Source organism: Streptomyces sp. NPDC048504 (genome assembly GCF_043200035.1).
Classification (GTDB): Bacteria; Actinomycetota; Actinomycetes; order Streptomycetales; family Streptomycetaceae; genus Streptomyces.
Genome location: NZ_JBICXA010000003.1, coordinates 506135 through 620841 on the forward strand (window position 1 = coordinate 506135; position 114707 = coordinate 620841).

The 114707-nt window shown below is 70.0% G+C and carries 99 protein-coding genes, 5 pseudogenes and 1 riboswitch (2 of these 105 running past the window's edge); of the genes and pseudogenes, 38 read left to right on the plus strand and 66 right to left on the minus strand.

The window, feature by feature from the left end:
* Nucleotides 1-103, minus strand: a pseudogene (cysD, locus tag ACGFY9_RS10070) (sulfate adenylyltransferase subunit CysD); it reaches 831 nt to the left of the window's first position.
* Nucleotides 100-264, minus strand: a pseudogene (locus ACGFY9_RS10075) (adenylyl-sulfate kinase); the annotation flags it as partial. The pseudogenes ACGFY9_RS10075 and cysD, both read right to left, overlap by 4 nt.
* Before the next feature lie 42 nt (nucleotides 265-306).
* Between ACGFY9_RS10075 and ACGFY9_RS10080 the strand changes: the two are divergent.
* Nucleotides 307-756, plus strand: a complete 450-nt coding sequence (locus ACGFY9_RS10080; protein ID WP_393753385.1) for a hypothetical protein — start codon at nucleotides 307-309, stop codon at nucleotides 754-756.
* Between the two features lie 34 nt (nucleotides 757-790).
* Here the strand turns inward: ACGFY9_RS10080 and ACGFY9_RS10085 are convergent, their stop codons facing one another.
* The gene (locus ACGFY9_RS10085; RefSeq protein WP_393753245.1) at nucleotides 791-1939 is read right to left on the minus strand and encodes an FAD-dependent monooxygenase; all 1149 of its coding nucleotides are present in this window, start codon (nucleotides 1937-1939) and stop codon (nucleotides 791-793) included.
* A 126-nt stretch (nucleotides 1940-2065) separates the two neighbouring features.
* Here ACGFY9_RS10085 and ACGFY9_RS10090 point away from each other — a divergent pair, with 126 nt between their 5' ends.
* From ACGFY9_RS10090 to ACGFY9_RS10110, 5 genes are all read left to right on the plus strand, one after another.
* Complete coding sequence (locus ACGFY9_RS10090) at nucleotides 2066-2968, plus strand: LysR family transcriptional regulator (protein ID WP_393753246.1); 903 nt, start codon at nucleotides 2066-2068, stop codon at nucleotides 2966-2968.
* A 119-nt stretch (nucleotides 2969-3087) separates the two neighbouring features.
* Complete coding sequence (locus ACGFY9_RS10095; protein ID WP_393753247.1) at nucleotides 3088-4026, plus strand: VOC family protein; 939 nt, start codon at nucleotides 3088-3090, stop codon at nucleotides 4024-4026.
* A 40-nt stretch (nucleotides 4027-4066) separates the two neighbouring features.
* Entirely contained in the window at nucleotides 4067-5005 is a 939-nt protein-coding gene (locus tag ACGFY9_RS10100) for an MBL fold metallo-hydrolase (protein ID WP_393753248.1), read from the plus strand.
* Between the two features lie 17 nt (nucleotides 5006-5022).
* Nucleotides 5023-5838, plus strand: coding sequence for a 3-keto-5-aminohexanoate cleavage protein (locus ACGFY9_RS10105; protein ID WP_393753249.1), 816 nt, complete (start codon nucleotides 5023-5025; stop codon nucleotides 5836-5838).
* Between the two features lie 25 nt (nucleotides 5839-5863).
* A complete protein-coding gene (locus ACGFY9_RS10110; RefSeq protein WP_393753250.1) occupies nucleotides 5864-7006 on the plus strand; it encodes an alpha/beta hydrolase family protein in 1143 nt (380 codons plus the stop codon).
* A gap of 37 nt (nucleotides 7007-7043) precedes the next feature.
* On the opposite strand, the gene ACGFY9_RS10115 is transcribed toward ACGFY9_RS10110, so the two are convergent.
* Nucleotides 7044-7895, minus strand: coding sequence for an IclR family transcriptional regulator (locus tag ACGFY9_RS10115; RefSeq protein ID WP_393753251.1), 852 nt, complete (start codon nucleotides 7893-7895; stop codon nucleotides 7044-7046).
* A gap of 169 nt (nucleotides 7896-8064) precedes the next feature.
* Here ACGFY9_RS10115 and hsaA point away from each other — a divergent pair, with 169 nt between their 5' ends.
* From hsaA to ACGFY9_RS10150, 7 genes are all read left to right on the plus strand, one after another.
* Nucleotides 8065-9234: a 3-hydroxy-9,10-secoandrosta-1,3,5(10)-triene-9,17-dione monooxygenase oxygenase subunit gene (gene hsaA / locus ACGFY9_RS10120; RefSeq protein ID WP_393753252.1), complete on the plus strand. Its 1170-nt coding sequence runs from the start codon at nucleotides 8065-8067 to the stop codon at nucleotides 9232-9234.
* Between the two features lie 50 nt (nucleotides 9235-9284).
* Nucleotides 9285-9797 carry a flavin reductase family protein gene (locus tag ACGFY9_RS10125; protein ID WP_393753253.1) on the plus strand — a complete coding sequence of 171 codons (513 nt, stop codon included), beginning with the start codon at nucleotides 9285-9287 and terminating at the stop codon, nucleotides 9795-9797.
* A gap of 3 nt (nucleotides 9798-9800) precedes the next feature.
* Nucleotides 9801-10802: a fumarylacetoacetate hydrolase family protein gene (locus tag ACGFY9_RS10130; protein ID WP_393753254.1), complete on the plus strand. Its 1002-nt coding sequence runs from the start codon at nucleotides 9801-9803 to the stop codon at nucleotides 10800-10802.
* The gene (locus tag ACGFY9_RS10135; RefSeq protein WP_393753255.1) at nucleotides 10799-11737 is read left to right on the plus strand and encodes a VOC family protein; all 939 of its coding nucleotides are present in this window, start codon (nucleotides 10799-10801) and stop codon (nucleotides 11735-11737) included. The genes ACGFY9_RS10130 and ACGFY9_RS10135 overlap by 4 nt, the downstream gene beginning before the upstream one ends.
* A gap of 67 nt (nucleotides 11738-11804) precedes the next feature.
* Entirely contained in the window at nucleotides 11805-12761 is a 957-nt protein-coding gene (locus ACGFY9_RS10140; protein WP_393753256.1) for an amidohydrolase family protein, read from the plus strand.
* Nucleotides 12762-12770: 9 nt separating this feature from the next.
* Complete coding sequence (locus ACGFY9_RS10145) at nucleotides 12771-14078, plus strand: amidohydrolase family protein (RefSeq protein ID WP_393753257.1); 1308 nt, start codon at nucleotides 12771-12773, stop codon at nucleotides 14076-14078.
* A gap of 33 nt (nucleotides 14079-14111) precedes the next feature.
* Entirely contained in the window at nucleotides 14112-14264 is a 153-nt protein-coding gene (locus tag ACGFY9_RS10150; protein WP_393753258.1) for a hypothetical protein, read from the plus strand.
* A gap of 166 nt (nucleotides 14265-14430) precedes the next feature.
* On the opposite strand, the gene ACGFY9_RS10155 is transcribed toward ACGFY9_RS10150, so the two are convergent.
* On the minus strand, nucleotides 14431-15579 hold the full coding sequence (locus ACGFY9_RS10155; protein WP_393753259.1) for an FAD-dependent oxidoreductase: 1149 nt from the start codon (nucleotides 15577-15579) through the stop codon (nucleotides 14431-14433).
* A 55-nt stretch (nucleotides 15580-15634) separates the two neighbouring features.
* A complete protein-coding gene (locus ACGFY9_RS10160) occupies nucleotides 15635-17179 on the minus strand; it encodes an MDR family MFS transporter (RefSeq protein ID WP_393753260.1) in 1545 nt (514 codons plus the stop codon).
* A gap of 129 nt (nucleotides 17180-17308) precedes the next feature.
* On the opposite strand from ACGFY9_RS10160, the gene ACGFY9_RS10165 reads away from it, so the two are divergent.
* Both ACGFY9_RS10165 and ACGFY9_RS10170 read left to right on the plus strand, forming a co-directional pair.
* Nucleotides 17309-17998, plus strand: a complete 690-nt coding sequence (locus ACGFY9_RS10165) for a TetR/AcrR family transcriptional regulator (RefSeq protein ID WP_393753261.1) — start codon at nucleotides 17309-17311, stop codon at nucleotides 17996-17998.
* Between the two features lie 197 nt (nucleotides 17999-18195).
* Complete coding sequence (locus tag ACGFY9_RS10170) at nucleotides 18196-18528, plus strand: ATP-binding protein (protein WP_393753262.1); 333 nt, start codon at nucleotides 18196-18198, stop codon at nucleotides 18526-18528.
* Here the strand turns inward: ACGFY9_RS10170 and ACGFY9_RS10175 are convergent.
* The 4 genes and pseudogenes from ACGFY9_RS10175 to ACGFY9_RS10190 form a co-directional block, all read right to left on the minus strand.
* Nucleotides 18504-19184, minus strand: coding sequence for a hypothetical protein (locus tag ACGFY9_RS10175; protein ID WP_393753263.1), 681 nt, complete (start codon nucleotides 19182-19184; stop codon nucleotides 18504-18506). The genes ACGFY9_RS10170 and ACGFY9_RS10175 overlap by 25 nt on opposite strands.
* A pseudogene (locus ACGFY9_RS10180) lies at nucleotides 19181-19758 on the minus strand (Chromate resistance protein ChrB). Before ACGFY9_RS10180 ends, ACGFY9_RS10175 begins: the two are co-directional and overlap by 4 nt.
* Before the next feature lie 233 nt (nucleotides 19759-19991).
* On the minus strand, nucleotides 19992-21320 hold the full coding sequence (locus ACGFY9_RS10185) for a class I SAM-dependent RNA methyltransferase (RefSeq protein WP_366493324.1): 1329 nt from the start codon (nucleotides 21318-21320) through the stop codon (nucleotides 19992-19994).
* Between the two features lie 131 nt (nucleotides 21321-21451).
* Nucleotides 21452-23503 carry an APC family permease gene (locus ACGFY9_RS10190; RefSeq protein ID WP_393753264.1) on the minus strand — a complete coding sequence of 684 codons (2052 nt, stop codon included), beginning with the start codon at nucleotides 23501-23503 and terminating at the stop codon, nucleotides 21452-21454.
* A gap of 370 nt (nucleotides 23504-23873) precedes the next feature.
* Here ACGFY9_RS10190 and ACGFY9_RS10195 point away from each other — a divergent pair, with 370 nt between their 5' ends.
* Both ACGFY9_RS10195 and ACGFY9_RS10200 read left to right on the plus strand, forming a co-directional pair.
* A complete protein-coding gene (locus ACGFY9_RS10195; RefSeq protein ID WP_033283949.1) occupies nucleotides 23874-24545 on the plus strand; it encodes a TrkA family potassium uptake protein in 672 nt (223 codons plus the stop codon).
* A complete protein-coding gene (locus tag ACGFY9_RS10200) occupies nucleotides 24545-25222 on the plus strand; it encodes a TrkA family potassium uptake protein (RefSeq protein WP_019061074.1) in 678 nt (225 codons plus the stop codon). The genes ACGFY9_RS10195 and ACGFY9_RS10200 overlap by 1 nt, the downstream gene beginning before the upstream one ends.
* A 70-nt stretch (nucleotides 25223-25292) precedes the next feature.
* Here ACGFY9_RS10200 and ACGFY9_RS10205 read toward each other — a convergent pair whose 3' ends face one another.
* The 8 genes from ACGFY9_RS10205 to ACGFY9_RS10240 form a co-directional block, all read right to left on the minus strand.
* On the minus strand, nucleotides 25293-26072 hold the full coding sequence (locus tag ACGFY9_RS10205; protein WP_393753265.1) for a DUF3159 domain-containing protein: 780 nt from the start codon (nucleotides 26070-26072) through the stop codon (nucleotides 25293-25295).
* 3 nt (nucleotides 26073-26075) lie between these two features.
* Nucleotides 26076-26474 carry an OB-fold nucleic acid binding domain-containing protein gene (locus tag ACGFY9_RS10210; RefSeq protein WP_078652621.1) on the minus strand — a complete coding sequence of 133 codons (399 nt, stop codon included), beginning with the start codon at nucleotides 26472-26474 and terminating at the stop codon, nucleotides 26076-26078.
* Between the two features lie 45 nt (nucleotides 26475-26519).
* Complete coding sequence (locus ACGFY9_RS10215) at nucleotides 26520-27203, minus strand: response regulator (RefSeq protein ID WP_381251119.1); 684 nt, start codon at nucleotides 27201-27203, stop codon at nucleotides 26520-26522.
* A complete protein-coding gene (locus tag ACGFY9_RS10220; RefSeq protein ID WP_393753266.1) occupies nucleotides 27200-29752 on the minus strand; it encodes an ATP-binding protein in 2553 nt (850 codons plus the stop codon). The genes ACGFY9_RS10215 and ACGFY9_RS10220 overlap by 4 nt, the downstream gene beginning before the upstream one ends.
* 152 nt (nucleotides 29753-29904) lie before the next feature.
* On the minus strand, nucleotides 29905-31080 hold the full coding sequence (locus ACGFY9_RS10225) for an alginate lyase family protein (protein ID WP_393753267.1): 1176 nt from the start codon (nucleotides 31078-31080) through the stop codon (nucleotides 29905-29907).
* A gap of 168 nt (nucleotides 31081-31248) precedes the next feature.
* Nucleotides 31249-32004 (minus strand): DUF3710 domain-containing protein, encoded by a 756-nt coding sequence (locus tag ACGFY9_RS10230; protein ID WP_393753268.1) that lies wholly within the window; start codon nucleotides 32002-32004, stop codon nucleotides 31249-31251.
* A gap of 1 nt (nucleotide 32005) precedes the next feature.
* The gene (dut, locus tag ACGFY9_RS10235; protein ID WP_393753269.1) at nucleotides 32006-32521 is read right to left on the minus strand and encodes a dUTP diphosphatase; all 516 of its coding nucleotides are present in this window, start codon (nucleotides 32519-32521) and stop codon (nucleotides 32006-32008) included.
* Entirely contained in the window at nucleotides 32518-33102 is a 585-nt protein-coding gene (locus ACGFY9_RS10240; RefSeq protein WP_393753270.1) for a PaaI family thioesterase, read from the minus strand. Before ACGFY9_RS10240 ends, dut begins: the two co-directional genes overlap by 4 nt.
* Before the next feature lie 58 nt (nucleotides 33103-33160).
* Between ACGFY9_RS10240 and ACGFY9_RS10245 the strand changes: the two genes are divergently transcribed.
* On the plus strand, nucleotides 33161-33625 hold the full coding sequence (locus tag ACGFY9_RS10245) for a DUF3093 domain-containing protein (RefSeq protein WP_366493333.1): 465 nt from the start codon (nucleotides 33161-33163) through the stop codon (nucleotides 33623-33625).
* 7 nt (nucleotides 33626-33632) lie between these two features.
* On the opposite strand, the gene ACGFY9_RS10250 is transcribed toward ACGFY9_RS10245, so the two are convergent.
* From ACGFY9_RS10250 to ACGFY9_RS10265, 4 genes are all read right to left on the minus strand, one after another.
* A complete protein-coding gene (locus tag ACGFY9_RS10250) occupies nucleotides 33633-34547 on the minus strand; it encodes a hypothetical protein (RefSeq protein WP_393753271.1) in 915 nt (304 codons plus the stop codon).
* Nucleotides 34548-34560: 13 nt separating this feature from the next.
* Nucleotides 34561-34857 carry a DUF4193 domain-containing protein gene (locus ACGFY9_RS10255; RefSeq protein ID WP_005481602.1) on the minus strand — a complete coding sequence of 99 codons (297 nt, stop codon included), beginning with the start codon at nucleotides 34855-34857 and terminating at the stop codon, nucleotides 34561-34563.
* Nucleotides 34858-35252: 395 nt separating this feature from the next.
* Nucleotides 35253-36503, minus strand: a complete 1251-nt coding sequence (locus ACGFY9_RS10260; RefSeq protein ID WP_393753272.1) for a sensor histidine kinase — start codon at nucleotides 36501-36503, stop codon at nucleotides 35253-35255.
* A gap of 6 nt (nucleotides 36504-36509) precedes the next feature.
* Nucleotides 36510-37163, minus strand: a complete 654-nt coding sequence (locus ACGFY9_RS10265; RefSeq protein ID WP_010983842.1) for a response regulator transcription factor — start codon at nucleotides 37161-37163, stop codon at nucleotides 36510-36512.
* Between the two features lie 416 nt (nucleotides 37164-37579).
* On the opposite strand from ACGFY9_RS10265, the gene ACGFY9_RS10270 reads away from it, so the two are divergent.
* The gene (locus tag ACGFY9_RS10270; RefSeq protein ID WP_019061061.1) at nucleotides 37580-37753 is read left to right on the plus strand and encodes a hypothetical protein; all 174 of its coding nucleotides are present in this window, start codon (nucleotides 37580-37582) and stop codon (nucleotides 37751-37753) included.
* Nucleotides 37754-37888: 135 nt separating this feature from the next.
* Here ACGFY9_RS10270 and ACGFY9_RS10275 read toward each other — a convergent pair whose 3' ends face one another.
* Nucleotides 37889-38704 (minus strand): inositol monophosphatase family protein, encoded by an 816-nt coding sequence (locus tag ACGFY9_RS10275; RefSeq protein ID WP_393753273.1) that lies wholly within the window; start codon nucleotides 38702-38704, stop codon nucleotides 37889-37891.
* An 8-nt stretch (nucleotides 38705-38712) separates the two neighbouring features.
* Nucleotides 38713-39840 carry a ferrochelatase gene (locus ACGFY9_RS10280; RefSeq protein ID WP_393753274.1) on the minus strand — a complete coding sequence of 376 codons (1128 nt, stop codon included), beginning with the start codon at nucleotides 39838-39840 and terminating at the stop codon, nucleotides 38713-38715.
* A 232-nt stretch (nucleotides 39841-40072) separates the two neighbouring features.
* On the opposite strand from ACGFY9_RS10280, the gene ACGFY9_RS10285 reads away from it, so the two are divergent.
* Entirely contained in the window at nucleotides 40073-41317 is a 1245-nt protein-coding gene (locus ACGFY9_RS10285; RefSeq protein ID WP_393753275.1) for an MFS transporter, read from the plus strand.
* Nucleotides 41277-42596, plus strand: a complete 1320-nt coding sequence (locus tag ACGFY9_RS10290) for a D-arabinono-1,4-lactone oxidase (protein WP_393753276.1) — start codon at nucleotides 41277-41279, stop codon at nucleotides 42594-42596. Before ACGFY9_RS10285 ends, ACGFY9_RS10290 begins: the two co-directional genes overlap by 41 nt.
* On the opposite strand, the pseudogene ACGFY9_RS10295 reads toward ACGFY9_RS10290, so the two are convergent.
* A pseudogene (locus ACGFY9_RS10295) lies at nucleotides 42520-43250 on the minus strand (hypothetical protein). The gene ACGFY9_RS10290 and the pseudogene ACGFY9_RS10295 sit on opposite strands and share 77 nt — an antisense overlap.
* Before the next feature lie 480 nt (nucleotides 43251-43730).
* On the opposite strand from ACGFY9_RS10295, the gene sepH reads away from it, so the two are divergent.
* A complete protein-coding gene (sepH, locus tag ACGFY9_RS10300) occupies nucleotides 43731-44756 on the plus strand; it encodes a septation protein SepH (RefSeq protein ID WP_393753277.1) in 1026 nt (341 codons plus the stop codon).
* Nucleotides 44757-44819: 63 nt separating this feature from the next.
* Here sepH and ACGFY9_RS10305 read toward each other — a convergent pair whose 3' ends face one another.
* Nucleotides 44820-45671, minus strand: coding sequence for a sulfurtransferase (locus ACGFY9_RS10305; RefSeq protein WP_393753278.1), 852 nt, complete (start codon nucleotides 45669-45671; stop codon nucleotides 44820-44822).
* Between ACGFY9_RS10305 and ACGFY9_RS10310 the strand changes: the two genes are divergently transcribed.
* Nucleotides 45670-45822, plus strand: coding sequence for a hypothetical protein (locus tag ACGFY9_RS10310; protein WP_366493344.1), 153 nt, complete (start codon nucleotides 45670-45672; stop codon nucleotides 45820-45822). The genes ACGFY9_RS10305 and ACGFY9_RS10310 overlap by 2 nt on opposite strands.
* A gap of 173 nt (nucleotides 45823-45995) precedes the next feature.
* Nucleotides 45996-46799: a VOC family protein gene (locus ACGFY9_RS10315; protein WP_393753279.1), complete on the plus strand. Its 804-nt coding sequence runs from the start codon at nucleotides 45996-45998 to the stop codon at nucleotides 46797-46799.
* Here ACGFY9_RS10315 and ACGFY9_RS10320 read toward each other — a convergent pair.
* From ACGFY9_RS10320 to ACGFY9_RS10340, 5 genes and pseudogenes are all read right to left on the minus strand, one after another.
* Nucleotides 46796-47443 carry a thymidine kinase gene (locus ACGFY9_RS10320; protein ID WP_033283967.1) on the minus strand — a complete coding sequence of 216 codons (648 nt, stop codon included), beginning with the start codon at nucleotides 47441-47443 and terminating at the stop codon, nucleotides 46796-46798. The two genes, ACGFY9_RS10315 and ACGFY9_RS10320, sit on opposite strands and share 4 nt — an antisense overlap.
* Before the next feature lie 43 nt (nucleotides 47444-47486).
* Nucleotides 47487-48677, minus strand: a complete 1191-nt coding sequence (locus ACGFY9_RS10325; RefSeq protein ID WP_393753280.1) for an alkaline phosphatase family protein — start codon at nucleotides 48675-48677, stop codon at nucleotides 47487-47489.
* Nucleotides 48677-49273 (minus strand): DUF5998 family protein, encoded by a 597-nt coding sequence (locus ACGFY9_RS10330; protein ID WP_366436387.1) that lies wholly within the window; start codon nucleotides 49271-49273, stop codon nucleotides 48677-48679. Before ACGFY9_RS10330 ends, ACGFY9_RS10325 begins: the two co-directional genes overlap by 1 nt.
* A 103-nt stretch (nucleotides 49274-49376) precedes the next feature.
* Nucleotides 49377-51152, minus strand: a complete 1776-nt coding sequence (locus ACGFY9_RS10335; protein ID WP_393753281.1) for an acetate--CoA ligase family protein — start codon at nucleotides 51150-51152, stop codon at nucleotides 49377-49379.
* A gap of 118 nt (nucleotides 51153-51270) precedes the next feature.
* Nucleotides 51271-52224, minus strand: a pseudogene (locus tag ACGFY9_RS10340) (GNAT family N-acetyltransferase); the annotation flags it as partial.
* 189 nt (nucleotides 52225-52413) lie between these two features.
* Between ACGFY9_RS10340 and ACGFY9_RS10345 the strand changes: the two are divergent.
* Nucleotides 52414-52695 carry an HPr family phosphocarrier protein gene (locus ACGFY9_RS10345; protein ID WP_013000229.1) on the plus strand — a complete coding sequence of 94 codons (282 nt, stop codon included), beginning with the start codon at nucleotides 52414-52416 and terminating at the stop codon, nucleotides 52693-52695.
* A 220-nt stretch (nucleotides 52696-52915) separates the two neighbouring features.
* On the opposite strand, the gene ACGFY9_RS10350 is transcribed toward ACGFY9_RS10345, so the two are convergent.
* From ACGFY9_RS10350 to ACGFY9_RS10365, 4 genes are all read right to left on the minus strand, one after another.
* Complete coding sequence (locus ACGFY9_RS10350; protein ID WP_019061038.1) at nucleotides 52916-53611, minus strand: GntR family transcriptional regulator; 696 nt, start codon at nucleotides 53609-53611, stop codon at nucleotides 52916-52918.
* 188 nt (nucleotides 53612-53799) lie between these two features.
* Nucleotides 53800-54555 carry a M23 family metallopeptidase gene (locus ACGFY9_RS10355; RefSeq protein ID WP_393753282.1) on the minus strand — a complete coding sequence of 252 codons (756 nt, stop codon included), beginning with the start codon at nucleotides 54553-54555 and terminating at the stop codon, nucleotides 53800-53802.
* 13 nt (nucleotides 54556-54568) lie between these two features.
* Nucleotides 54569-54728: riboswitch (cyclic di-AMP (ydaO/yuaA leader) on the minus strand.
* A gap of 214 nt (nucleotides 54729-54942) precedes the next feature.
* The gene (locus ACGFY9_RS10360) at nucleotides 54943-56331 is read right to left on the minus strand and encodes a M16 family metallopeptidase (RefSeq protein ID WP_393753283.1); all 1389 of its coding nucleotides are present in this window, start codon (nucleotides 56329-56331) and stop codon (nucleotides 54943-54945) included.
* Complete coding sequence (locus ACGFY9_RS10365; protein ID WP_393753284.1) at nucleotides 56328-57683, minus strand: M16 family metallopeptidase; 1356 nt, start codon at nucleotides 57681-57683, stop codon at nucleotides 56328-56330. The genes ACGFY9_RS10360 and ACGFY9_RS10365 overlap by 4 nt, the downstream gene beginning before the upstream one ends.
* 327 nt (nucleotides 57684-58010) lie before the next feature.
* Here ACGFY9_RS10365 and ACGFY9_RS10370 point away from each other — a divergent pair, with 327 nt between their 5' ends.
* Nucleotides 58011-60467, plus strand: a complete 2457-nt coding sequence (locus tag ACGFY9_RS10370; protein WP_393753285.1) for a DNA topoisomerase (ATP-hydrolyzing) subunit A — start codon at nucleotides 58011-58013, stop codon at nucleotides 60465-60467.
* Nucleotides 60468-60476: 9 nt separating this feature from the next.
* On the opposite strand, the gene ACGFY9_RS10375 is transcribed toward ACGFY9_RS10370, so the two are convergent.
* Nucleotides 60477-61586 carry a CobW family GTP-binding protein gene (locus ACGFY9_RS10375; protein ID WP_393753386.1) on the minus strand — a complete coding sequence of 370 codons (1110 nt, stop codon included), beginning with the start codon at nucleotides 61584-61586 and terminating at the stop codon, nucleotides 60477-60479.
* Between the two features lie 420 nt (nucleotides 61587-62006).
* On the opposite strand from ACGFY9_RS10375, the gene ACGFY9_RS10380 reads away from it, so the two are divergent.
* The gene (locus tag ACGFY9_RS10380; protein WP_393753286.1) at nucleotides 62007-62573 is read left to right on the plus strand and encodes a DUF6082 family protein; all 567 of its coding nucleotides are present in this window, start codon (nucleotides 62007-62009) and stop codon (nucleotides 62571-62573) included.
* 596 nt (nucleotides 62574-63169) lie between these two features.
* Nucleotides 63170-63406 (plus strand): hypothetical protein, encoded by a 237-nt coding sequence (locus ACGFY9_RS10385; protein ID WP_393753287.1) that lies wholly within the window; start codon nucleotides 63170-63172, stop codon nucleotides 63404-63406.
* A gap of 184 nt (nucleotides 63407-63590) precedes the next feature.
* On the opposite strand, the gene ACGFY9_RS10390 is transcribed toward ACGFY9_RS10385, so the two are convergent.
* Complete coding sequence (locus ACGFY9_RS10390) at nucleotides 63591-64757, minus strand: citrate synthase/methylcitrate synthase (protein WP_393753288.1); 1167 nt, start codon at nucleotides 64755-64757, stop codon at nucleotides 63591-63593.
* 98 nt (nucleotides 64758-64855) lie between these two features.
* On the opposite strand from ACGFY9_RS10390, the gene ACGFY9_RS10395 reads away from it, so the two are divergent.
* From ACGFY9_RS10395 to ACGFY9_RS10410, 4 genes are all read left to right on the plus strand, one after another.
* Nucleotides 64856-66112, plus strand: a complete 1257-nt coding sequence (locus tag ACGFY9_RS10395; protein WP_393753289.1) for a citrate/2-methylcitrate synthase — start codon at nucleotides 64856-64858, stop codon at nucleotides 66110-66112.
* A gap of 54 nt (nucleotides 66113-66166) precedes the next feature.
* Complete coding sequence (locus ACGFY9_RS10400) at nucleotides 66167-67105, plus strand: sucrase ferredoxin (RefSeq protein WP_393753290.1); 939 nt, start codon at nucleotides 66167-66169, stop codon at nucleotides 67103-67105.
* A gap of 126 nt (nucleotides 67106-67231) precedes the next feature.
* The gene (locus ACGFY9_RS10405; protein ID WP_393753291.1) at nucleotides 67232-68899 is read left to right on the plus strand and encodes an ATP-binding protein; all 1668 of its coding nucleotides are present in this window, start codon (nucleotides 67232-67234) and stop codon (nucleotides 68897-68899) included.
* Nucleotides 68896-69576 (plus strand): response regulator, encoded by a 681-nt coding sequence (locus tag ACGFY9_RS10410; protein ID WP_393753292.1) that lies wholly within the window; start codon nucleotides 68896-68898, stop codon nucleotides 69574-69576. The genes ACGFY9_RS10405 and ACGFY9_RS10410 overlap by 4 nt, the downstream gene beginning before the upstream one ends.
* Nucleotides 69577-69589: 13 nt before the next feature.
* Here the strand turns inward: ACGFY9_RS10410 and ACGFY9_RS10415 are convergent, their stop codons facing one another.
* The 3 genes from ACGFY9_RS10415 to ACGFY9_RS10425 all read right to left on the minus strand — a co-directional run bounded on the left by ACGFY9_RS10415 (nucleotide 69590) and on the right by ACGFY9_RS10425 (nucleotide 72410).
* A complete protein-coding gene (locus ACGFY9_RS10415; protein WP_393753293.1) occupies nucleotides 69590-70651 on the minus strand; it encodes an ABC transporter substrate-binding protein in 1062 nt (353 codons plus the stop codon).
* A 75-nt stretch (nucleotides 70652-70726) separates the two neighbouring features.
* Nucleotides 70727-71605, minus strand: coding sequence for an ABC transporter permease (locus ACGFY9_RS10420; RefSeq protein WP_393753294.1), 879 nt, complete (start codon nucleotides 71603-71605; stop codon nucleotides 70727-70729).
* Entirely contained in the window at nucleotides 71595-72410 is an 816-nt protein-coding gene (locus ACGFY9_RS10425) for an ABC transporter ATP-binding protein (protein WP_393753295.1), read from the minus strand. Before ACGFY9_RS10425 ends, ACGFY9_RS10420 begins: the two co-directional genes overlap by 11 nt.
* Before the next feature lie 159 nt (nucleotides 72411-72569).
* Between ACGFY9_RS10425 and ACGFY9_RS10430 the strand changes: the two genes are divergently transcribed.
* The gene (locus tag ACGFY9_RS10430) at nucleotides 72570-73262 is read left to right on the plus strand and encodes a response regulator (RefSeq protein WP_393753296.1); all 693 of its coding nucleotides are present in this window, start codon (nucleotides 72570-72572) and stop codon (nucleotides 73260-73262) included.
* A gap of 49 nt (nucleotides 73263-73311) precedes the next feature.
* Here the strand turns inward: ACGFY9_RS10430 and ACGFY9_RS10435 are convergent, their stop codons facing one another.
* The 6 genes from ACGFY9_RS10435 to ACGFY9_RS10460 form a co-directional block, all read right to left on the minus strand.
* Complete coding sequence (locus ACGFY9_RS10435) at nucleotides 73312-74904, minus strand: cation acetate symporter (protein ID WP_393753297.1); 1593 nt, start codon at nucleotides 74902-74904, stop codon at nucleotides 73312-73314.
* The gene (locus ACGFY9_RS10440) at nucleotides 74901-75461 is read right to left on the minus strand and encodes a DUF485 domain-containing protein (protein WP_393753298.1); all 561 of its coding nucleotides are present in this window, start codon (nucleotides 75459-75461) and stop codon (nucleotides 74901-74903) included. Before ACGFY9_RS10440 ends, ACGFY9_RS10435 begins: the two co-directional genes overlap by 4 nt.
* Before the next feature lie 69 nt (nucleotides 75462-75530).
* Nucleotides 75531-76214 (minus strand): response regulator, encoded by a 684-nt coding sequence (locus ACGFY9_RS10445; protein ID WP_393753299.1) that lies wholly within the window; start codon nucleotides 76212-76214, stop codon nucleotides 75531-75533.
* Complete coding sequence (locus tag ACGFY9_RS10450; RefSeq protein WP_393753300.1) at nucleotides 76211-77362, minus strand: sensor histidine kinase; 1152 nt, start codon at nucleotides 77360-77362, stop codon at nucleotides 76211-76213. The genes ACGFY9_RS10445 and ACGFY9_RS10450 overlap by 4 nt, the downstream gene beginning before the upstream one ends.
* Nucleotides 77359-77883, minus strand: coding sequence for a DUF1453 domain-containing protein (locus ACGFY9_RS10455; protein WP_393753301.1), 525 nt, complete (start codon nucleotides 77881-77883; stop codon nucleotides 77359-77361). The genes ACGFY9_RS10450 and ACGFY9_RS10455 overlap by 4 nt, the downstream gene beginning before the upstream one ends.
* Before the next feature lie 306 nt (nucleotides 77884-78189).
* On the minus strand, nucleotides 78190-80310 hold the full coding sequence (locus ACGFY9_RS10460; RefSeq protein ID WP_393753302.1) for a type IIA DNA topoisomerase subunit B: 2121 nt from the start codon (nucleotides 80308-80310) through the stop codon (nucleotides 78190-78192).
* Nucleotides 80311-80753: 443 nt separating this feature from the next.
* Here ACGFY9_RS10460 and ACGFY9_RS10465 point away from each other — a divergent pair, with 443 nt between their 5' ends.
* Nucleotides 80754-80987, plus strand: coding sequence for a hypothetical protein (locus ACGFY9_RS10465; protein ID WP_393753303.1), 234 nt, complete (start codon nucleotides 80754-80756; stop codon nucleotides 80985-80987).
* Nucleotides 80988-81093: 106 nt separating this feature from the next.
* Here ACGFY9_RS10465 and ACGFY9_RS10470 read toward each other — a convergent pair whose 3' ends face one another.
* The 8 genes from ACGFY9_RS10470 to ACGFY9_RS10505 form a co-directional block, all read right to left on the minus strand.
* Nucleotides 81094-81951 (minus strand): S1 family peptidase, encoded by an 858-nt coding sequence (locus ACGFY9_RS10470; protein WP_393753304.1) that lies wholly within the window; start codon nucleotides 81949-81951, stop codon nucleotides 81094-81096.
* Between the two features lie 131 nt (nucleotides 81952-82082).
* Nucleotides 82083-83627 (minus strand): RNA polymerase sigma factor, encoded by a 1545-nt coding sequence (locus tag ACGFY9_RS10475; RefSeq protein ID WP_393753305.1) that lies wholly within the window; start codon nucleotides 83625-83627, stop codon nucleotides 82083-82085.
* Nucleotides 83628-84060: 433 nt separating this feature from the next.
* On the minus strand, nucleotides 84061-84948 hold the full coding sequence (locus ACGFY9_RS10480; RefSeq protein WP_393753306.1) for a FadR/GntR family transcriptional regulator: 888 nt from the start codon (nucleotides 84946-84948) through the stop codon (nucleotides 84061-84063).
* A 162-nt stretch (nucleotides 84949-85110) separates the two neighbouring features.
* A complete protein-coding gene (locus tag ACGFY9_RS10485) occupies nucleotides 85111-87117 on the minus strand; it encodes an ATP-binding cassette domain-containing protein (protein ID WP_393753307.1) in 2007 nt (668 codons plus the stop codon).
* Between the two features lie 91 nt (nucleotides 87118-87208).
* Nucleotides 87209-87967, minus strand: a complete 759-nt coding sequence (locus ACGFY9_RS10490) for an NUDIX domain-containing protein (RefSeq protein WP_033283995.1) — start codon at nucleotides 87965-87967, stop codon at nucleotides 87209-87211.
* Between the two features lie 130 nt (nucleotides 87968-88097).
* Nucleotides 88098-90014: a glycogen debranching N-terminal domain-containing protein gene (locus ACGFY9_RS10495; RefSeq protein ID WP_393753387.1), complete on the minus strand. Its 1917-nt coding sequence runs from the start codon at nucleotides 90012-90014 to the stop codon at nucleotides 88098-88100.
* An 809-nt stretch (nucleotides 90015-90823) separates the two neighbouring features.
* Nucleotides 90824-92608 (minus strand): DUF4192 domain-containing protein, encoded by a 1785-nt coding sequence (locus tag ACGFY9_RS10500; RefSeq protein WP_393753308.1) that lies wholly within the window; start codon nucleotides 92606-92608, stop codon nucleotides 90824-90826.
* Nucleotides 92609-92918: 310 nt separating this feature from the next.
* Entirely contained in the window at nucleotides 92919-95078 is a 2160-nt protein-coding gene (locus ACGFY9_RS10505) for a RecQ family ATP-dependent DNA helicase (protein ID WP_393753309.1), read from the minus strand.
* Between the two features lie 368 nt (nucleotides 95079-95446).
* On the opposite strand from ACGFY9_RS10505, the gene ACGFY9_RS10510 reads away from it, so the two are divergent.
* On the plus strand, nucleotides 95447-96082 hold the full coding sequence (locus ACGFY9_RS10510) for a hypothetical protein (RefSeq protein ID WP_329349201.1): 636 nt from the start codon (nucleotides 95447-95449) through the stop codon (nucleotides 96080-96082).
* Nucleotides 96083-96322: 240 nt separating this feature from the next.
* On the opposite strand, the gene ACGFY9_RS10515 is transcribed toward ACGFY9_RS10510, so the two are convergent.
* The 3 genes from ACGFY9_RS10515 to ACGFY9_RS10525 form a co-directional block, all read right to left on the minus strand.
* Nucleotides 96323-96964 (minus strand): hypothetical protein, encoded by a 642-nt coding sequence (locus ACGFY9_RS10515; RefSeq protein WP_393753310.1) that lies wholly within the window; start codon nucleotides 96962-96964, stop codon nucleotides 96323-96325.
* 68 nt (nucleotides 96965-97032) lie between these two features.
* A complete protein-coding gene (locus ACGFY9_RS10520) occupies nucleotides 97033-97734 on the minus strand; it encodes a ribonuclease HII (protein WP_393753311.1) in 702 nt (233 codons plus the stop codon).
* A gap of 83 nt (nucleotides 97735-97817) precedes the next feature.
* A complete protein-coding gene (locus ACGFY9_RS10525) occupies nucleotides 97818-98441 on the minus strand; it encodes a TetR/AcrR family transcriptional regulator (RefSeq protein ID WP_393753312.1) in 624 nt (207 codons plus the stop codon).
* Nucleotides 98442-98628: 187 nt separating this feature from the next.
* On the opposite strand from ACGFY9_RS10525, the gene ACGFY9_RS10530 reads away from it, so the two are divergent.
* Nucleotides 98629-100176, plus strand: coding sequence for an MFS transporter (locus ACGFY9_RS10530; RefSeq protein WP_393753313.1), 1548 nt, complete (start codon nucleotides 98629-98631; stop codon nucleotides 100174-100176).
* A gap of 211 nt (nucleotides 100177-100387) precedes the next feature.
* Here the strand turns inward: ACGFY9_RS10530 and ACGFY9_RS10535 are convergent, their stop codons facing one another.
* From ACGFY9_RS10535 to ACGFY9_RS10545, 3 genes are all read right to left on the minus strand, one after another.
* Nucleotides 100388-101302, minus strand: a complete 915-nt coding sequence (locus tag ACGFY9_RS10535; protein ID WP_393753314.1) for an ADP-ribosylglycohydrolase family protein — start codon at nucleotides 101300-101302, stop codon at nucleotides 100388-100390.
* A gap of 12 nt (nucleotides 101303-101314) precedes the next feature.
* The gene (locus tag ACGFY9_RS10540; RefSeq protein WP_366436423.1) at nucleotides 101315-101974 is read right to left on the minus strand and encodes a histidine phosphatase family protein; all 660 of its coding nucleotides are present in this window, start codon (nucleotides 101972-101974) and stop codon (nucleotides 101315-101317) included.
* Between the two features lie 140 nt (nucleotides 101975-102114).
* Nucleotides 102115-102720: a YdbC family protein gene (locus ACGFY9_RS10545; protein ID WP_366493383.1), complete on the minus strand. Its 606-nt coding sequence runs from the start codon at nucleotides 102718-102720 to the stop codon at nucleotides 102115-102117.
* Between the two features lie 155 nt (nucleotides 102721-102875).
* Here ACGFY9_RS10545 and ACGFY9_RS10550 point away from each other — a divergent pair, with 155 nt between their 5' ends.
* Nucleotides 102876-103409: a TerD family protein gene (locus ACGFY9_RS10550; RefSeq protein ID WP_366493384.1), complete on the plus strand. Its 534-nt coding sequence runs from the start codon at nucleotides 102876-102878 to the stop codon at nucleotides 103407-103409.
* A gap of 19 nt (nucleotides 103410-103428) precedes the next feature.
* Here the strand turns inward: ACGFY9_RS10550 and ACGFY9_RS10555 are convergent, their stop codons facing one another.
* From ACGFY9_RS10555 to nrdR, 3 genes are all read right to left on the minus strand, one after another.
* Nucleotides 103429-104124, minus strand: coding sequence for a DUF6215 domain-containing protein (locus tag ACGFY9_RS10555; RefSeq protein ID WP_393753315.1), 696 nt, complete (start codon nucleotides 104122-104124; stop codon nucleotides 103429-103431).
* Nucleotides 104125-104294: 170 nt separating this feature from the next.
* Nucleotides 104295-107183: a vitamin B12-dependent ribonucleotide reductase gene (locus tag ACGFY9_RS10560; RefSeq protein WP_393753316.1), complete on the minus strand. Its 2889-nt coding sequence runs from the start codon at nucleotides 107181-107183 to the stop codon at nucleotides 104295-104297.
* A gap of 164 nt (nucleotides 107184-107347) precedes the next feature.
* A complete protein-coding gene (gene nrdR, locus ACGFY9_RS10565) occupies nucleotides 107348-107899 on the minus strand; it encodes a transcriptional regulator NrdR (protein ID WP_393753317.1) in 552 nt (183 codons plus the stop codon).
* A gap of 565 nt (nucleotides 107900-108464) precedes the next feature.
* Between nrdR and lexA the strand changes: the two genes are divergently transcribed.
* Complete coding sequence (gene lexA / locus ACGFY9_RS10570) at nucleotides 108465-109244, plus strand: transcriptional repressor LexA (RefSeq protein WP_359609982.1); 780 nt, start codon at nucleotides 108465-108467, stop codon at nucleotides 109242-109244.
* 155 nt (nucleotides 109245-109399) lie between these two features.
* Here lexA and ACGFY9_RS10575 read toward each other — a convergent pair whose 3' ends face one another.
* The 3 genes from ACGFY9_RS10575 to ACGFY9_RS10585 form a co-directional block, all read right to left on the minus strand.
* Nucleotides 109400-111382 (minus strand): ATP-dependent DNA helicase, encoded by a 1983-nt coding sequence (locus ACGFY9_RS10575; protein WP_393753318.1) that lies wholly within the window; start codon nucleotides 111380-111382, stop codon nucleotides 109400-109402.
* Nucleotides 111383-111787: 405 nt separating this feature from the next.
* Complete coding sequence (locus tag ACGFY9_RS10580) at nucleotides 111788-112696, minus strand: GNAT family N-acetyltransferase (protein WP_393753319.1); 909 nt, start codon at nucleotides 112694-112696, stop codon at nucleotides 111788-111790.
* Nucleotides 112697-112862: 166 nt separating this feature from the next.
* Nucleotides 112863-114707: the 3' portion of an IucA/IucC family protein gene (locus ACGFY9_RS10585; RefSeq protein WP_393753320.1), read on the minus strand. 369 nt of this gene lie beyond the right edge of the window; 1845 of the gene's 2214 nt are visible here — the last part of the coding sequence; its start codon lies off the right edge, out of view; the stop codon is at nucleotides 112863-112865.

The window sequence follows — 114707 nt, forward strand, 5'->3', positions numbered from 1 at the left end:
CCACTTCACGGAAGATGTGCACCGCCTCCGACTCAAGCGCGTCCAGGTGCGGCAGCGCATACGGGTTCTCCGTGCCGGCCGTGTGCTTGGCGGCGACAGTCATGCCAACTCCTTTCGCACGAGCAACGCGTGCAGCGCGTCCACTGATTCGACGGCCCGCTCGGCGTGCGCGTCGATCCGCAGATCGGGGTGCGCGGGCTCTTCATAGGGGTCGTCCGCGCCGGTCAGTCCGGAGATCCGGCCGGCGGCGTGCTGAGCCCCAAGTACCTGCTCCCCGAGTTCGCGTTCTCCGGCCTGATCGGCCTGATGTCCGGTCTCGCCCGCCGCTCACTCGACGACATCGCCGACCTCACCCGCTCCAAGCGACGCCCCTTCAGCTCCGGAACCGACGCCGAGCGCGCCCACTTCCAGCACGTCCTGGGCGAGTTGGACACCGAACTGAACGCGGCCCGCGCCTACAGCCTGCAACTCCTCGAAGAACTCTGGGAGACCTGCGTCCACCGAGCCGAGCCGTCGACCCGGCTGCGCTGCGCCTTCGCCGCCCCCATGACCCACGTGCTGGAGACAGCGGTCAAGGTCACCAGCACCGCCCTGCGCTTCGGCGGCTCCGGCGCCGTCTACCTGACCAACGCCCTTCAGCGCAACGCCCGCGACGCGGCAGTGGCCGCACAGCACGTCACCGTCAGCGAGATGCACTACGAGACGCACGGGCGCACCCTGCTCGGCTACGAGGAGGGCGGCCACCCTCGCGGGTGAACGTCAACGCCCTTGAGATGTAGGCCCGTTCGGATCAGAACGGCTGGTTGAGGAAGGTCTCCGTCTGCCTCATCTGCTCCGGCAGAACCTCACGCAGGTGCGCGACGGCGTGGGGCAGGGTCGCGGCGGTGATGGCCATCTCCCCGACGAGGATCTGGTGGGAAACGTCCTGGACGAGTCCCACCCGCTCACGGCGACGTTCCATGAACGCCGGCAGAGTGGCGTCGACATCGCGGTCCGGTACGGCGAGTTCCTCGGCGAGGACGACGGCGTCCTCCAGCGCCATGCCCGCGCCCTGCGTGAGATGCGGGGCGCAGGCGTGCGCGGCGTCGCCGAGGACGATCACGCGACCCTTGAACCACGGGGCGGGCAACTGCACTTCGCTGAGCGGGCTGTAGACGACGGCGTCGGACGGGGTGATGGTGTCGCGGAGTTCGCCGACGAGGCCGCCGTAGCCGGCGAGGCGCTCGACGAGGAGGTCGGCCTTGGCGTTCTCGGGTATCTGCGGGTTGCCGGGTTCGGCGGTGACATGGAGCAGGTACATGCTGTCGGCGCTGAGCGGGATGACACCCGCCTTCGTGCCGTCGCCCTGGAACAGCATCGTGTGCGTGACGTCCGCCGGGCGGGGCATCGTCAGACGCCATACCGAGTATCCGGTGAAGACGGGGTCGTACCCGGTACCGAAGAGCCGCCGCCGCAGCCGTGAACGCAGCCCTTCGAAACCGACCACCAGGTCGTACGACTCCGTCCGGCGGTCGGAGAAGGTGACTTCCAGCCGCTCGTCCGTGTCGACGAGGTCCTCCACCGTCGTCCCGTAGGTGATCTTGGTCCCGGCCCGCTCGGCCGCCGCCGTGAGAATGCCGTGCAGGGCCCGTCGGGACAGGGCCGTGTTGGCGGGAACGTCGCCGCCCAGGGCGGACAGGCAGTCGACGATGGGGGCGCCCTGCCAGTCGTAGAAGGAGGTCCGGTCGAAGGGGAAGCCGGTCGCGAGCACCTCGTCGAGTACGCCGAGTGCGCGCAGCGCGCGCAGGGAGTTGGCGGGCTGGTTGATGCCGACGCCGAGGACGTCGGAGTTCGGGCGCTGCTCGACGACGTCGACCTGGACGCCGCGCCGGGCGAGGGCGGTGGCGGCTGCGAGTCCGCCTATGCCCGCCCCGCTGATCAGGACTCTTGTCACCTGCATGGTCGCCGCCTCACGTCATTGTGGTTCGAGCATGGTGACGGTATGACGCGGGTCACCATGTTCCAAGCGATTCCTTTTGATGCATAGGATCGATATGAGTGATGTGAGTGGGGGAAGGAGGTCGACGTGGGTCTGGACGGTGTGGATCTGAACCTCCTGCTGGCGCTTGACGCGCTGCTCGTCGAGCGCAATGTGACGCGGGCGGCCGAGCGCATGTACGTCGGGCAGCCGGCGATGAGCGCGTCGCTCGGGCGGCTGCGCAAGCACTTCGACGATCCGTTGCTGGTGCGGGAAGGCAGGACGCTGGTCCCGACGCCCCTGGCGCTGTCCCTCGCTCCGCTGGTCCGTGAGGCGGTGGCGGCCTCGGAGGCGGTGTTCAGGCGGTCGCGGGGGTTCGACCCGCTGGCCGACCGCCGTTCGTTCACCCTCATGGCCAGCGACTACGTCACGCTCATCCTGCTGCGTCCGCTGCTCGTGAAGCTGGCCGAGGAGGCGCCGCTCCAGCGGGTGAACGTCGTTCCGGTGCAGAGCGACTTCGCCGAGCAGCTGCGCAGGGGCGACATCGATCTGCTGGTGCTGCCGACCGAGATCGCCGGGTCCCTGGCCGTTCCCCACCGTCATCTGTTCAACGACCGCTACGTCCTGATCGCCGACCCGGACAACGACGCGGTGGGGCCCACGGTCGACGCGGAGGACTTCTCCCGGCTGCCCTACGTCGCCTACAGCGCCGGCCCACTGCCCTCGATCGCCGACTCCCAGCTGGACGCGCTCGGCATTCAGCGGCGGGCCGAGGTGAGCACCCAGAACTTCGTCATCGTCCCCTTCCTGGTGACCGGGACCCGCTTCGTCTCCCTCGTGCACGAGAAGCTGGCACGCCACTTCGCCGGCCAGGTCCGGCTGCGGGTACTGGAGGCTCCCGCTCCGCTGCGCCCGATCAGCGAGGCGCTGTTCTGGAGCCCGCGGAACACGCACGACCCGGCACACGCCTGGCTGCGGGAGCGGATCACGGAACTGGCGGCGGATCTGTAGATCGATGCTGTCGATTCACGGCATCGACAGCAATTGTTTTCGATGCTGGCCGACTGTACGTAGCGTCGAATCGCGCTCACAAGGATGTGCGGCGTACGTCCCACGCTGGAGCAGCCTTCATGGACTTCTCGACGTCCCCGCACTCCCCGATCACCCACCTGCGGTACGTGGCCGTCGCCGTACCCGACTTCGAGGCCACGGTGGAGTTCAACGGCGGGGTGTGGGGTCTGCGACAGGTCGCGGACGACCGGAACGTCTCCTTCTTCGCCGCGGCGGGCAGCACCGAGCAGTACATCCTGCGGGTGCGGTACGCCCCGGAGAAGCGCCTGGACCTGATCGCCTTCGGTGCCGAGAACGTGGCCTCCGTCGACGCCCTCGCGGAGCGGCTCATCGCCGCCGGTGTCCGCATCGACCGGGAGCCCGCCGCGCTGGAGACGCCCGGCGGGGGCTACGGATTCCGCTTCTTCGACCCCGAGGGCCGCCTCATCGAGGTCTCCTGTCACGTCGAACAGCGCGCCGCACGCCTGCTGGAGCCGCGCGAGTCGATACCGCGCAAGCTCAGCCACGTGGTGATCAACAGCACGGACATCGCCACCACCAAGGCGTTCTACGAACGGCACTTGGGCTTCCGGCTCTCCGACTGGCTGGAGGACCGCATGTGTTTCCTGCGGACCCGGGTCGACCACCACATCCTGGCGATCAGCTCGGGCCCGCATGTGGCGCTCAACCACATCTCGTTCGAGATGCGCGGCATCGACGAGTACATGCGCGGCTCCGGCCGGCTGATCCGGCACGGCAACGACCCGCTGTGGGGTCCCGGCCGGCACGGCGCCGGCGACAACACCTTCACCTACTTCCTGGACCCGGGCGGCAACGTCGTGGAGTACACGACCGAGTTGGAGAAGATCCACGACGACGAGACCTGGGTCCCGCGCCGCTTCGAGGCCACCCCCGAGGCCGCCGACCACTGGGGCACGGGCGGCCTGATCACCGACGCGATGATCCCGGCGATGTTCAACGAGCCCGACAAGGGGCTGTGGACCCCGTCCCCGATCTGACGGGGCCGAGTCGGAGCACATCCCTTTGGAAGGAGCCGCAGTGAGCACGGTCCACCACGATGTCCCCCACCTCGCACCGCCCCGAACCGAGGAGGTCAGCGACGGGGTGTTCGCCTACATCCAGCCCGACGGGAGCTGGTGGATCAACAACACCGGTTTCCTGGCCGGCCGTCGCGGGGTGATCAGCGTCGACGCCTGCTCCACGGTCCGTCGTACGCGCGCCTATCTGGAAGCCATCTCTGCGGTCACACCGCAGCCGGTGCGCACACTGATCAACACGCATCATCACGGTGACCACACCTTCGGCAACCATCTCTTCTCCGGCGCGACGATCGTCGGGCACGAGGCCACCCGCGCGGGCATCCTCGACTGGGGCGAACCGAGGTCGGCGCCGTTCTGGACCGAGGTGGACTGGGGTGACGTCGTCCTTGAACCGCCCTTCCTCACCTACACGGAGTCGGTGACCGTCTGGTCCGACGAACTCCGCGCCGAGGTGTTCCACGTCGGCGGCCCCGCCCACACGACGAACGACTCGGTGGTGTGGCTGCCGGAACGGCGGGTGCTGTTCAGCGGCGATCTGCTGTTCAACGGCGGCACCCCCTTCCTCGTACAGGGATCGGTGGCCGGTGCGATCCGGGTCCTGGAGGAGGTCGTCGAACCGCTGGGCGCGACGACCATCGTGCCCGGTCACGGCGGTGTCACCGGCCCCGAGCTGATCGACGAGACGCTCGGCTACCTGCGTTTCGTCCAGGCCGCGGCCCGCGACGGCGTCGCCGCCGGGCTGACCCCGCTGGAGACCGCCCGCGACCTGGACCTGGGCGGGTACGGCGAGTGGCTCGACCCGGAGCGCATCGTCGGCAACCTCCACCGCGCCTACGCCGAGGTGGCGGGCGGCCCGCTCGGCCGCCGTATCGATGTCCCCACAGCCCTCGCCGACATGGTCGCCTTCAACGGCCGTCCCCTTTCCTGTTACGCCTGAGCCGCCGCGGAGCCGCCATGACCGCCGTCATCACCGTCGCCCCCACCGGACCGATCGCCTCCAAGGCAGACCATCCCGGGCTCCCCACCCAGCCGGAGGAGATCGCCGCGGCCGTCGCCGAGGGGTACGCGGCCGGTGCCGCCGTCGCCCACCTCCATCTGCGCGACGAGCACGACCGCCCGACCGCCGACCTCGACATCGCCCGGCGGACCATGGACCTGATCCGTGAACGCTGCCCGATTCTCGTCCAGTTGAGCACCGGCGTCGGCCTGGACGTGCCGTTCGCGGAGCGCGAGGCACTGGTCGAACTCCGGCCGCGCATGGCCACGTTGAACCCCTGCTCGATGAGTTTCGGCGCCGGCGAGTTCCGCAACCCGCCGGACGGCGTACGGCGGTTGGCCGCGCGGATGCGTGAACTCGAGGTGAAGCCGGAGCTGGAGATCTACGACACCGGCCATCTCGACGCCTGTCTGCGTCTCCTCGACGAGGAGCTGCTCGTCGAGCCACTGCAGTTCAGCATCGTGCTCGGAGTGCGCGGCGGTATGGCGGCGACGGCGCAGAACCTGATGACCATGGTCGACCGGCTCCCCGAGGGCGCCGTGTGGCAGGTGATCGCCATCGGCCGGGCCAACCTCCGCCTCACCGCGATCGGCCTGGCCCTGGGCGGCAACGCCCGCGCCGGTCTGGAGGACACCCTCTACCTCCGCAAGGGCGAACTGGCCCCCGGCAACGAGCCCTTGGTCAGTCGGGCCGTAGCGCTGGCGCAGGCGCTGGACCGTCCGGTGGCCGACGTCGGCCGGGCCGAGGCTCTCCTCGGTCTCGGCGAACAGTAGAGACGAGCAGCAGAGGAGCACCGTCGTGTTCGAGATCTTCCCCGGCAACTACCCCTGGAACCTGGCGGTCAACATCGCCCTGAACACCGGAGCCCACATCACCGAGGTCGCCCAGGCGTGTGCGTCGGTGCTGGAGGCGTCGGGCGAGGGGGAGGACTCCGGTACCGAGCAGTTCTTCCGGTCCTGGACCGCGCTGGCCGACCGCCTCGTCGAGCGCGCCGAGGAGGCGGAGACCGAGGGGTACGCGCTCACCGCGGGTGCCCTGTACTCGCGGGCCTCGGTGTACTACCTGACGGCCGAGCGCTTGCAGAGCCGCCACTACGCCCCTCGCCAGGGCGCCTACCGCAAGATGCTCGACTCCTTCGAGAAGGGCATCGTGCTGGGCCGGCAGAACTGCGCCAAGGTCGAGATCCCCTACGAACACACCGCTCTGCCCGGCCTGTTCGTCGCGGCCGAGGGAGACACCGGCCCGGCGCCGTGCATGGTGCACTACAACGGCCTCGACAGCACCAAGGAGATGATCTACGGCTCCGGTATCGCCCACGAGCTGGCCCGTCGTGGTGTCTCCACGCTGATCGTCGACCATCCCGGCACCGGCGAGGCGCTCCGGCTGCGGGATCTGCCCGGGCGGCACGACAGCGAGCACTGGTCGGCCTTCTGCGTCGACTGGCTGGAGGACCGCGGCGACGTCGATCCGGAACGGATCGGGGTCATGGGCTGGTCGCTGGGCGGCTATTACGCCCCTCGCGCAGCCGCTTTCGAGAAGCGGTTCAGCCTGTGTGTCGCCTGGGGCGCCAACTACAACTGGGGCGAATTGCAAAAACGCCGGCTGGCCCGCGAAGGCGACCGTCCGGTCCCGCACTACTGGGACCACGTTCAGTGGGTGTTCGGCAAACAGAATCTTGAGGAGTTCATGGCTTTCGCGCCGAGCATGAGTCTCGTCGGCGTGACCGAACAGATCACGGTTCCTTTTCTCGTCACCCACGGTGCGGGCGACCGTCAGATTCCCCGTGAATACGCCGTCGCCCAGTACGAGACCGCCGTCAACAGCACCCGGCGCGAACTCAAGTGGTTCACCGAGCGGGAGGGAGGAGTCGAGCATGTCAGCGCCGACAACATGCCGGCCGCCACCGGATTCATCTCCGACTGGGTCGCCGACACCCTGTGAGTGGGCGCGGCGGGCCGAAGTCACCGCACCGGCCCGCTCATTCCCACTCGCTGAACCGCAGCCAGGCGAGCACGGTGGCGGTGTCGCCGCTCTCCGGGCCGGGACCGGCGGTGACGTGGTGGGTCTCCTCGAACCGCCGCCCGGTGTCGAAGAGCGAGGCCCACACCGCCCGCGCGCACTGACCGACCTGATGGGCCATGCGCTTCAGGTCGGCGTGGCCCACCGTCCTCGACAGCGAGATCGCGGCCAGCGCCCGCCCCGCGCCACGCAGCGGCGCCGCGACGCAGGTCACGCCGTCGAAGCACTCCTCCCGGTCGAACGCCACACCCTCCGTACGTGCTCTGGCAAGCTCTGCGCGCAGGGACTCGCCCCTGGTGATGGTCGACCTGGTGCGTGGCGCGAGGTCGCCCGCGAGCAGCTGCTCGACCGTCGCGTCACCGAAGGCGAGCAGTGCCTTTCCCGCCGCCGTGCAGTGCGCGGGCAGCCGGCCGCCGACCTGGTAGCCGATCGAGGACCGCCGCGGGTCGCCGATCTGCTCAAGACACAGGACTTCCCCCTTGTCGAGCACGGACAGATGGGCCCAGTGGCCGGTGGCCTGGTGCAGCGAGATCAGGTGCGGCAGGGCGGCGCGCCGCAGCCGGTTGTGGTGGGAGGCGAAGGCGCCCAGCTCCAGCAGCCGCAGGCCCAGGTAGTACCTGCGCCCTTCCTTCCCGAGCCAGCCGATCTGGACGAGCTGGTCCAGCAGCCGGTGCACGGTCGTCTGAGACAGCCCGGAGTGGCGCACCACGTCGGTGAGACCGAGGGCGGACCTCGGCCCTTCGAAGGCACCGAGAATCAGCGCCGCTTTCTCCAACAGAGGCAGTCCAGAGGTATCCGCGTCAGTCGCCATGAACGCTCCCGATGTCCGGGGCCGGTTTTCCCGCTCACCGGAAGAATACATGTTTTCCGGTGAGCGGAAGAAATCCAGTTCGCGGCGGATCCAAAATCCGTAGTCTCGCCAACAGCTCGCGGCGACGAGCGAATTCCTCCATTCACAACGACGTTCTTGGAGAAGGCACATGAGCGAACAGGACGTACTCGCGGCAGTGCTGCGGATTCTGCCCGCGATACGTGAAAGGGCGGCGGAGGCCGAGGCACAGTGCTGTGTGCCGGCGGCCACGGTCAAGGAGTTGACGGAGGCCGGTTTCTTCCGCCTGTTGCAGCCCCGGCACTACGGCGGTCTCGGGGCCGATCCGGTCGTGTTCCTGGACTGTCTGCGGCACCTCGGCCGTGCGTGCGGATCCACCGGCTGGGTCGCCGGCGTACTCGGCGTCAACGCCTGGCAGTTGGCCCTGTTCGCGCCTCGGGCCCAGGAGGACGTCTGGGGGCCGGACCGTGACGCCCGCGTCTGTGTGTCCTTGGCGCCCGTGGGTCAGGTGACCCAACTGGCCGACGGATACCGGCTGTCGGGGCGGTGGAGCTTCTCCTCCGGGAGTGATCACGCCGGCTGGGCGATGATCGGCGCCATCGTGCGCGACGGCCAGGGCAAGCCCCTGGAGATGCGCACCTTCCTGCTGCCCTGCTCCGACTACCGCGTCGACCGGGTGTGGGACACCGTGGGCCTGCGCGGCACCGGCAGCAACGACCTGGTCGTCGAGGACGTCTTCGTGCCGGCGCACCGGACGCTCGGCGCGAGCCAGCTCGCCGACCGGAACCGGCCGGGCCACGCCGTGAATCCCGAGCCGGTGTACCGCCTGCCCCTGGGCTCCCTGTTCACCTCGTCCATCTCGGCACCCCTCGTGGGCATGGCGGAAGCCGCCTACGAGGCGTACCTCACCGCGATGCGGACCCGCATCCGTGCGTCCGGGGGCTCCGCCGTCGCCGAGGACCCCTTCGCCCAGGTCCGGGCCGGCCGTGCCGCGAGCGAAATCGACGCCGCCTGGCTCCAGTTGAGCCGAAACGTCGCCGAGGTCTACGACTCCGCCAAGCGCGGGGAACAACCGCCGATGCGCCTGCGCACCCGCCTGCGCCGCGACCAGGTGCTGGCCACCGAACGGGCGGTGACAGCCGTCGACCTGCTCATGGAGAACGCGGGCGGCGGAGCGATGCGCACCGGGGACAACGTCCTCCAGCGGGCCTGGCGGGACGTGCACACCGGCCGCGGACACATCACCAACGACCCGGAGAAGGCGCTCGTGCTCTTCGGCCGGGAGGCGTTCGGGCTCGACGTCAGCGACCCGATGCTGTGACACCTCCGGTGACGAAAAGACCCCACTCGACCCCGGTACAGGAGGGCACCATGAACAAGCAGCTGACGGGCCCCGAGCCCGGTCGCACGATCGACCAGCACCAATTCCGCACCACGATGGGCCACTTCGCCTCGGGTCTGACCGTGGTCGCGGGCCTCGACCAGGCGGGCCGGCCCACGGGCCTGACCTGCCAGTCCTTCTCGTCCCTCTCCGTCGAACCGCCGCTGGTCCTGGTCTGCATAGGGCTGGGCTCGACGAGTTGGCCACGGATAGAGCCCACCGGCCGGTTCGGCATCAGCATCCTCGCCGAGGAACAGCAGGACGTCTGTTCCGCGCTCGGACGGCGCTCCGACGACAAGTTCGATGCCATCCCCTGGCGGGCCGGCGAGAACGGATCGGTGTACATCGAGGGCGCGTTGGCGACGATCGACTGCCGGATCGGCGCCATCCACGAGGCCGGTGACCACCGTGTCGTCATCGGCAGGGTGATGGACCTCGAAGTCCGCGAGGACGGCGCGCCCTTGCTGTTCTACCGCGGTTCCTACAGCAAGGGAGCGTTCTGAGTCATGGCCGAACCCGCCTCGTTCGCCGGTCCGTTCGCGCTGGGCACCTTCTCGTTCGCCGGTGCCGCCCCGTTTCCCGGGCTGGTCGTCGACGACCTCGTGCTCGACATCAGCACACTGTCCGCACCGGTCGGCGCGCCCACCACCCGCGCCCTGCTGGAGGACTGGGAACGGGCCCTGCCGTTCCTCCGTCGGCTCGCCGGCCGTACGAGCGAGGGGACTTGGCTGCCCCTCGCGCGGCTGCGCATCCACCCGCCCGTGGAACCACGCCAGATCCTCCAGGCGGGCGCCAACTACCGCACCCACGTGGTCGAGTTGACCCTGGTCCACAGTGCCGCCGACGACACCCGCACCGAGGCCGAGGCCCGCGCCGAGGCCCATGCCGAGGTCGACCGCCGCGCCGCCGAGGGCGAGCCGTACGTCTTCACCGGCCTGCCGTCCTCCCTCACCGGCGCGTACGACGACCTGCTGCTTCCCGGGTGGACCGAGCAGGTCGACTGGGAACTCGAACTCTGCGCCGTCATCGCCCGCTCCGCCTACCGGGTCGGCCCCGAGGAGGCACTGGCCCACGTCGGCGCCTACACCATCGCCAACGACATCACCGCACGCGACGCCGTCTTCCGCACCGAGCTGGGCCCGATCGGCGTCGACTGGCGACGCGGCAAGAACATGCCCGGCTTCACCCCGCTCGGGCCGTTCCTCGTCCCGTCGGACCACATCGGCGTCCCGGACGATCTCCAGGTCACGCTGCGGCTCAACGGGGAGGTGAAGCAGGACGAGTCCACCAAGGACATGCTCTTCGACGTCGCCAGGCTCGTCTCCTATGTCTCCCAGACCACCCAACTGCTCCCCGGAGACCTGCTGTTGACGGGCAGCCCGGCGGGCAACGGCATCCACTGGGGCCGACTGCTCAAGGACGGCGACGTGATGGAGAGCACCATCTCCGGCCTCGGCGTCCAGCGCACCCGATGCGTCGCCGAACAGGACCGAAAGGACACCCCATGACCCAGCGCCTGCTGACCCACCTCCGCCACGTCGACCTCGCCGTACCCGACTACGACCGTCAACTCGCCTTCTACACCGGCCCGTGGGGACTGGTCCCGGTCGCGGAGGACTCCGGCATCTCCTTCCTCGCGGCCGAAGGCTCGCCCGAGCAGTACGTGGTACGGCTGCGCAGGGCCGAGGACAAGCGGCTCGACCTGATCTCCTTCGGCGCCGCGACCCGCTCCGACGTGGACACCCTGGCCGAACAACTGCTCGCCGATGGCGTCCAGTTGATCTCCCGCCCGGACACGCTGGACACGCCCGGCGGCGGCTACGGCTTCCGGTTCTTCGACATCGACGGCCGTACGGTGGAGGTCTCCGCGGAGGTGGGGACACGCGAGCACCGCAGGATCGAGGAGCGGGAGGCCATTCCCGTCCGGCTCTCGCACGTCGTGGTGAACTCCCCCGACATCGGCGCGACCCGCGCCTGGTACGAACGCCACCTCGCGTTCGCGCTGTCCGACGCGATCGGCTCCCCGCGCACCGGCGACATCATGAACTTCCTGCGGATCAGCTCGCAGCACCACACCCTGGGCATCGCGGCGGGCCCGCACACATCGGTGCACCACGTCTCCTTCGAGATGCGCGGCCTGGACGAGTTCATGCGCGGCACGGGACGGCTGCTGCGCGCCGGCGCCCGAATGACCTGGGGACCCGGCCGGCACCTCGCCGGGGACAACACGTTCTCCTACTTCCTCGACCCGCACGGCAACACGGTCGAGTACACGACGGAGATGGAGGAGCTGGACGAGGACAGCTGGCACCCGCACAGCTACACCTTCATGGATGAGGAGGTCAGCGACCAGTGGGGGACGGCGAACCCGATGAACGAGGTCATCGCCAAGGAACAGCACAACGACGTCGACCGGGGCGTCTTCGTGGCCCCGCCCGTCTGACCCGCCCGTCCGACCCGGCACCGCACCCGCGCCGACCGTACGCCCCGTGACCCTGGAGCCGTCGTTCATGAGACTCATTGCGCTGGAAGAGGCGTTCGCACTTCCCGACATCCTGGCCAGAAGGCCGCTCACCAAGACCCCGACCTCGGACGATCTGCTCGACCTGTGGAACCGCCGCCTGGTGGACTTCACCGAGGAACGGCTGCCGCTGATGGACAAGTACGGCATCGACGTACAGGTCCTCTCCCTGACGGTGCCGGGCATCCAGGGACTGACCGATCCCGGCGAGGCCGTAGCCGAATCCCGCAGGGCCAACGACTTCCTCGCCGAGGTCATCGCCCGCCACCCGGACCGCTTCAAAGGGTTCGCCGCCGTACCCCTCCAGGATCCCCGGGCGGCAGCGGCGGAACTCGAACGGGCCGTCACCGTCCTCGGGTTGAGCGGTGCGCTCGTCAACGACCATACGGGCGGCCACTACTACGACGAACCACGCTTCGACGTCTTCTGGGACAAGCTGGAAGAACTCGACGTCCCGCTCTATCTGCACCCCGGGGCGCCGCCGACCGACAAGTGGCATCTCCTGAAGGGACGTCCCGAGCTGGTGGGACCCCTGTGGACCTGGGGCGCCGAGATCGCGGGACACACCCTGCGGCTGGTCCTGGGCGGGGTCTTCGACCGGCACCCGCAGGCCCGGCTGATCCTCGGGCACATGGGCGAGGGCCTGCCCTTCCACCTCTCCCGGCTCGACTCCCGCTACGCGTGCCAGAGTGACCGACCGCTGCGCCGGAGCCCGTCCGCGTACTTCGGCGACAACATCCGCATCACCGTTAGCGGCGTGTGGTCGCATGCGGCCCTGACGGGCGCCATCGGTGAACTGGGCGTCGACGCCATCATGTTCGCCGTGGACTATCCGTACGAGTCGACGGAGACGGCCGTCGAGTTCCTCCGCTCGGCCCCGCTGGGCGCCGAGGACCTGGAGAAGATCGCCCACCTGAACGCCGCCCGCCTGATCCACCTGCACTGAAGGGACGTCATGTCACAGAACCCGCACGTGAAGACGCTCATTCGGGGAGCGACCGTCCTCTCGATGGACCCGGACGTGGGCGACCTCGATCAGGGCGACCTGCTCGTGGAAGGAAGCCTGATCGGTGCCGTCGGTCCCCGGATCGAGGCCGCCGATGTGGACGAGGAGATCGACGCGACCGGCTGCATCGTCGTCCCCGGCTTCGTCGACACCCACCGGCACATGTGGGAGGCCGTCCTGCGCGGCTTCGCCCCTCACCACACGCTCGACGACTACTTCGGCCAGTTCCTGTGCGGCATCGCCCGGAACATCTCCCCCAGGGACGTCCACCTCGGCAACCTGCTGAGCGCCCGGGCGGCGCTGGGCGCGGGGGTCACCACCGTGCAGGACATCTCCAACATCCAGGACAGCCCGGAGCACACCGACGCCGCCGTCCAGGCGCTGCGGGAGTCCGGTCTGCGGGCCGTGTTCGCCTACGGCAAGAGCTTCTCCCGGATGCTGTCCGAGGGCTGCAGACTGCCGGACGACGTACGCCGCGTACGGTCGCAGCTCCTCGCCGACGACGAGGCCCTGGTCACCCTGGCCCTCGACACGGAGTCCGGTGACGACGACGCCGAGTGGCACAACTACGGGCTGGCCCGCGAACTCGACGTCCGTACGGCCCGCCACGTCTCCGCGGACTATCCCGTCACCCGGCTGGAGAAACTCGGCACCCTGTTGCCCGGCACCACCTTCATCCACGGCAACGGCATGGACGAACGGGAACTGCGCGTCATCGCCGACAGCGGTGGCGGCCTCTCGATCGCCCCCGCCATCGAGCTGATGATGGGGCACGGCTACCCGCCGCTGGTCCCCGCGGCGGACGTGGGCCTGCGGATCAGTCTCAGCACGGACGTCGAAGTCACCGCCGCCGGCGACATGTTCACGCAGATGCGGGCCGCGTACCAGGCCGCGCGCTACGGCCAGTTGTCCTCCGGTGGCGTTCCCTCGGTCACCGTCCGACAGATCCTGCACTACGCGACGCTGTCCGGTGCCCAGACCCTGGGGCTCGGCGAGCGCATCGGCTCCCTCACCCCCGGCAAACAGGCGGACCTCGTCGTCCTGCGCGCCGACCGCCCCGACGTCGCACCCGTCCTGGATCCCTACAGCACCGTTGTACTACAGATGGACCGTTCGCACGTCGACACGGTCCTGGTCGCGGGCGAGCCGGTCAAGCGCGGGGGCGTCCCGCTGAGCGACAGCACCGAACTGCTGGCGGAAGCGCGGTCGGCGGCCGAACGGCTGCTGAACATCTCGCCCCAGGGACAGCGTCCCTGACGGGGAATCAGGGTTATCAGAGACCAAGGGCCCTTGCGGAACGTCGAGTTCGGCAAGGGCCCTTCGCGCGTTCTCCGCGGCGAGCATCCTCAGGCGCAGTTCGAGGTACTGGTCGCGCAGGACGAGGGCGGAGGCGTCGTTGACCGGTCCCTCGCCCTCCAGGACGGTCAACTGCCGGTTCGGTAGGCCGAGTCGGCACCCCATCGACGTGGCCGCGACCGCGTCGATGGGCCGATGACCACGCCCAGCGCGAGGGCCGCGGGCCAGTCGGTGCCCAGCGTGGTCACCACGACGAGCAGCACGGCCAGACCCGGATCGGCTTGATGTTGCGGCGGAAGTTACGACACGAGGGTCAGTGGCCGCCCTCGGGCCCACCGGTGAAGACCCCGATCAGTTGAGCGACCGGGTCCGGGCCGAAGCACATCTCCAGCCCCTGGGCCGACTGCGCGGCCGTCTCCTCGCTGCGGGGGAACAACTCCTCCTCGTAGACGGCGAGAGCCTTCTCCGTGTCGCCCGGGTGGGCGGCGATGGCCTGACCGAGCTGCGCACCGTCGAGCATCGCGAGGTTGGCGCCCTCGCCGGCGAACGGCGACATCACGTGGGCGGCGTCGCCCAGCAGAGTCACCCCGGGAACGCGGTTCCAGCGGTGGCCGACCGGCAGCGCGCTGACCCTGCGCGGTGTCAGGGCACCGTCGGCGTGGGCGATCAGCGCCTTGATCCTGTCGTCCCAGCCGTCGAACTGGGCGAGGACGGCCGCCTTCGCCGCGTCCGTGTCGGTGAAGTCGACGGTGTCGAGCCAGTCCTCGGCGATGCGCAGCGCGGTGTAGATGTGCAGGCTGCGGTCGGTCTTGCGGTGGGCGAGGAAGCCCTTGCCCCCGTCGAGCGCGAAGAGCATGCCCTCACCGACGAGGGCGGCCTCGTCCGGGTGGCGGGTGTCGGCCTCGACGAGAGTGGCCTCGACGAAGGAGATGCCGGTGTACGCGGGCCAGGCGTCGGAGAGCAGCGGGCGGGTGCGGGACCATGCGCCGTCGGCCCCGATGAGCAGGTCCGTGGTGATCCGGGAGCCGTCGGCGAAGGTCACCTCGTGCCGGCCGTCACCGAGCGGACGGGCGCCGGTGGCCTGCCGGCCCCAGCGGATGGTGTCCTCGGGCAGGGAGTCGAGCAGCAGCTGACGCAGCTCGCCGCGATCGACCTCGGGACGGTCACCGTTGTCGTCCCCAGCGGTTTCGTCCCAGTGGACGACGGCACGCTTGTCCAGCACGCGGCTGGCGTCCCCGCCGCGATGGACCAGAGCGAGGAAGGCGTCATGAAGCCCTGCGGCGCGCAGCGCGAGCTGGCCGTTCTCCGTGTGGATGTCGAGCATGCCGCCCTGGGTGCGGGCGTGCCGGTCGGCCTCAAGGTCGAAGACGGCGGCCTCGATGCCGTTGACGTGCAACACACGGGCGAGAGTCAGGCCGCCGAGGCCGGCGCCGATGATCGTGATGGCGTGGTGGTTGTCCATGGGGAGATCCTTCCGGAATGCGCGTTTCATTGTGTTCTGGATTGGTCTGTTGTGCTCAGGAACCGGATCGGGACACCTGTTCCCCAGTCGGCTGATCCGTGATGGCCTTGCCGCGCAGCGGAACCTCCTCGATGAACACGGCGGCGACGAGTGCCGCCACCGCGCAGACCGCGCCGACCAGGAAGATCTGCTGGGTGCCGTGGGCCACCGAGTGCGCGTAGGCGTCCTTGGCCGCCTGCGACACGGCGTGCGCGGCCGTGGTATCCGTGTGTCCGCCTTCGGCAGGAGCGGCGCCGTGGCCCTGTAGGGCTCGCGTGAGCAGGGAACCGAAGACGGCGACGCCCAGGGAACCGCCGAGGGTGCGGAAGAGGCTGGTGGCCGCGGAGGCGGCGCCGATGTCGCGCAGCGCGACGCTGTTCTGGGCGATGGTGTTGGCCATCTGGATGGTGAAGCCGGTGCCCACACCGACCAGCACCATGTAGGCGCTGGTCGTGAAACGGGACGTGCCGGTGCCCATGGTGGCCAGCAGCCCCATGCCGACGGCGAGCGAGGCGGCACCCGCTACGGGGAAGATCTTGTACTTGCCGGTCTTGGACATCACCTTTCCCGCCACCATCGAGGCGACGACGGTGCCCGCCATCATCGGCAGCAGGAGCAGCCCGGAGTTCGAGGCCGAGGCACCCTGCACGGTCTGCTGGTACAGCGGCAGATACAGCGAGCCGCCGAACGTGGCCGCACCCGCGACGGTGAGCAGGACCGCAGCGATGGGGAAGTTGCGCTGACCGCTGAAGATCCGCAGCGGCAGCAGCGGTTCGCCGGCCCGTTTCTGGGAGGCGACGAAAGCCAGCAGGAGGAGTACGGCGGCCGTGGCGAGAGCGAGGATCTGCCAGGAGCCCCAGGCGTAGGTGCTGCCGCCCCAGGTCGCGGCCATGACGACGGTGCTGATCATGGCGGTCATGAGGGTGATGCCGAGCCAGTCGATGACGACCTTGCCGCGGTGGGTGGTCGGCACCTTCAGCAGGAGTCCGCACCACACCAGGCAGATCAGGCCGACGGGAATGTTGACGTAGAAGGCCCAGCGCCAGCCGAGGTGCGCCGTGATGAAACCACCCACGAGCGGGCCGCCGATGCTGCCGACGGCCTGGACGATCGCCACCATGCCCTGGTACTTGCCGCGCTCGCGGGGCGGCAGCAGCGCCCCGATCAGCGCGAAGGCGCCGGCCGCCAGACCGCCGGCGCCGATCCCCTGCAAGGCACGGAAGCCGATCAGCTCGCCCATGGACGACGCCTGGCCGGAGAGCACCGAGCCGATCATGAACACCACGAGCGAGCTCAGGAACGCGTACTTGCGGTTGAAGAGGTCGCCGAGCTTGCCCCACACCGGCGTGGAGCAGGTGGTGGTCAGTGTGTAGGCGGTGACCACCCAGGACATGTGGTCGATGCCGCCGATGTCCGCGACGACCGTGGGCATGGCGGTACCGACGATGAGGCCGTCGAGCATGGACAGCAGCATCGCCAGCAGGACGCCGAGCAGGACCCAGCGGATGTTCTTCGGCACGATCGACTCGGCGTCGGCCGCGGGTGCGGTGGATGCGGACATGGCAGAGCCTCCCCTTCGGGAAGTGGGAGAAGGTGAACGACTCCGATCGTAGCGAACATGTTCGCTACGAACAAGTTCGGCACGATGCTGACGGCGGTTCGTCACGAACACGTTCGGTACGCTTGCGGCATGACCGCCAGATCTGAACCCGTCAGCCGTCGCGAGCGGCCGGCCAAGCCCGCCCTGACCCGTAGCGGAATCATCGCTACCGCCGTCCGCGTCATGCGTGCCGAGGGGCTGCAACGCGTCACGATGCGCCGTCTGGCCAAGGAACTCGACACGGGTCCGGCCTCGCTGTACGTCTACGTGGCGAACACAGCCGAGTTGCACGCCGCGATCCTCGACGAGCTACTGGGCGAGGTCGACCTGGGGCCGGCCGGCGTGAGCGAGGACTGGCGCGAGGGGATCGAGATCATCCTCGCCTCCTACACCCACCTCCTCGTCCAGCTTCCGAGCCTCGCCCACTCCGCACTGGTCGCCCGGCCCTCGGGCACCAACTACCTGAACCTGCTGGACGCGTTGCTGGCTCTCCTCAAGCGGGGTGGGGTGCCTGACGACCAGGCGGCCTGGGGAGTGGACACGCTGCTCCAAGTGGCCACGGCCAGCGCCGCCGAGCATGCGGGCGAGGACGGTTCGGACAGCACGGAGTGGGAGTGGGAGGCGGTCGCGGCCGCCATCGAAAACGCCTCCCCGGACAAGGTGCCCCACGTCACCGCCCTCGGCGCCGAACTGCTCTCGGGAAGCCCGCAGACGCGCCGGAGGTGGACGACCCGGATGCTGCTGAACGGCATCCTGCACACACCACGCGACACATCCTGACCCCCGTTAACGGCCGCCTACACCCCCGGAGTTCACCGAGCCTTTCCAGGACGTCCGCCTGCGTCAGCCGATACGGGAGCGAAACAGCCGCCGCCCCGTGGCTTGGTGTACGGGACGACGTCCCCCGCACACCGCCGCCTGGTAGCTCGTGTCCCCCCTAGAACACCCTTGCCCCGGAAAGAACCTGCCGAGAGCGAGTGCACGAGCATGAGGCGTGGCCTGAAGCCGGCGGCCGAACTCACCCGCGTGATGGCACTGGCCTGCCCGGGCCGCTCCTCCTGTCCGTCGCGGATCAAGGGCCTGGACTCCCGCCGGAATTCCTGCCGCACATTTTCGGCCGCTTCACCCGCGCCGAGACCAGCCGCGCCATTCCCGGATCGGGCCGCGGCCTCGCGCTCGTCACCCACTCTCACGACGGGATCGCTCACCCCGAGAGCCCTCGTCAAGGCCGGCATCACGCTGGACATCGCCTGCTGAGGCGCCCGGCGCCACACGCAAGTCGGTGTCATGCCGCTCCGGAACGGCGGTGAACGAAGCCAACCGCTGCTCCACCTGCGAGCAGAGCCGCGAGTGCCACGTAGCCGCGGGTGAGAGTGGCGACGGCCGCGACCAGGAGCGGGCCGCCCGCGTCGCCGAGTTCGCGGACCAGCTCGGCGGCGCCCATGGCCTGGCCGAGGCGCTCGCTGGGAGTGGAGGCGGTGAGAGCAGCGAAGCCGAGCGGCGTGATCACGCCGGTGCCGGTGCCGATCAGGGCCGCTCCGACGAGGACGCCAGTCAAGCCCGGCAGCATGGCACTGGCAACGCCGATGGCTGCGGTCAGTAGTCCGGCGATGATCCCCGTACGGGTGATGAGGCGTCCGTCGTCCAACGCCCGTCCCGCACGCGGCTGCACGAGCGCGGCACACACGGCAATCACCGACACCGCCGCGCCGGTGGCCACCGTGCCCGGCCCGGCCGCCCGGCCGGAGACGGGCAGGAAACCCACGCCGACGGACAGCGCGACGGTGGCAGCGGCCAACGCGCCGGTGGGTCCGAGGAAGTCCGAGTCGAAAAGGCACCGGGCCAGGTCGAGCACGGTCTGCCGGGTCTTGGGCAGCGGCGGCAGAGCAGGGACGGCGAGCGCGGCGGCGTACAGGGTCCACATCTGCCAGGCGGGCGCTTCCTGGGAAGCCGCCGGCGCGGTCATCGATCCTGCTCCGGGGTCTCGTGCAGGGCACGGAAGACCCGCTCCGCATGGTTCTCACAGACGACGGTGCACTGCTTGAAGCGCTCACCAGCCTCGGCCGCCTCCGGGGCGCCGAACACGTCGCGGGCAGTGAGATCACGGTGCCAGCGGCGCAACCGGTCCAGAGACTGCCCCTCTTCCTCCAGCTCGGCCGGCGTGAACTTGGCGATGCGGTCTCCTTGGCGATCTCCGCCTCGAACTCGCCGCAGTCCGCCAGGAACTCCGCCCAGTCCTCCGAGCGCGCTGCGGTGAACATGGCCTGGAAACGGGCGGCATCCGCAGGACTCCGCCCGGTCGCGTTCAGCGTCACCCCCAGGCCGCCGGGCTGCTCCGTGAGTTCGAGCGCGCGGGCGATGCCGTCCGCGAAGACGGACACTTCGGGTACGGCCCAGATGCCCTGGCCCAGCGAGAGCGCGCCGATCCTGCGCAGCTCCCGCCAGACCGCGACCCGGTGCCGCGAGGGCTCCGCCGGGAGTTTGACTACGAGGACAAGCCAGCGGCTTCCGGGTTCCCTGCTCAACGCCTTCCGACTCAACGGACCGCGCGCCGACCGTCGATGGACTGAGCACGACCGCTGGGCATCACGAAATCCTCAGCGGTACGCCTCAGCCGGACCGGACTGCACGTCACATCGCCTGGCCAGGGACGCAGCACGCCTGACGCCCCATCAGAACGAGCGTCAAATGAGCGTCATGAGCGTCATTTCGGCGTCAAGATATCGCCCGTAACACCCACACCGCGCATCATGCGCACGCACAAAACCGCAGGTCAGGACACCTTAGCCACCGGCTCAAGGATCGCCACGCACTCCACATGATGCGTCATCGGAAACAGATCGAACGCCCGAAGCGTCCGCACCCGATACCCGCCGTCCCGGAAGTACGCCAGGTCCCGCGCCAACGCGGCCGGATCGCAAGCCACATAAGCGATCTTCCGCGCCCCGAGCGAAGACAGGTGCTCCACGGTCTTCTTGCCCGCCCCCGCCCGCGGCGGATCGAGGACGATCAGGTCGACCTCACTGATCCCGGTCCGCGGCAGCACGCTCTCGACCTTGCCCTGCTCGATCCGCACCCGCTCGAACCCGGCGAGATTGTGCCGCGCGTCCTCGACCGCGCGCTTGCCGGACTCGATGCCGAGGACCGCGCCCTTGTCGCCGAGGCGGTCGGCGAGGGCACCCGCGAAGAGGCCGACGCCGCAGTACAGGTCGAGGGCCATGTCGCCCTTGCGCGGCAGCAGGCCCTGCATGACCGCCTTGACGAGGGTGTCCGCGGCCATCGGGTGGACCTGCCAGAAGCCGCCGCTGCCGACGCGGTACGTACGGCCGTCGGCCCGCTCACGCACGAACGCGCGGCCGTGGACGCGGTGGATGCCGCCGTCGTGCTCCTCGACGCGCATGACGGAGACCGGGCGTTCGAGTTCGACCAGGGGCAGGCGGGCGCCGGGGCGGGGCTCCAGGATGACCATGCGGTCCTGGGAACCCGTCGCCGCGATCGCCTCGACCGAGGCCATGCCGGACCAGTCGCGCTCCTCGATGCCCAGCTCGCTGACGCCCGGCGCCGCGATCATGCAGTGCTCGACCGGCTCGACCTCGTGCGAACGGTGCTTGCGCAGACCGGCGTTGCCGTCGACGTCCACCGCGTACTGCACGCGCGTGCGCCACCGCGGTACCTGGCCCGCGGGCAGCTTGTCGCCCTCGGCCGGCATCACCGTGCCGTCCCAGCCGGCCTCCTCGGGCGTGAGCCCCGCGAGCCGCTGCAGCTGCTCGGTGATGACCTCGCCCTTGAGGCGACGCTGGGCGCCGGGCTTGGCGTGCTGCCAGTCGCAGCCGCCGCAGCGGCCGGGCCCGGCGTACGGACAGGGCGCCTCGACCCGGTCCTTGGACTCGTCCAGGATCGTCACCGCGTCGGCACGCAGGAACCGCGCGCCCTCCTCGCCGTCGGTGACCCGCGCGACGACCCGCTCACCGGGCAGCGCGTGCCGGACGAACAGCACCTGCCCCTCGGACGTACGGGCGATGCAGTGCCCGCCATGGGCGACGGGGCCCACCTCGACCTCGTACTCCTCCCCCACCAGCGATTTCTTCGGTTCTGCCTGCATGGCGGGGTGACTCCAAATGCGAAAGGGGGCGAGCGAAGGGACGTACCAAGGGGAACGGCAGGACAACAGCCCACCAGTCTACGTGGACCCCGCCTGACCGCTCACCACAAAGCCGTGCCGGCTGGAGCCGGCTAGAGCTTGGACTTGGAGGACTCGCTGTGCCGCTCCTCCGCGGGCCCCCGCCGCACCGCACCCGGCGCACTCCACTCGCTCCGCTTCCGCGCCCGGTTCTTCGCCGCCTCGGAGGACTCCAGCTGGTACGGCACCGACGTCACCATCACGCCCGGCGTGAACAGCAGCCGGCCCTTGAGCCGCAGCGCGCTCTGGTTGTGCAGCAGATGCTCGTACCAGTGGCCCACGACGTACTCGGGGATGATCACGGACACCGCGTCCCGCGGCGACTCCTTCCGCAGGCTCTTCACGTACTCGATGATCGGCCGCGTGATCTCCCGGTACGGCGAGTCCAGCACCTTCAGCGGTACGTCGATCCCGCGCCGCTCCCACTCCTCGCGCAGCGCCTTGGTCTCCGCCGGGTCGACGTTGACGCTGAGCGCCTCCAGGGTGTCCGAGCGCATCAGCTTGGCGTAGGCGAGGGCCCGTAGAGCCGGGCGGTGGATCTTGGAGATCAGGACGACCGAGTGGACGCGGGACGGCCGGAGGCTGTCGTCGCTCGGGCCCTCGGGGGCCGCGATCTCCTCGGCGACCCGGTCGTAGTGCTTACGGATCGCGGTCATCGTGGCGTAGAAGATGCACATGCCGAGCAGTGCCACCCAGGCGCCGTGCGTGAACTTCGTGACCAGGACGACGACCAGCACCAGGCCGGTGAAGAACGCGCCGAAGGTGTTGATCGCCCGGGAGCGGACCATGTGGCGGCGCTTGGCCTGGTCCTTCTCGGTGGCCAGGTGGCGGTTCCAGTGCCGGACCATGCCGGTCTGGCTGAGGGTGAAGGACACGAACACGCCGACGATGTACAGCTGGATCAGGCGGGTCGAGTCGGCGCCGTAGATCGCCAGCAGCATGGCCGCGGTGCCGGCCAGCAGCACGATGCCGTTGGAGAAGGCCAGGCGGTCGCCGCGGGTGTGCAGCTGGCGCGGGAGGTAGCGGTCCTGGGCGAGGATCGAGCCGAGCAGCGGGAAGCCGTTGTACGCCGTGTTGGCGGCCAGGAACAGCACCAGCGCGGTGGCCGCGGCGAGCACGACGAACAGGAAGCTGCCCTTGCCGAACACGGCCTCGGCGACCTGCGAGATCACCGGGTTCTGGACGTAGCCGGAGCCGATCGCGACGCCGTTGTGCAGCAGGTCGGTGCCGGGGTTCTCGGCCATGCGGACCTTGGTCGTCATGGCGAGGGCGATGATCCCGCAGAACATCGTGACGGCCAGGATGCCCATCGCCGCCAGCGTGGTCGCCGCGTTCTTCGACTTGGGCTTGCGGAAGGCCGGGACGCCGTTGGAGATCGCCTCGACACCGGTGAGCGCCGCACAGCCGGAGGAGAAGGCACGCAGCAGCAGGAAGACCAGGGCGAAGCCCGCCAGGCCCTGGTGCTCGGCCCTGATGTGGTAGGCGGCGGTCGGCGCGCGCATGGTGTCGCCGAGGACCAGGCCACGGAACGCGCCCCACGCGATCATGACGAAGACGCCCGCGACGAAGACGTACGTCGGGATCGCGAACAGCGAGCCGGACTCCTTCACCCCGCGCAGGTTCATCAGCGTGAGAAGCACCACGACGGCGATCGCGCAGAGCACCTTGTGCTCGACCACGAAGGGGACCGCGGAGCCGAGGTTCTCGATGCCGGAGGCGATCGACACGGCGACGGTGAGGACGTAGTCGACGAGCAGGGCGCTGGCGACGGTGAGGCCGGCCTTGGGGCCGAGGTTGGTGGTGGCCACCTCGTAGTCGCCGCCGCCACTGGGGTAGGCGTGGACGTTCTGCCGGTAGGAGGCGACCACGGTGAACATCAGCACCACGACCGCGACCGCGATCCAGGGGCTGAAGTGGTACGCCGACACGCCCGCGATGGAGAGGACCAGCAGCACCTCGCCGGGCGCGTACGCCACGGAGGACAGCGGGTCGGAGGCGAAGACGGGGAGTGCGATGCGCTTCGGCAGGAGCGTTTCGCCCAACCGGTCACTGCGCAGTGCGCGCCCGATGAGGATGCGCTTGGGCACGTCGGTCAGTTTGGACACAACAGAGGATCGTAGGCCTTCGAACAGGCGATCCTCTACTTTCCCCCGCCTTACCCGCTGTCATCTGCCTCACGAGTGAAATGAGGGACGAGCGGAGTTGCGGATTCCGTCAAGATCGCCGGCCCCGTGTCTCTATGACAGAACCCCGCTCCCGCCGCCTCCTGGAGGTTCCATGCCCCCGACCGCAGAGCTGATCGGCGCCCTGGCCGCCCTCGTCGGCCTCGGAATCCTCACCCTGGCCAGCGTGCGCAGCATCGGCCGCCGTTGATGCACAGGGGTGCCCCGGATGGACCGGGCGTGTGTAGCTTGGGCCTCGGTCTGAGACCCTGATGGGGCTGAGCATTGATTTCAGGACACCGGAAGGACGGTCGTGCACATCGTCATCATGGGCTGCGGCAGAGTGGGTTCCGCTCTCGCCCAGACCCTGGAGCAACAGGGGCACACGGTCGCCGTGATCGACCAGGACCCCACCGCCTTCCGTCGGCTGGGCCCCGGATTCGGCGGCCGCCGGGTCACCGGGGTCGGCTTCGACCAGGACACCCTGCGCGAAGCCGGCATCGAGGAGGCGGGCGCGTTCGCGGCCGTCTCCAGCGGTGACAACTCGAACATCATCTCCGCGCGCGTGGCCCGCGAGATGTTCGGCGTGGAGAACGTCGCGGCCCGTATCTACGACCCCCGCCGCGCCGAGGTCTACCAGCGCCTGGGCATCCCCACCGTGGCCACGGTCCGCTGGACCGCCGACCAGATGCTGCGCCGGCTGCTGCCCTCGGGCGCGGAGCCGCTGTGGCGGGACCCCACCGGCGGTGTCCAGCTCGCCGAGGTGCACGCCTCGGCCGCCTGGGTAGGCCAGCGGATCAGCAAGCTGCAGGAGGAGACGGGCGTCCGCGTGGCGTTCCTCACCCGGCTCGGCGAGGCGATGCTGCCCTCTTCGCAGACCGTGTTGCAGGAGGGCGACCTCGTGCACGTGATGATGCGTACGGACGAGGTCGACAAGGTCGAGGCGGCGTTCGCCAAGGGTCCCGAAGAGGAGGGCGGTCACTGATGAGGGTCGCCATTGCCGGAGCCGGCGCGGTCGGACGTTCGATCGCCGGAGAACTCCTGGAGAACGGTCACGAGATCCTTCTCATCGACAAGGCCCCGACCGCGATCTCGGTCGAGCGGGTCCCCCAGGCGGAGTGGCTGCTGGCCGACGCCTGCGAGATCACGTCCCTGGACGAGGCGGCGCTGCAGCGCTGCAATGTCGTGATCGCCGCGACCGGGGACGACAAGGTCAACCTCGTCGTCTCCCTCCTCGCGAAGACGGAGTACGGCGTCCCGCGCGTCGTCGCCCGCGTCAACAACCCCAAGAACGAATGGCTCTTCAACGAGTCCTGGGGCGTCGACGTGGCCGTCTCCACCCCCCGCCTGATGTCGGCCCTGGTCGAGGAGGCGGTGTCGGTCGGCGACCTTGTCCGCCTCCTCCGCTTCAGCCACGGCGACGCCAACCTCGTCGAGTTGACCCTCCCCGAGGAGTCCGCCCTCGCGGGCACCCAGGTCGGCGACGTGGAATGGCCCGAGGACACGTCCCTGGTCACGATCATCCGCGGCACGCGCGTGCTGACCCCGTCCCGCGAGGACTCGCTGGAGGCGGGCGACGAGCTGCTGTTCGTGGCGGCACAGGCGCGCGAGGAGCAGTTGGAGGATCTGCTGTCGGTACGCCGGGAGGACGCGGCGAGCTGACACGCCAGACGTCTACGACGAGGAGGGGCGCCCTGAGATCTCAGGGCGCCCCTCCTCGTCGTAGCGAAAACTATGCGTCGCGCCGGTGCCGTCCCGCCGTGGCGTCCTGGGTCTCGCCAGAGGCCTCGGCGGCAGCCTTGCGTTCCTTCTCCGCCTGCTCCTCCGCCTCCATCTCCGCGAACACGTCGATCGGCGCGGGCGCCTTCGCGAGGAAGACCCAGGTGAGCCAGACGGCGAGGAGGAAGGGCGGGATCTTCAACGCGACGAGGACCCAGCCGAGTTGGGCGGTGTTGGCCCACCAGTAGAGCGGGAAGAGGATCGCGCACTTGGCGAGCAGGATCAGGCCCCAGGCCCAACTGGCCTTGGCGTAGGCCTTCTTGCGGCCGGGGTTGCGGGTCCGCCAGGAGAGGTTCTCCTTGAAGACCGGGCCGAGGATCAGGCCGATCAGCGGGACGCCGGCGAGGGTCGTGACGATGTACGCGAGTGCCAGGCCCAGCGTGTAGAGCATGCCGGGGAGGTAGAAGTTCTTGGCGTTGCCCGTCATCATCGCGAAGACGACACCGAAGGCGACGCCGAAGACGCCGCTGAAGGCGTGCTTGACGGTGTCCCGGGTGGCCAGCCGGACCACGACCAGGGCCAGCGCCACGGCCAGCGCGGCGATCGCCGACCAGTGCAGGTTCTTGTTGACGGTGAAGATGCTGACGAAGAGCAGGCCGGGCAGGACCGTTTCGATCATGCCGCGCAGGCCGCCGAACGCCTCGAAGAGGGCCGCCTCGGTCACCGCCCGGACATCCTGCTCGCTGTCTTCGGCGTCCACGGTGTCCGCGGTCGGCTTGTCGAGCGACGTCACCGGCTACTCCCGTCCGAGGGGTTTCAGTTCGTATTTGGGGTTGAAGAGCACCCGGCGGCCCCGGCTCATCGAGATCCGGCCGGACGCGATCAGCTTGCGCCCCGGTTCTATCCCCACGATGGAGCGCCTGCCGAGCCACACCACGTCCAGGGCGGCCGAACCGTCGAACAGCTCGGCCTCCAGGGCCGGCACCCCCGCCCGGGGGCGCAGCGTGACCGTGCGCAAGGTACCAGTAACCGTCACGATCTGTCGGTCGTGGCAGTCGCCGATCCGGACACAGCCCTCGGTCTCGGCGTCCTCACGCAGCTCCTCCGACTCCAGGTCCTCCTGCGAGGTGGAGAGCCGGTCGAGCATGCGCCGGAACCGTCCGGCCGGCTTTTCGGAACGAGGGACAGCGCTCATATCTGAAGCGTACCGGGGTCCACTGACAGCAACGTACCCACGGCCCTAGCGCTCGAACCGGTAGCCCATACCGGGCTCCGTGATGAAGTGCTTGGGATGCGCGGGGTCCGTCTCCAGCTTCCGCCGCAGCTGTGCCATGTAGACGCGCAGATAGTTCGTCTCGGTACCGTACGACGGCCCCCAGACCTCCTGGAGGAGCTGCTTCTGGCTGACCAGCCGCCCGGTGTTGCGCACCAGCACCTCCAGCAGATGCCACTCCGTGGGGGTGAGCCGTACGTCCCGCCCGTCCCGCTGGACCTTCTTGGCGGCCAGGTCGACGGTGAACTCGTCGGTCTCGACCAGGACGTCGTCCTCGCCGCCCCCGGTGGGCTCGGCCCGGCGCACGGCGGCCCGCAGCCGGGCCAGCAGCTCGTCCATGCCGAACGGCTTGGTGACGTAGTCGTCGGCCCCCGCGTCCAGCGCCTCGACCTTCTCGTCGGAGGAGTGCCGCGCGGACAGCACCAGGATCGGCACCCGGGTCCAGCCCCGCAGCCCCCGGATCACCTCGACGCCGTCCATGTCGGGCAGCCCCAGGTCGAGAACGACCACGTCGGGGTGGCGGGAGGCGGCGAGATCGAGGGCGGTCTTGCCGTCGGCGGCCGCGTCGACCTCGTACTTCCGCGCCTTGAGGTTGATCACGAGGGCCCGCACGATCTGCGGCTCATCCTCGACCACGAGGACCCTGGTCATGAGGCCTGCCTTTCCGGTTGTACGTCAAACACGTCATGCGCGCCTTCTACGATGCCGTCCGCCGCGCGGAGCGTGAGGACCATGGTGAGGCCGCCGCCGGGCGTGTCCTCGGCGTTCAGGGTGCCGTTCATCGCCTCGGTGAAGCCGCGCGCCACGGCGAGACCGAGTCCCACTCCGGCGCCGCGCGGGGCGTCGCCGTAGCGCTGGAAGGGCTCGAAAATGCGGTCCTTGGCCGCGTCCGGGACTCCCGGGCCCCGGTCGACCACCCGTACCTCGACGCGGTCGGCGATGGCGCTGGCGGACACCAGGACGGTTTCGCCGGGCGGGCTGTACTTGACCGCGTTCTCGACCAGGTTGGCCACCGCCCGCTCCAGCAGCCCGGGGTCGACGGCCACCATGGGCAGCGTCTCCGGGATGTCCAGTTCCGCACTGCCTTCGGGGACCCCGCCCAGCGCCATCGGCACGACCTCGTCCAGGTCGATTTCGCGGATGATCGGCGTGACCGTGCCGGTCTGCAGGCGGGACATGTCGAGCAGGTTGCCCACGAGGTGGTCGAGCCGGTCGGCGCCGTCCTCGATGCCCTCCAGCAGTTCGGCCTGGTCCTCCTCGGACCACGCCACGTCGTCGGACCGCAGGGAGGAGACGGCCGCCTTGATGCCGGCGAGCGGGGTCCGCAGATCGTGGCTCACGGCCGCCAGGAGTGCCGTACGGATGCGGTTGCCCTCGGCGAGCGCGCGGGCCTGGTCGGCCTCCTCGCGCAGGCGTCGGCGGTCCAGTACGACGGCGGCCTGGGCGGCGAAGGCGGCGAGGACCCGGCGGTCGGAGGCGGGCAGCACCCGGCCGGTCAGCGCGAGGGCCATGTGGTCGCCGACCGGCATGTCCACATCGCCGTCCTCGGGCCGCTCCAGCGGCGCGCCCACGCCGACCCGGCCGGCGCAGGTCCAGGGGTCCACGTCGCTCTTGCGCTCCAGCAGGGCCACGGACTCCATGCCGAAGGTCTCCCGGACCCGTTCCAGGAGCGCTTCGAGGCTGGTCTCGCCGCGCAGCACGCTGCCCGCGAGGAAGGACAGGATCTCCGACTCGGCGCGGAGTCTGGCGGCCTGCTGGGTGCGTCGCGCGGCGAGGTCCACCACGGAGGCCACGGACACGGCGACGCCGACGAAGATCGCGATGGCGACGATGTTCTTGGGGTCGGCGATCGTCAGCCGGTGCAGCGGGGGCGTGTAGTAGTAGTTCAGCAGGAACGAGCCCAGGGCCGCCGAGACCAGCGCCGGCAGCAGCCCGCCGAGCAGCGCCGCCGCCACCGTCAGCGACAGGAACAGCAGCATGTCGTTGGCGAGCCCGAGATGGACGGCGTTCAGCAGCAGCGCGAGCCCCACCGGCCCGACCACCCCGACCACCCACCCCGAGACGATCCGCGCCCGCCCGAGCCGCGCGCCCCGGGACACGGGCAGCCCGCGCCCCTTGGCGACCTCCTCGTGGGTGACGATGTGGACGTCCAGGTCAGGGCCCGATTCCCGGGCGACCGTGGCGCCCACTCCCGGCCCGAAGACGTACTGCCAGGTCTTGCGCCGCGAGGAGCCGAGGACGATCTGCGTGGCGTTCACCCCGCGCGCGAAGTCGAGCAGCGCGGCCGGGATGTCGTCGCCGACGACGTGGTGGAAGGTGCCGCCGAGGTCCTCGGCGAGGGTGCGCTGGAGGGCGAGTTCCTTCGGGGATGCCGAGGTCAGCCCGTCACTGCGGGAGATGTAGACGGCCAGTACCTCGCCGCCGGCCCCCTTCTCGGCGAGCCGCGCGGCCCGCCGTATCAGCGTCCGCCCTTCGGGGCCGCCGGTCAGTCCTACGACGATCCGCTCGCGCGAACCCCAGATCGCCGAGACCTGGTGCTCGCTGCGGTACTCCTGGAGGTACTCGTCGACCCGGTCGGCCACCCACAGCAGCGCCAACTCCCGCAGGGCGGTGAGGTTTCCGGGCCGGAAGTAGTTCGACAGGGCCGCGTCGACCTTGTCGGGCTTGTAGATGTTGCCGTGCGCCATGCGGCGGCGGAGCGCCTGTGGCGACATGTCGACGAGTTCGATCTGGTCGGCCCGGCGGACGACCTCGTCCGGGACGGTCTCCTGCTGGCGCACCCCGGTGATCGACTCGACGACATCACCTAGGGACTCCAGGTGCTGAATGTTGACGGTGGACACCACATCGATGCCGGCCGCGAGCAGCTCCTCGATGTCCTGCCAGCGCTTGGTGTTGCGGGAGCCCGGGATGTTGGTGTGGGCGAGTTCGTCCACGAGGGCGACGGCGGGGGCCCGGCGCAGCACGGCGTCGACGTCCATCTCGGTGAAGACGGTCCCCCGGTAGGCCAGCTCCACGCGCGGGACCTGCTCCAGGCCGTGGAGCATCACCTCGGTGCGGGCCCTCCCGTGGTGCTCCACGAAGGCGACCACGCAGTCGGTGCCCCGCTCCACCCTGCGGTGGGCCTCGGACAGCATGGCGTACGTCTTGCCGACGCCCGGTGCCGCACCGAGGTAGATCCGAAGCTTGCCGCGTCCCATGGCCTCATTGTCTTCCCGTCACACCTGTGTACGCAGCGTCGACTTTACGGCCAATAAGTCCGACAAATGGGGTGGTGAGCGCGGTACGGGACGTCTTTGACGCATCCCTGATGCCCGTACGGCACCGCACGGGCATCAGGGTCAGGCGCTGTTCAGTTGGGGTTGTCGCCGTGCGTGAGGGTCTCCCAGGCCACGAAGAGGTTGTTGCTGCCGGCCGGGCGGTTGTTCAGGGTGAGCGTCTGGGTGTTGGTCATCGCGATGCCCAGGCGGTTGTGCAGGGCGTTGTAGCCGACCTCGGTGACCGGCCCGAGCCCGAGGGTCAGCGACCCGCCGCACAGCCAGCTCGGCACGGCCGTCCCCAGCTGGTACTTGGCCTGGAACCCGAGCGCCTGCCGCAGCCGCTCCCCCACGTCGGTGCCGTAGAGGTCGGTGCCCTGGATCCGGCTGGTCTCGGCGACGTGCGAGATCGACGAGAGGCCGTACCCGGTGTGCGTGAAGTCGCGGCACGTCTCCTGGGTGAGCCCGGTGACGAAGGTCGACTGGCCCTGCCAGTAACTGACGATCTTCGCCGTGGTGTCGAGGTTCTGGCTCGGCACGGTCTTCGGCACACTGCCGTCCGAGGCGAGGTAGATGTACGCGGCCGTGCGCGTCCGGAAGATCGCCATGGCCTTGTCGTACGACGTCTTGTCCTCCAGGAAGACGGAGATGCCGACGGCGGCGTCCATCATCGTCAGCTCCCAGTTCCCGTTGGAATTGGAGCCGTTGATGATCTCGGGCAGGTAGACGTTGCGCAGCATGGTCGCGAAGCGGGCCGAGTTGGTCCAGGTCCCGGTGTACGTGTACTTGATGATCTCGGCGGCCTTGGGCCAGGAGGCGCCGGCCCAGCCGGTCTGCAGGGGCGCGTTGCTGTTGGTGTGGCTGGTGATCGTGGCCGACCAGGCGTCCATGATCTCGATGGCCTTCTGGGCGTAGCGCGCGTCCTTGGTGATGTACCAGGCGAGCGCGTCGGTGTAGGCCGCGATCGCGTCCTCGCGCTCGTCGGTGCAGCCGTAGTTGGGGTTGGAGTACGAGCCGCACTCGACGACGGCTCTGGGCTTCGGGGTGCGACTCAGGCTGGCGTAGGAGCTGGCCATCATCTGGTCGTAGGCGCCCTTCCAGGGCTGGGCGCCGGCGAGGACTTCGGTGCGGGCGAAGTCCAGTTGGCTCCGGGAGACGTCGACTCCGGGATGGACGAAGGTGGCGGGGGCCGCCTGGGCGGCGGTGCCGGGTTGGGCGAAGAAGCCCAGGACCAGCGCGGTGACGACGGAGAGCAGGGCAGCGCGGCGCACGGTGACTCCGTTCTCGTATGTGAACACAGAGCACCCTCATGAACTTGGGCGTTGAGCCGAGACCATAGGTACGTACCAATGAGCCGTCAAGAGTGCGCGCACGACGAAGGGCCGCACCCCGGGAGAGGTACGGCCCTTTTTTCGTCTGTTCCGGTGTTCTTGCTCCAGCTAGCGGATCTCGGTGACCTCCGGACCGCGCTGCAGCTGGCCCATGCCGCCGGAGAAGCGGGAACCCGCCTCCTCCTGCTGGACGCCCTCGGGAACCATCTGGGCGTCGTTCGGCAGCTTCAGGACGATCGGGTCGCGGGGCGCCATCGGGCCCTCGCCGCGCACAACGACCGTGTCCCGGAAGATCTGTTCGAGCAGACCGGCCGCCTGCGGCTGCACCGCGCCCTGCCCGGAGATCACCCCGCGCAGGAACCAGCGCGAACCGTCCACACCGACGAACCGCACCACCTGGAAACCGCCCGTGCCGTCCGGCAGTTGCACCGGAACCTGCGCGCGCAGCTCCCAGCCCAGCGGCCCCTCGACCTCGTCGACGATGCCGCCCTGCTGGGTGATGCCGCTGGCGATCTCCTCGCGGACCTCGCCCCAGATACCCTCGCGCTTGGGAGCGGCGAAGGCCTGCAACTGGATGGCACTGTCCTTGAGGACCACGGTGGCGGCGACGATCGCGTCACCCGCGACCTCGACCCGCAGCTCCATGCCGTCGACTCCCGGCACGAACAGACCGCCCAGGTCCACCCGGCCCTCGGCGGGGTCGCCGACCTCCGAGTCGTCCCAGGGTCCGTCGGGGCGGGGCTCCGGCTCAAGCTTCACGCGCTCGACCGACTCGTCCGCCTCAGTGTCGACGTCGTCGACGACCTGCTCGGCCTCGCTCGCCGCGTCCTCGGCGGCAGTGCCCTTCTTGCGACGTCCGAACACGTCACTGTCCTTCCCGGTCGGATACGACCGAAGCGTATCGATTCCCACCCGTGGTGCCGCCCACGGCGGCGTGACCGCCGGTGGACCCGAAGCCCCCCTCGGCCCGCGCCGATTCGGGAAGTTCCGCGACCTCGTGGAAGCGGACCCTCTCGACCTGCTGGACGACCAGCTGGGCGATCCGGTCGAAGCGCTCGAACCGAACCGACTCGTACGGGTCGAGATTCACCACGATCACCTTGATCTCCCCACGGTACCCGGCATCAACCGTCCCCGGGGCATTCACCAGGGCAACACCGCAGCGGGCGGCGAGCCCCGAACGAGGGTGCACGAAGGCCGCGTACCCCTCGGGGAGAGCGATAGACACCCCCGTGGGCAGTACGGCCCGTTCACCCGGCTTCAGTTCCCGGCTCTCGGTGGTCCGCAGATCGGCTCCCGCGTCACCGGGATGCTCGTACGACGGAAGCGGTACGTCCGGGTCGACGCGGCGGATCGACACGTCCAGAGGGCTACGGCTCACGGGTTCACCTCGAAGGCACGGGTACGCCGGACCTGGTCCGGGTCGTCCATGGCGGCCCGGATCTCCTGCGGGCGGCCGTTGTCGATGAAGTGGTCGACCTTCACCTCGACGAACAGAGCGTCGGCGCGCACGGCGAGGGGCCCGTCGGGGCCGCCGATGCGTCCGGTGGCGGTCGAGTAGATCTTCCGGCCGGCCACGGCCGTCACCTCGGCCTCCAGGTACAGCACGGTGTCCACGGGCACCGGCCGGACGAAGTCCGTCTCCAGACGGCCGGTCACGGCGATCGTCCGCAGCAGCCAGTTCAGCGAACCGAGGGTCTCGTCCAGCGCGCTGGCGAGCACGCCGCCGTGCGCGAGGCCCGGGGCGCCCTGGTGGGCGGCCCGCACGGTGAACTCGGCGGTGATCGTCACGCCCTCGCCGGCCCGCGCCTCCAGGTGCAGCCCGTGCGGCTGCTCGCCGCCACACCCGAAACACTGTTCGTAGTGCGCACCGAGCAGCTCGCCCGGCGCGGGCGCGTCAGGGTGCCGCACCGGTTTCACGGCGTCGGACGGAGGCTTAAGAGCTGGAGAAGTACCACTCACAGCCGCAGACCTTACCCGCGCGTCGGTAGGTTCCGGACACCGTGCCAAGCTTGGCTCCATGCAGCTTTCCGCCTCCCCCTACGACGAGCGCCTCACCGCCCCCCGTTCGTGGTGGTTCATCTCGTTCCTGGTCGGCGTCTCCTTCGCCCTGATCCTGCTGCCCTTCGGCACCCTGCCGCTGCTCGGCGGCCTGGTCGGCGGCACCGCGGCCGCATCCGTCATGGCCAGCTCCTACGGCTCGCTCCGCATCCGGATCGTGGGCGACCAGCTGATCGCGGGCGAGGCGAAGATCCCGGTGACGGCCCTGGGCGAGGCGGAGATCCTGGACCCGGAGGAAGCGCGCGCCTGGCGGACCTACAAGGCCGACACCCGCGCCTTCCTGCTGCTGCGCTCGTACATCCCGAGGGCACTGCGCGTCGAGGTCACCGACCCGGACGACCCTACGCCGTACCTGTATCTGTCGACCCGTGAGCCGGAGCGGCTGGCCGAGGCGCTGAAGACCGCGCGGGCGGCAGCCGTCTAGGACCTGTTCAGCGACCGAGTTCCTTCGGGATCTCCCCCATCCGGAGCGGGTCGGGCGGGGTCTCCAGGGGCGGCAGTTCGGGCAGCGCGTCCCACGGGACCTGGGCCTTGCGCAGGTCCTTGCGGATGCGCTCCGCGAGTTTCCTGGTGTCCCGGCGGTTCATGACCGCTCCGACGGCGGCGCCGACCATGAAGGGCATCAGGTTCGGCAGGTCGCGGACCATCCGTTTCATGATCTGCTGGCGCAGCTCGCGCTTCATGTGGCCGTTCAGCGCGGCGCTCATGGTCGACGGTTTGGTCACGTCGATACCGCGCTCCCCGGACCAGGAGTTCAGATACGTGGTGCTGCGCTGCCGGAGGTCGCCGGGCGGACGGGCGCCGTAGACCTCGTAGAGCTCGGCGATCAGCTTCAGCTCGATCGCGGCGACGCCGGTGATCTCGGCGGCCAGTTCGGTGGGCATCGCCGGCGGCACCGGCAGCATCGCCGCGGCACCGATTCCCGCGCCGACCGTCGATGTCGCGTTGGCCGCGCCCGCCACCAGTTTGTCGGCGAGCTGTTCGGGGCCGAGGCCCGGGAACTGTCGCCGAAGCGCCTGAAGGTCCCGTACGGGGATCCGCGGGGCGATGTCGATGATCCGGTCGGCGAGGTACGCCAGACCGGCCCTGGCCCGGCTGCCGCCCTTACGGACGCCTTCCCTGGCCTTGTCCCGGATCACCGCCGCCCGTCGTTTGGCGACGGGGGCGGCTGCGGGAACGTCCGCCGGCACCGGGAGGTCAGCCCGGTCGGCCGGTTCGAGCGAGGCTGATCCAGGTTCGGATGAGCCCCGCTCGTCGTCACGCGCGCCATGAGGACCGTCTGTCGGCCCTTCGTCCGCTCCCGGCTGGAGGGAGCGGCGCTTCCAGGGTGGGGTCGAGCCAGTCACGGCCGACCCCGCCTCAGTCGCAGTCGCGGCAGATCGGCTGGCCGTTCTTCTCGCGGGCCAGCTGGCTGCGGTGGTGCACCAGGAAGCAGCTCATGCAAGTGAACTCGTCCTGCTGCTTGGGCAGCACCCGGACGGCCAGCTCTTCGTTCGAGAGGTCCGCTCCGGGCAGCTCAAGGCCCTCGGCGGCCTCGAATTCGTCGACGTCCACTGCGGAAGTCGACTTGTCGTTCCTACGCGCCTTGAGTTCTTCAAGGCTGTCCGAGTCGACGTCGTCGTCGGTCTTGCGTGGGGTGTCGTAATCCGTTGCCATGTCGCGCTCTCCCCCTCTGGGTGTCTGCGGTGTCTCCAGCGCACGTAACGCGTGAGAGGCCGGACTTGTGCCCGACCTGAGGCGGAGATTTTGCCTCACATCAAGGTCTGTTACTCAATCGACACCCAACCGGACCCCTCAAGAGTGATCGGCTTGGATGGCGAAGGGGACCGTACACGGTCCTCGTGCCGCTCTTCAAAGGCACCTCATCGTGTACTTCCCGTGATCAAGACCCCCGAAAACCCGGATTTTCCCGGCTTTCCGACAGGGTGCATGATCACGGAGAGTAGATGCCCCGAAAATCGTGCTTGTGATCGATCACACACGGGGTTGCCGGAGAAGCGGCCAGAAAATTCCGCGCAAAGCGAACATCCTCGTGTGTCGGCGACATGATCTCAGATGGGCAGGGTGACTCGCATCACGAGTCCACCCCCCTCACGCGGCTGCGCCGAGATATGGCCACCGTGCGCCCGCGCCACGGACCGCGCGATCGACAGGCCGAGACCCACCCCCTTGTCGCTGCCCGTCCGCTCCGTACGCAGCCGTCTGAAGGGCTCGAAGAGGTTGTCGATCTCGTACGCCGGGACCACCGGCCCCGTGTTCGAGACGACCAGCACCGCATGGCCGTGCTGCACCTCCGTGGTGACCTCGACCCAGCCGTCCTCCGGCACGTTGTAGCGCACCGCGTTCTGCACCAGGTTCAGTGCGATGCGCTCCAGGAGGACGCCATTGCCCTGGACGACCGCCGGCTTCTGTTCGCCGCGGATCACCACACCCTTGGCGGCCGCCTCGCCGTGCACCTGGTCGACGGCCTGCTCGGCGACCTCGGCGAGGTCGACGGGCTTGCGCTCGACGATCTGGTTGTCGCTGCGGGCGAGCAGCAGCAGACCCTCCACGAGCTGCTCGCTGCGCTCGTTGGTGGCGAGCAGCGTCTTGCCCAGCTGTTGCAGTTCCATGGGGGCGCCGGGATCGGACAGATGCACTTCCAGGAGCGTGCGGTTGATCGCGAGCGGCGTTCTCAGTTCGTGCGAGGCGTTCCCCACAAAGCGTTGCTGTGCGGTGAAGGCTCTCTGCAGCCGCTCCAGCATCTCGTCGAAGGTGTCCGCGAGTTCCTTGAGTTCGTCGTCCGGGCCGTCCAGCTCGATCCGGCGGGACAGGTCCGAGCCGGCCACCGCGCGGGCGGTGCGGGTGATCCGGCCGAGCGGGGACAGCACCCGGCCCGCCATCGCGTAACCGAACGCGAAGGCGATGATCGCGAGACCCAGCAGGGCCAGCAGCGAGCGGCTGAGGAGGTTGTCCAGGGCGGCCTGGCGCTGGTGGTCGATGCACTCGCTGATCGCGGCGTTGAACTGGCCCAGCGGGATGTTGCTCGCGTTGTTCACCGCGGTGCAGCTGTCGCTGGTGACCTTGATCGAATCGCCGTCGACGATCTTGAACAGCGGTTCGTTGCCCGTGTTCAGCGCCTGGGCGGCGAGCAGGTAGATGATCGACAGCAGCAGGATGCCGGCGATCAGGAACATGCCGCCGTACAGCAGCGTGAGCCTTATGCGGATGGTGGGGCGCAGCCAGGGGAACGGCGGTTCGGGCCTTCTGGGGTCCCACGTGGGCTTCGGGGGCGCCTGGGGAGGCGCGGGGGTCGTGGCCACAGTGGATCAGATCCGGTAACCGGAGCCGGGGACGGTGACGATGACCGGGGGCTCACCGAGCTTGCGCCGCAGGGTCATCACGGTGACGCGCACGACGTTGGTGAACGGGTCCGTGTTCTCGTCCCAGGCCTTCTCCAGGAGCTGCTCCGCGGAGACGACGGCACCCTCGCTGCGCAGCAGCACCTCCAGGACGGCGAACTCCTTGGGCGCGAGCTGAACCTCCTTGCCGTCGCGGAACACCTCGCGGCGGTTCGGGTCGAGCTTGATGCCGGCGCGCTCCAGGACGGGCGGCAGCGGCACGCTGGTGCGCCGGCCGAGGGCACGCACGCGTGCCGTCAGCTCGCTGAACGCGAAGGGCTTGGGCAGATAGTCGTCGGCGCCGATCTCCAATCCCTCGACACGGTCGCTGACGTCGCCGGACGCGGTGAGCATCAGCACGCGGGTGGGCATGCCGAGCTCGACGATCTTGCGGCAGACGTCGTCGCCGTGCACGAGCGGGAGGTCGCGGTCGAGGACGACCACGTCGTAGTCGTTGACGCCGATGCGCTCCAGGGCGGCCGCACCGTCGTACACGACGTCGACGGCCATGGCCTCCCGGCGCAGTCCGGTGGCCACCGCATCGGCGAGCAGCTGCTCGTCCTCGACGACGAGTACGCGCACGTCGCTTGTCCTTCCTCTGTCCACCCGCGTAGCGCGCCTCGGCGCACGCGGGCAGGGTCTTCGTGGCTGTGTGACCTCCATCCTGCCCTTTTCGGCCATAAGTCGGCTGTAAGGCGGCCGGGCGCGAGATGAAGGTCGGGTGTGAGGCCCGGGAATGCGGGATTTTCTCGGTGGGTTGAGGTTTCCACGGAAGGGAGCGGGGGGAGGACGGATTTACACCCCGCGATCACGCTCTGCACGTGGCAAGCCACCTTGTGGTACGTCCAACCGCTTCCGCAGAGCGGGCGTGGGTGTCCGGCACCGTCGCCGCCCAGCCAGGGCAGCGCTGGGCACCCCATACCGCAGACGTGATCGCCCCTTCCGGACGGCACACCCCCGTGCCAAACGACCCACGACCCAGGACGAGGGGGCGCAGCATGGACGCATTCACCGCAGGACTTCTGCAGCGCATAAGGGCGACCGAGACCGACCTGACGCGGGCTCGTGACGAGGGCGACGACTTCCTCGTCGAGGTGGAACAGGCCGAGCTCGACGACCTGCGCCGCCTCGCCGCCGACCACGGTGTGGAGGTCGGCGCGACGAGCGTCTGATCAGTGCGGCCAGCAGAAAAGCAGGACCCCGGCGAATCCAGCGCCGGGGTCCTGCTGCTTCTGCTTTTTCACCCTCGGTCCGACTTGGCGGGCCCTCGCCGTCGGCTACTGCTCTCGCCGTTGGTTCTGTGAGCGTCAGTCGTGCCAGGCCCCGAAGTCCTCCAACAGCCGCTGGAGGGGCTCGAAGACGCCGGGGGTGCCCGCGACCGCCAGATCACGTGCGGGGCGTTCTCCGGGGCGTCCACCGGTCAGGGCGCCCGCCTCACGGGCGATCAGGTCCCCCGCGGCGAGGTCCCACGGGTTCAACCCCCGCTCGTAGTAACCGTCCAGGCGTCCCGCGGCCACGTCGCACAGATCGACCGCCGCCGACCCGCCCCGCCGGATGTCACGCAGCAACGGGATCAACTTCTGGGCCACGTCGGCCTGGTGGGCGCGGACCTCGGTGACGTAGTTGAAGCCGGTCGAGACCAACGCCTGCTCCAGGGGCGCCGCAGGGCGGCAGGCGAGCCTGCGCTCGCCCTCCCACGCGCCCGTGGCCCACGCCCCGCCGCCGAGCACCGCGTGGAACGTCTCGCCGCGCATCGGGACCGCGACGACCCCGACGACGGTCTCACCGTGCAGCTCGGCGGCGATGGAGACGGACCAAGTGGGCAGTCCGTACAGGTAGTTGACCGTGCCGTCGAGCGGGTCGATGACCCAGCGGACGCCGCTGGTGCCCTCGACGGAGGCGCCCTCCTCGCCCAGGAAGCCGTCGTCGGGGCGCTGTTCGGAGATCAGGTCGGTGATCAGCTTCTCGGCCGCGATGTCCATCTCGGTGACGACGTCGATCGGGCTGGACTTGGTGGCGGCGACCGCGAGGTCGGCCGGGCGGCCGTCCCGCAGCAGGGCGCCGGCCTTGTGGGCGGCTTCCTGGGCGAGTGCGAGCAGTTCCTGGGGCAGGGGGTCGGTCACGGCACTCCTCAGGCGTAGGGGCTGTCGGCGCCCGCGGCGGCGGGGCGGGGTGCGCGGGCCGGGCAGCAGCCCACCGGGCAGAGGTTGTGGCCGGCGCCCAGCGCGCCCAGGGCACAGGGCGTGACCTGCCGGCCGCTCTCGACGGCGGCGCGCTCCAGGACCAGCTCGCGGATCGCGGCGGCGAAGCGCGGGTCGGCGCCCACGGTGGCCGACCGCCGTACGGGCAGGCCCAGTTCGGCGGCCCTGGCCGTGGCCTCCGTGTCGAGGTCGTAGAGGACTTCCATGTGGTCGGAGACGAAGCCGATGGGTGCCATGACCACCGCGGGGACGCCGGCCGCGTGGCGCTCTTCCAGGTGGTCGCAGATGTCGGGCTCCAGCCACGGGATGTGCGGGGCGCCGGAGCGGGACTGGTAGACGAGCTGCCAGGGGTGGTCGACGCCGGTGCGCTCGCGGATCGCGGCTGCGATCAGCCGGGCCACGTCCAGATGCTCCTCGACGTACGCCCCGCCGTCCCTGTGGTCCTCGACCGGACCGGAGCTGTCGGCCGCGGCGGTCGGGATGGAGTGGGTCGAGAAGGCGAGGTGCGCGCCGTCCCGGACGTCCTCGGGGAGGTCGGCGAGGGACTCGATGACGCCGTCGATCATCGGCTCCAGGAAGCCGGGGTGGTTGAAGTAGTGGCGCAGCTTGTCGACCTTGGGGAGGTCGAGGCCCTCGGCCTGAAGGGCGGCCAGGGAGTCGGCGAGGTTCTCCCGGTACTGGCGGCAGCCCGAGTACGAGGCGTAGGCGCTGGTGGCGAGGACCAGGATGCGGCGGCGGCCGTCGGCGACCATCTCGCGCAGGGTGTCCGTGAGGTACGGGGCCCAGTTGCGGTTGCCCCAGTAGACCGGCAGGTCCAGGCCGTGGTCCGCGAAGTCCTTGCGGAGGGCGTCCAGGAGGGCGCGGTTCTGGTCGTTGATCGGGCTGACCCCGCCGAACAGGAAGTAGTGCTGGCCCACTTCCTTGAGGCGTTCCTTGGGGATGCCTCGCCCACGCGTCACGTTCTCCAGGAACGGAACCACGTCGTCCGGGCCTTCGGGGCCGCCGAACGAGAGCAGGAGGAGGGCGTCGTAGGGGGTGGCATCGAGCACGTCTGGCATGCCTCCGATCCTGCCACCCACCACTGACAGCCGGGAAACGGCGGGGTACCGGACGGGGGTCGGGACGAAGATCCGGGCGGAGATCCAGGCGCTTCACGGGCGGGTGCGTCGGGGCCGACCTGCTCGTAAGCTGTATCAGCCGCATTCACACCTTACCGAGCCGCCACTGCCTCTCACCGAGCCGTGATCGCTCCCCCGAGCCGCCCCTGCTCCTTCCCGACCGGAGACCCCCGTGCCCAGCCCTTATCGCGCCCTGTTCGCCGCACCCGGCTCCAAGGGCTTCTCCGCCGCGGGGTTCCTCGGCCGTATGCCCCTGTCGATGATGGGCATCGGCGTGGTCACGATGATCTCCCAGATCAACGGGCGCTACGGGCTCGCGGGCGCCCTGTCGGCCACCATCGCGCTGGCCGCCGCAGCGATCGGGCCGCGGATCTCGCGCTGGGTCGACCAGTACGGGCAGCGGCGGGTGCTGCGTCCGGCGACGCTCGTCGCGCTGACCGCGGCGGCCGTGTTGCTGCTGGCCGCCCGCTTCGCGTGGCCGGACTGGGTGCTGTTCGTGTCCGCGGCCGGGATCGGATCGGTGCCGAGCCTGGGCGCGATGGTCCGCGCGCGCTGGGCGGCCATCTACCGGGGCACCCCGCAACTGCACACCGCGTACTCCCTGGAGTCCGTGGTCGACGAGGTGTGCTTCATCTTCGGGCCGATCATCTCCATCGGGCTGTCCACGGCGTGGTTCCCGGAGGCCGGTCCTCTGCTCGCCGCCTGCTTCCTGGCGGTCGGTGTCTTCTGGCTGACCGGCCAGCGCGCCACCGAGCCCGCGCCGCATCCACGCGCGCGTGGGGACAAGGGCGGTGGCTCCGCGCTGCGGACCGCCGGTCTCCAGGTGCTCGTGGCCACCTTCGTGGCGACCGGGGCGATCTTCGGGGCGGTCGACGTGGTCACCGTCGCGTTCGCCGACGAGCAAGGTCACAAGGGCGGCGCCAGCGTGGTGCTCGCCCTGTACGCGGCGGGCTCCTGCGCGGCGGGAGTCGTGTTCGGGCTGCTGCGCTTCCGGGGAGCCCCGGAACGTCGATGGCTGCTGGGCATATGCGCGATGGCCGTGAGTATGATCCCCCTCCTACTGGTCGGAAACTTGCCGCTTCTGGCCGTGGCGCTGTTCCTTGCGGGCCTGTCCATCGCACCCACGATGATCACGACGATGTCCCTCATAGAAGAGCACGTACCTCGCGCGAAGCTCACCGAGGGCATGACCTGGGTGAGCACCGGCCTGGCGGTCGGGGTCGCGCTCGGCTCCTCCGTCGCCGGCTGGGTGATCGACGCAGCCGGCGCGCGTGCGGGGTACGGGGTTCCGGTCGTCGCCGGTGCCGTCGCGGTCGCGGTGGGTTTCCTCGGGTACCGCCGGCTCAGCAGACCGGCACAGGGTCGGGGAGGCACCGTTGAGCACCACAGCGAGCGCGAAGAACGGCACGTGGCGTAACTGGGGCGGAACGGTCGCGTCGCGGCCCGCGCGGGAGGTCACGCCCGCCTCCGTCGAGGAACTGGCCGCGGCGGTACGGAGGGCCGGCGAGGACGGTCTGACGGTGAAGGCCGTCGGCAGCGGACACTCCTTCACGTCGATCGCCGCCACGGACGGTGTGTTGATCCGCCCTCAACTGTTGACCGGCATCCGCAACATTGACCGTGATGCCTTGACGGTCACGGTCGAGGCGGGCACCCCGCTCAAGAGACTCAACATGGCTCTCGCGCGCGAGGGTCTGTCGCTCACGAACATGGGCGACATCATGGAGCAGACGGTCTCGGGCGCGACCAGCACCGGCACGCACGGCACCGGCCGCGAGTCGGCCTCGATAGCCGCCCAGATCAAGGGACTTGAGCTGGTCACGGCGGACGGCTCGGTACTCACCTGCTCCGAGAAGGAGAACCCCGACGTCTTCGCGGCCGCCCGCATCGGCCTCGGCGCCCTGGGCATCGTCACCGCGATCACCTTCGCCGTGGAGCCCGTCTTCCTGCTCACGGCCCGCGAGGAGCCGATGACCTTCGACGAGGTCACCGGGCGCTTCGACGAACTCTGGGCCGAGAACGAGCACTTCGAGTTCTACTGGTTCCCGCACACCGGCAACACCAACACCAAGCGCAACAACCGCAGCGCGGGCCCCGAGAAGCCGGTGAGCCCGGTCTCCGGCTGGTTCGAGGACGAGTTCCTCTCCAACGGCGTCTTCCAGGTGGCCCAATGGGTCGGCCGCGCGGCGCCGGGCACGGTCCCGTCGATCGCCCAGATCTCCAGCAAGGCCCTGTCGGCCCGGACGTACACCGACATCCCCTACAAGGTCTTCACCTCCCCGCGCCGGGTGCGCTTCGTGGAGATGGAGTATGCCGTCCCGCGCGAGGCCCTCGTCGAGACCCTGCGCGAGCTGAAGACCATGGTCGACCGCTCGGAACTGCGGATCAGCTTCCCCGTGGAGGTCCGCACCGCCCCCGCGGACGACATCGCCCTGTCCACCGCCTCCGGCCGGGACAGTGCCTACATCGCCGTGCACATGTTCAAGGGCACGCCCTATCAGGCGTACTTCACCGCCGCCGAGCGCATCCTCACCGCGCACGAGGGCCGGCCGCACTGGGGCAAGGTGCACACCCGGGACGCCGAGTACTTCGCCGGGGTCTACCCGCGCTTCGGCGAGTTCACGGCGTTGCGGGATCGGCTGGATCCTGACCGTCGGTTCCAGAACGACTACTTGCGGAGGGTGCTGGGTCAGTAGCCGACGCGCTCGGCATGGGGGTCGGCGTGCCGCCGTCCGAAGCGCTGGGCGTCGGCGTCGGACTCGACGTCGTACCGCCGCTGTTGGACGGTGTACCGCCGTCGGTCGAGCCGGACGACGTCTCCGGGTCGGCCGACGAACCGTTCGGGGAGTTGGACGGGGAATCGGCCGGACTCGGCTCGTCGTCACCGGACTCGGGGGACGACGACGTGTCGTGGCCGGAGACGGCGGCGCTGACCGTGGTCCCCTTGCCGCCGCTGAAGCTGTCGCCGGACACCAGTTCGTAGACGGTGATCCCGGTCATGGTGACCCCGAAGACGAGGGCTGCGGCGAGCACCGGGCGCTTCCAACTGCCCACCCGCGCGCGGTGACGGTGCCCTCCGTGAACTCCCCCGGGCGCGCGGGGGTCTGCTCCGCCTCCTTGGAGGTGACGGTCGCCTCCCGGAGCTGTGCGCCGGTCCGGCTGAAGAAGTGCTGGAAGACGGAGCCTCCGGAGGTGGCTATCGCGCTCACGACGCCGGCGCCGAGGATCGTGCCGTAGACCCCGAAGTAGGAGGCGAGTTTGGCGGCCACCACCGCCGCCACCGCACTGCCCGCGACTTGAGGGACGCTCAGATCGATCCGTTTCTTGCCGACATCGGGCCTTGCACGCATTCCGGGACCTGGCCTCACTTTCTCGCACTTTCTCGTACCTGATCAACCATCTGTACGACAAAGGGACGTACGGCCGAAACCAATAGTTCCGTTTCCGGCTATTGCGTGAAGTACGCCACTTTCAAGATCGCCCGAACCCCGCCCGGGCCGCCAAGTCCCGCCCCCCACAAGAAGTTGGGCGGCGTGCCAATCCACGCACGTGGTCCAAATGGAGTACTGTTGCGAGCCCTGGGTGCGGTCTCCTGCCAGGGCGTCCGCGGCCTCAACGGACCGCCCAGAGGGGGCCAGTTGCACAGGGTGACGTAGTTGGTCACTTAGCGTTGCGAATAGGTAACCGTGCCATAACGGCGAGTCAGGGCCCGTGCCCGACACGCCGGGCAACTCGGCAAGGTTGTGGCAGGCTGCACCCGGGCAGGCCACACTCGACTAGCGGAAGCAGCGACGCACGTGACGTCGGCAGGCACCACCCGGGAGGTCCCCATGCCCGAACTGCGTGTCGTGGCCGTCTCTAACGACGGCACACGGCTGGTGCTGAAGGCTGCGGACAGCACGGAGTACACGCTTCCGATTGACGAGCGTCTGCGCGCCGCTGTACGCGGCGACCGTCCCCGCCTCGGCCAGATCGAGATCGAGGTGGAGAGCCATCTCCGCCCCCGAGACATCCAGGCACGTATACGTGCCGGCGCCTCCGCGGAGGAAGTCGCCCAACTAGCCGGTATCCCCGTCGACCGGGTGCGCCGCTTCGAGGGCCCTGTCCTCGCGGAGCGCGCCTTCATGGCCGAGCGCGCCCGGAAGACTCCGGTCCGCCGCCCCGGCGAGAACGCGGGACCCCAGCTCGGCGAGGCCGTCCAGGAGCGACTGACGCTGCGCGGTGCCGAGAAGGACACCGTCCAGTGGGACTCCTGGCGCCGCGACGACGGCACCTGGGAGGTTCTGCTCGTCTACCGGGTCGCGGGTGAACCGCACTCGGCGAGCTGGACGTACGACCCGCCCCGGCGGCTCGTCCAGGCCGTCGACGACGAGGCGCGCTCGCTGATCGGCGAGTCCGACGACCTCTCCGCCACACCCGAGCCCAGCTTCCCGTTCGTGCCGCGGATCGCCCGGCTGCCCCGCGACCGGCCGCTGGACCGTGCCCTGGAGCGCCCGGAGCGTCCCGCCCTGCCGTCGCCCGAGCCGGTCGAGGAGAGCGAGCGCGACTCGCTGACCAGCCTCCTGGAGGCGGTACCGAGCTTCCGCGGCGACATGGTGGTCCCCGAGCGTCCCTCGGATCCCCCGGAGGAGCCTGCGGTGGAACCGGAAGAGGAGGAGCCCCCGGCTCCTGCGGCCTCGGCCGGTTCGGCGTACGCGGATGTCCTGATGCCCCGCTCCGTAGGGGCCCATCGCGACCGGCTCATCGGCTCCACCGACCGCCAGGCCGAGGCGGACGGCGTCCGTCCGGGCCGTAGAGCGGCCGTTCCGAGCTGGGACGAGATCGTCTTCGGGACGCGAAGGAAGAAGCAGGACTAGTCAGTTGTACGACGAGGAGGGCCCGCGCCGGTTCGGTCGCGGGCCCTCCTCGTTGTGGTGCCGCTACTGCGGGTCGGGACCCGTGGCGACCGGGCGCTCCGGGTCCGAGGACCACTCCGACCAGGAGCCTACGTAGAGGGCGGCCGGAATCCCTGCGACCGCCAGGGCCAGTACCTCGTGGGCGCCCGAGACGCCCGAGCCGCAGTACACGCCGACGCCCGAACCCTCCCTGGCACCAAGGGACTTGAAGCGGGCGGCCAGTTGCTCCGCCGGGAGGAAGCGGCCGTCCGGGCCCACGTTCTCGTTGGTCGGCGCGGACAAAGCGCCCGGGATGTGGCCGCCCACCCGGTCGATGGGCTCCACCTCGCCCCGGTAACGCTCCCCCGCGCGGGCGTCGAACAGGATCCCGGTGCGGGCGAGTGCGGCGGCTCCGTCGGCGTCCAGGAGTTCCACGGCGCCCGGTTCCGGGGTGAAGTCGCCCTCGGCCGGTGTCGGTGCGGCCGTCTCCAGAGACCCCTCCCAGGAGGGAAGCCCGCCGTCGAGGACCCGCACGTCCGGGTGACCCGTCCAGCGCAGCAGCCACCACGCGCGTGCCGCCGCCCAGCCCTGGCCGCCGTCGTACACAACGACCGGGCGGCCGGCCGACACGCCCGCCTGGCGCATCGCGGTGCCGAAGCGCGCGGTGTCGGGCAGGGGGTGGCGGCCATGGGCGCCTGGGGCCGAGGCGAGTTCCTGATCGAGGTCTACGTAGACGGCGCTTGGGATGTGCCCGGCCGCGTACTCGGCGCGGCCGTCGAAGGGCGGCTCACCTGCGGCCTTCGCGACACTGAGCTGCCAGCGGATGTCCAGCAGGACCGGCGGGTTCGTCCCGGCGAGATCGCTCGCCAGTTCGGATGCGGAGATGATGGCGTTCATGGCCACCATCCTTGCGCAAGGGGTGGCCGACGCGTCCAGGTCCGACTACTCTGCTCGGCCGGACAGCCTCGATCACGAGGCGTACGTGAACGAGCACATGCTGTACAACCGATGGACACCCCACGGCAATCGCCTGGAAACGGACGAGTGACCGCAGACCGGTCATCCTCCCCAGGTGAGCCGCCCGCCGACGGCGCGGCCGGGACGCGGTGCGCCACGGGGGGTGCGAGCATCGGCACGGGGCGTGCACGCGGCTGCCGCGGCACGCGGATCCGCGCTGCGGAAGCGATACGGCCACCGCGAGGGGCCTAGGAGAAGGTGACGATGACCGAGGCACGGGGGTCGGCCGGCCTGAACGGCGACACGCACACTCGGCGTACGCAGGGCACGCCCTGCTGGGTGAGTCTGATGGTGCACGGGATGGCCGCGACTCAGGAGTTCTACGGAGAGCTGTTCGGCTGGGAATTCCAACCCGGTCCCCAGCAGCTCGGCCCCTACGCGCGGGCCCTGCTGGACGGACAGGAGGTGGCCGGCATCGGCCAGCTGCCGCCGGACCGGCATCTGCCCATCGCCTGGACGCCGTACCTCGCCTCGGACGACGTCGACCAGACGGCCGAGACGGTACGGATGTGCGGCGGCACGGTCGGGGTGGGCCCGCTGGACGCGGCCGAGGCCGGCCGCCTGGCGATCGGCTCCGACCCGTCGGGGGCGGTCTTCGGTATCTGGCAGGCCGCCGACCACCTCGGCACGACCATCACCGGCGTCCCCGGCACACCCGCCTGGAACGAACTGCTGACCTCCGAGACCGCGAGCGTCGCCAAGTTCTACGAGGCGGTGTTCGGCTACGAGAAAGTCCCGGTGGTCTTCGCCGGCTTCGACTACATCACCCTCCACCTGGACGGCCACCCGGTCGCCGGCATCCACGGCGTCGGCACCGCCCTGCCCCGCGACCGGGGCCCGCACTGGATGACGTACTTCGAGGTAGCCGACACGGACGAGGCCCTGCGCCACGTCACGGACCTCGGCGGCCACACCCTCACACCACCCCACGACAGCCCCCACGGCCGAGTGGCCACGGTGGCCGACCCCGAGGGCGCGATGTTCTCGGTGATCGAGGGGCCGCGCTAGGCCGACGTCATCGGCAGTACATCCGGTGACAGCGCCGCCGCCCGAGCCGTAGCCGCTGTCATGCGGCGGCGGTGGTGGCGGCGGCACAGGACCTCGTAGCCGACTGCTTCCGCCTGGTTGACGTCGCCTACAACGACTTGCGCGCCCTCGACGACCATCTCGCCGCCTATCGTGCGGGCGTTGTGGGTGGCGCGGGCGCCGCACCAGCAGAGGGCCTCCACCTGGAGGACCTCGACGCGGTCGGCGAGTTCGACCAGGCGTTGGGAGCCGGGGAAGAGCTTGGAGCGGAAGTCGGTCGTGATGCCGAAGGCGTAGACGTCGAGGCTCAGGTCGTCGACCACGCGCGCGAGTTGGTCGATCTGCACCGGTGCCAGGAACTGCGCCTCGTCGGCGATGACGTAGTCCGCGCGGCCGCCCTGGGAGAGGTGGTCGACGACGTACGCGTACAGGTCCTGCTCGTCCTCGACCTCCACCGCGTCGGTGACGAGGCCGAGGCGGGAGGAGAGCTTTCCCTCGCCCGCGCGGTCGTCCCGGGTGAAGATCATCCCCGCCAGGCCGCGCGCCGAGCGGTTGTGCTCGATCTGGAGCGCCAGGGTCGACTTCCCGCAGTCCATCGTTCCGGAGAAGAACACCAGCTCGGGCATGGGGAGTTGAGCACCTTTCGGCAAAACGGAGGACGTTGGGACTTCAGGAGCGTACTTCGAGCAGGGGGACCAACTGCTCGGCAGGGGTCATCGAACCGTGGTTGCCGACCATCGCCGACTCCTTCGGCTCCCGCTCGGACGCGATGATCAGGACGTCGTCCCGGGCCGCCGCGATCACGTCGCCGAGACGGTCGTAGACGCGCTCGTCGATGTGCGGGCCGAACCAGCCCGCCGTGATCGCCTCGTCCCGCGAGGCCACCCAGAACTGCTCGCCGAGGACCTCGCGCCAGCAGGTCAGTACGTCGTTCTCGGCGCCCCGCACCGCGTAGACGTGGCGGGCGCGGCCCTCGCCGCCGAGGAGGGCGACGCCGGCGCGCAGCTCCCAGTCCGCGTCGAAGTCGATGCGGTGCTCCTCGTCGAAGGGCACGTCGATCATGCCGTGGTCGGCGGTGACGTACAGCGCGCTGCGCGGCGGCAGTTGCTCGGCGAGGCGCTGGACGAGCCGGTCGACGTACATGAGTTGCCCGCGCCAGGTGTCGGAGGCGACGCCGTGGCGGTGGCCCGCGCCGTCGAGTTCGGCGTAGTACGTGTACACCAAGGAGCGGTCCCCGGCGGCCAGTTGCTCGGCCGCGAGGTCCATGCGCTCCTCGCCGGTGAGCCGCCCGTGGAACGTTCCGCCGCTGAGCGCGACCTTCGTCAGCGGGGTGTTCTGGAAGGTGGGGGACGACACTTGCGCGGCGTGCACGCCCGCGTCGTGGGCCAGTTGGAAGATCGTGGGGTACGGCTGCCAGGGCTTCGGCGAGGTCCACGGCTGCCAGCGCAGCTGGTTCATCAGCGCACCGGTGGCCGGGTTGCGCACGGTGTAGCCGGGCAGGCCGTGGGCGCCCGGCGGCAGGCCGGTGCCGACGGAGGCGAGGGAGGTCGCGGTGGTCGCCGGGTAGCCTGCGGTGAGCGGACGACCGGTGCCGCCGCGCGAGCTGCCGAGCAGCGCGTGCAGATAGGGCGCCTCGTCGGCGTGGTCCTTGATCTGCTCCCAGCCGAGGCCGTCGATCAGGAAGACGCAGTTGCGGTCGGCCGGGGTCAGCTCCGGGATCGCCGCGGTCGTACCGGGTACGCCCATGCCCGCGGCCAGCGTCGGCAGCAGGTCGGCGAGGGAGCCGGAGCCGTACTCGGGGACGGGCGCGGACTCGACGGCGAGGGGCTCGGGGTGGTCCCAGGTCGCGGGCTGCGCCATTATCGCGGTACGTCCGCGGTCGCCTCGGAGAGGGCCTGCGCGAAGGCGAGGGTCTGCTGCACCGTCTCCGGGCCGTCGCCGGCCTCGCTGACGCGCAGGCTCAGGTCGTCCGCCGTCGAGTTGCCCGTGTAGCCGTGGTCCGCCTCGCAGTTGGGGTCGCCGCAGGCGGCCGGCTCCAGGTCGATCCGGGCGACGGCGCCCCAGCCGATGGTCAGCACGACCTCGCGCGGGAGCGTGCCCGGCGTGTACGACTCCGGGTTGGCGACCACGCGGCTGAGCACCACGGACGAGATCCGGCCGAGCTTCACGGACTCCGTGGACGTCGTCGCGTACGGCGTCGGGGAGGTGCTGTCGGCGGCCTGCTCGTCGGTGTGGCTGACGATGAAGCGGTTGCCGGTGAGGACGAGCACGGTCACGTGCCGGCGCACCTCGTTCTGGTCGAACGTGGTCTCCTGGTGGACCAGGAACGACCGGATCGGCTCGCCGCCCACGGCGGCCTCCACCGCCTCGGCCACGAGGGCCGGGTAGTAGCCGCTGCGCTCGATCGCCGCACGCAGCCCCTGGGTCGTCGTACTGGTCTTGGCCATGACGTCCATCCTACGGTGGCGCACTGACTGCGAGGCACCGCCGAGCACTGTCTCGTCACAGCTGTCTCAGTACACGGGACCGGTGCGCGGGAAGCCTCCGTCGGCACATCCGTCAGTACACGGGAAGCGTCCGCGGGCCGAGGTCGTCGCGGGCGGGCGGCGGAGCGAGGCGGACGGAGGCACCGAGCACGCTCAGTCCGTGCGCGGCCACGACCACCGGCTCCAGGGTCACGGCGACGACCTCGGGATGATCGTCGACCAGCCGCGAGACCCGGAGCATCAGCTCCTCCAGGGCAGGCGTGTCGACCGGCGTCGAACCCCGCCAGCCGAACAGGAGCGGCGCCGTCCGGATCGACCGGACCAACGACCCGGCCTCCCGGTCCGTGACCGGAATCAGCCGGTGCGCGGTGTCCCCGAGCAACTGCGAGGCGGCTCCGGCGAGCCCGAACGACAGCACGGCCCCCGCCGCCGGGTCGATGACGGCCCGTACGACGGTGTCGACCCCGCGCGGCGCCATCCGCTGCACGACCGGCCGCAACTCCTCGGGTTTCCCGAACAACTCGCCCAACTCGGCGTACGCCCGCCGCAGTTGGTCCTCGTCCGCGAGATCCAGTCGTACGCCGCCCAGGTCGGCGCGGTGTCGCAGGTGCGGGGCGGTGGCCTTGAGTGCGACCGGGTAGCCGAGGGTGCGGGCGGCCTCGGCGGCGGTGTCGGGGGTGGGAGCGGGCAGCGCGCGGTGGACGTCGACGCCGTACTTGCCGAGCAGGTCGCACGTCTCGTCGACGCCGAGCGTGAGGCCCTGCCCGCGCGCGAGCAGCCCGCCGATCAGTCCGGCGGCGCCCTTCTCGTCGATGTCCTCGAACTCGGGGACCCGGCCCGGGTCGGTGGCCTCGCGCCGCCACTGCGCGTACTTCACGGCTTCGGCGAGGGCCCGGACGGCGCGCTCGGCGGCGGGGAAGGCGGGGATGAGGCCGCCGCCTTCGGGGGCCGGCCTCCCGGTGACCGGTTGTTCAGCCTCTGTGGTGGGCAGTCGTTCCGCGGGGCGGAAGGGGTGGGCACCGCCCTCGGCACCGGGCGCCTTTGAAGCAACCTGTGGCGCCGTACTGGTCGCAGCCGACAACGCCTCAGCCAGCCCCCCAAGTTCTACATGCACCACCAGCACCGGCTTCCCGGGAGCCGCCGCGGCAGCGGACCGCAGGGCCTCCGCCAACGCCGCGTCCTCAGCCGGCCCCTCCCCCACGGCAGGTATCGCAGTCACCACAACCGCATCGCACGCCTCGTCGGCCAACGCCTCCGACAACGCCCGGTGGAAGTCCCCCGCCGTCGCCGCCGTCGTCAGATCCAGCGGAGCGAGCGGCCGCAACCCCTCGGAGAGGCACGCGTCGTAGGTCAGCAGGCCGAGCGACTCGGAGTTCCCGACGATCGCCACCCGCGGCCCGCCGGGCAACGGCTGGCGTGCGAGCAGCAGCCCCGTGTCGACCAGTTCGGTGATCGTCTCGACGCGGATCACCCCGGCCTGGCGGAGCAGCGCGGAGACCGTCGCGTGCGGCAGCCGGGTCGCCCGTACGGCGTGTCCCTGGGGGGCGGATCCGGCGCCCTGGACGACGACCAGCGGTTTCGCCGCCGCGGTGCGCCGGGCGAGGCGGGTGAACTTGCGGGGGTTGCCGATGGACTCCAGGTACATGAGGGCGACGTCGGTGTCGGGATCGTCGTACCAGTACTGAAGGACGTCGTTGCCGGACACGTCCGCGCGGTTGCCGGACGACACGAAGGTGGAGACGCCGGTGACTCCGGTGACCCCGCCGCCGCGCCGGTGCAGCCGGGAGAGCAGGGCGATGCCGATGGCGCCGGACTGGGCGAACAGGCCGATGCGTCCGGGGCGCGGCATCTCGGGCGCGAGGGACGCGTTCAGTCGTACGTCGGCTGCGGTGTTGATGACCCCCGAAGGCGTTCGGCCCGATGATGCGCATGCCGTACGTGCGCGCGTGGCGCACGAGTTCGCGCTGGCGCTCGCGTCCCTCGGGGCCGCTCTCGGCGTACCCGGCGGTGACCACGACGAGCCCCTGCACCCCGTGTTCGCCGCACTCGGTGACGACTTCGGGGACGTGCTCGACCGGGACGGCGACGACCGCGAGGTCCACGGGGCCTTCGATGTCGCGCACCGAGCGGTACGCCGGCACCCCGTCGAGGTCCTTCTTCTCCTCGGGGAAGGCCTTGTTCACGGCGTACAGGCCACCGGTGAAACCGGCGTCCCTGATGTTGTCGAGAACGCTGCGGCCCACCCCTCCGGGGGAACGGCCGACACCGACGACGGCGACCGAGCCGGGCACCAACAGCCGCCGTACGGACCGCGCTTCGGCGCGCTGCTCCCGCGCGCGCTGCACGGCGAGGGACCGGTCCGTGGGTTCGAGATCGAACTCCAGGCGTACGACGCCGTCCTCGAAGCTGCGCTTCTGGGTGTAGCCGGCGTCCGTGAACACCTTGATCATCTTGTTGTTGGCGGGCAGCACCTCGGCGGCGAAGCGGCGGATGCCACGCTCGCGGGCGACGGCTGCGATGTGTTCGAGGAGGGCGGAGGCGACGCCCCTCCCCTGGTGGGCGTCCTGCACCAGGAAGGCGACCTCGGCCTCGTCGGCCGGGGCGGAGGCGGCACGCCCGTCGGCACTAATGCGGTCATAGCGTACGGTGGCGATGAACTCGCCGCCGACGGTGGCCGCGAGTCCCACCCGGTCCACAAAGTCGTGGTGCGTGAAGCGGTGGACATCCTTGGCGGACAGACGCGGATACGGCGCGAAGAAGCGGTAGTACTTCGACTCGTCGGAGACCTGCTCGTAGAAGCTGACCAGGCGATCGGCGTCGTCGACGGTGATGGGCCTGATGCGCGCGGTACCCCCGTCGCGCAGCACCACGTCGGCTTCCCAGTGGGCGGGGTACTCGTGCCGGTCCGACGAGGTCTGCATGGGGCCCAGCGTACGGCTCGCGTCCGACAACGGCGCGAGGCAGTCTGTGGGGAACAACAGAGCACGGGAAGTCGGGCCGAGGCCGCGGTCCGACGACTCGCTCCGGACGGTTCGCAAGGCCGGTCCGGGGTCGCTTCACGTGTGGGAAACTGGTCTAGACAACCCTGAGACTCTGAAGGGCAGCATCACATGGCTGAGCGCCGCGTCAACGTCGGCTGGGCGGAGGGCCTTCACGCCCGCCCCGCCTCCATCTTCGTCCGGGCCACCACGGCCTCGGGTATCCCCGTGACGATCGCCAAGGCCGACGGCAACCCCGTCAACGCGGCCTCCATGCTCGCGGTTCTGGGCCTGGGCGCCCAGGGCGGCGAGGAGATCGTCCTCGCGTCGGACGCCGAGGGCGCGGACGCGGCCCTCGACCGACTGGCGAAGCTGGTCGCGGAAGGCCTTGAGGAACTCCCCGAGACCGTCTGAGCACGCCCCCCTTTGCGCCTGAACCGGCGCCGCTCTCGCGGAGGTGGTTGCGCGCCGTGAGGGTTCCTCAATTGATGGTTGCGGTGCTTTTCGCCGCAAAACGCTGCACGTAACCTCGAAGGGCTCGTCCGAATTACCGGGCGAGCCCTTCGCAATTCCACTTGTGGGCAGCATAAATAATCCCCCGCGAATTAGCCTCTCTTTGTATACGGCGCCCGTGTTAATGCCGCAGGCCCGACATGTTTACGGGAGGTTGCGAAGTCCTCACACGATCCGTGCCGTTCGCGCCACCGGGAAAGCGCAGCCGGTGCGCGGTACCCGCGCGCTCGGTGTGCAGGGCGGTGATCGCCCGGGCGCGCTCGCTGTCGCCGCGGGCCACGGCATCCACGATGGCCCCGTGCTCGGCCCAGGACTCCACGGGGTTGGCCGGAGCGTCCACCGCGTACATCCAGGCGATCTTGTGCCGCAGCTGGGTCAGCATCGAGGTCAGCGCGGGGCTTCCGGAGGCCTGCGCCAGCGTCTCGTGGAACCAGCTGCCCAGGGAGCGCAGATCCTCGCTGTTGCCCCGCCTGGCGCGCTCCTGGCCCAGCCTGACGAGGCCGCGCAGCACCTTGAGGTGGGCCTCGGTGCGCCGCTGGGCGGCCCGCGAGGCGCCGAGCGGCTCCAGCAGCATCCGCATCTCCAGCAGGTCGGCGGCCTCCTGCTCGGTCGGTTCCGCGACGCACGCGCCCGCGTGCCGCCGGGTCACGACGAATCCCTCGGCCTCCAGCGTGCGCAGGGCCTCCCGGACAGGGACGCGCGAGACCCCGTACCGGCGCGCGAGGAGTTCCTCCGTGAGCCGGCTGCCGCGCTCGTAGACACCGGCGACGATGTCGTCCCGGATCGCCGTGCATACCGAGTGCGCCGGAATACGCATGTCCGACCTCCGCCTTAATCCCCGTGAAACGTCGACGATTGACGTGTGTTCCGTGACTCTATTGCAATGAGCGGGAATTTCCGATGGCGGGCCGGAATCCATGGATATTTTTTGGACAGGAGGGCTCCGGAAACACCGAAAGCCCCGGCCGGGCGGGCCAGGGCTTCGGGAAGTGCGGAGGTGCGTCGTCAGACGTTCACACCGTGCTTGCGGAGGTAGGCGACGGGGTCGACGTCGGAGCCGTACTCGGCGGTCGTGCGGGCCTCGAAGTGGAGGTGCGGGCCGGTGACGTTGCCGGTCGCCCCGGAGAGGCCGATCTGTTGGCCCGGGGTGACCGTCTGGCCGACGGCGACACCGATGGACGACAGGTGGCCGTACATGGTGTACATGCCGTCGGCCATCTTGATCACCACTTGATTGCCGTACGAGCCGCCCCAGCCGGCCTCGACGACGGTGCCGGAGCCCACCGCGTGCACGGAGGTGCCGGTCGAGGCGTGGAAGTCGATGCCGGTGTGGGCACCGGAGGACCACAGGGAGCCGCCGGTCTTGTAGCCCGTGGAGACGTACGAGCCGGTGACCGGCGCGACGAAGGTGTTGAGCTTCTTGCGCTCGGCGGCGCGGGCGGCGCGTACCTCGGCCTCGCGCTCCGCCTTGGCCAGTGCCGCGGCCTTGGCGCGGGCGACCTCCTTGGCCAGAGCTTCGTCCGCGGCCTGCTGCTGGGCGACGGCCTGGGCGTCGATCTTCTCGGCGACGGCGTCGCCCATGGCGACGACGGGGGTGAGACCGGTCTGCTCGGCGGCGGGCTCCGCAGCGAACGCCGGGGCTGCGGCCAGGGTGCCTACGACGCCGGAGGTGGCGAGAGCCGCGACACTCGCGGCACGAACGGTGGTGCGGTGGGTCCGGCTCGGGCGACGGTGCTTCCCGGTGGCGCGGGTGAACGCCATGGAGTGGCTGGTCCTTTCCTTCCTTCTCGCCTACCGGGTTAGCTGACGGGTTCGGAGCAGGAAGGTCTCCTACGGACCCCCTCGCTGTGCGCGCGGGCGTCCGATTCACCCCAGGGACCTGGGTCCCCGGCTCCCCTGGCTCGCGCCGTACGGGGACTCGGCGATGACTGTCCGGTGCCGCGAGTGCGGCGCGGTGCCTGACGGACAGCCGGACCGACGCTAAGGGGGGCCACTTTCAATCCCCAAACGGATCACGGGTTTTGTTGCACATGCCACAGGGCAGACGGGCAACCTCTCCCCCAATTCGGACATTAGGGGGCCCTGGTGACTCTTCAGTCACCAGGGCCCCCACGCGCGCGTGCCGCTCGTCGGCTCGCTACGGGTCGTCTACTCGGCCGCGACGACGGTCACTTCGCCGATGCCGAGAGCCTCGACGGGCTCCTTGATCTGCTCCGCGTCGCCGACCAGGATCGTCACCAGACGGTCCACCGGGAAGGCGTTCACGACCGCCGCGGTGGCCTCCACGGTGCCGGTCGCGGCGAGCTGCTGGTACAGCGTCGCCTGGTAGTCGTCGGGCAGGTGCTGCTCGACCTGGTCGGCCAGCGTGCTCGCGACGGCCGCGGCGGTCTCGTACTTGAGCGGCGCCACCCCGACGAGGTTCTGTACGGCGATGTCCCGCTCGGCGTCGGTGAGTCCGCCCTCGGCGAGCTTGCGGAGCACCGTCCACAGGTCGTCCAGCGCGGGACCGGTGTTCGGCGTGTCCACGGAGCCGCTGATGGCGAGCATCGAGGCGCCCGTGCCGTCGGGTGCCGAGCGCAGCACCTGGCCGAACGCCCGCACACCGTAGGTGTAGCCCTTCTCCTCGCGCAGGACGCGGTCCAGGCGGGAGGTGAGGGTGCCGCCGAGGCAGTACGTGCCGAGCACCTGGGCGGGCCACACGCGGTCGTGCCGGTCGGCTCCGACGCGGCCGATGAGCAACTGCGTCTGGACGGCGCCGGGACGGTGCACGATCACGACCCGCCCGGTGTCGTCGGCGGTCACCGGCGGCACGGGACGCGGCTGCGCGGTGGAGCCTGTCCACGAACCCAGGGTGTCGGCGAGGAGCGCGTCCAGGTCGATGCCGGTGAGGTCGCCGACGACCACGACGGTGGCCGTCGCGGGGCGGACGTGCCGCTCGTAGAACGCGCGTACGGCCCCGGAGTCGATCTTCTGGACGGTCTCCTCGGTGCCCTGGCGCGGGCGCGACATGCGCGAGGTCGCCGGGAACAGCTCCTTGGAGAGCTCCTTGGCCGCGCGGCGGGACGGGTTGGCCGTCTCGTGCGGGATCTCGTCGAGGCGGTTGCGGACCAGCCGCTCGACCTCGCTGTCCGCGAAGGCGGGTGCCCTGAGCGCGTCCGACAGCAGCCCTAGGCCCTTGGCCAGGCGCGAGGCCGGGACCTCCAGGCTCAGGCGCAGCCCCGGGTGGTCGGCGTGCGCGTCGAGGGTGGCGCCGGAGCGCTCCAGCTCGGCGGCGAACTCCTCGGCGGAGTGCTTGTCGGTGCCTTCGGAGAAGGCCCGCGCGGTGATCGTGGCGACACCGTCCAGGCCGGCCGGTTCGGCGTCCAGAGGCGCGTCCAGGAGCACCTCGACGGCGACGACCTGCTGGCCGGGGCGGTGGCAGCGCAGCACGGTCAGGCCGTTGCCGAGCGTCCCGCGCTCCGGGGCCGGGAAGGCCCACGGCCTGGCCTCGCCGGCCTGGGGCTGCGGGTGGAATTCCATCGTGGCGAGCTCGGTCACTTGGCCGCCTCCTCGTTCTCGTCGCCGGCCTCTGCTTCGTCATCCTCGTCCGCGATCGGCTCGTAGACGAGCACCGCGCGGTTGTCGGGGCGCAGGCGGGCCTTGGCGACCTCCTGCACCTCCTCCGCCGTCACGTCGAGGACGCGCTGCACGGCGGTCAGGGCGAGCTGCGGGTCGCCGAACAGGACGGCGTACCGGCACAGTTCGTCGGCGCGGCCCGCGACCGTGCCGAGCCGGTCCAGCCACTCGCGCTCCAACTGGGCCTGGGCGCGCTCCATTTCCTCGGCCGTGGGGCCCTCCTCGGCGAACCGGGCGAGCTCCTCGTCGATGGCGGCCTCGATGACCGGCACCTCGACGTCCCCTGACGTCTTGACGTCCAGCCACCCCAGGGAGGGCGCCCCGGCCAGCCGCAGCAGACCGAAGCCCGCCGCTACTGCCGTACGGTCGCGCCGTACAAGGCGGTTGTAGAGGAGCGAGGACTCGCCGCCGCCCAGGATGGTGAGGGCGAGGTCGGCCGCGTCGGACGCGCGCGTGCCGTCCTCCGGGAGCCGGTAGGCACACATCAGGGCGCGGGCCGGGACCTCCTCGACGACGATCTCGCGCAGCTCCCCGCCCATCGTGTCGGGCAGCACGCCGTCACGGGGCGTCGGCTTGCCGTCGTGCGACGCGATGGAACCGAAGTACTTCTCGATCCAGGCGAGCGTCTGCTCGGGGTCGATGTCGCCGACCACGGACAGGACCGCGTTGTTGGGCGCGTAGTAGGTGCGGAAGAACGCGCGGGCGTCCTCCAGGGTGGCCGCGTCCAGGTCCGCCATCGAGCCGATGGGCGTGTGGTGGTACGGGTGGCCCTCCGGGTAGGCGAGGGCGGTCAGCTTCTCGAACGCTGTCCCGTAGGGCACGTTGTCGTAGCGCTGGCGGCGCTCGTTCTTGACGACGTCCCGCTGGTTCTCCATGGACTCCTCGTCCAGGGCGGCCAGCAAGGAGCCCATGCGGTCGGCCTCCAGCCAGAGCGCGAGCTCCAACTGGTGGGTGGGCATGGTCTCGAAGTAGTTCGTGCGCTCGAAGCTGGTGGTGCCGTTGAGCGAACCGCCCGCGCCCTGCACCAGTTCGAAGTGGCCGTTGCCCTTCACCTGTCCGGAGCCCTGGAACATCAGGTGCTCGAAGAGGTGAGCCAGGCCGGTGCGCCCCTTGACCTCGTGGCGGGAACCGACGTCGTACCAGAGGCACACCGCCGCGACCGGGGTCAGGTGGTCCTCGGAGAGGACCACGCGCAGACCGTTGGCCAAACGGTGTTCGGTCGCTGTCAGACCGCCGGACCCTGCCTCGGCGGTGGCCGTGTGACCCATGGGCATGTACGTCCCTTCGATCGCGGATTCTCTGGCTGGAACCGCAGAAATCCTGCTCGTCCCGCCACTGTATGCAAGCGTGCGGACCGTCGGCGAAGTTCCCGGCGGACGTACGCCGAGAGCGAGATCGCGTAGCCTGCGGGCAGTCGCACACGTGGACTCACTCGGCAGCCGCCGGCGACGGACCCGAGCGGGCAACGCCGGGTCCTGGTCCGCGTTGTCAGTGCCGCGGTCCACAATGGTTCACGTCAAGACCCCGTTCACGCTTCAGCAAGAGTGAGCCGAAGGGGAGCGACCCCCAGGCGAGCGACCAGAAAAGAGGAGCCGGCAGCGATGGCCCGCCGCAGCACGAAGACCCCGCCGCCCGACGACTCGTTCGAGGAGCGGATCCTCGACATCGACGTCGTCGACGAGATGCAGGGCTCCTACCTTGAGTACGCGTACTCGGTCATCTACTCCCGAGCCCTGCCGGACGCCCGGGACGGCCTGAAGCCGGTTCACCGACGGATCGTCTACCAGATGGACGAGATGGGCCTGCGCCCCGACCGGGGGTACGTCAAGTGTGCTCGTGTCGTCGGTGAAGTAATGGGCAAGCTGCACCCGCACGGGGACGCGTCGATCTACGACGCCCTGGTGCGCATGGCACAGCCCTTCTCCATGCGCGTGCCGCTGGCCGACGGCCACGGCAACTTCGGCTCGCTGGGCAACGACGACCCGCCGGCCGCCATGCGGTACACCGAGTGCCGGCCGTCCGAAGCGGCCAACCTGATGACCGAGTCGATCGACGAGGACACGGTCGACTTCACCCCGAACTACGACGGCCAGGAGCAGGAGCCGGTGGCCCTGCCCGCCGCCTTCCCGAACCTCCTGGTGAACGGCTCGTCGGGCATCGCCGTCGGTATGGCCACCAACATGCCGCCGCACAACCTGGGCGAAGTCATCGCCGCCGCCCGGCACTTGATCCGCTACCCGAACGCGGACCTGGACAGCCTGATGCGGCACGTCCCCGGTCCCGACCTGCCCACGGGCGGCCGGATCGTCGGCCTCACCGGTATCCGGGACGCGTACGAGACGGGCCGCGGCACTTTCAAGATCCGCGCCACGGTCGCCGTGGACAACGTGACGGCACGCCGCAAGGGCATCATCGTCACCGAACTGCCCTTCTCCGTAGGCCCCGAGAAGGTGATCGCCAAGATCAAGGACCTGGTCGGCGCGAAGAAGCTGCAGGGCATCGCCGACGTCAAGGACCTCACCGACCGCGCGCACGGCCTGCGCCTGGTCATCGAGATCAAGAACGGCTTCGTACCGGAAGCGGTCCTGGAGCAGCTCTACAAACTGACGCCGATGGAGGAGTCCTTCGGCATCAACAACGTGGCCCTGGTGGACGGGCAGCCCCTCACGCTCGGCCTCAAGGAACTCCTGGAGGTCTATCTCGACCACCGCTTCAACGTCGTACGGCGCCGCAGCGAGTTCCGCCGTACCAAGCGGCGCGACCGCCTCCACCTGGTGGAGGGTCTGCTCACCGCGCTCATCGACATCGACGAGGTCATCCGGATCATCCGCTCCAGCGACAACTCCGCGCAGGCGAAGCAGAGCCTGATGGAGCGCTTCTCGCTGAGCGACATCCAGACGCAGTACATCCTGGACACGCCGCTGCGCCGGCTCACCCGGTTCGACCGGATCGAGCTGGAGTCGGAGATGGAGCGACTCAACGCGGAGATCGCGGAGTTGACCCGCATCCTGGAGTCCGACGCCGAGCTGCGCAAGCTGGTCTCGACCGAACTGGCCGCGGTGGCGAAGAAGTTCGGCACCGACCGGCGTACGGTCCTGCTGGAATCGGCGGGCGCCCCCGCCGCCACCGTGCCGCTCCAGGTCGCCGACGACCCGTGCCGGGTGCTGCTCTCCTCGACGGGTCTGCTGGCCCGTACGGCGAACGGCGAGCCCTTCCCGGAGGACTCCGAGGCCCGGCGCACCAAGCACGACGTCATCGTCTCGGCGGTCCCGGCGACGGCCCGCGGCGAGCTGGGCGCGGTCACCTCGGCCGGCCGCCTCCTGCGCATCAACGTCGTCGACCTCCCCCAGCTCCCGGAGACGGCCGCCGCGCCGAACCTCTCCGGCGGCGCCCCGATCTCGGAGTTCGTCTCCCTGGACGAGGGCGAGACGGTCATCTGCCTGACGACCCTCGACGAGTCTTCCCCCGGCCTCGCCATCGGCACGGAGCAGGGCGTCGTCAAGCGCGTGGTCCCCGACTACCCCACGAACAAGGAGGAGTTGGAGGTCATCACGCTCAAGGACGGCGACCGGATCGTCGGCGCCGTCGAGTTGCGCACCGGCGAGGAGGACCTGGTCTTCATCGCGGACGACGCACAGCTGCTGCGCTACCAGGCCTCCCAGGTACGCCCCCAGGGCCGCGCGGCCGGCGGCATGGCGGGCATCAAACTCACCGAGGGCGCGAAGGTCATCTCCTTCACGGCCGTCGACCCCGCCGTGGACGCGGTCGTCTTCACGGTCGCGGGCTCGCGCGGCACGCTGGACGACTCCGTCCAGACGACGGCCAAGCTGACCCCGTTCGACCAGTACCCCCGCAAGGGCCGCGCCACCGGCGGCGTCCGCTGCCAGCGCTTCCTGAAGGGCGAGGACTGCCTCTCCCTGGCCTGGGCGGGCGCCGTACCGGCCAAGGCGGCACAACGGGACGGCACACCGGCGGAGCTCCCGGAGATGGACCCGCGACGGGACGGCTCGGGCGTGTCGCTGGCGAAGACGGTGTCAGTGGTGGCGGGGCCGGTGTAGCGCCGGTCGTCAGTCGTCCAGTTCCGGATCGGGATCAGGATCCGGGTCCAACTCGGGCTCGGATCCGGGTTGTTGGCCCACCTCCTGGTCCGACTCCGCTTCCTGTACGTAACGGAGGACGCCCCACATGCCGCGCTCGTCGGCGTGTGGGGCGTCGCCGTTCTTGCACGCCTCCAACTCCTTGCCGAGGGTGGCCATGTCGAGGCCGGTGCCGATGAGCACCAGCTGGGTCAACCGGGCGTCACCGCTGCCCCAGGGCTCGGGATAGAACCGCAGGAACCGCCCGACGGCGTGCACGGCGTACCGATTGCGCGCATCGTGGGCGCCGAAGTCGACGTACCCCTTGATGCGGTAGAGCCCCTCGGGCCGACTGTCCAGGAACGCCATGAGCCCGCGCGGGTCCAGGGGCGTGCCGGAGGTGAAGGAGAGGCTGTCGTAGGCGGCGTGCAGGTGGTCGGCGTGCGCGTCGCCACCGCCATGGCCGTCACCCGTGTGTTCGTGAAGGTCGTCGAAGGTCAGCTGCCCAATACGCTCCTCGTTCGGCCGGCAGTCGAAGAGGAACTCGGGGTCGACACGGCCGTAGGTGGCGGGCACGACGGCGGCACGGTCGGTGAGCGAGCTGACCAGCCCGAGGACGCGCGGGGCGTCGACCGCCCGGTCGAGCTTGTTGACGACGACGAGGTCGGCGAGGGCGAGATGCCGGTCGATCTCGGGGTGCTTCGCGCGCGTGTCGTCGAACTCGGCGGCGTCGACGACCTCGACGAGCCCGCCGTAGACGATCCCCGGGTGTTCGCTGGCGAGCAGCATGCGGACCAGTTCCTCCGGTTCGGCGAGTCCGCTGGCCTCGATGACGATGACGTCGATACCGGCGGAGGGCCGGGCGAGCCGCTCCAGATAGACGTCGAGTTCACTGGCGTCGACGGCACAGCACAGGCACCCGTTGCCGAGCGACACGGTCGAGTCCCCGAGCGCGCCGGCCACGGCCAGCGCGTCGATCTCGATCGCCCCGAAGTCGTTGACGATCGCTCCGATACGGCTGCCTCCGCTGCGGTGCAGGAGGTGGTTGAGGAGAGTCGTCTTGCCGGAGCCGAGGAATCCGGCGAGGACGAGGACGGGGATCTGCCGGGGGCTCGGATCCGTGCCCGGGGCTGACGCCGGATGCGTACTCGGGCCCGGGCTCTGACTCGGGCTTGCGCTCGGGCTCTGCTGGCTCAACGTGCGACCTCTTTCACGCCGACGCGTGCACCGGCTCGCGGTCCGGCACACGTACGGAGGTTGAATGCCGCCCCAGGATACGAGCCGGAAGAATCGCCGCGAAGTGAACGATTGTTAGCAGCACTTGCGGGGCAGACGTTGGGGAAGGCGCCGGTTCGTGCGACCCTCGCTTCCCTCCGTGCGCCTCCTCTCCGCCTCCCTGCCGATCAGAGCCGCTCGGCACTCTGGGAGACGGCAAGCGCCGCCCATCGCTCGCCGGTCCCCGTCTCTGTCAACCCGCACCCGACGACCGGCGGACGGCCGCCTGATTCGGGGGTTGTTGACATGGCCACACGGAAGTACTCGGCGGGAAGGGTCGGCTCCGCAGCGCTCAGTCTGCTGCTCGCCACCGCCACGATGACACTGGCTGCACGTCAGCGACGCCTCGAAGCGGCACGCCTGGCGGAACAGCGTCTGGAAGAACGGCGTCTGGAACTCGAGGAGTTGGCGATCCGGCGCAAGGCACTGGCGCATCAGCAGCGCATGCAGTGGGAGCTCCTCGCCCGGGCGATCGACGATCCTTCCCTCGCCTCGGTGATCGACACGTACGACAAGAGCATCCCCGCAGAAAAACGCCGCCAGTTCTTGTATGCCAACGCGTGGTACGTCCATCTCTTCCATCTCTACCGGGCGGGAATCCTGGACAGGGAGGAGCTGTACCGGCATCTGCGCGAGTTCTTCCAGAGCCCCCTCTTCCGCGAGTACTGGGAGGCGTCGAAGGCCCAGCGGGCGTCCCTGAACGAGTCCTCGGAGGAGGCCGGCATCGGGCGCATGGTCGACGGCCTGGTCATGGATCTCGACGAAGCGGACACGGACGAGTGGTGGGTCGTGGGCAACCCGCCGTCCGACTGACACCGGTCAACCTGTCTGCACCCGGGATACGCCTGAGTGACTGTTCACCACGCAGCCACGGACATCTCTCGAAACCCAGTAGCTTGCTGCCCGTTACCGCATCCTTCGGGGCCACGGACCGCACCTTCCAGCTGGGGGCGCGAACCCGCGTTCCCAGCGGCACGGGACGCCATCCCGCTTCGCCGGCCTTCGTGCCGGAAGGGAGCCGATCTTGAAACTCGGACTGAGAGACCGATGGCAGACGCACGTCAGCCGGCACGTCTCCTCGGGGCGCGTGTGCGCGACCTGCGACGTGTTCCTCGTGATCGCGTGGCTTGTCGAACACCACCCATGAGTCCAGAAAGGTGTGAGCCCCGGCTGAGCTGCCAGCCAGGGCTCACACCACCGAAGCCAGGGCCCCGTTCTCGCGGTCCGTCGGGTCATGGCCGACGCGAGGACGGGGCTTCTGGGGCGTCGGGGCGGTTGTTGAAACCAGTCACCCCTCTGCGCGAAAGACACGCCTGAATGACTTTTTCGGTGAAGCCACAAACAACTCTCGAACCCAGTAACTTGCTGCTCACAACTGTGCCCACACCCCTTGTAAGGACCGGTAACCCTTGAAGATCGTGCGCCGCATCGGTGTGCCTCCGAGCGCCCGTGGCAGCAACTCAGGAGCGACCTGCCCGGACGTGTTCGAACTCAGTGACGGCAACTTCGCCGTCATCGGCACCGAGGCAACCGATGCGCTGGACGGTGAACTGCCCCCGGACGCCGCACGCGCCGACTACGAACGCATCGTCATCGTGAGTCGGGAAACGCTGATCAGAGCCAAGGCGGACATCCCCGACGCCTGACAGCACCGCACGAGCACGCGTCCACCAAAGACCCGTCCCGTCCCCATTGCCCCGGCCGCACGCCACCGTGAGCGAGCCCGGCACCTACCCGGCGAGCGGCCCGGCACCCCGTCACTGCTCGATCACCACCCATGAGGCCTGGCGCCAGAACGGCACCAGGCCACACGCGTTCCTGGGGCCGCCGTCAACTCATGAGCGGCACCGCCACCGGCGCCTCCACCCCCACATACCGCGCCACCGGCCGAATGATCTTCGAGTCCTCCGCCTGCTCCACCACGTTCGCACTCCACCCCACCACCCGCGCGGCCGCGAACGTGGGCGTGAACATCTCCCGCGGCAGCCCGCAGAGTTCCATGACCAGCCCCGCGTAGAACTCGACGTTCGTGTGGAGTTCGCGGCCCGGCTTGAGTTCGGCGAGGATCGTCTCGACCTGGCGCTCGACCTCGACGGCGAACTCGACCCGCGGGCCGCCGAACTGCTGGGCGACCTCGCGCAGCATCCGGGAACGCGGGTCCTCCGTGCGGTAGATCGCGTGGCCGAAGCCCATGATGCGGTCGCCGGCGAGGACGCGTTCGCGGATCCAGGGGTCGATACGGTCCCGGGTTCCGATCGCGTCCAGGGTGTCCAGGGCACGACTGGGCGCACCCCCGTGCAGCGGACCGGAGAGCGCCCCTACGGCCCCGACCAGACAGGCCGCCACATCCGCCCCCGTCGACGCGATGACCCGCGCGGTGAAGGTTGACGCATTGAATCCGTGGTCAATGGTTGAGATCAAGTATTGCTCGATCGCCCTGGCCTGCTGCTTGTCCGGTTCCGAACCCGTCAACATGTAGAGGTAGTTGGCCGCATAGGAGAGGTCCTCGCGCGGCTCGACGGGATCGAGTCCCTGCCCCAGCCGGTACAGCGCGGTCAGCAGCGTCGGTACGGCCGCGGAGGCCACGAGGGTGTCCCGGCGGCGCGCGTCCGCGTCGATGTCGTACACCGGCCGGAAGCCCTTCGCGGCGCCGAGCAGCGACAAGGCCGTACGCATCCCGGACAGCGGTCCCGACGTGCCGCTGGCCGCCGCCACCGCGGGCAGCGCGGCCCGCACCTCGTCCGGCAGCCGGCGCAGCGCCGCGGTCTCGGCGGCGAAGGCCACGCTCCGCTCGGCGTCCGGCAGTTCGCCGTGGGCGAGGAGATGCCAGACGTCCTCGAAGCCGCGGGTCTGCGCGAGTTCGACGGCGGAGTACTGGCGGTAGTGGTAGAAGCCCTCGGTCCCTCGGACGTCACCGATTCGGGTGTCGGTGACGACGACGCCCGCGAGTCCCCGCGGAACCTCGATACGAGTGGCTGCGGCCCTGCTGATGGACATGTTTCCTCCCTGGACTTGATTCAAATGTCCATGGTTGACTCAATCCCTGTCAATATTGATTCAATCAACCTATGCAAGAAATGGATACCGTGGTCTCCATGCGCGATCAAGAACCCGCTCCCGGGCACCCCGAGCGACGGCTGACCACCAAGGAGACCGCCGAGTTGCTCGGCGTGAAGCCGGACACCGTGTACGCGTACGTGAGTCGCGGGCAGCTGAGCAGCAGGCGCGAACCCGGCGGGCGGGGCAGCACCTTCGACGCCAAGGAGGTGGAGTCGCTCGCCCGGCGCAACAGGCGGGAGAGCAGCGGGAGTTCGGGCTCCGGCGGCGAGCTGTCCGTGCGGACCCGGATCACGCTCATCGAGAAGGACCGGTACTACTTCCGGGGCGTCGACGCGACCGAGCTGGCCGCGCGCCACTCCTACGAGGAGATCGCCGAGTGGCTGTGGACCGGGGAGCTGCGCCCCGGGATCACGTTCACGGCCCCCAAGGCGGCCGTCGCCATCGCGCGCCGCGCCGTGGACGCGCTGCCCGAACACACCGGCCCCACCGACCGGTTGCGGGTCGCGGCCATCGCGGCGGCGACCGCGGACCCGCTGCGCTTCGACCTGTCCGAGGACGCCGTGCTCGGCACAGCGCGCATCCTCATCCCCACCCTCGTCGCCGCGCTGCCGCCGGTACGGCGCGCTCATCGCGACGAGGGTCCGCTGGCCCACCGCTTGTGGGCACGGCTGAGTGGTCTGCCTGCTGACGAGGCGTCACTGCGCGTCCTGGACACGGCACTTGGGCTGCTCGTCGACCACGACCTGGCCGCGTCGACGCTCGCGGTCCGCGTCGCCGCCTCGGCCCGCGCGCACCCCTACGCGGCAGTCTCCTCCGGCCTGGGAGTGCTCGAAGGCCCCCTGCACGGCGCCGCCAGCGGCCTGGCGCACCGGCTGCTGCTCGACGTGCTCGACCAGGGCACCGCCGCCCCGGTGGTCGCGGACGAACTGCGCGCCGGCCGCCGTATCCCCGGACTCGGCCACCGGCTCTACCCGGGCGAAGACCCACGCGCGCGTGCCCTGTTCGCCCTCCTGAAGGAGGTCCCGGGCGCCGCGCCCGCCCTCGCCGCGGCCCGCGACATCGTCGCCACCACCGCCCGCCACACCCCGCTGCACGCCAACGTCGACCTGGCGCTCGCCGTGCTCACCGTCTCCTCCGGGATGCCCTCCACGGCGGGCGAGACGATCTTCGCGGTCGCCCGTACGGCGGGGTGGATCGCGCACGCCCTGGAGGAGTACGGGGAGCGCCCGCTGCGCATGCGGCCGAGCGGTCACTACGTAGGCCCCAGGCCGCCTCAGGCACTACCGGAGTAGGACAGGAGTGCGGCCGGAAGTCGCCCTGGGCCAAGTCAGGTTAGGCTCACCTCTGTGAGTACGTGCGCGACCGTCTCTCGGGACCTCGACGAGCCCATTTCCGGAACTGCGGCCACGGCAACGACGTGGCTGCTGCTGGAACAGCCCGGTCCTTGGGGTGCCAAAGCGCTCACTTCGAGCCACCTGGACCCCGCGCTGGGGCGTGCCCTGGAAGCGGCCGCCGCGACCACGGGCGTACGGATCGCGCTCATCCGGCGCCCCGGGAGGCACGCCGACCCCGCGCCGTCACGGGTGCGCCAGGTGTACGCGGCCCACACCGTTCCCGGAAACGTGTGGCTGCACAGCGCAACGACCGAGGACCCGCGGCAACTGCTCGCCCTCGACTTCGACGCCCTCGGCGCGGGTGACCCGCGCTCGTTCGGCTCGGCGCTCGGCGGGCGGGCCCACACCGGTGACCCGCTCGCGCTCGTCTGCACCAACGGCAAGCGCGACCGCTGCTGCGCACTCCTCGGCCGTCCTCTCGCCGCCGAACTGGCCGCCTCCGGGGTCGAGGGCGCCTGGGAGGTCACCCATCTGGGCGGTCACCGCTTCTCGCCGACGGTGCTCGTCCTGCCGTACGGCTACGCGTACGGGCGGGTCCAGGCGCACGGCATCAAGGAGATCCTCCAGGGCGTCCTGGAGGGCCGCGTGGTCGTCGAGGGCTGCCGGGGCTCCTCGGCCTGGGAACGGCCCGGACAGGCGGCGGAGCTGGCCGTGCGGAGGGCGGCGGGCGAGTACGCGACGGACGCCCTGAGCGTCGTACGGACGGACGGCGGGGCACCGCGCTGGGAGGTGACCGTCGCACACAACGACGGACGCCACTGGCGCGTGATCGTCGCCCAGGGGGCGTCGCTTCCGCCCCGCCCGGAGAGCTGCGGGGCGTCGGTCCTCGGCGCACCGGCGCGGATGGACGTGGTGGCGGTGCGCGAGCTGACGACGGCGCCGGCCGGCTGACCCGCGCTTGACCGGTCTTCCACAGGAAATCGCCCTCTACTGGAGGCCGCTTTCCCCAAGAACTGGTCAAGAGATCCACGCCACACCCCTGGGGCAGCCCCCGCCCCGGCACGTACCGTCAGGGGTATGAGCCCCACTCCCCCCGCACGCCGCCGTCGCCTCGGGCTGCCGCGGCGGGTGTTCTCGCAGGTGCTGCTGATGCAGCTGGCGATCGCCGCGGGAGTCGCGGTCCTGGCGACCGGGCTGTTCCTCGCGCCGCTGAGCAAACAGCTGGACCAGGAGGCGATGAACCGCGCCCTGGCCATCGCCCAGACCACCGCGCAGCAGCCGCAGATCGTCAAGGACATCCAGGACACCCCGCCGAGCGTGGACGGACCTGTGCAGAAGGAGGCGGAGCGGATCCGGAAGGCCACCAAGGCCGAGTACGTGGTGGTGATGGACTGGCGGGGCATGCGGTGGTCGCACACGACTCCGAGCGAGATCGGCCGTTTCGTCTCGACCTCTCCCGGCCAGCCCCTGGCCGGTCAGGAGGTCAAGGAGATCGACAAGGGCACCCTGGGCCGCTCGGCGCGCGGCAAGGTGCCCCTGCGCGCCGCCGACGGCACGGTCGTCGGGGCGGTCTCGGTGGGCATCAAGTACGACAGCGTCCGCGCGCAGCTGATCAACGCGATCCCGGGACTGCTGGCGTACGCCGGGGGAGCTCTCGCCGTCGGTGCGCTGGCGGCCTGGCTGATCTCCCGGAGGGTCCAGCGGCAGACCCGGGACCTGGCCTTCTCGGACATCTCGGCGCTGCTCTCGGAGCGTGAGGCGATGCTGCACGGCATCCGGGAGGGCGTCGTAGCCCTGGACCGCGCGGGGCGCATACGGCTCCTGAACGACGAGGCGCGGCGGCTGCTGGGCATCGGCGACGAGGCGGTCGGCCGCTCCCTGGACGAGGCGCTCGGTCAGGGACGTACGACCGATGTCCTGGCCGGCCGGGTGACCGGCACCGACCTGCTCGCCGTGCGCGGCCAGCGGGTCCTGGTCACCAACCGGATGCCCACCGACGACGGGGGCGCCGTGGCCACTCTGCGCGACCGCACCGAACTGGAGCAGCTCGGCCGGGAGTTGGACTCGACGCACGGTCTGATCGACGCCCTGCGCGCCCAGGACCACGAGCACGCCAACCGCATGCACACCCTGCTGGGGCTGCTCGAACTGGAGATGTACGACGACGCCGTGGACTTCGTCGGAGAGGTGGTCGGCGATCACCGGGCCACCGCCGAGCAGGTCACCGAGAAGATCCAGGACCCGCTGCTCGCCGCCCTGTTGGTGGGCAAGGCGACCGTCGCGGCCGAGCGGGGCGTCGCCCTGTGGATCTCCGACCGGACCTGGCTGCCCGACCGGCTGATCGACCCGCGCGGGCTGGTCACGGTCGTCGGCAACCTGGTGGACAACGCGCTCGACGCCGTCGCGGGCACACCGCACGCACGCGTGGAGGCCGAATTGCGGACGGAAGGACGTACCGCAGTGCTCCGGGTGCGCGACACGGGCCCCGGAATCCCGGAGGAACAACGGGATTTGATCTTCACCGAGGGCTGGTCCACGAAGAAGCCACCGGCCCACGGCAAGCGCGGGATCGGCCTCTCCCTGGTGCGTCGGCTCGCCGAACGGCAGGGCGGCAGCGCGGTGGTGACGGAGGCGTTCGGCGGGGGCGCGGAGTTCGTCGTCATCCTGCCCGAGGCGCTGACCGAGCCGGATCTGGAACCCGCTCTCACCGCCCCCGGGGAGACCGCCGAGGAGGAGTCGCGATGATCGAGGTCCTGGTCGTGGACGACGACACCCGGGTCGCACAGGTCAACGCGGCCTACGTGGAGAAGGTGCCGGGCTTCCACGTGGCCGGCGAGGCTCACAACGCGGCTGAGGCGTTGCGCCAGTTGGAGACGTTGCCCCGCCTCGACCTGGTCCTCCTGGACCACTATCTGCCCGACGAGACGGGTCTGGCGGTCGTCCAGGAGATGCGCCGACGCGGCCACCAGACGGACGTGATCATGGTGACGGCGGCCCGGGACGTGACGACCGTCCAGGCGGCGATGCGGCAGGGCGCGCTGCAGTACCTGGTCAAGCCGTTCGCGTTCGCGGGCCTGCGGGCCAAGCTGGAGGCGTACGCGGAACTGCGCCGCACGCTCGACGGCGGCGGCGAGGCCGAACAGGCCGAGGTGGACCGCATCTTCGGCGCCCTGTCCGCGCCCTCGGAGCCCGGGCTGCCCAAAGGGCACTCCCCCACCACGGCGGAACTCGTCCGCCGGTCCCTGATGAACGCCCAAGGCCCCCTGTCCGCCCAGGAGATCGCCGACCGCACCGGGGTGAGCCGGCAGACCGCCCAGCGCTATCTGAAGCTCCTGGAGCGCACCGGACGGGCCAGGCTGACGCTCAAATACGGCGACGCGGGCCGCCCGGAACACCGTTACGTGTGGGCGACCCGCGCCTGAGAGGCACGGCCGGTCAGCCTGTCGCGTTCTTCACGAACTCGGTCGTGTACGTCTTGTCGAGATCCACATCGGCGTTCTTGATGGTCGGGTTGAACGCCTTGAGCACCTTCTCGACGGTCTCCGGGCCGTTCGCCGGCATCACGCCGTCCTTGGTGAACATCGGCAGCGTGCTCTTGATCGCGGTGGCGTAGAGGACCTTGTTGCCCTGGGAGTAGTCGGCGGGCATCTTGTCGGCGATCGCGGTCGCGCTGTGGGTGGACATCCACGTGAGCGTCTTGACGAATGCATTGACCATCTTCTGCACAGTGGACTTGTGGCTGTTCACCCAGTCCGTCTGCATGTACAGACTTGACGACGGGTACGGCCCACCGAGCGCCGCCTGCGAGCCCTCGGGCGTCCGCATGTCGACGAGGATCTTGCCGGCCTTCTTGTCGAGGATCGTGGCGACGGTCGGGTCGGTCGTCATCCCGGCGTCTATGGAGCCTTGTTGGAGCGCCGCGACGAAGGTCGGTCCCGCGCCCACGGCGACCGGGGTGAACTCGCTGACGTTGGCGCCGTTCTTGACGGCGAGGTACTTGGTGAGGAAGTCGGTGGAGGAGCCGAGGCCAGTCACGCCGAGCTTCTTGCCCTTGAAGTCCTTGGCCGATTTGACCTTCCCCTCCGCCCTGGTGGAGACGACCTCCACCTCGCCGGGCGCCTGCGAGAACTGCACCACGGACTCGACCGACTTGCCCTTGACCTGCAGGTCGAGCGTGTGATCGTAGAAGCCGACGGCTCCCTGGACCTGCCCGGAGACGAGCGCGGTCTCGGCCTGGACGCCGGCCGGTTCGCTCAGCAGCTCGACGTCGAGGCCCTCGGCGTCGAAATAGCCGAGCCGCTGGGTGAGCATCGCGGGCAGGTAGATGACCTTGTCCAGGCCACCGACCATGATCTTGACTTTCTCGCCCTTGCCGTCGCCCTTGGCACCGGAACCGGTGGAGGCGGTGCTGGCCGCGTCGTTGGCGCAGGCGGTGAGCGAGGAGAGGGCGAGCAGGCCCGAGGCGGCCAGGGCGGCGTATCTGACGGTCTTGCGCATGGCGGTTCACGTCCTTGTGAGGGTGCGGTGCGGGGAGGAAGGGGGCTCTTCAACGGGGCTGCGGCGAGGGGCCGTTCAGCTGTCGGAGCCTGACGGCTTCCAGCGGAAGATGCGGTTCTCGGCGAAGGTGAGGAGCCCTTCGGCGACGAGGGCGACGACCGCGAGGATCACCATCGCGGCGTACACACCGGCCGCGTTGAAGGTGCCCTGGGACTGCGCGACGAGCAGGCCGATGCCCTTGGTGGCGCCGATGTACTCGCCGACGATCGCGCCGATGAGGGCGAAGCCGAAGCTGACGTGGAGGCTGGTGAAGATCCAGGAGGTGGCGGACGGGATGACCACCTGGAGAGTCACCCTGCGGTCGCTGGCGCCGAGGATGCGGGCGTTGGCGACCAGGTTGCGGTCGACCTCGCGGGCGCCCTGGAAGGCGTTGAAGAACACCGGGAAGAAGACGAGCACGACGGCCGAGGCGACCTTGGAGGACGGTCCGAGTCCGAACCAGATCACGAAGATGGGTGCGAGGACGATCCGCGGTATGGAGTTGAGCACCTTGATGTACGGACCAAGGATGTCGGCCAGCAAGGTGATCCGCCCCAGCGCGATGCCGAACACGACACCGGCGATCACACCGATCACCCAGCCGAGCAGCGCTTCCTGCAGCGTGGCCCAGATCTGCTCGCCCAGGGACCCGAGCGCGGTCCCGTGCATCACCCAGGTGTAGATCTGGTCCCAGATCTTCGAGGGCATCGAGAAGTTGAACGGATCGATGACCTTGGCCCGGGAGAGCCACTCCCACAGGCCGAGAACGGCGACCAGGAGCAGCACACGAGCCGCCCCGACGCCGACTCTGCGTTTACGGGCCGCACGCGCGCGTGAATGGGCGCGGTCCGTCTTGGTGCTGGGCTCGGCCACGGACGGTACGACCTTGTCCTCGGGCATGACATCAGGCGACATTGGCCACACCCCTCTCGCGCGTGATGCGGACCTCTTCGCCGAGCGACTCCCAGATCTCGCGGTAGATCTCGATGAACCGCGGCTCCAGGCGCACGGATTCGACCTTGCGGGGCCGCGGCAGGTCGATGTCGAAGACCTGCTTCACGGTGGCCGGCCCGGCGGTCATCACGACGACCTTGTCGGCCAGCGCGATGGACTCCTCCAGGTCGTGGGTGACGAAGACGACCGAGGCGCCGGTGCCCTCCCACAGCTCCAGGAGCTCGTCCGACATCAGGGCCCTGGTCTGCACGTCGAGCGCCGAGAACGGCTCGTCCATCAGCAGGATCTCGGGGTCGTTGACGAAGGTCGCGGCGAGCGCGACGCGCTTGCGCATACCGCCGGAGAGCTGGTGCGGATAGCGGTCCTCGAAGGCGGAGAGCCCGACCCGGGCCAGCCACTCACGCGCCTTCGCCTTGGCCTCCGCCTTCGGTACGCCGCGGAAGCGCGGGCCCGCCATGACGTTGGACAGCACCGTGCGCCAGGGGAAGGTGGCGTCCTGCTGGAAGACGAAGCCGACCTTGTCGCCGACGCCGGAGACCGGCTCACCGGCCACCAGCACATCGCCCTCGGAGGGCTCTTCCAGCCCGCTGACGAGGGTCAGCGTGGTCGACTTGCCGCAGCCCGTGGGCCCGACGACCGCCACGAACTCGCCACGTCCGACGGTGAGATCAAGCCCCCGTACGGCCGTGTGCAGACCCCCCGACGGGGTCCTGAAGGTCTTGCTCGCGCCCCGCAGCTCGATGGCGGGGCTGGTGTCTGCGCTCATGGCCGGGACCGTAGATGTGGCGCGGACCACAGCAGCAGTCTTCTGGGCGCAAGCCGTTCTTTTGCTCGCAAGAGCCTGTTGTGCTCGTTTTGCTCGCGCTACAACTGCGGAGCCGAAACACGGGCTTAACGCTCGCCTGGCCTTGAGGAAAGAGGCCCAATGATTGACGTCATGGTCGTGGACGACGACTTCCGCGTCGCCGAGATCAACGCCAAGTACGTGGGGAAGGTTCCCGGTTTCCGGGTCGCCGCCCGCGCGCACAGCGCCGCCCAGGCGCTGGCCACCGTGGAACGCGGGGCCATCGACCTGGTGCTGCTCGACCACTATCTGCCCGACCAGACGGGTCTCGAACTCGTCCACCGCATGCGGCAACAGGGCCACACGACCGACGTCATCATGATCACGGCGGCCAGTGATGTGACGACCGTGCAGCGGGCGATGCGCCTGGGCGCCCTGCACTACCTGGTCAAGCCGTTCACCTTCGCCGCGCTGCGTACCCGCCTCGACTCGTACGCCGCCCTGCGCCGCACCGTCGACCGCGTCGGCGGCCGCGGCATCGCCGGCCAGGAGCAGGTCGACCGCATCTTCGGCGCGCTGCGCACGACGACCGTGCCGGCCTCCCCCGGTCTGCCCAGCGGCCACTCGGAACCGACCACCGACCTGATCTGCGCCGTCCTGCACAGCGCCGGCCACCCGCTCTCGGCCCACGAGGTCGCCGCCGAGACCGGCCTGAGCCGCTCCACGGCCCAGCGCTACCTCCGCCACCTGGAACAGGCCGGCCGCCTCCGCCTCTCCCTCAAGTACGGCGACACGGGCCGCCCGGAACACCGCTACGCCTGGGTGGCGCCGTAGCCACGCGACAGCCGCACAATCGGGCGTGGCTACGGCACGCAGGCCCCCGTCAGACGGCCCCAGCCCCCGTCAGCGCCCGTACCTCGGTCTCCGCGTGCTTGGCCTCGTCCGGGGCCTCCGTAGAGGTGACCGTGCCGAGCCAGCCGGCCAGGAAGCCGAGCGGGATCGAGACGAGGCCGGGGTTCTGCAGCGGGAAGAACTGGAAGTCGACGCCCGGGAACAGCGATTCGGGGCTGCCCGACACGACCGGCGACAGCAGCACGAGCGCGAGCGCGGGGACCAGTCCGCCGTATACGGCCCACACGGCGCCGCGGGTCGTGAAGCCGCGCCAGAACAGCGAGTAGAGCAGGACCGGCAGGTTCGCGGAGGCGGCGACGGCGAAGGCGAGGCCCACCAGGAAGGCGACGTTGAGGTTCCTCGCGATGAGGCCGAGCCCGATCGCCGCGACACCGATGCCGACGGCGGCGACCCGCGCCACGGCCACCTCACTGCGCGGCTTGGCGTTCGGGCGCCGCAGCGACGCGTACAGGTCGTGCGCCACGGATACCGAGGAGGCCAGGGTGATCCCGGCCACCACCGCGAGGATCGTGGCGAAGGCCACGGCCGCGACGATCGCGAACAGGACGGTGCCTCCGGTGGAATCGGCCCCTCCGCCGAGGTCGAGGGCCAGCAGCGGGACCGCCGTGTTCCCGGCCTCGTTCGACCTCCGGAGGGTGTCCGGCCCCACGACCGCCGCGGCGGCGAAGCCGAGGATGATCGTCATCAGGTAGAACGCGCCGATGAGCCCGATCGACCACACCACCGAACGGCGTGCGGCCCGTGCGGTCGGCACGGTGTAGAAGCGGGACAGGATGTGCGGCAGCCCGGCCGTGCCCAGCACCAGCGCGAGGCCCAGGCTGATGAAGTCGAACCGCGCGGTCCAGTCCCCGCCGTACTTGAGCCCCGGCGCCAGGAAGGCGGCACCGTGACCGCTGCGTGCGGCGGCCGTGAGCAGCAGGTGGTTCAGGTTCCCGTGGAAGCGCACCAGGGTCAGCACCGTCAGCGCGATGGTGCCGCTCATCATCAGGACCGCCTTGACGATCTGGATCCAGGTGGTGGCCCGCATCCCTCCCATCGACACATAGATCACCATGAGCGCCCCGACGCCGATGACGGTCCAGGCCCGCGCGGCCGGACTCGTCCCGCCCAGCAGCAGCGAGACCAGGCTGCCCGCGCCCACCATCTGCGCCACCAGGTAGAGAACGGACACGGTGACCGAGGAAGTTCCCGCCGCGATCCGCACCGGCCGCTCGCTCATCCGGGCGGCGACCACGTCGGCGAGCGTGAACCGCCCACAGTTGCGCACCAGTTCGGCGACGAGGAACAGCACCATGAGCCAGGCGACGAAGAAGCCCACCACGTACAGCAGACCGTCGTAGCCGAACAGGGCGATGAGCCCTGTGACCCCGAGGAACGAGGCCGCGGACAGATAGTCACCCGAGATGGCAAAACCATTCTCCATCGGGGAGAAGAGACGCCCGCCCGCGTAGAACTCCTCCTCCGAACCGTGCCGGTTGCGGCTGACCCAGGTGGTGATCCCGAGGGTGACCGCGATGAACACGCTGAACAGCAGCAGCGCCAGCGTCTGATGGTTCCCGGTCACGACGTACCGCCTCGAATGCCTCGTGTCAGTTCCTGGGTGTCCCAGCGCAGTTCGAGCGCGGCCCGGTCCCTGCGCAGCCGCGCGTGCCGGGCGTAGGCCCAGGTGAGCAGGAAGGTGGTGAGGAACTGTCCCAGTCCCGCGACCATCCCCACGTTCACCGCGCCGGCCACCGGCCGGGCCATGAATCCGGGTGCCGTGGTGGCCGTCACCACATAGGCCACGTACCAGGTGAGGAAGACGACGGTGGCCGGCACCACGAACCGCAGATACCGGCCGCGCACCTCCTGGAAGGCCGCGCTGCGCTGCACCTCCAGATACACATCGCCCGCACGGACGGCGTGGTCCGCGTCCTCCCGGCGCGCGGCGGGCACTGCGGGCGCGGGCCCGCCCGTGCCGTCCATCTCACCCCAGCCGGACGCGAGTGCGTCGTACCAAGGGTCGTGGTACCTCACCTTTCCGGTTGCCTCGGCGGGGGTCGGGTCATGACCTTCGTGGTTCTCGGCCGGACTCTCGTGACCACTCCCGCCACCGCGGGGACGACCGTTGCTTGACTGCATGCCCAAGGATGGACAGAACGGGAAGATCCCCGACTCTTCTTCTCCGCTGTCTTCACCCCATCAGGTGACTCAACCCGTTGGTGGCCGAACCAGTCCCTTGCCGTAGGCGTAACGCACCGCCTGCGCACGGTCCTTGAGCCCCGTCTTGGCGAACAGGTTGTTGATGTGGGTCTTCACGGTCGCCGTGGAGACATGCAGCGTGCGGGCGATCTCCTGATTGGTCAGGCCCTCGGCGATCAGCAGCAAGACCTCGGTCTCCCGCGCGGTGAGCCCGTCCGGCGGCTCCGCGGGCTCCGACGGCTGCGGCTCGGGCTCCGACAGGCGCTCCAGCAACCGCCGTTGGATGCTCGGCGACAGCCCCGCGTCCCCCGACAGCACGCTCTCCACGGCCCGTACGATCTCGTCGCCGCCCGCGTCCTTGGTGAGGTAGCCACGCGCTCCCGCGCGCAGTGCCGGGAACAGCGACGCGTCGTCCGCGAACGTCGTGAGCACCACGACCTGCGTCCCGGGATGCTCGGCACGGATCCGCCGGGTCGCCTCGACACCGTCGCAGCGCGGCATGCGCAGGTCCATCAGGACGACGTCCGGGGCGAGTTCGGCGACGAGCCGCACCGCCTCGTCCCCGTCGGCGGCGGCGCCGACGACCTCGATCCCGGGCAACAGCCCCAGCAGCATCACGATGCCTTCCCGTACGACGGTCTGGTCGTCGGCGACCACGACCCGCGCGGGTCTCCTCACGGCCTCATCCGTCATGCAGGCACCTTCAGCGTCACCACGAATCCCTCCTCGTCCGGCCCGGCCCGCAGCGAACCGCCCAGCAGCTCGGCGCGTTCCCGCATGCCCAGCAGACCGTATCCACCTCCTGCCCCGGTGAGTTCGCCCGGCGAGCCGCCCGAGTCCCGTACGTCCAGGGTCACTTCGTGCTCGCCGTAGTCCAGCGTGAGCAGCACCTTGGCGCCCGGGGCATGCTTACGGACGTTCGTCAGGGCCTCCTGGGCGACCCGGCGCACGGCCTGTGAGGCCTCGGCGGGCAGCTGTCTCCGGTCACCCGTAACGGTGACCTCGGCACGGCCCGTCGTACCGACGATCTCGGACAGGAAGTCCTCCAACGGGCTCATCTCGCCCCGCAGCGCGGACAAGGCCTGCCGGGTCTCCACAAGGCCGTCGCGGGCCATCCCCCGGGCCGCCACGACCCGTTCCAGGATCGTCTCCCGGTCGGCGCCCCGCTCGATCAGCAGCCTGGCCGCCTCCAGGTGCACGAGCTGGGCGGAGAGGCTGTGGGCCAGCACGTCGTGGATCTCCCGTGCGATACGGGCCCGTTCCGCCAGCGCGGCGGACTCCGCCTCGGCGGTACGCGCCATGCGCTCCTGGGTGAGCAGCCGCTGGGCGCTGCCCCGGGCCTCGGCGTCGAGGCGGAGCGTGTATCCGGCGAGGGCCAGCCCGGCCGTCGTGACCGCGGTGGTCAGCCATACGTCGTTGTTGACCGCGGCGAAGATGGCGAGGGACACCGAGGTCACCGGCACGGCGACCGCGATGGGCAGCCGCTCCAGCGAACTGACCGCACAACCGCACCAGATGACGAGGGCCGGAACCGTGAACCCGACGGCCTGTCCCACGATCGCGATCCCGAGAAGCACGGCGATGAGTCCCACCGACGGCCAGAGCCTGTGGGCGAGGGTGGTGCGCCAGAAGGCCCAGCCGAGGGCCGCGGACCCCAGGATCCCGGCCGCGCCTCCGGCCAGGGCCCAGCCGTGGACGTGACTTCCGGTGAGCGCGCCTCCCAGGAGCACGCCGATCACCAGCAGCCGGACGGCCCAGGCGAGCACCCGCCGGGGCCGTGAGACTCCCTCTCGGCCCAGCGCCTCCCGCGAGGGCCAGCGCGTCCAGGCGTTCTCCGTCACACGCGCTCCTTCCGGGCGGGCCGCGCCATGCCGAAACCGTACGCCGGGGCCGACCCGGCCGACCCGGTGCAGGACTGGGCCCGCCAGGCCAGGACACCGGAGCGGACCAGCAGCGTCGCCGCGAGGCCGAGCATCAGGGCCGAGCTGTTCTGGTGCACACCCACGACCGCGCCGAGGGCGACGAGGCCGACGCGCAGGCCTATGCCGACGATCCAGACGCCCCCGCTCGCCTTGGTGCTCTTGCTCCACACGGAACCGTCCGTCTCCACCCACAGACGCGTGGTCCAGGCCCAGCCGGCTCCGGTGGCCAGCCCGATGACCAGCTCGACGGCGAGCAGGAGGGCCGACTCGGTGTGGTGGTGGGCGTCGAGTATGCCGGGTTCGCGCAGCGCCACGACGGCGAGGATCACGGGGAGAAGCCACCAGCGCCGGTCGGTGTCGATCCGACGGGCACGGAACTGCCGCACGATCACCACCGCGACGACGGCGACGATCACCAACGCGTTGACCAGCCCGGACATCTGAGCCTCCGTGAGCGGAAGAGGATGCCGGCGGCGAGCGCTGCCGACGCCTTCGACGCTACGGAAATCAGCAGGTCGGCAGATCGGCGCCAGGGTGGATCGTGGGTGGATCCCCGCAACGCCTCAGCCTCCACCCACGGGTGGAGTCGACCGACGGCGCCGCTCCGAGGCCAGGCGGGGCGACAGTGGGTCCGTGCCGGTAACGGAGCGATCGCGCCGGGCCGGGACGCAAGCCTCCGAGCCGCGGCCCGGGCCAGTGTGGGACCGGAGTCCGGGCCCAGGTCGAACCCGGGCCCGGTACGGCGGTCAGGCGTCGATCCGCGACCGGTCCAGCGTCGCGGCCGAACTGGAGATGAACTCCTTGCGCGGGGCCACGTCGTTGCCCATGAGCAGATCGAAGACCTGCTCGGCCGCGTCCAGGTCGGAGAGGTTGATCCGGCGCAGGGTGCGGTGGCGGGGGTCCATCGTCGTCTCGGCCAGCTGGTCGGCGTCCATCTCACCGAGACCCTTGTAGCGCTGGATGGAGTCCTTGAACCGGATGCCCTTGCTCTGGAACTCCAGCATCTTCTCGCGCAGCTCACGGTCCGAGTACGTGTAGACGTACTTGTCCTGGCCCTTCTTGGGCTGGACCAGTTCGATGCGGTGCAGCGGCGGCACCGCGGCGAACACCCGGCCGGCCTCGACCATGGGCCGCATGTAGCGCTGGAACAGGGTCAGGAGCAGACACCGGATGTGGGAGCCGTCCACATCGGCGTCGGTCATCATGATGATCTTGCCGTAGCGGGCCGCGTCGATGTCGAAGGTACGGCCCGACCCCGCTCCTATGACCTGGATGATCGCCCCGCACTCGACGTTCTTCAGCATGTCGGTGACGGACGACTTCTGGACGTTGAGGATCTTGCCGCGGATCGGCAGCAGCGCCTGGAACTCGGAGTTCCGGGCGAGCTTGGCCGTACCGAGCGCGGAGTCTCCCTCGACGATGAACAGTTCGCTGCGCTCGACGTCGTCGCTGCGGCAGTCGGCGAGCTTGGCGGGCAGCGAGGAGGACTCCAGGGCCGTCTTGCGGCGCTGCGCGTCCTTGTGCTGCCGGGCCGCGATACGCGTGCGTGCGGCGGCGACGGCCTTCTCCATGACCACACGGGCCTGGGCCGCCGCGTCACGCTTCGTCGAGGTCAGGAAGTCCTTGAGCTCCTTGGCGACCACGTTGGCGACGATACGGCGGGCCGCCGACGTACCGAGCACCTCCTTGGTCTGGCCCTCGAACTGCGGTTCGGCGAGCCGGACGGTGACGACCGCGGTGAGGCCCTCCAGGGCGTCGTCCTTGACGACGTCGTCCTCGGCGACACGCAGCAGCTTCTTGGCGCGCGCCACCTCGTTCATCGTCTTGACGACGGCCTGCTCGAAGCCGGCTACGTGGGTGCCGCCCTTGGGGGTGGCGATGATGTTCACGTACGACCTGAGCGTCGTGTCGTAACCGGTCCCCCAGCGCATCGCGATGTCGACGCCGAGTTCCCGGGTGACCTCGGTGGGCGTCATCTGGCCGTGGTCGTCCAGGACGGGCACCGTCTCCTTGAAGGTGCCCTGGCCCGACAGGCGCAGTACGTCGCAGACCGGCTTGTCGCTCGCCAGGTACTCGCAGAACTCGCTGATGCCGCCGTCGAAGCGGAAGGACTCCTCCCCCTTGCTGCCGCCTTCGCCGAGGCCGTACTCGTCGCGGACGACGATGGTCAGCCCGGGCACCAGGAAGGCGGTCTGCCGGGCCCGCTGGTGCAGGCCCTCCAGGGAGAGCTTGGCGTCCTTGAGGAAGATCTGGCGGTCGGCCCAGTAGCGCACGCGCGTGCCGGTGCGGGTCTTGGGAATCCGCTTGGTCTTGCGCAGGCCACCGGGCTCGAACGCGGCGTCCGGGCCTGCGGTCGTGAAGGAGCCCGGCACACCGCGCCGGAAGCTGATGGCGTGGGTGTTGCCGCTGCGGTCCACCTCGACGTCCAGCCGCGCGGACAGGGCGTTCACCACGGAGGCGCCCACGCCGTGCAGACCGCCGGAGGCGGCGTACGAGCCGCCGCCGAACTTGCCGCCGGCGTGCAGCTTGGTCATGACGACCTCGACACCGGAGAGGCCGGTCTTGGGCTCGACGTCGACCGGGATGCCCCGGCCGTTGTCCCGGACCTCCACCGAGGCGTCGTCGTGCAGGATCACCTCGATGTGGTCGCAGTAGCCCCCGAGGGCCTCGTCCACGGAGTTGTCGATGATCTCCCACAGACAGTGCATCAGGCCACGACTGTCGGTCGACCCGATGTACATGCCCGGGCGCTTGCGTACGGCCTCTAGCCCCTCAAGGACGAGCAGGTGCCGCGCGGTGTAGTTGGAACCGTCCCGGTCTGCTCCTGCCAGCAGCGCTGTCGACGGCACGGACGTTTCGGCGGTCACGCGGTTCGCTCCTCGCTGAATTTCAGATGAGGCCCTTTTGGGTAAGGGCCCGGCTTCGGTTGCCGCTCAGAGGGTACCGAGGCCTGGTAGAGCCGTTGTAACGCCACCCTCGTCTCCTCCTCACACTAGTCCAGGGTCGTATACCTGTTCGATCCCTCGATGGAGTGAAGTACATATCACGTTCCCTTCGGGGCATGAACCATTTAGGCTCCGGGCACGTCCTCATGAACAACCGGCAATCCAGCCGGGTGGACCCGACCCTGACCCCACAGCGCGAACCCGTACAGACACATAGACACGCAATACGGCACATTCGCCGCCAACCGGCAGCAGACAGCCGCCCCGGAAGAATTTTTCGAGAAAAGGCCACGAGCGGGAACGTTTTCGGCCTGGTTGGATGTTGACCCTGGTACGACAGCTCGTCGAGCTAGAGAAGAGGCGACGTGACTACTGTTCTGACCCCCGCGAGCCCACTGACGGCCGCCGATCGCTGCGACCGCTGCGGCGCCCAGGCATACCTGCGCGTCGTCCTGCTGAGCGGCGGAGAACTGCTCTTCTGCGCCCACCACGGCCGCAAGTTCGAGCCGGAACTCAAGAAGATCGCCGCTGAGATACAGGACGAGTCGGAGCGGCTGACCTCCGCTCCAGCAGCAATCGTTCCTGAAGAAGACCGCTGACACATCGCGTCCACGACGAGCCAGCACCGGCCCAGGCCGGCGACGGGCGGCCCCGCTCCTGAACCACAGGAGCGGGGCCGCCCGTCTTTCTACCCCTGGGCGCCTCTCAGGCGCCCTTGTGCGGCCCTGGCGAGCCGCGGTGGCGGCCCAGTGTCCGCAGGACGTCCGACACCCTGGTGTAGACGCCAGGGCTCCCAGCCCTCCCGCACCCGCTGCCCCACGACACGAGCCCGATCAGCCGTCCCTGCGCGACCAGCGGCCCGCCACTGTCCCCCTGACAGGCGTCACGGCCTCCCTGAGCCTCTCCGGCGCACAGCATGGACTCCGGGAGGTAGGTGCCGTCGGCACCGGCCGGATAGGCCTCCTCGCAGCGCGCGTCGGACAGCACGTGCAGGCGCGCCGCGTGCAGGCTCCCCGCGTAGTCGCCGCTGCCGGTGAGGTCGCCCCAGCCGTAGACCGTGGCGGCCGCGCCCGCCCGGTAGGCCGTGTCGCCCGCGGCCGCCATCGTGATGACCGAGCTCTGGGGCAGCGGATCGGCGAGGGTGAGCACGGCGAAGTCGCCCGCGTTGCTGCCGGGGTCGTAGTCCGGATTGACCCACACATCGCGTACGGCGATCTCCTGGCCCCGGCCCGACAGCAGGTCCGTACGGCCCGCGATGGCCTTGAGGTCGGCCGCCCGGTGCGGCGGCACCCCCAGGACGTCGTCGCCCATGCAGTGGGCCGCGGTCAGCACGGTGGTCCGGCCCACGGCCACGCCGCCGCAGAACTGCCCCGCCCGGGTACCCCCGAACCGGTCACGGCTGGACAGCGCCACCGTCCAGGGGCTCACGGAGACATCGACCGGGAACCCGCCGACGACGATGCTGTCGGCGGCCACGGGGGCCGCGGAGACCAGCGGTATGGCGGACGCGGCGGCCGCCAGGACCAGCGGCCGGGTCAGCGCCCGGGCAAGGGGACGACGCATGCACGTTCCTCACTCTGGGATGGTCATTGAAGACCCAGAGTGATCCAGCGTGCCGCGCCCCGCACCCGCGCCAACACGAAGGCCCGGCTCCCCGAAGGGAGACCGGGCCTTCCGTGTCGTACGACCAGGACCTAGTCGAGGTAGTCGCGCAGCACCTGCGAACGCGACGGGTGGCGCAACTTCGACATGGTCTTGGACTCGATCTGGCGGATGCGCTCACGGGTGACCCCGTACACCTTGCCGATCTCGTCGAGGGTCTTCGGCTGACCGTCGGTGAGACCGAAGCGCATCGAGACCACGCCGGCCTCGCGCTCGGACAGGGTGTCCAGGACGGAGTGCAACTGCTCCTGGAGGAGCGTGAAGCTGACCGCGTCGGCCGGGACGACGGCTTCGGAGTCCTCGATGAGGTCACCGAACTCGCTGTCGCCGTCCTCACCCAGGGGAGTGTGCAGGGAGATGGGCTCGCGGCCGTACTTCTGGACCTCGATGACCTTCTCCGGGGTCATGTCGAGTTCCTTGGCCAGCTCCTCCGGGGTGGGCTCGCGGCCCAGGTCCTGGAGCATCTGGCGCTGCACGCGCGCGAGCTTGTTGATGACCTCGACCATGTGCACCGGGATACGGATGGTGCGGGCCTGGTCGGCCATCGCGCGCGTGATCGCCTGACGGATCCACCAGGTGGCGTACGTGGAGAACTTGTAGCCCTTGGTGTAGTCGAACTTCTCGACCGCGCGGATCAGACCGAGGTTGCCCTCCTGGATGAGGTCCAGGAAGAGCATGCCGCGGCCGGTGTAGCGCTTGGCCAGGGAGACCACCAGACGGAGGTTGGCCTCCAGGAGGTGGTTCTTGGCGCGACGGCCGTCCTCGGCGATGATCTCCAGCTCGCGCTTGAGCTTGGGGGCGAGCTTGTCGGCGTTGGCCAGCTTGTCCTCGGCGAACAGACCGGCCTCGATGCGCTTGGCGAGCTCGACCTCCTGCTCGGCGTTGAGGAGGGGGACCTTGCCGATCTGCTTGAGGTAGTCCTTGACGGGGTCGGCGGTGGCACCGGCGGCGGCGACCTGCTGCGCGGGCGCGTCGTCCTCGTCCTCGTCGGAGAGCACGAACCCGGCGCTCTCGGCACCCTCGGGCTCGTCCCCGGTCTTGCCGGGGGTCTCCTCCGTCGCCTCTTCGTCGACCAGCTCGGCGTCGTCCTTCTTGGCGCTGGTCTTCTTGGCCGCCGCCGCAGTCGTCTTCTTGGCGGCGACCTTCTTGGCGACCGCCTTCTTGGCGGGCGCGGCCTTCTTGGCAGCGACCTTCTGCGCGGCGTCGTCCTCGACGGGAGCGTCGGCGACGGGTGCCGCCGGAGTGGCGGTGGCGGTGGCCTTCTTGGCGGTCACCGTCTTCGCGGCGACCGTCTTGGTGGCGGTGCGCTTGGCCGGACTCTTCGCTGCGACGCTCTTTCGGGTGCGCTTGGGCTCCGCGGCACTGACCATCAGCGTCACACCCTCTTCCTCAAGGATCTGATTGAGGCTGCGCAGTACGTTCTTCCACTGAGTGGCCGGAATCTGGTCAGCTTCGAAGGCCCGACGCACGTCATCGCCGGCGATCTGCCCCTCAGCCTTTCCCCGCTCGATGAGCGCCATGACAGAGACGGACTCGGCGATCTCCGGCGGGAGCGTACGGGATGTGCTGGCCGACACGAACAACCTCTCGGAACGATGGAAAACGGCTTCCGGTCCCGTCCGGTACGGACAGGAGCCGACGACCGCCGACTTGGGGATGGGCCGACGGCGCGGGCTGGAGCCGGGAAGAATCACAGCGCCTTGAACGGCGTCCGTATTCCCTTCCGCGGCTGTCACCTCTTAGGTCATCGCGCAGTGCCCGCGAGCGTTACGCCCAATCTGCGTGGCCCGAGTCACACCCCGTAAGCGTTCAAAAACGGTCAGACACGGACAGAGGAGGTCACCCACGGCCGTGACAGGCGCCCCTCAGGGAGATCCGACCCCCGTCGCACCGCCGGACCCCGCCGGATTCCCTGGAGGATCCTGCGGGGTCCGGCGGAAGACGGGCGCCCCGGCCGGGCGCCGCCACGAGAACGCGGCACACCTCGACCGCACGGACATCCCGTGCGCGTCAGTGCTCGCGCGGGGCGGGCACCACGCGCTCCACCTCGGGGTGCACGATGAGCAGCTGCCGCATGGCCGCCTCGGCCGCCCCACCGTCGCCGGCGGCGAGGGCGTCGACGATCCGGGCGTGGTGCCCCAGGGAGGCGTCCGTCGGACGGTCACAGCCCGTGACCGGACCGCCGGAGACCTGGAGGGCGGAGGAGACGATCCCGGAAAGGTGCTCCAGCATCCGGTTGCCCGCGACCTGGATGAGCAGCGAGTGGAACTCGGCGTCCGCGCGGGAGAAGGTCAGCGCGTCACCCTGCCCCATGGCGTGGCTCATGATCTCGACCATGTCGGAGAGGCGCTGCTGGACGTCCTCGCGTCCGTGCCCGGCGGCGAGGCGCGCGGCGAGCGGCTCGATCGTCCAGCGCAGCTCGCTCAGCTCACGGCGCTGGTTGTCGCGCTGCGGGCCGAAGGCACGCCATTCGATGATGTCCGGGTCGAGAAGGTTCCAGTCGCTGACGGGACGCACGCGCGTGCCGACGTTCGGGCGGGCACTGACCAGGCCCTTGGCCTCCAGGACGCGGAGCGATTCGCGGACGACGGTGCGGGAGACCTCGAAACGCTGGCCGATCTCCTCGGGCACCAGCGGGCGGTCGGCGCCCAGGTCCCCGGAGACGATCATCTGCCCCAGCTGCTGGACGAGTTGGCCGTGCAGCCCGCGGCCGCGGCTGCCCGCGGCACGCCGGCCCACGCGGCCCAGCTCGGGGTCGGAACCGTCCCAGGAAGGGGCTCCGAGGCGCTCGGTGACGGGCGCCTCGGCATAGGGGTAGCGGTCGAGTTCGCCCGGGCCGGCGAGGCCGGAGTCTGCGGAGCGGGCGGCGGTCATCATGGTGTGCGCAAGGGTACTCACGGATCCTTTGTCGGCGCTGTCCCCAACTCCCTTGAGGTCTTTGGTGAAAAGCACACGAAAGGGTGATCGCTCACCCCGTCGCAATTGACGCCTTATCGGAAAGAAATGGGCTTTCTGCGGGGAGTTGTGCGCAGAGCGGCACCCGAAGGGTGCGGACGGCCGTCAGCGGACCCTGCTACGCAGGGTCGTGAGCAGATACGCGCAGAGCAGAGCGGTCAGCGACAACGCCAGGGCCCCGCCCACGGGTTGGGCGATCACCCGCGCCGCCGCGGACAGGTAACGCTCTCCCCCGAAGGGCCACTGCAGCAGCAACACCTTCCGCATCCGCATCGGGAAGCCTTCCGCGGTCCGCACGGCAGGCCCTTCCAACGCCTTGTGCACGAGGGGTACGACGAGAATCGGTACGGCGACCACCGCGGCGAGCCCGGCCGTGGTGGACCGGAAGATGCCGGCGGCCAGGACGCCGGCCCAGGCGCAGCCGACGACCAGGCCGATCCAACTCGCGCCCATCGAAAGCCAGTCGGCGGGAACTTGCGCGAGCTCCCGTCCGTAGACGAGATAGAGCACTTCGGCGTCGCAGCCCACCGTGAGAAACGCCAGCAGCAGCGCGGTGGCCGCAGAGACGAGGAGCTTCGCGACGAGCAGCCCCATCCGCCGGGGCACGGTGCCGCGATCCGCCGCCAGGGCAGGGTGGCGGAACTCGTCACCGAACGCGAATGCCCCGAGCAGTCCCGCACCGAGCGCCGCGGGCGGCAAGGGCAACTCCCGCGGCCACGCGGCCAGGAGACGCTGCTGCGGGGTGTGCCCGATGCGGGCGAGCAGGAGCGCGGTGAGGGCGGACACGACGAGCACGGCGGCCCCGGTCAGAAACCCGGTACTGACACCGGCGGCCCGACGCACCTCGTAGCGGAGCGGGCGCAGCGGGCTGGGGGCGGAGCGGACGGAGATGGGGGGCGGGAGCGGGGACAGGGCGTCGGGGGTGAGGACTTGGGAGGGACGCGAGGCACGCTCGCGGGGGCGGGTGTCGGCCGACTCCTCGGGGTCGATGAGGGGGACCAGCCGGGAGTTTGCGGTGGGGGTGCTCGCAGCGGTTGTGTGGGCCTCGTACGGCGGGTGGAGTTCGGCGACGGGTTCCGGTTCTTCGACGACGGACGGAGCATCTGTGAGTCGCGTAGGCGGCTCGGCAAGTGGGATGTCCGTGCGGGCCGATGACATCTCGGCTGTCGACGGAACGTCCGACACCCGCGGCTCGTCCGCTGAATCCGCCTCGCCTCGGAGGGGCGTTCCGGCGCCCGGTCCCATGTCCCCGATCTCGTCCGCGAGTTGGTGGACGAGGATGTCGTGCCGGAACGCCGTCTCGCCGACGTCGGCGCATGTACTGCCGTACACGGAAAGGCGGTTGCCGTCCTCCCGTACGACTTCTACGGAGCGGTGTGCGGTGCGGGCCTCCCTGGTGAGGAGGGCGGCGAGGCGGTTGGCGTGCGGGCTGCGGACGGCGACGCGGGGGCGCAGCCGGGTGCGGGCGAAGTCTCCGGCCTCCTGGTCGGCGACGAGTCTGCCCTGCTCCAGGGTGACGACCCGGTCGGCGCTGCTGGCGGCCTCCTTGGGATCGGCGGTGGTGAACAGGACCGTGCCGCCCTGGGCCGCGTGCGCGCGCAGCATGCCGTACAGCCAACGGCTCTCGCGGGCTGAGAGGGCGTCCGCGGGTTCGTCCAGCACGAGTGTGTGCGGGTCGGACAGCAGGGCGCAGGCGAGGCCGAGGCGGCGGTCCATGCCGCGCGCGAGGCTGCCGAGGCGTTCGTCGCGGAGACTGACGATGCCGACCACTTCGAGGACTTCGTCGGCGCGCCGGGCGGGAACGCCCGCCGCGGCGCACAGCATCCGGAGGTGGCCGCGGACCGATCGGGCCGGATGTCCCGGCACATCGCCCAGGAGGACGCCGACCTCACGCGACGGGTGGGCGATGCGGTGCAGGGGGCGGCCTCTGAAGTAGGTGATTCCACGTCCCTGTTGGAGTTCGAGCATGAGCCTGAGCGCGGCCGTCTTGCCCGCGCCCGGTGCTCCGAGGAGTGCGGTGACACGGCCCGCACGTGCCTCGAAGGAGACGTCGTCGACGGCGGGCGGATGCTCCTTGCGGGCGTTGCTGGTCAGTCCGAAGGCCTGGATCACCCACAGCAAGATAGCGCGCTATGTCCGTTTTTCCGGGCATCGAACGGCCCGCTCCGCAACGGTTGATCGCGTCGGTCGAGGTCCTACGGCGTCACACCTCGGGGCGCAGCATCGGCGGGTTGAGCAGCGTGGCCCCGCCGGCCCGGAACAACTGCGCCGGTCGGCCGCCCTGGCGGGTCGTCGTACCACCGGTCGGAACGAGGAACCCGGGTGTGCCGGTCACCTTGCGGTGGAAGTTGCGCGGGTCGAGCGCCACGCCCCACACCGCCTCGTAGACGCGGCGCAGCTCACCGACGGTGAACTCGGTGGGGCAGAATGCCGTGGCAAGGGACGAGTACTCGATCTTCGAACGGGCGCGCTCCACCCCGTCGGACAGGATCTGCGTGTGGTCGAAGGCGAGCGGTGCAACCGGATCGCCGTCGCGGCCGAACCCCCCTTGCTGCAGCAGCTCTTCGACGGGCGCCCACCGCGCGTTGCTGGCGTCGCCACCGGCGCGGGGTGCGGGCAGGTCGGGAGCGAGCGCCAGGTGGGCGACGCTGACGACGCGCATCCGCGGGTCGCGCTTGGGGTCTCCGTAGGTCGCGAGCTGCTCCAGATGTGCTCCGTTGTCCTGGGCGGGTGCGCCGGGGTCGTGGGCGCGCAGTCCCGTCTCCTCGGCCAGTTCGCGCGCCGCGGCCTGCGACAGGTCCTCGTCGGCCCGCACGAAGCCGCCGGGCAGCGCCCAGCGCCCCTGGAACGGCGGCTCGCCCCTGCGTACCGCCAGCCCGCACAGAGCATGGCGGCGCACGGTCAGCACGACCAGGTCCACGGTGACGGCGAAGGGCGGATACGCTGACGGGTCGTAGGACATGCGGCGATCATAGTCGTCTGCCTGACGATAAACACTCCCTTCGTCGGTACCGCCGTGGCTGATCCACTTCGGTGCGATGTGCGGCTCGCCCGCCGCCTCCGGCCGCCTCCTGGTTCGGCCTCGTTCGAGGTCACGCCCCCAATTGCAGGCCGTCGGCCGCCTCTTCGACCATGGCGACACCGAGTCGGCCGACCCGTACGGAGAAGGGGGCACCCGCGATCCGCAGCCCCGTGAGGCCGATCTCGCCCAGGGGCGCGCTGCGCATCGGGCGGAGGGTGACCGTGCCGGCGGGGGCGTCGGGGCGGATGCCCGCGAGGGTGGTCAGCAGCAGCACCCCGGCGGCGGCCGCCGTGGCCGCCGGGCGGCAGGCCGCAGGGTGCGGGAGGGGAGCGCTCCCGTCCGTGCGCTGCTCCCCCGCGTACATCTCGGGGAGCCGGTGCCCGAACGCCTCGGCCGCGGTGAGAACGCCTCGCAGCAGGGAGGTCGACTCCTTCTCGTATCCGGCGGCGGCCAGACCCGCGACGGCGATCGCCGTCTCCGCCACCCGCACGGCTCCACTCCGGTGACTGAACGGGCTGTATCCCGGTTCCTTCACACCCAGGCCGCGCAGTCCCCAGCCCGAGTCCATGGCCGGGGCGCCGAGCAGTCGGGCGAGTTGTTCGGCCCGCACCTTGTCGAGCAGGCCGGGGGCGTACTCGCCGCCGCCCAAGAGGCCGGTGTCGAGGAGGTGGGCCGCGGCCGCACCGAGGTGCGGTACGAGGCGTCCGTCCGGCGATCGAGCAGCTGCCGGGCGACCGCCGCCCAGGTCCCCGATCCAGAAGTCCGCGCGGAAGGCGGTGCGCAACTCCTGGGCCCACTCCCGCAGTTCCGCACCGCCGGGTCTGCCGAACGCGTCGAGCAGATCGGCACCCAGCAGCGCCGCCCGGTGGGCGTGGGCCTGTGTCTCGCAGCGGACAGGGCCGCCAGGGTGCAGCTCGCGCAGATACGTGCCGTCGCCCACCGTGGTCCGCAGCCAGGTCAGACAGCGCTCGGCGGCCGGGAGCAACTCCCGTGTCTCCTGCTCGGGAAGCCCCCAGCGGCGGGCCTCCGCGAGCAGCACCGGGAAGAACAGGGTCGCCTCGGTCCCCGTGCAACTCGGCGGCAGGTGGGCGCCGGCGTCACGACGCGGTCCGGGGATCATGCCCAACTGCGCTCCGCCACGCCCGAGTTGGGTGCGGACGAGGATTCGCAATGTGCCCGCGGCGAGCCGTGTACCGAGAGGCAGCGTCATCCGCGCGGCAGTGAGCGACTCGGCCGGCGCCAGACCGCAGCGCCAGGGTGCCCCCGCCGCGAGGTGCGTGTCGGAGGGGTGCGCGGGGTCACGCAGCAGCAGTGCCTGGAGATCCTCGATGCTGGTCCGGAGGAGCACTGGGACTCGGGGGTCGTCGCCGGTCGCCCGTGCGGAGGCCAGGGGACTCGTCGCTCCGTGGCCCACCGCCCGGATCGGTCCCGCGCCGTCCGGCCGTACCCGGAGTTCCACGCTCGCCGTGCCGCCCGGTGGCAGTTCGAACTCCCAGCGCAGGAGCCCTGCGGAAGCCAGCGCGTCGGCGGGCGGCGGGTCGGCCGTGACTGCCGAGTTCCCGCTGGGGCCGGACCAACGCAGGCCCGAGTCGTGGACGCTGGCGGGCAGTTCGGGTCCTGTGCTGCCTGCGGCGATCGCGCCCAGATCGGCCATGTCGGTGCCGAGCGCCACCTCGACCGGCAGGCGCAGCGGACGCCAGGAAACGCTGCGCAGGGTGATGCGCTCGGTGCCGTCGGCGTGCCGGGTCCGCTCGACGACGAGATCCGGGTCCGGGCCGCAGTCCGGGGACACCCGCATGGTCCCCACGAAACGGGCGCGGTCGGCTGCCGTCATCCTGGCCTGGACCGCCAGTGGTTCCCGTCCAGCCACCCGCAGCTGACAGCGGGAGAGCACGCGTCGCCCAGCGCGGTAGAACCCCTCCAACCCCCGGCCGTTCAGCTGCCCTTGCTCGGTGGAGACAGCGAGGCCCGGGAGGGCTACGCAGATCAGAGTGGTGTGGGTGGGAGGTAGTTCGAGGGAGCGGCGGGGCGTCGCGCGGGACGCGGGTGGCTGGGGTGACGGTGGACTTTGAGGCGGGGAGCCGGGGGAAGACTGGCGTGGGGATGCGGGCGAGGGTGGGCGGCGGATCTGGCCGGGCGCCCACCCTTCTGCCGGAGGATGGGACGTCTGCGGCGGATGCTCGGGGTCGGCGGTCCCCATGTCGGACGTGCCCGTGTGCGAGGGCGGGGAGCCGGTGCCCTGGTACTGCGGCGATGCGTTGGTACCCCGGATCGAGCGCGGCTCGGGGACACCGGAGTCAAGGTGGCCGTCGGCGGTGGAGGGCGGAGTCGGCTGGTGCATGGGCGGCTTCTTCTGCGCTCTGTGCGCCTCAGACGTGTTCGGCGCCGGATGGACGGTTCCGGGAGGACAAGGGCTGTCCGGCGACACGACCCGTTCAGGCGTTCCGCCACTCAGGTGAACGGAACCGGGCTCCTCGCGGTCACGCCCGCGGCCTGGGAAGCCGACCGAATGGCGGCGCGGTGAAGGGGCCGAAGGAGGCGGACAGTTGGCACTGGTCCCCCGGTCCCGGTGACCGCCGAACCTGCGCACGGCCCGTCGGCCGCACGCGCCCGTTTCTCGCGCCGCGGGCCCCTCAGCGAGTGCAGCGTCAGCCCGCGTGCTGGGGACACTGACCGCGTGTGGAGTCACCGCCGCCCGCCGGACGCCCCGGTGGAGCCAAGCGTGGAACCAAGCTCCGAACGCACCGGGCCGACCACTGAACCGGCGGGGTTGCCTCCCGCTCCCCCATGCCTTGATCACCCGTCCCCCTCAATGCCGTTGCCTCCCGGCCGCGGCGCCTCCGAGCAGGTGTCGTGGCGTCGCGAATCCGCCTTCGCGGAAGCGCGCGAACGTGCGCTGCCAGGGCGTGCGGTGCCCTGCGCCTGTGTGCGCGGGCGGGATCCATCGGTCCCGGATCGGCGGCCGTTCACGCCCGAGGGATGGGGGCGGCCCTCGGCTCCGTCGGCGGTACGGGCGCGCCGCCGCCGACGAGGGGCTGCGGGCGAGGCCGCCTCCGGTGTCGGGCCGTCGCCGGGACCGCTCGCGCCGTGCTGTGCGGAACCGTCGGCGACCTCCGCGCCGCCGACCAGCCCTCCAGCGTGCGTCGCCTCTCCAACTCCGGCCGCCCGTCCAACTCCCGTCGCTCCTCCGGCTCCCGCCGCGCTTGCAACTCCCGTCACGTCTCCGATGCCCGCCGATCCGCCAACTCCCGCTACCTCTCCGACGCTTGCCGCTCCTCCAACTCCCGCCGCCCCTCCGGCTCCTGTCGCCCTTCCGACTCCTGTCACTCCTCCGGCTCCCCCCGCCTTTCCAACTCCCGCGCCCCTCCCGGCGCCCGCCACCTCTCCAACTTCCGTGTCCCCCGCCCGCCCCACCCGCTCGGCGCGCAAGCACCGCCGAATCGACTCCGGGTCCAGGCCCTCGTTGCAGGCCTGGTGCAAGAGGCGGGCGAACAGGTAGTCGGGGTCCGCGCCCAGGGCCATCGCCAGGGCTTCCCTGGCCTCCAGGTCGTCGCCGGTCGACCAGGCGACCCAGCCGGCGAGGGTGAGCGGGGCCGCGGCGTGTTCGCCGTACGGTCCGACGCAGCGGCGGGCCAACGCGCGCCAGAGGCGCAGGGCCAGTACCGCGTCGTCGCCCTCCATCCATTCGGCGGCGCGGTCGCGGGTCGTGCGGTCCTGGAGGCCGAGGATCAGCGTGGCGGCTTCGTCGTGGGCGAGCAGTGCGTCGTCGCGGAAGTCCGAGTGGAGCGCGCCGGACACGTGCGGTGCCGCGGCGAACCGCCTCATGATCCGCTGGGCCAGATCCAAGGTCTCCTGCGCCACGTCCGCTCGGCTGGCGTCGTCGAGGATCCTGGGAACGAGGGTCATACCGGCGGCGTCAAGCGCGGCTTCCTGCCGAAGCGCTAGAGCCGTCTCCCAGGGCTGCAGCCTGGCCCGCAACTCCCTCAGTGTGCCGCGCACTTGGAGTCCTGCGTAGGTCGCCGCAGCGGCCAGCACGGAGGTGCCTGGAAGGCCCATCGGGGATCCGTCGACCGGACAACATCCCTCGGTCGGGCAGCAGTACGACCAGAAGCGGCCGTCCGAGATGCAGAGCGCCTCGATCACGGTCACATCGAGTCGGCCGCACTCGGTGCGCAGTTTCTGCACGAGCGGGCGCAGGCGTTCCATGACCTGGCGCCCCGACTCTCCCGGCGCCGGTTCCTGACAGACGTAGGCGATCATCTGCTCGGGCCGGGTTCCCCTGCGCTCGCTGCCGGTCACCAGGCCGTAGGCCAACTGCCGTGCCACGGAGGCCCAGTCGTCCGCTCCTGCGGGAATGCCGAGCCTGGCCCTGCCGCCGAACCGGCCCCGGCCGCCCCGATCGTGCAGGGCGACGAGGACGATGCTGTCCTCGGGGCGGTACCCGAGCAGATAGGGCAGGGCGTCGGCGAGTTCGGCGGGCGAGCGCAGGGTGACTTGGTGCTCGGTGCCGTGCCGCTCGTACGCGGTGGGGTCGATGTCGCCGTTTTCGGAGGATCCGGTCGTTTCGCTGTGGTTCGTCATGCGTCGACGATCTCGCGGATCGCGAACTTCCGCTTGGGCCTGTGGATAAGTCCGGTCAGGGACACGCCACATGGGATCCGACAGAGCCAAGTCGGCCCACATGACCGGGGAATCCGGACCACCCTCGGCAATCATGTGATCGCCCCGCGGGGAGGGGCGACCGAGGCGATTCGGTCGCGGCAACCAAAACTCGCCCCGACCGAGGCACTTCCGTGCCACCGAAGCCCCGGTCCAGCGCGAATCACCACACCCGCAGGCAGCCATCACCCGACCGCAGGCCGCCTACGACAAGGATCCCGAAAACGAGACCTCAGCCCGCCGCAGCCAGGACCAGCGGAAGCACCTGTTCGCTGCCTGCCCGGCGAAGCAGGCGGGCAGCAACTGCAAGTGTCCAGCCCGAGTCTGTGTAGTCGTCCACGAGCAGGACGGGGCCGGGAGAGGCGGCCAGGGCGTCTGCCAGTTCCCCGGTGACGGCGAAGGCGTCGGACAATGCCCTGAGGCGTTGAGCCGAGTTGCTGCGGCGCGCCGCGTGCGTGCCGTCCGGTCCGGTGTACGTCAGGGTGCCCAGGAGGGGCAGGCGGCCGATGCTCGCGATGCCCTGGGCGAGGGAACCGACCAACTGCGGGCGGCCCAGGGACGGTACGGCCACGACGCCCACGGGCCGGGCGGAGGCGTCCGCGGCATTCGGTGCCCAACCGCCGGGAGAGCGCGCCCAGTCGGCGAGGACCGCCACCGCGGCCTTCAGGACGTCGGCGGGGACCGGACCGTCGGGCGCGTTCTCGGCCAGCAGCGGGCGCAGCCGGTTGCCCCAGCCGATGTCCGAGAGCCGTCCCAGCGCGCGCCCCGTGGAGCACTGGTCCTTCGCCGGGATACGGCCCTTGAGATCGACACCCAGCGCGGCCATCCCGGTCGGCCACATGCGGCGCGGCTCGACCTCCATCCCCGGGCGGTCCAGTTCCTTCGTCGCCCCCGTCAACGTCTCCGCGGAGACCGAGGAATCGATCCAGGCGCCCGCGCAGTTGTCGCATCGGCCGCACGGCACCGCACCTTCGTCGTCCAGTTGCCGGCGCAGGAACTCCATCCGGCACTGGGACGTACTCACGTAGTCGCGCATGGCCTGCTGCTCGGCCGCCCGCTGCTTGGCCACCCACGTGTACCGCTCGGCGTCGTACGCCCACTCCGCGCCCGTGGCCGCCCAGCCGCCCTTCACGCGCTTGACCGCGCCGTCGACGTCCAGGACCTTCAGCATCGTCTCCAGGCGGCTGCGCCGTAGGTCGACCGCCGTCTCCAGGGCCGGCACGGACAGCGGCCGTCCCGCGTCGGCGAGGGCCGAGAGGGTCTGCCGGACCTGCGTCTCGGGTGGGAAGGCCGTATCCGCGAAGTAGCGCCAGATGGCCTCGTCCTCGCGGCCGGGCAGGAGCAGCACGTCGGCGTGGGCCACACCGCGGCCCGCTCGGCCCACCTGCTGGTAGTAGGCGATCGGCGAGGAGGGTGAGCCGAGGTGGACGACGAAGCCCAGGTCCGGCTTGTCGTAGCCCATGCCGAGCGCCGAGGTGGCGACCAGGGCCTTGACCCGGTTCCCCTGGAGGTCGATCTCGGCCTGCAGGCGGTCGGCGTTTTCCGTCTTCCCGGTGTATGAGGCCACCTTGAAGCCGCGTTGGCGCAGGAAGGCGGTGGCTTCTTCGGCGGCGGCCACGGTGAGTGTGTAGATGATCCCGGAGCCGGTCAGCTCGTCCAGGTGCTCGGCGAGCCAGGCCAAACGGTGCGCGGCGTCCGGCAGTTGGACCACTCCCAGCCGGAGGCTCTCCCGCTCGAGCGGGCCGCGGAGCACCAGGGCCTCCCCGGCGCCCGTGCCCAACTGCTCGGCCACATCGGCCGTCACGCGCGCGTTGGCGGTCGCGGTGGTGGCCAGCACCGGTACGCCGGCGGGCAGTTCGGCCAGCATCGCCCGCAGCCTGCGGTAGTCGGGGCGGAAGTCGTGTCCCCAGTCGGAGATGCAGTGCGCCTCGTCGACCACCAGGAGGCCGGTCGTAGCGGCGAGCTTGGGCAGCACCTGGTCGCGGAAGTCGACGGAATTGAGCCGCTCCGGGCTCACCAGGAGGACGTCGGTCTCGCCCCGTTCGACCTCTCCGTAGATGTCGTCCCACTCCTCCGGGTTGGCCGAGTTGATGGTGTGCGCCCGGATACCGGCCCGGGCCGCCGACTCGACCTGGTTGCGCATCAGCGCGAGCAGCGGCGAGATGATCACCGTGGGCCCGGAGCCGCGCCGGCGCAGCAGGGCGGTGGCGACGAAGTACACCGCCGACTTGCCCCAGCCGGTGCGCTGGACCACCAGCGCGCGCCGGCGCTCCTCCACCAGGGCCGCCACCGCCTGCCACTGGTCCTCGCGCAGCCGTGCCGTACCGCTCTGATCGCCGACCAGCTCGGCGAGGATGGCGTCGGCTTCGGCACGCAGCTCCTGGTTGCTCATGCCCCCCATGCAACCGCACGCCACTGACACGGCCCAATCCCCCGCCGTGACGAAGCACCCGGGAGCGTGTCGCGCACCCCGTCCGACCGGCCCTCTCTGGACCTCGCGCACCTCAATGGCGTACGAAAGTGTCGTGCTCGAACGTCCCAGGCGTCGCCGGGTGACGCATTGGGTAGGGATATAAGCCACAGACCGTCGGATAAGGGGCTGTGGCCCCATTTGCTCGTTGCCGCATCCCAGTTCGACAGCAAGAATTGGAGTCCGCTCCCCGCACGGCTCGTCCGTGATCCGGTAGGGCTCTGCTGCGGTGTGCGCTCCCCCGAATCCGACCCCGCCCGAAGTGTGGGCGCGTAGCCGAAGGGAGGACCGTGACCTTCGGATTCGCTCCGTCCTCCGCGGCATCCACGTCGACGTCTGCCGACCTGTCCGCCGCTTCCGCCAACCCTCTGGCCCGTCTGCTCGAACCCTCCGAATGGGCCGCCGCCGGAATCCCGTTGCTGCGCAATCCCCGCGAGGTCGTCAGCGGGCTGCACTCCCGGCACCGTCCGAGACCGGCGACGGCGATCGTGGCTGTCCTCGATCCGGACGAGCGGCTGCTCGCGAGCGCCTCGTTCGTCCGGCGGTCCGCCCCGGCCGACGGCTGGATGTTCCGCAACGCGCTGCTCGCGCAGCTGCGCCGCGTCATCCCGCACGATCTGCGCCGCCGCACCCCGGTGCGCACGGCCGTGCTGCTCTACTGCCGTGAGGGCGACGCTCGTTGGACGGAGGAGGACGGCGCGTGGATGTGGGGGCTGCGTGACGCCTGCACCCTGCACGGGCTGCGCTGCGGGGCGTACATCACGCTGACCCGCGACGGCTGGCAGGTGCTCGGCGAGGGACGGGGCGGCCGTAGGCCCAGCGCGGACTCCGCGCCGGAACCTTTCGCCATGTCCGAGGTACCGCCCTTGCTGCCCCGCACCGGCGGCGCCGCCTCGGAGGTCCTGCGCCGCGCCGCGGCCCGCTGACACCCGGTCCGGGCCCCGCGCCCGGACCGCGCGGCCCCACCGTTGTGGAGTCCTACGACGCCGAGCCGCCCGCACTCCGGTCGCGGCGCACGGGACGGAAGTGCGGCCGCGGTAGGCACACTTCACGGAGCGCACCAGAATTCCGCGCACGCCGAACGCGTCGCCGTGCACAGACCGCCGCGACGGCGTTCACCTGGCCGCCGTCGCCCTCCGAGAGCCTTCCGGGAGTTCCCGGAAGGCTCAGACGCCCGCGCCCGTAACCGAGTTGATCTGCTGCGGGTCGCCGCAGACGATCAGCAGGGTGCCGGCCCGGCCGCGGGCCAGGGGCAGGACGGTGGTGGCAACGTCGGCCGCGCCTCCGTTGACGGCGACCACGACGACGGGACGGGACGCCGCCCGGCCCGCGACGGCGGCGTCCGCGTAGAAGACGTCGTCGCGCGCGTCGTGCTGCGCCCAGTAGGAGGCTTCGCCGAAGGACAGCTCGTGGGCGGCCCACGGGTGCGGTTCGCCGGTGGTGATCACCAGCACGTCACCGGGGGCGCGGCCCGACTCCAGGAGCAGGTCCACGGCTTCCTCGGCAGCGTCCAGCGCGCCCTCGGCCGAGGCCGGGATCAGCTGGATCTGCGGGGTCGCCACAGCGGTGTCGGAGGAGGCGGGAACAGCCGGACCCGAGGGTCCGGGCTTGGCCACGGCCACGTCACGCGGCGTGCGTTGCGCCGGCGCCGTCGGCCGCAGGGGGCCGGGGCGACCGGGACGCGACGGAGCCGCGGGGCGGGGGCCGGGTACAGGGCGGGGGGTCGGCGCGACGCGGCCACTGGCCGGAGTGGCGCTGGGACCCTGGGCACTCTCGTGAATCTGAGGCTCCTCGGGAATGAGAGGCATGAGCTGATTTTTATCAAACGCTGGTGCGGCTTGCGGCAGTGGGTGGCACATCAGTGCGAGCGGAACGGTCAGAAGTCGAAACCGAGCTGGCCCTCGATCTTCGGAACATTTCCCTCCGCCCAACTGCGGGCCTTCTTGAGGTGCCGCCACTGAGGCAGCGCATCAAGATACGCCCACGACAACCGGTGGTACGGGGTGGGCCCCCGCTCCTCCAGTGCGGCCTTGTGCACAGGTGAGGGATACCCGGCGTTGGCCGCGAAAGCGAAGTCTGCATGGTCGATGCCCAGTTCGGCCATCATTTTGTCGCGCTGAACCTTGGCGATCACTGAAGCGGCCGCGACCGCCACGCACGACTGGTCGCCCTTGATCACCGTACGGACCCGCCAGGGGTCCCCGAGGTAATCGTGCTTCCCGTCGAGGATGACCGCGTCGGGGCGTACGGGCAAGGCCTCCAGAGCACGCACTGCGGCGAGCCGCAGAGCGGCCGTCATCCCCAGGTCGTCGATCTCTTCGTGGGAGGCGTGCCCCAGGGCGTACGCCGAGACCCACTTGCGGAGTTCCTCGGCGAGTTCGGTGCGTCGTCTGACCGCGATGAGCTTGGAGTCGGTGAGGCCTTCGGGGGGTCGGCGCAGTCCGGTGACCGCCGCGCAGACGGTGACGGGGCCGGCCCACGCACCGCGCCCCACCTCGTCGACGCCGGCAACGACCTTGGCCCCGGTCGTGGCGCGGAGTGAGCGCTCGACGGTATGAGTGGGTGGTTCGTACGGCATGGCGTGCTCAGGGTACGCCGCCCGGACCCGCTCTGCGACACCCGGGTTTCCGCGAGCCCGGCGAAGACCGTTCCGATGCGGCTTCACGCACCGCCGGGCCGGAGCAGCGGAAGCATCAACTGGTCGATCATTGCCTCGATGTCGTGGTCGGCCCATTCGCTGCCGCACATCTTGGAGCGGTACATCATCATCGCCGGGATGGCGTCCAGGACATAGCTGTTGGAGGCGTCGGAGCGGACCTCACCTCGCTCTATTCCGCGGTTGATCACCTCCCCGAGCAGTCGGATCGTCGGTTCCACGACCCCTTCGAAGATCACGCCGTGGAAGCGCTCCGCCTGGGCGGTGTCGCATTCGTGAATCACCGAGCGCAGGGCGTATCCGGGGCGCGAATACATCGCGTCGCGCGCCTGCACGCACAACGCCAGCAGGTCCTCGCGCACAGTCCCGAGGTCGGGTGCCTCGTTCAGGCGCGGCAGCCCTGCCTGCAGCGCGTCCGCGACGAGGTCCTCCTTGGAGGACCAGCGCCGATAGACCGCGGCCTTGCCGGTCTGGGCGCCGGCGGCGACGCCTTCCATCGTGAGAGCGTTCCAGCCGACCGTGCCGAGTTGCTCCAACGCGGCTTCCAGGATCGCGCGTTCGAGCACGGCGCCGCGTCGTCGGAGGGAGGCCGTCTGAGCGGGGGCGGCCGTCCAGCCCGAAGTAACCATCTGAGTTTCTCCAGCGAGCAGTGGAATGGGGGATTCCGGGGATCGGGGATGCGTCACGCGGCAGCGACGGGGGACGTGCCGCACGAAGGCGAGTTAAGTGAACGCTTGCGTTCACTGTCGGGGACTCACTACCGTTGACGCGGCAGTGAACGCGAGCGTTCACTAACACACTTGTGGGGGACCCATAGTGACAACCTCTCAGCTGATTCAGCACCCCAAGCCCGGAGCGGCCCGCCGGGAGGGGCATCCCGGCATCGCGCTCGCAGTCATCGCGGCCTGCCAACTCATGGTGGTACTCGACGCGACGATTGTGAACATCGCGCTCCCGCACATTCAAGCCGCACTCAGTTTCAGCACCACCGACCTCACCTGGGTCGTCAGCGCCTACACGCTCACCTTCGGTGGCCTGCTGCTTCTCGGCGGTCGGGCCGGCGACATCCTCGGCCGGCGGCGGGTGTTCACCACCGGCATCCTGCTCTTCACCTTCGCCTCGCTGCTCGGCGGCCTCGCCCAGGAACCCTGGCAGTTGCTGGCCGCGCGCGTCCTGCAGGGCATGGGTGGCGCGATCGCGTCGCCCACCTCGCTGGCACTGATCACCACCACGTTCCCCGAAGGGCCGGAGCGGAACAGGGCGTTCGGAGTCTTCGCCGCGGTCTCGGCGGGCGGCGGCGCGATCGGCCTGCTCGCGGGCGGCATGCTCACCGAGTGGCTCGACTGGCGCTGGGTGTTCTTCGTCAACCTGCCGATCGGCATACTGATCGCGGTGCTCACACCGCTGTACATCAACGAGTCCGAACGGCACACCGGACGCTTCGACATCGCGGGCGCACTGACCTCGACGGCGGGTATGGCGTCCCTCGTCTACGGCTTCATCCGCGCGGCGGACAAGGGGTGGCGCGACAGTCTGACCATCGGCTCCTTCGCCGCGGCGATCGTCCTGCTGGTGGCCTTCGTGATCACGGAGTCCCGGGCCAAGGAGCCGATCACCCCGCTCCGGATGTTCGCCGACCGCAATCGCTCGGGCACCTACGTGATCATGCTGACGCTGGCCGCCGCGATGTTCGGCATGTTCTTCTACATCGTGCTCTTCGTGCAGAACGTGCTGGGGTACAGCCCGATCCAGGCGGGTCTCGCGTTCCTGCCGGTGACGGTGGTGATCGCGGCCGGCGCGGGGCTGTCCCAGCGGTTCCTGCCAGTGCTCGGGCCACGGCCCTTCATGCTCATGGGCTCGACGCTCGCGGTGATCGGGCTGGCCTGGCAGACCCTCATCAGCTCGGACAGTTCGTACGTCGGCGGAGTGCTCGGCCCGATGCTCGTGTTCGGCTTCGGGATGGGCCTGAACTTCGTGACGCTGACGGTGACCGCCGTCTCCGGCGTCGCCCAGCACGAGGCGGGCGCGGCCTCCGCGCTGCTCAACGCCATGCAGCAGGTGGGCGGTTCGCTCGGTCTGTCCATCCTGACCACGGTGTTCGGCTCGGCCAGCAAGGACGAGGCGAAGAAGCAGCTGCCGAAGTTCCTGGCCGACGGATCGGCGGGACAGAGGGCGGCGTTCTCCAAGTCCCACCAACTGCCCGCGCCATGGGGGCACGAGGTGCTCGCGCACGGCATCGCGACGGCCTTCGTCCCGGCCGCCGCGATGGCCGTACTCGCCCTGCTCACGGCTTGGTTGGTGATCCGGGTCCGCAAGAGCGACCTCGACGCCCTCGCGGGCACGGCGGGTGCGGGAGTCGGCTGACCGCCGGCCGGGCCAGGTCAGGGCCCGGCCCACGGACACCAGCGAAAACCCCATGACCACGCCCCCCCAACTGTCGTGCCTTGCCTGTGCGGACTCATGTGTCGCACGGCGACTGCCACGACAACGGGCGGGCGGTCACGGAGAGTTCCCGACAGACACGGAGAGTTTCGCCTGGATGTGGGCGGCGCTGTCCGGTGGCGAGGTGAGGACGTCAGACCGACGTCGGAACCCAGCCCGGCAGCGCCTCCGTCCGTTCCAGCCACTCGGTGGGCGGCGCCCCCGCCTTCCCGCCGGCGATCACACCGCCCACGATGGCGCAGCTAGTGTCCACGTCCCCGCCGACCTGGGAGGTGTCCCAGAACGCCCCCTCGTAGTCGCTGAGGCCGCGCGCGGCCGACCAGAGCGCGAAGGGGACCGTGTCGTGAGCGGACGTACGGCGTCCGCAGCCCAGGACGGCGGCGACGGTGCCGGGGTCGGCGTAGTCGAGCATGTCCCGGGCGCGCCGCAGGCCCGCGCCGACGGCGCTCTTCGGTACGAGTGCGATGACGCCGTCGAGGAGTGCCTCGGCACTGGGCGGGCCGCCGGGGGCGGCGGCCAGCGCGGCGGCCGCGGCGACGGCCATGGCGCCGACCACGGCCTCACGGTGCTGGTGCGTGGGGTAGGCGGAGATCTCCGCCTGGTGGGTGGCCTGCTCGGGGTCGTCCGCGTACCAGGCGCCCAGGGGTGCGATGCGCATCGCCGCGCCGTTGCCCCACGACCCCTGTCCGTTGAAGAGCGCGGCGGACAGTTCGCGCCAGTCGCCGCCTTCGCGGACGAGGCGCAAGAGCCGGTTGACCGCGGGTCCGTAGCCGCGGTCGAAGTCGTGGTGTTCGGCGAAGGAACGGGCCAGGGCGTCCTGGTCGATGCGGCGGTGGGCTGCCAGGACGGCGACCACGGAGCAGGCCATTTCCGTGTCGTCCGTCCACTGCCAGGGAGTCGGAGGCAGTTCGCGGCGCTTGAGAAGGGGGTGGTTCGCGGGGACGAAGAACTGTGAGCCCAGCGCGTCGCCCACGGCGAGTCCACGCAAGCTGGCCAGGGCGCGGTCCAGGCGCCGGTCGGGAGTGCCGGAAGAGGAGTCAGCGATCATCGGTCCGCCACCCTATCCGGTGATCCCGTACGGCTCCGGGTCTCGCCAGCTGTCGAACGGCCGGTCCAGCGCGTACCTGCCGTCGTCTCCCAGAACGAGCATCCGCATCTCGGCGTTCCCGGGATTCGACAGCGACTCGAACTCCGCGACCGTCCAGTGGAACCAGCGCATGCAGAACAGCCGCATCGCCAGGCCGTGTGTCACCAGGAGCACGTTCGGCGGGTGGTCGGGGGCCTCGAAACTGCGGTACAGGCTCTCCAGGAAGCCGCCCACCCGGTCGTAGACGTCGGCGCCGGACTCGCCCTGGGCGAAGCGGTAGAAGAAGTGCCCGTACGCGTCCCGGTACGCCTTCTGGAGGCGTACGTCGTCGCGGTCCTGCCAGTTCCCCCAGTCCTGTTCGCGCAGCCGGGGCTCCTCCCGCACCCGGACGAGGTCGGGGTCCAGGTGGAAGGCCCGGAAGGTCTCGTGCGTGCGGCGGTACGGGGAGACGTACACGCTGATGCGCTCGCGGCCGAACACCTCCCGCAACCGCTTTCCGGTCTCCTCCGCCTGTCGCCAGCCCTGGTCGGTCAGCGCCAGGGAATGGTCGGGTTCACGCTCGTACACAGTGTCATCAACATTGCCCGTTGACTCGCCGTGCCGGACAAGGACGATGCGCCGTGGTCGTGCCATGCCAAAACCCTAGATCGAGTGACGGCATATCGAGCACTCGTACGGGCTCCATACGGCGTAGGTCACACGAATTGTGCCCGATGGACCACATAGGGGCGCACGATTCACACAGTGGGACGCCGGTGACGTCAGTTCGGATTTCAAACCGTCCAGGACGGTTCCAGTTGGACGATGTCCCCCGTGAGGGAGTCGATGTCCGCCTCGATCTGGGCCCGCAGGGCGAGCCGTTCGACCCGTTCGGTGCGGTACTTGCCGTGCTCGGCGGCCGAGTGCCACATCGACAGCACCATGAACTCGTGCCCCGGGGCCTCGCCGAACAGCCCGCGGAGCATGCCGGGGGAACCGGCCATCGCCGGGTTCCAGACCTTCTCCTGCATCAGCGTGAAGTGCTCGGCGCGCTCCTCGTGGACACGGCACAGGGCCACCCGCACCAGGTCGGCGTCGGTGAAGCGAGGCTCGAAGCCGGTCTTCACGTCGAAGCGGTGGTCGAACAGCTTGACCTGCGCGTCCTTGAAGGTGCCCGCCTGGGCCGACGCCAGCCGGTCGTGGGATCGGGCCATGAAGGAGTCGTAGAAGGCACGGCTTTCCCAGAACGCGAAAATGTGTGCCACGCCTGGCCGCGCTCTGCTCCAGCCTCCCCCCTGTCCCCGAAATCCCGGCTCCCCCAGAAGCCCCGCCCACTTTCGCTGCCCGCGCTCGAAGCCGCGGCGGTCCACCACGGTGCAGCGAATCCACTTGACCAGCACCGCGCCATCGTAAGGCCACGGAGCGTGGCGCCGGTCACGCTCCGGCTGAGATCGTCGGCGCATGCGCCCCCGCGCGCGTGGCACGATGGACAACGAACGCTGATCGCCCAGTAGTTGGGGCGCGCGATCGAGGCGAACGGGGAAGGGGAACTGTGGTGAACGGCCTCAACAAGGGGATCCGCAAGGCCGAAGTCGGGCTCCAGTGGGATCCGAGTCCCACCGGGCAGCCGCCCGTCGATCTGGACATCGTCGCCACCACGTATGTGGCGGGCGATCTGTACGGCGCTCCCGCGTACGCGGTGCACTTCGACAGCCGCTCGCCCGACGGCACCATCTATCTCAACCGGGACAGCAAGGACGGCAAGGGCTTCGGCTGGGACGAGGTCATGACCCTGGAACTCGACCGACTGGCCGACCGGTACGCGCGCGTGGTGGTCGGTGTCGTCATCCAACAGCGGGTCGCCCACCGCACGTTCGTCAATGTCCTCAACCCGAAGCTGCGCATCCGCGAGGGGTACACCGTCCTCACCGAGGACGACTTCGGTGACGTCCTCGGCGCTACGGCGGCGACGGTCGGGGAGTTCGTCCGGGACGAGTCCGGAAGCTGGGACTTCCATCCCGGCATCCGGGGCTTCGAGGACGACCCCGCGACCTTCACCAGGACGATGGGCAGGGCACAGCAGCCCTGAGCCCATCGCGGACGGCGCGTCAGCCGGCGGTCCAGCCCGGGACCGTCGGCAGCACCTCCTCAGCGACGCGGAACAGCGCCTCGTCGTCGGGCGGCACGTCGTCCTGACGCCAGATGGATATCTCGAAGGAGTCGCCGCCGTCCTTCGCACTCGTGGAGACCAGTAGGCTGCGGGCGATACCCCCAGGGCCCGTACTGGCCTTGCCTCCGCCGAGGTTGAAGCTGATCGCGATGGTCCGGTCCGAGTAGAGGACGGCCGGGTGCCCCAGGACCATCTTCACCTCTGAGGTCGAGTCCACGTAACGAGCCGCCTCGGCGACGGGAATGTCGTCGTAGGACGCCGACAGCCGTACGGAATAGGTCGTCAGGTCCACGTCGGCCTCAGGGCTGGCGATCTTGGTGCCGCCCGCCAGCGTCATCCAGCCCGCACTGCCTCCGGCGGTCTCCGCGTGCTCGTCCGGGGTCCCCAGGAGCACCGGAAGGTCCGTGCGGTTCAGTGCCGTGCAGAGTTGCGCCGGCGAGACGTACTTCGCGGGCAGTGTCTTGTCCGTGCTCGCTGTACAGGTCGCCGGTTTTCCGGCCTGCTGCGACGTCTTCGGCAGGACTCCCCCGAGTCCCCACATTCCCCCTACGACACCCCCGACCACGACCACTGCCGCGATTGCCTGGGCCCCCGCCCTCATACCTTTTTCGGGCTCGACGGAATTGTCGACCATGCCCCCACCCTCCCCTGTGCGCACGCTATGCGCGTCGAGGGAGATTAACCGCTGATCGTTCCGCTGGGAAACCCGATTCGCCCTGGGCCGAGACATGCTGAGGGCGGTGAAGCCTTGATACCGGCTTCACCGCCCTGACCAGCTAGTTCACTTCAAGCAGGTGCCCTTGATCAGCTGCAGCCGCTGGTCGAACCGCACCCCTCGCAGATGTAGCAGGAACCGGCCCGCTGCATCTTCGTACCGCAGGAGAAGCAGAGCGGGGCGTCGGCCTGGATGCCCAGCTGCATCTCCACCAGCTCGGCGCTGGTGTGCGCCTGCTGCGGAGCGGGCTTGGCTGCCTCGACCACGGCCTTCGGCGTGGCCACGGCCTTCAGCTCCTGGGCGCGCGGCGCCGACTGGGCCAGGCCTTCGACGTCGACCTCGTCCTCGGTCGGCTCGTACGAACCGGTCTCCAGGTGACGCTGGCGCTCCTCGGCGGAGTGGATGCCGAGCGCGGAGCGCGTCTCGAAGGGCAGGAAGTCGAGCGCCAGGCGACGGAAGATGTAGTCGACGATCGACTGCGCCATCCGCACGTCCGGGTCGTCCGTCATACCGGCCGGCTCGAAGCGCATGTTCGTGAACTTGGAGACGTACGTCTCCAGGGGCACGCCGTACTGCAGGCCCACGGAGACGGCGATCGAGAAGGCGTCCATCATGCCCGCGAGGGTCGAGCCCTGCTTCGACATCTTCAGGAAGACCTCGCCGAGACCGTCGTCCGGGTAGGAGTTGGCGGTCATGTAGCCCTCGGCGCCGCCGACCGTGAAGGAGGTCGTGATGCCCGGGCGGCCCTTGGGGAGACGCTTGCGGACGGGGCGGTACTCGACGACCTTCTCGACCGCGGTGCGGATGGTCTCCTCGGCCTTGGCTGTGACCTCGACCTTCTCCTTGGTCTTGGCGGAGAGGGGCTGGCCGACCTTGCAGTTGTCGCGGTAGATCGCGAGCGCCTTGACGCCCAGCTTCCATGCCTCGAAGTAGACCTCTTCGACGTCCTCGACGGTCGCCGTCTCCGGCAGGTTGACCGTCTTGGAGAGCGCGCCGGAGATCCAGGGCTGGATTGCGGCCATCATGCGGACGTGGCCCATCGCGGAGATGGAGCGCTCGCCCATGGCGCAGTCGAACACCTCGTAGTGCTCCTGCTTGAGGCCAGGGGCGTCGATCACATTGCCGTTGTCGGCGATGTGGGCGACGATCGCCTCGATCTGCTCCTCCTGGTAGCCCATGCGGCGCAGGGCCTGCGGAACGGTGCCGTTGACGATCTGCATCGAGCCGCCGCCGACCAGCTTCTTGAACTTGACCAGGGCGAGGTCGGGCTCAAGTCCGGTGGTGTCGCAGGACATCGCGAGGCCGATGGTGCCGGTCGGGGCGATGACGGACGCCTGCGAGTTACGGAAACCGTTCTTCTCACCGAGGCGCAGTACGTCCTGCCAGGACTCCGTGGCAGCGGCCCAGATGGGCGTGTCCAGGTCGTCCGCGCGCGGGGCGACGGCGTTGGCGTCGGCGTGCTGCTTCATGACGCGCAGGTGCGGCTGCTCGTTGCGGGCGTAGCCGTCGTACGGGCCGACGACCGCGGCGAGTTCTGCGGAACGCTTGTACGACGTGCCGGTCATCAGGGAGGTGATGGCGCCGGCGAGGGCACGGCCGCCGTCGGAGTCGTACGCGTGGCCAGTCGCCATCAGCAGGGCGCCGAGGTTGGCGTAGCCGATGCCGAGCTGGCGGAACGCGCGGGTGTTCTCGCCGATCTTCTGGGTCGGGAAGTCCGCGAAGCAGATGGAGATGTCCATCGCGGTGATGACGAGTTCGACGATCTTGGCGAAGCGCTCGACCTCAAAGGACTGGTTGCCCTTGCCGTCGTCCTTGAGGAACTTCATCAGGTTCAGCGAGGCGAGGTTGCAGGACGTGTTGTCCAGGTGCATGTACTCGCTGCACGGGTTCGAGCCGTTGATACGGCCGGACTCCGGGCACGTGTGCCACTGGTTGATGGTGTTGTCGTACTGGATGCCCGGGTCGGCGCAGGCCCAGGCGGCCTCGGCCATCTTGCGGAAGAGCTGCTTGGCGTCGACCTCCTCGATGACCTCGCCGGTCATGCGGGACGTCAGGCCGAACTTGTCGCCGTTCTCCACGGCCTTCATGAACGTGTCGTTCACACGGACCGAGTTGTTGGCGTTCTGGTACTGGACCGACGTGATGTCGTCGCCGCCCAGGTCCATGTCGAAGCCCGCGTCACGGAGGGCTCGGATCTTCTCTTCTTCCTTGACCTTGGTCTGGATGAAGTCCTCGATGTCGGGGTGGTCGACGTCCAGGATTACCATCTTGGCCGCGCGGCGGGTGGCGCCACCGGACTTGATGGTTCCCGCGGAGGCGTCGGCGCCGCGCATGAAGGAGACCGGTCCCGAGGCGTTGCCCCCGGAGGAGAGCAGTTCCTTGGAGGAGCGGATGCGGGACAGGTTCAGGCCGGCGCCGGAGCCGCCCTTGAAGATCATGCCCTCTTCCTTGTACCAGTCGAGGATGGACTCCATGGAGTCGTCGACGGCCAGGATGAAGCAGGCCGAGACCTGCTGGGGCTGCGGGGTGCCCACGTTGAACCACACGGGGCTGTTGAAGCTGAAGACCTGGTGCAGGAGGGCGTACGCCAGCTCGTGCTCGAAGATCTCGGCGTCGGCGGGCGAGGCGAAGTACTTGTGGTCCTCGCCGGCCTTCCGATAGGTCTTCACGATGCGGTCGATGAGCTGCTTGAGGCTCACCTCGCGCTGGGGGGTGCCTACGGCACCGCGGAAGTACTTGCTGGTGACGATGTTGACCGCGTTCACCGCCCACTCGGCGGGGAACTCGACGCCACGCTGCTCGAAATTGACCGAGCCGTCGCGCCAGTTGGTCATGACGACGTCACGGCGCTCCCACTCCACCTCGTCGTACGGGTGCACGCCGGGGGTGGTGTGAATACGCTCGATGCGCAGTCCCTTGGTGGCCTTGGTGCCCTTCGCGCGGGAACCTCGTGCCGGACCGCTCGCCGTCTCTGTCATGCCGCCTCCCTCTACAGGCAAAAACGCCCGAAAATGCCACGTTGTTCCCGTGGCAGAGTGTTTGTCTGATGCCGCGGGCGCCCACAGCTCATGGCCCCGCAACAAGTCCTGGTTCGCCGCCGCGCGGCCGGACCCGGGGTCTCCGCCCGGTTCCGGCCCGTCGGTCAGTCGGCGGAGTGGGCGGGCACGGGGACCTGAACAGTCCCTCCGGTCCCGCCGTCGTCTTCCTGGCTCCCCGCTACCGCGTCTTCGTCGTCCGCGGCGGGGCCTGGGGTCACTTCGCGCAGTTCCACGATCGCGGCCTCGAAGTCCTCAAGCGAGTTGAACGCCCGGTAGACGGAGGCGAATCGCAGATAGGCGACGAGGTCGAGTTCCTGCAACGGGCCGAGTATGGCCAGCCCGACGTCATGGGTGGTCAGTTCGGCGCTTCCGGTGGCCCGCACCGCCTCCTCGACCCGCTGGCCGAGCTGGGCGAGTGCGTCCTCGGTGACAGGCCGTCCCTGGCATGCCTTGCGCACACCGTTGATGACCTTGGTACGACTGAAAGGCTCGGTGACTCCGGACCGCTTGACCACCATGAGCGAGCACGTCTCCACGGTCGTGAAACGACGGGAGCAGTCAGGGCACTGGCGGCGCCGGCGGATCGACGTTCCGTCGTCGGTCGTACGGCTGTCGACGACACGGCTGTCGGGGTGCCTGCAGAAGGGGCAGTGCATGGTCTCCAACCCTCCCTCGCAGCAGACTCAATAGCCTCGTGAGACCCCTTGGGCCTCTCGAAGCAGCCCCAAGCATAGGCGATGACCGAGACGTTGAAGACCCGGGGGACCACAACTTCTGGGCTGCTGCCGCAATCCAACCACTAGATGTGGTGATTGGCTCACACAAACACGCCGTACGCGCGTGTCGCGCCCGTATTGGCATGTGCCATACGACCGTCCCGTCACCCCGAACACGCTGGCGCACAGCCGTACCGCCAGGCCACTTACGGAGATACCGTGAGCGCGGCACGGAGGAGGCGTGGGGCTCCCGCACAGAACGGGACCGGCCCCCGACTGCCGGGACACCGGGTGGCAGACTGAGGCGACAACCCACGAGGTCACCACCACGGCGGCGAAAAGTACAACAATGAGCTCTTTCGTCCGCCAGGTGCCGCGTTAGCCATACACCCAGACGCATGATCGCGACAGGCTATCTGCACTTTTTCACTCGAACGTGTGTTTGGCGCAACCTTTCGAAAGCAACTACCGTTGTCCAGCAGGGAGACCATCGAGAGGGGCCGACGTGACCACCACCGCAGACAGTGCCACCATCACTGCCCAGGATCGCTCCCAGGGCCGACTCGAGCCGGTGCATGCAATGAACGAAGCCGCGAATCCCGAGGGACACAAGCGCTCCCTGCCGGGCCGACCTCCCGGCATCCGGGCGGACAGCTCAGGGCTCACGGACCGGCAGCGCCGGGTGATCGAGGTCATCAGGGACTCGGTGCAGCGACGGGGCTACCCGCCGTCGATGCGCGAGATCGGCCAGGCCGTGGGCCTGTCCAGCACGTCCTCGGTCGCACACCAGCTGATGGCACTGGAGCGCAAGGGCTTCCTGCGCCGCGACCCGCACCGCCCGCGCGCGTACGAGGTCCGCGGCAGCGACCAGTCCTCGTCGGTGCAGCCCACGGACACCGCGGGCAAACCCGCCGCGTCGTACGTCCCCTTGGTGGGCCGGATCGCCGCGGGTGGCCCGATCCTCGCCGAGGAGTCGGTCGAGGACGTCTTCCCCCTCCCCCGCCAACTGGTCGGTGACGGTGAGCTGTTCGTCCTCAAGGTCGTCGGTGACTCGATGATCGAGGCCGCGATCTGCGACGGCGACTGGGTCACCGTGCGCCGCCAGCCGGTCGCCGAGAACGGTGACATCGTGGCCGCCATGCTGGAGGGCGAGGCCACCGTCAAGCGCTTCAAGCGCGAGGACGGCCACGTCTGGCTCCTCCCGCACAACTCGGCCTACGAGCCGATCGCTGGCGACGACGCGACGATCCTCGGCAAGGTGGTGGCAGTGCTGCGGCGCGTGTGACGGCTGCGGCGGGCGGGCCTCATCGGCCCGGCCCCCTGACCGGACCCCGGGACCCCTGCGCCGGTTCCGGGGTCCTGTGCTGTCCGGGCCCCGGTGGCGGCCGGTCGTCGATTCAGTGCCGGTCGGAAGCGCCCGGGCCAACACCGCCGCCCGGATCACTCCGCTTCGGCTTCCTCCTGCTTCGCCTTCGCGTCGATCGCGGCCAGCGACCTCCGGGCCTGGTTACGGTCCGTGGTGTACCAGAAGTCGGGCAGTGACGCCTTGAGATAGCTGCCGTAGCGGGCGGTTGCGAGCCGCTGGTCAAGGACGGCGACCACGCCTCGGTCCCCCGACGCGCGGACAAGGCGGCCGGCCCCCTGGGCCATGAGGAGCGCCGCGTGTGTGGCGGCCACCGCCATGAAGCCGTTGCCCCCGGCGTCCTCGACTGCCTTCTGGCGGGCGCTCATCAGCGGGTCGTCCGGGCGCGGGAACGGGATCTTGTCCATGACGACGAGCTGGCAGCTGGCTCCGGGGACGTCGACGCCCTGCCAGAGCGACAGCGTGCCGAAGAGACAGGTCTTCGGGTCGGCCGCGAAGTTCTTGATCAGCTCGCCGAGCGTCTCCTCGCCCTGGAGCAGGATCGGGTACTCGGGGATGCGGGAGCGCAGCTCCTCGGCGGCGAGTTGGGCGCCCCGCATCGAGGAGAAGAGGCCCAGGGTGCGACCGCCGGCCGCCTGGATCAACTCCGTCAACTCGTCCAGCATGTCGGCGCGATCGCCGTCCCGCGCGGGGCGCGCCAGGTGTTTGGCGACGTACAGGATGCCCTGCTTCGGGTAGTCGAAGGGCGAGCCCACGTCGACGCCCTTCCACTGCGGCAGCTCGTCGCCCGCGGTGCCCTCGGGGGCGAGGCCCAGGGAGGCGCCTACCCCGTTGAAGTCGCCGCCGAGCTTCAGCGTCGCGGAGGTCAGGGTCACCGAGCGGTCCGTGAAGAGCTTCTCCCTCAGGAGGCCCGACACGGACATGGGAGCGACGCGCAGGGAGGCACCGAAGCGGTCGTGGCGTTCGTACCAGACGACGTCCCACTCGGAGCCGTTGGTGATCCGCTCCGACACGTCGTGTACGGCCTCTACGGAGGCCAGCGCCTGCTTGCGAACCGCGTCCTCGTCCTGCACGGACTTGTCGCGGGTGGCGCCGATCGCGGAGATCACCGTGCGGCAGGCGTCGCGCAGCGCCATGAGGGCGTAACCGAGGTCCTCCGGGATCTCCTCCAGGCGGCCCGGCAGGGCGAGCTCCATCAGCCGCTCGAAGCCCTCAGCGGCGGTCTGGAGCTGGTCGGCGGCCTTCTCGTTGACCAGCTTCGCGGCCCGGCGCACCGCACGGTTGACCTGCCCCGGGGTGAGCTCGCCGGTGGCAACTCCGGTGACCCGGGAGACCAGTTCATGCGCTTCGTCGACGATCAGCACTTCGTGCTGCGGGAGAACGGGGGCGCCTTCAATGGCGTCGATCGCGAGCAGTGCGTGGTTCGTGACGACGACGTCGGCGAGCTTGGCCCGCTCGCGGGCCGCCTCTGCGAAACACTCCGCCCCGTAAGCGCACTTCTGGGCACCCAGGCACTCCCGGGAGGACACGGAGATCTGTGCCCACGCGCGGTCGGAGACTCCGGGTGTGAGGTCGTCACGATCACCGGTCTCCGTCTCGTCGGTCCAGTCGCGCAGCCGCAGCAGGTCCTGACCGAGCTTGCTGGTGGGCGCCGCCGCCTCGAACTGGTCGAAGAGGCCCTCCTCCTCGTCCTGCGGCATGCCCTCGTGGAGCCGGTGCAGGCACAGGTAGTTCGACCGGCCCTTGAGCATCGCGTACTGGGGGCGGCGGCGCAGCAGCGGATGCAGCGCGTCTACCGTGCGCGGCAGGTCGCGCTCCACGAGCTGGCGCTGGAGCGCGAGGGTGGCGGTCGCTACGACCACACGCTCCCCGTGCGCGAGCGCGGGCACGAGGTAGCCGAGCGACTTTCCGGTGCCGGTGCCGGCCTGGACCAGCAGATGGGAGCCGTCGTCGATCGCCTCCGCGACGGCTTCGGCCATGGTCACCTGGCCTGGGCGCTCCGAACCGCCGACGGCAGTGACGGCAGCATGCAGGAGTTCGGGGAGTGAGGGCTTCGTCATAGCGCGACCAGCCTACGGGGCGGGACTGACAGCCGGGCGATCAAGTCGGAGGGACGGGGTGGATCTAGACCGGGGAGCGTTTGGGTGGGTGTGGGTTCTGTTCGGATGGGGATCGGGTCGGTTCGGGTCGGGGCAGGTGGCGATCGATTCGGGGCGGAGGGGATTGGGGCGGGGGCGGACCGGGTGCGGGTTGGGGCTGGTTCGGTTCGAGGTGGGCTCGGGTTGTTCGGTGGTCCTGTCGATTCGAGGTGGGTTCGGGCGGTGAGTGCGGGCGGTGTGGTCGGGCGGTGAGTGCAGTCGCTGGGGTCGGGCGGTCGAGGCGTGGGGGTCGGAATCCGATTCGAAGGAGTGGGAACCGGATCCGGTCGAGCGGTGTACCAAAAGTGATGGCGCAACCACGTGGCGCTACAGCAGATCACGCAAGGAACGGTCTCGGACCATGAGGGCGGCCCGCTTGCCGGGCAGGTCGACCTCGGCGGAGAACCGGAAACCGGCGCCCAGAAAGGCGGCTACGGAAGGGGTGTTGCGAATGTCGGGTTCCGCGACGATGCGAGCGCAGGCGGACCGCTTGTCGAGTACGAGGTCGGCGACGGCCCGGAGGAGGGTGACGCCCAGTCCTCGTCCTCGGTCGGTGACGTTGCCGATAAGGAGGTGGATGCCGGTGTCGTGCGGTCGGGCCGGGTAATGGCGTGCCAGTGGGTCGAGGTCCGCCCGGTAGATCTCCCAGTAGCTCACCGGGGTGCCGTCCAGCACGCCGAGACAGGGAACGCTGCGTCCGTCACCGGCGAGTTGGGCGTGCAGGTGGTCCTCGGTCAGCGCCTGAGGGCCGGCCAGTTCCCAGAACTCCGCGACAGCAGGGTCGTTCATCCAGCGAGTGATCAGCGGAAGGTCGCGTTCGATGTGGACGGGGAGGAGGTGGAAGACGCCTGCGGGGGTGTGGGTCGGGCCCCAGTCGGCGACGCGGTCGAGGAGGTCGTCGCTGGGCGGGACATAGGAGTTGGGCGAGAAACCGGAGTTAGGTCGGGCGTCTACGTCGTCCGGGACAGCGGTGTCGGGCTGGACGGCGGGGTTGGGCTGGGCCGCGCCTTCCGTGCCCTCTGGCGGGTTCCGTAGCCCGATGGCGTGGGCTACCGCTCCGTGGGCTGCCGGGTCGACTGTCTCTACCTCGGCGCAGAGCGCGATGAATTCTTCGGGCAGGCGGAGGTCGAGGGTGTCCTCGCCGTCCGTGCCTGAACTCTGGCTCGCAGTCGCGCTGGTGCCTAGGTCTGTGCCGGGGACAGTAACAGTGTCGGCGCGTGCATCGGTGGGAGGCACCGTGGCGCTCCTCTCAGGAGATGGGGTGGGTCATGTTCCTCAGGGGCGAAGGGAGTTGGCGGGGGTCGGGGGTTGATTGGTAGTGGTCGGGATCGAAGGGGGTTGGTGCCGGTCGAAGTCGGAATAAGCTGGTGGCATTCGCAACCGGTGACGGTGGTGGTGATGGTCAGGAACGAAGGGGGTTCGCGATGGTGACATAGACGGACTGGGTGTCGACCGGACCGATGAGTTCGTCGAGGCCGTGCAGCCGGGTCAGCAGGTTGGCCTTGCAGCGCAGGACGGGTGAGTCGAGCAGGCGGGCCGGCAAGGAGGTGCGCAGCCGGGTGGGACCGGAAGCCACGTCTCCGAGGAAGTGGCGGAAGGCGGAGAGCAACAGCCTCTCGTCGGCGAGACGTTGCGAACCGAACGCTCCGATGAGACCGAGCACGTTGTTGATCGCGAGGTAGTACGCGAAGCGTTCGTCGGTGACCTCGTCGGACACGAAGGTGTCGCTGTGTTCGCCGATGCCGGGCAGCCTGGCGTCGAGCTCCGCGCGCCGGGATGCGCGGAAGTAGTAGCCCTGGTTGTCGCGGTAACGGCCGCCCACAGGCCAACCTTCGCCGTTCAGCAGAAGCAGCGTGTTCTGCTGGTGCGCCTCCAGGGCGATCCCCGCCTCGCTGTCCAGCCACAGCACGGGACGGACGACCTGCTCCAGGTAGCGCAGGAACCACTCGGCGGCGACTGCTCCACGCGACCGGCCGGTCCGCGCGGCGAGGCCCGTGACGACCTCGGCCAGGCGGGACCGCAACAGCGGTGCGCCGGACACGGTGTGGCTGGCGTGGCTGGCGTGGCTGGCGTGCAAGGTACTCGCCGGTCCGCCATCGGGGGCGTCCTGCCCGGCGTACGGCCGGAGTGAGACGAGCCCGGCGATACAGGCCACGTCGTCGGACGCGCTGAACGGGTTGTGCCGGATCACCACGTCGATTCCGGCCAAGGGCACACGGGCATCGCGCTCGCCATGGCCGGCTCGATCAGCACCGCACTCACCTACGCCACGCTCCCCCGAGTCGGCGCCGCACTCACCCAACGCGTCAACGGCCAGCCAGGCCGGATCGCGAACGATGTCGAAGCCAGGGTGGGCGGCATGCCACTGCTGGGACAGGCCGGTGCGCAGCAGGCGGTGTACCTCGACGCCTCGGTGGAGTTCCTTGCGGAGGTTCTCACGGCGGGAGTTGGTGATGCGGAGGCCCAGGGACAGCTTGAGCATGGCGGGGGCACCGGATTGGTGGACGGTTCGTACGGAGGAGGTGGGGTGCCACGGGGCGCCATGCGTGCCGAGGTCCTGGATCAGGCCGGCGTCGCGCAAGGCAGCGATATCGGCTCGGTGTTGGATCTCGCGCCACTGCCACGGGTGAAGAGGAAGAGCGGCATGGCCCTCGGGCAACGGCAGTTCGGAGCCGGCGAGTCGGGCCGTGAGGTGGGCGGCGGGGACAGGCCGGCCGCGTTCGGTCCAGGCCGAGTCGGTGGCGAGTACGGAAGGGGCGACAGCCAACCAGCGCAGTGGGAAGGAGCCACGCAACTCCGGTGAGTACAGGCGGGCTTCGGTCTCGGAGAGACCCTCGCGGCTCTTCGGGGTCGGGTGCAACGGGTGGCCGAGCAGGAGGGCCTGTTCGGCGGAGAGGAAGAGATCGGGACCATCGGTCGGATGTGCACGACGGTCGGTGATGAAGGTGACGGTACGGCGGACGGAGTCAGCTACACGGACCACCAGGTCAGTCACGGTTTCGGGTGCAGTGGCGGGCGCAGTGGCGGGTGCTCTTGTCGCTGCCACTGTCACCGCCTCGTCAACAACCGAGGTGGCGCTGGGAAATACCGATACGTCGGCGCCCCCGGCAACACGACCGCGCCCCTGCGACACCACTCCCGCGGAAGCAGCGGTCGCCCTATCAGCATCAGTTACCGAGGCGCCGTCGCGCACCACCGTCTCCCTTGCGAGCAACGCCGCGACCGTCACCGCGTCGGCGGGTGGTGC

Bases quoted from the DNA above. Each gene is read 5' to 3' on its own strand.
- ACGFY9_RS10080 (WP_393753385.1), top strand. From the start codon at position 307: ATGTCCGGTCTCGCCCGCCGCTCACTCGACGACATCGCCGACCTCACC.
- ACGFY9_RS10085 (WP_393753245.1), bottom strand. From the start codon at position 1,939: ATGCAGGTGACAAGAGTCCTGATCAGCGGGGCGGGCATAGGCGGACTC.
- ACGFY9_RS10095 (WP_393753247.1), top strand. From the start codon at position 3,088: ATGGACTTCTCGACGTCCCCGCACTCCCCGATCACCCACCTGCGGTAC.
- ACGFY9_RS10105 (WP_393753249.1), top strand. From the start codon at position 5,023: ATGACCGCCGTCATCACCGTCGCCCCCACCGGACCGATCGCCTCCAAG.
- ACGFY9_RS10115 (WP_393753251.1), bottom strand. From the start codon at position 7,895: ATGGCGACTGACGCGGATACCTCTGGACTGCCTCTGTTGGAGAAAGCG.
- hsaA (WP_393753252.1), top strand. From the start codon at position 8,065: ATGAGCGAACAGGACGTACTCGCGGCAGTGCTGCGGATTCTGCCCGCG.
- ACGFY9_RS10125 (WP_393753253.1), top strand. From the start codon at position 9,285: ATGAACAAGCAGCTGACGGGCCCCGAGCCCGGTCGCACGATCGACCAG.
- ACGFY9_RS10130 (WP_393753254.1), top strand. From the start codon at position 9,801: ATGGCCGAACCCGCCTCGTTCGCCGGTCCGTTCGCGCTGGGCACCTTC.
- ACGFY9_RS10135 (WP_393753255.1), top strand. From the start codon at position 10,799: ATGACCCAGCGCCTGCTGACCCACCTCCGCCACGTCGACCTCGCCGTA.
- ACGFY9_RS10140 (WP_393753256.1), top strand. From the start codon at position 11,805: ATGAGACTCATTGCGCTGGAAGAGGCGTTCGCACTTCCCGACATCCTG.
- ACGFY9_RS10145 (WP_393753257.1), top strand. From the start codon at position 12,771: ATGTCACAGAACCCGCACGTGAAGACGCTCATTCGGGGAGCGACCGTC.
- ACGFY9_RS10155 (WP_393753259.1), bottom strand. From the start codon at position 15,579: ATGGACAACCACCACGCCATCACGATCATCGGCGCCGGCCTCGGCGGC.
- ACGFY9_RS10160 (WP_393753260.1), bottom strand. From the start codon at position 17,179: ATGTCCGCATCCACCGCACCCGCGGCCGACGCCGAGTCGATCGTGCCG.
- ACGFY9_RS10165 (WP_393753261.1), top strand. From the start codon at position 17,309: ATGACCGCCAGATCTGAACCCGTCAGCCGTCGCGAGCGGCCGGCCAAG.
- ACGFY9_RS10175 (WP_393753263.1), bottom strand. From the start codon at position 19,184: ATGACCGCGCCGGCGGCTTCCCAGGAAGCGCCCGCCTGGCAGATGTGG.
- ACGFY9_RS10185 (WP_366493324.1), bottom strand. From the start codon at position 21,320: ATGCAGGCAGAACCGAAGAAATCGCTGGTGGGGGAGGAGTACGAGGTC.
- ACGFY9_RS10200 (WP_019061074.1), top strand. From the start codon at position 24,545: ATGAGGGTCGCCATTGCCGGAGCCGGCGCGGTCGGACGTTCGATCGCC.
- ACGFY9_RS10210 (WP_078652621.1), bottom strand. From the start codon at position 26,474: ATGAGCGCTGTCCCTCGTTCCGAAAAGCCGGCCGGACGGTTCCGGCGC.
- ACGFY9_RS10215 (WP_381251119.1), bottom strand. From the start codon at position 27,203: ATGACCAGGGTCCTCGTGGTCGAGGATGAGCCGCAGATCGTGCGGGCC.
- ACGFY9_RS10220 (WP_393753266.1), bottom strand. From the start codon at position 29,752: ATGGGACGCGGCAAGCTTCGGATCTACCTCGGTGCGGCACCGGGCGTC.
- ACGFY9_RS10245 (WP_366493333.1), top strand. From the start codon at position 33,161: ATGCAGCTTTCCGCCTCCCCCTACGACGAGCGCCTCACCGCCCCCCGT.
- ACGFY9_RS10255 (WP_005481602.1), bottom strand. From the start codon at position 34,857: ATGGCAACGGATTACGACACCCCACGCAAGACCGACGACGACGTCGAC.
- ACGFY9_RS10270 (WP_019061061.1), top strand. From the start codon at position 37,580: ATGGACGCATTCACCGCAGGACTTCTGCAGCGCATAAGGGCGACCGAG.
- ACGFY9_RS10280 (WP_393753274.1), bottom strand. From the start codon at position 39,840: ATGCCAGACGTGCTCGATGCCACCCCCTACGACGCCCTCCTCCTGCTC.
- sepH (WP_393753277.1), top strand. From the start codon at position 43,731: ATGCCCGAACTGCGTGTCGTGGCCGTCTCTAACGACGGCACACGGCTG.
- ACGFY9_RS10310 (WP_366493344.1), top strand. From the start codon at position 45,670: ATGGCCACCATCCTTGCGCAAGGGGTGGCCGACGCGTCCAGGTCCGAC.
- ACGFY9_RS10305 (WP_393753278.1), bottom strand. From the start codon at position 45,671: ATGAACGCCATCATCTCCGCATCCGAACTGGCGAGCGATCTCGCCGGG.
- ACGFY9_RS10315 (WP_393753279.1), top strand. From the start codon at position 45,996: ATGACCGAGGCACGGGGGTCGGCCGGCCTGAACGGCGACACGCACACT.
- ACGFY9_RS10320 (WP_033283967.1), bottom strand. From the start codon at position 47,443: ATGCCCGAGCTGGTGTTCTTCTCCGGAACGATGGACTGCGGGAAGTCG.
- ACGFY9_RS10325 (WP_393753280.1), bottom strand. From the start codon at position 48,677: ATGGCGCAGCCCGCGACCTGGGACCACCCCGAGCCCCTCGCCGTCGAG.
- ACGFY9_RS10330 (WP_366436387.1), bottom strand. From the start codon at position 49,273: ATGGACGTCATGGCCAAGACCAGTACGACGACCCAGGGGCTGCGTGCG.
- ACGFY9_RS10335 (WP_393753281.1), bottom strand. From the start codon at position 51,152: ATGCCGCGCCCCGGACGCATCGGCCTGTTCGCCCAGTCCGGCGCCATC.
- ACGFY9_RS10345 (WP_013000229.1), top strand. From the start codon at position 52,414: ATGGCTGAGCGCCGCGTCAACGTCGGCTGGGCGGAGGGCCTTCACGCC.
- ACGFY9_RS10350 (WP_019061038.1), bottom strand. From the start codon at position 53,611: ATGCGTATTCCGGCGCACTCGGTATGCACGGCGATCCGGGACGACATC.
- ACGFY9_RS10355 (WP_393753282.1), bottom strand. From the start codon at position 54,555: ATGGCGTTCACCCGCGCCACCGGGAAGCACCGTCGCCCGAGCCGGACC.
- ACGFY9_RS10365 (WP_393753284.1), bottom strand. From the start codon at position 57,683: ATGCCCATGGGTCACACGGCCACCGCCGAGGCAGGGTCCGGCGGTCTG.
- ACGFY9_RS10370 (WP_393753285.1), top strand. From the start codon at position 58,011: ATGGCCCGCCGCAGCACGAAGACCCCGCCGCCCGACGACTCGTTCGAG.
- ACGFY9_RS10380 (WP_393753286.1), top strand. From the start codon at position 62,007: ATGGCCACACGGAAGTACTCGGCGGGAAGGGTCGGCTCCGCAGCGCTC.
- ACGFY9_RS10390 (WP_393753288.1), bottom strand. From the start codon at position 64,757: ATGTCCATCAGCAGGGCCGCAGCCACTCGTATCGAGGTTCCGCGGGGA.
- ACGFY9_RS10395 (WP_393753289.1), top strand. From the start codon at position 64,856: ATGCGCGATCAAGAACCCGCTCCCGGGCACCCCGAGCGACGGCTGACC.
- ACGFY9_RS10405 (WP_393753291.1), top strand. From the start codon at position 67,232: ATGAGCCCCACTCCCCCCGCACGCCGCCGTCGCCTCGGGCTGCCGCGG.
- ACGFY9_RS10410 (WP_393753292.1), top strand. From the start codon at position 68,896: ATGATCGAGGTCCTGGTCGTGGACGACGACACCCGGGTCGCACAGGTC.
- ACGFY9_RS10415 (WP_393753293.1), bottom strand. From the start codon at position 70,651: ATGCGCAAGACCGTCAGATACGCCGCCCTGGCCGCCTCGGGCCTGCTC.
- ACGFY9_RS10420 (WP_393753294.1), bottom strand. From the start codon at position 71,605: ATGTCGCCTGATGTCATGCCCGAGGACAAGGTCGTACCGTCCGTGGCC.
- ACGFY9_RS10425 (WP_393753295.1), bottom strand. From the start codon at position 72,410: ATGAGCGCAGACACCAGCCCCGCCATCGAGCTGCGGGGCGCGAGCAAG.
- ACGFY9_RS10430 (WP_393753296.1), top strand. From the start codon at position 72,570: ATGATTGACGTCATGGTCGTGGACGACGACTTCCGCGTCGCCGAGATC.
- ACGFY9_RS10440 (WP_393753298.1), bottom strand. From the start codon at position 75,461: ATGCAGTCAAGCAACGGTCGTCCCCGCGGTGGCGGGAGTGGTCACGAG.
- ACGFY9_RS10445 (WP_393753299.1), bottom strand. From the start codon at position 76,214: ATGACGGATGAGGCCGTGAGGAGACCCGCGCGGGTCGTGGTCGCCGAC.
- ACGFY9_RS10455 (WP_393753301.1), bottom strand. From the start codon at position 77,883: ATGTCCGGGCTGGTCAACGCGTTGGTGATCGTCGCCGTCGTCGCGGTG.
- ACGFY9_RS10470 (WP_393753304.1), bottom strand. From the start codon at position 81,951: ATGCGTCGTCCCCTTGCCCGGGCGCTGACCCGGCCGCTGGTCCTGGCG.
- ACGFY9_RS10490 (WP_033283995.1), bottom strand. From the start codon at position 87,967: ATGTCCTACGACCCGTCAGCGTATCCGCCCTTCGCCGTCACCGTGGAC.
- ACGFY9_RS10500 (WP_393753308.1), bottom strand. From the start codon at position 92,608: ATGACGAACCACAGCGAAACGACCGGATCCTCCGAAAACGGCGACATC.
- ACGFY9_RS10505 (WP_393753309.1), bottom strand. From the start codon at position 95,078: ATGAGCAACCAGGAGCTGCGTGCCGAAGCCGACGCCATCCTCGCCGAG.
- ACGFY9_RS10515 (WP_393753310.1), bottom strand. From the start codon at position 96,964: ATGCCTCTCATTCCCGAGGAGCCTCAGATTCACGAGAGTGCCCAGGGT.
- ACGFY9_RS10520 (WP_393753311.1), bottom strand. From the start codon at position 97,734: ATGCCGTACGAACCACCCACTCATACCGTCGAGCGCTCACTCCGCGCC.
- ACGFY9_RS10525 (WP_393753312.1), bottom strand. From the start codon at position 98,441: ATGGTTACTTCGGGCTGGACGGCCGCCCCCGCTCAGACGGCCTCCCTC.
- ACGFY9_RS10535 (WP_393753314.1), bottom strand. From the start codon at position 101,302: ATGATCGCTGACTCCTCTTCCGGCACTCCCGACCGGCGCCTGGACCGC.
- ACGFY9_RS10540 (WP_366436423.1), bottom strand. From the start codon at position 101,974: ATGGCACGACCACGGCGCATCGTCCTTGTCCGGCACGGCGAGTCAACG.
- ACGFY9_RS10555 (WP_393753315.1), bottom strand. From the start codon at position 104,124: ATGGTCGACAATTCCGTCGAGCCCGAAAAAGGTATGAGGGCGGGGGCC.
- ACGFY9_RS10560 (WP_393753316.1), bottom strand. From the start codon at position 107,183: ATGACAGAGACGGCGAGCGGTCCGGCACGAGGTTCCCGCGCGAAGGGC.
- nrdR (WP_393753317.1), bottom strand. From the start codon at position 107,899: ATGCACTGCCCCTTCTGCAGGCACCCCGACAGCCGTGTCGTCGACAGC.
- ACGFY9_RS10575 (WP_393753318.1), bottom strand. From the start codon at position 111,382: ATGACGAAGCCCTCACTCCCCGAACTCCTGCATGCTGCCGTCACTGCC.